Genomic DNA, 98,557 nt, shown 5'->3' with positions numbered 1-98,557 from the left:
TTGGGGCAACGGGTGATGGAGAGCCGTGTTGATGCCACCAGCTCACAGCTGGACGTTTCGGCACTTAGCCCGGGCACCTACCTGATGAAGGTGAGCGTCAACGGCCAGATAGGCACTTACAAGGTGCTCAAGGACTAGTCTTTTAGACAGCCTTAATCTATAGTATTAAACCACCCGCCAAAAGCGGGTGGTTTTTTTATAAAAAAGTAATCAAGCAGGAAAAAAATTAGTAACAAAACTTTTGTTGTTCCGATTTTTTATAATAGTTTTATGGCAGTTTAACTAAAACTTATAATCAAATGAGAAAAATTACATTACTATTTGGATGCTTAATTGGCCTTTCTGGGGCAGTTATAGCACAAGATCTTCAACAGTCATCTGATGTAGATGGACTATTGAACAGATTGTCACAGTTAGGAAATAACATCGGCAATGTATCAGATTACTTTACATTAGAAGAGCAAGCAACTTTAAGAAATCACTTTGCTCACAGCAGACCTGCAAATACTTATAACGGTGTATTGTTAGATAATGCTGCAGCTCATTCATTTGTGAGTGTTGATGGACCTGGTGTTCGTGTAGCCAATGGGCCAGCTGGTACTGCTACTCAAGCATTATTGGGACAACGTGCACCTGTTACTATTACTCAAAACAACTCGCAAACAATTGTTGATGAGTTGGGTCTTACCTGTCAATCTGGTGGTATTACCACAGATAATCAATTTGCAGGTGTTTTTAACTTAAGTGCAGATTTTGGAATTAATAACGATTGGGAAATTCAGAGTGTTGAATTTGGTGTTGATGAAGTTTTATTCGCTCCTGGTGACGCTTATCCTGTTACTGTTAATGCATATACTACAACATCCGATCCAAACGGAACTTTAACGTTGTTAGGTTCTGCAAGCACAACTATTGGTTCTGCCGATGCTTTAAGCGTGGTTGCTGTACCTATGCCAGCTGGTGTTGTTGTTCCAGCAGGTGGTGTTTTGGTTATTGAATTGCAAGTATTTAATGATGGTGTTACTGGTTTTAGATTAGGCGCGACTGATGTTGCTTCTAACGATGATTCTTGGATTCTTGCTGCCGATTGTTCATTGACTACTTTTGGAACATATGCTTCTTTAGGCTTTGCTGATAGATGGCATGTGATGAATGTTGTTGGTGAAGATGCAGGAGGATCAACTGGTCCAGCTGTAGTATTCGGTATCGACAACACAACTACTTCTTTGGTAAGTTTTGATCCTGCTGACCCAACAGTGTTGACTAACTTAGGAATTTCTCCAGCAGTTGGTTTTGAAAATGCAGGAGCTATTGACCCTAATAACAACGGTACTGCTTATGTACTAGACAATGGTGGTGCTTTCTACAGTGTGGATCTTGCTTCAGGTGTTTATACAAGCCTTGGAAATATTGCTGCTCCAAACGGCGAAACTTGGGCCGGTGCTGAATTTGATCCAACAAGCGGAACTATGTACGCTATATCTACCAATATCACTACCTCTACTTTGTCTACAATTGATACTGGAGCAGCTACAGCTACAACAGTAGGTATGACAAGTATGGCTGGTGCTATATCTTTGATGATAGATGGTGCTGGAAATGCTTATAGCCATGATATTGTTGACGATACTTTCTATTCAGTAGACTTGACTTCTGGAGCAACTACTCCTATCGGTTCATTAGGATTTGACGCCAACTTTGGACAAGGTGGAACTTACAATCCTGGAGACGGTTTTGTATATCTTTCTGCTTTTGACAACGGTTCTTTCCAATCACAGTGGAGACAAGTTGACGTAGCTACAGGTACTTCTACCGTAATCGGTCTTTTCAACGGTGGTGCTGACCAAGTAGCTTGGACTTCAGTTCAAGGTGGAACTTCTGGTGTTTCTGAAAATGCTTTAGAAGGATTCGCTTACTATCCAAACCCAACTTCTGATGTTCTTTCATTGAAGTCAGTTAACAGCATTGATTCAGTAGCTATCTTTAACCTATTGGGTCAAAGAGTATTGGATACCAAAATTGGTGCTACTACTTCAGATATCAGCCTTTCAGGCTTGACAGCTGGTACCTACATTATGAAGGTTACTGTTGCTGGTCAGACTGGAACTTATAAGGTGTTGAAAAACTAAATTTTCGTAATTGATATGAAAAGCCATCCGCGAAAGTGGATGGCTTTTTTTATTTGATTAACTTTGCGCAATGAAGCGAAATTATTCCTTTATAATTCCAGTATTCAACCGGCCTCAGGAAGTAAAGGAACTCTTGGATAGTTTTGTGGGTTTAGATTTTCATGAGGATTTTGAAATAGTTTTGGTGGAAGATGGCTCTACCGAAACGTCTGAAAATATAGTTGGAGCATTTTCCGAAAAGCTTTCTATTTCATATTATTTTAAACAAAATTCTGGTCCTGGTGATTCTCGAAACTTTGGTATGAAAAAAGCAAAGGGTGATTATTTTATAATTCTTGATTCCGATTGTTTATTGCCTTCTCATTATTTAACTACCGTAGATTCTTTTCTGAATCACCATTTCTATCATTGTTTTGGAGGGGCAGATGCGGCGCATAGCAGTTTCACTTCTTTGCAAAAAGCAATCAACTATGTTATGACCTCTTTTTACACAACAGGTGGAATAAGAGGCAGCGAAGTAAGTGTAAACCGTTTTGAGCCCAGAAGTTTTAACATGGGGATTTCAAAGGAAGCATTTGAAATGACTGGTGGCTTTGCAAAAATCCACCCGGGGGAAGACCCAGATCTTTCACAACGAATTTTAAAAGCTGGCTATAAAACTACATTTTTGCCCAAGGCATTTGTTTACCATAAAAGGCGTATTTCTTGGAAAAAGTTTGCGGTGCAGGTTAAAAAATTTGGGCTCGTCCGGCCTATTTTGAACCAATGGCATCCAGAATCTGCAAAAATCACATTTTGGTTTCCAACAGTTTTTGTTTTTTTTGTAGTGTTTTCCGTGGTGTTTTCCATTTTTATATCACCTTTTATTATCACACCTCTTCTTTTATATTTAATGTTGATATTTGTTGATTCTACAGTAAAAAATAAAAACATAACCATAGGTTTTCTATCCATAGCTGCTGTTTTTGTTCAGTTTTTTGGATATGGAATAGCTTTTTTGAAATCAAGTTTTTTAATAAATCTTCTAAAGAAAGATCCTAAGAAACAGTTTCCCTCCTTATTTTTTGAGTAATTTTAATCACTTTCAAAAATACAATTATGCCGAAGGGATTTTTTAAAAACAATAAAAACTTAAAAGTCAAGCGTTTTTTGTTCTTTTTGCTTCTAGCTACTATTTTTTGGGTACTAACTAAATTTAGTAGGGAATTTACCGCAACAATGCAAGCAAAAATTAATTACACCAACATTCCCGAAACTGCTGCATTAGCTGAAAAAAATATAGATAACATTACGTTTGACTTAACAGCAAACGGATTTGAGATATTATTCTATAAGTTTAAAAAACCAACCATTGATGTGCAGGTTGGCAAATATTACACAAAAGAAAAAGGCGGATTTACAATTTCAAAAAGTGATTTAATACGAATGGTAGCCTCCAACTTCAATAGAAATTTAGCGGTCAAAAATCTTTCTGTTGAACAGTTGAATGTTCGTTTAGATCCAATTGTTTTAAAGAAAGTAAAAGTAATTGCTATGACGGACATTTCTTTTAAAAACGGTTTTAAGGCAGTGGACAGTATAAAAGTCTCTCCAGATTCTATAACTATATCGGGCCCTTCCGGGAGCTTGAAGAATATTAATACTATTTCCACAGATTTAATTTCACTGAAAGATGTGGAAAAAAACATTTCAGAGACAATTAAAATTTCAAAACCTAACAATGCAATTGTTTCAATTAAACCCAGTAAAGTTGATGTGAAATTAGTTGTAGCTGAATTTTCACAAGGACAATTTACGCTTCCGGTAGAAGTAATTAATTTACCCCCAGATTTGGAGATTAAATTGGTGCCACAAACAGTCACGGTTTCTTTTGATGTTTCAGTAAATGAGTTTGCAAAAATTTCAAAGGATAATTTTAGAATTGTTTGTGATTATTCCAAAAGAAATATTGATGAAAATTTTATGCTTCCCTTTCTCGAAAAAAAACCTAATGACATTATTAATGTAGTGTTTGAGCCGAAAAAGATTGATTTCTTCAAATTTAAGTAAATTCATATTTTTTCAGATTAAAGTTGTATTGAATGAAAATAGTTGGGCTAACAGGCGGAATAGGTAGCGGAAAAACAACAGTAGCAAAGTTTTTTTCCGAATTGGGAGTGCCTGTCTATATCGCCGATGTGGAAGCAAAAAAATTAACCAATTCCTCATTGGTTATTCGTCGCAAACTTATCTCTCTTTTAGGTGAAAAAACATATGACGATGGCGTTTTGAACCGAAAATATGTTGCTGATAAAATTTTTAATGACAAAGAACTTCTAAATTCAGTTAATGCCATTATACATCCAAAAGTTGCTGCTCACTTTAAAAAATGGGCTTTTCGGCAAACTTCACCCTATGTTATAAAAGAAGCCGCTATACTTTTTGAAAACGGCAGTTATATGGATTGTGATCTTGTTATTCTTGTAAAAGCTCCAAAATCATTACGAATTAAGCGCTTAAAGAATCGTGACAATGCTTCCGAAGAAGAAATTGAACAGCGCATGAACAATCAATGGAGCGACTCCAAAAAAGAAAAGCTTGCAGATATAATCATTGAAAATATTGATTTAAAAACTACCCAGCAAAAAGTGGAATCCATCCACAGCTCTCTAAAATAAAGGCTGCTTATAACAATTCTTTTCTTTTGTTAACATTTGGTTAAATGGACAAGTAGCTAAATGTTAAAATCTTACTTTTGGTATATGAACAAAAAGCTTTTCGTGTTGCTTATAGCGCTCATGAGCCTCTCTTTATTGGGGATAGTATTTGTTCAGGGATATTGGATTTCAAACGCATATCAAACAAAAACAGAGCAGTTTACTATAAATGTAAAACAAGTTCTTTTGTCTGTAGCTGAAGAAATTCAGTTGCAGGAAAATGAAGCTTATTATCAGGTTTATAGCGCTTATGTTGATAGTATACAAGTTCCTGACAATGCAGTTTTCACAGAATTGGCTTATAGAATTCAAAACAAGGCAACGAAGGAAACATATATTTTTACTGATGGAATTTTAGAACAGGATTACAAATTATCCTCTGGGCTTTTGGATACAGATATGGACAGTATTCAATTTACGAAGCTTACAAACAGAAAAACAAAAACCAAAATTTCAGAAGGAGTAGACGGGCAGACCAAAACTGAAACACGTATGTTATCTTTTTCTAGAATGAAAGATTACGAACGCAAACAGTTTGAGGATTTTGTTGGGAATGTAACTGCGTTAACCCCCATATACAAAAGGGTTGAAGCTAACCAGGTAGCAGATTTAATTGATAAAGAGCTAAAGGAAAGAGGCTTAAATTCAAAGTTTGAATTTGCTATTTACAGCAATAACCTTGAAACCAAAGTACGATCCAAGAATTTTAAATATGATGAGGAAAGCACTTATTTGGTCCCACTTTTTAATAGTGATAATAATACCAATTATGAGCTCTATGTAAATTTTCCCGGAAAGGGAAAACTTTTGCTAAACAGTATATTGGGGATGGCAATCCTCTCATTGGTGTTTACGGCGGTTATAATTTTAGCATATTCTAGCGCTATCTCACAAATATATAAACAAAGACAAATCTCACAGATTAAAAGTGATTTTATAAATAATATGACCCACGAGTTTAAAACTCCTATAGCAACAATAAATCTTGCGCTTGATTCATTAAAGAATCCAAAAGTGAAAGATAACAGGGAGTTTCTGGATCGTTATTTGGGAATGATTAGAGAGGAGAATAAACGCATGCATGCTCAGGTGGAAAATGTTTTGCGTATTTCAAAACTTGAAAAAAATGAACTTGATCTTCCGAAGGATCGCTTTAATTTGAAAGACATTGTGGAAGATGCTATCTCGCACGTAAGCCTTATCGTGGAAGATAGGGGAGGTTATATCCATACCCACTACGGCGCGTTAAAATCAACCGTTTTGGCCAATGAATCACACTTAAGCAATGTAATTGTGAATATACTGGACAATGCCATAAAGTATTCTGAAAATGAACCAAAGATTGATATCTATTCAGAAAATGTAAAAAATAGCATTATCCTAAAAATAAGGGATCAAGGTATGGGAATGTCCAAACCTGTTCAGAAAAAAATATTTGAAAAATTTTATAGAGAACACACTGGCGACATACACAACGTAAAAGGGCACGGACTTGGACTTGCTTACGTAAAGCGCATTTTGGACGATCACGATGCAGAAATCTACGTAGAAAGCGAAAAAGGAAAAGGCAGCACCTTTATTATAAAACTACACTTAATATCTTAAAATTATGGAAACAGAAAACAAAAAAATCCTTCTTGTTGAAGACGATCCCAACTTTGGGACAGTATTAAAAGATTACCTTGCCATGAACGAATATAACGTTACCCATGCAAAAAATGGGATGGAAGGTTTTGAAAAATTTAAAAAGGACGATTTCGATCTTTGTATTCTTGATGTAATGATGCCGTATAAGGATGGCTTTACATTGGCGAAGGAAATTCGCGAGAAAAACGAAGATGTGCCGATTATATTTCTTACCGCTAAAGCTATGAAAGAAGACGTTTTGAAAGGATATAAAGTTGGCGCGGATGATTATCTGAACAAACCCTTTGATAGTGAAGTACTTTTGATGAAAATAAAAGCCATCATCCAACGAAAAGCTACAGATTCTATTGCTGACAGTAAACAGTTTGAATTTCAAGTTGGGAATTTCCATTTGAATTCCAAGCTAAGATTTTTGACATACAATAAAGAAACTCCAATAAAACTTTCCCCAAAAGAGAATGAATTGTTGCGTCTTTTGGCACTTCATAAAAATGATTTGATGCCGCGGGAGCTTGCATTGACCAAAATTTGGAGAGATGACAACTACTTCACTTCAAGAAGTATGGACGTTTACATAGCAAAACTTCGTAAATATCTCAGTAAAGATGATGGGGTTGAAATTATCAACATTCACGGCGAAGGTTTCCGTTTGGTAGTGAAAAACGAAGTGGAAAATTAAATTGTACAGCTTAAGATAAGTGTAAAAGAACGCCTTTAAAGGGCGTTTTTTTCTTTTATAAAATTTATAATCGTGGGTGGATTTGCTTGATAATCAAACCAGTGGATCTCTTCATTTTTTTTGAACCAAGTGTTTTGTCTCTTTGCAAATCGGCGTGTGTTCTTTTTTATTTCTGAAATGGCTTCTTCTTTTGAAAGATTTCCATCAAAATATTGAAACAATTCGCGATAGCCCACGGTTTGCAAAGCATTTTTTTCTTTATGAGGAAAAAGTAATTTTGCTTCATCCAGTAGCCCTTCTTCAACCATTTTATCTACCCTAAGATTGATTCGGTTATAAACTGTTTCCCGTGCTGCGGTTAAACCAATAAAAAGTGTGTTGAAATCCCGCTCAGTAGTTGCTTTCTTAAGAAAAGAAGAATATGGTTTTCCAGTAGCGCGATAGATTTCCAAAGCACGGATTATTCTATGTGGATTGTGAATATCAACTTTTTCAAAATAAAATGGATCAACTTCTTTTAATTCATCTTGAAGTATTTCAATACCTTTTACATCCAGTTCAGCATTCAATTGCTCCCTAATTCCCGAAGGTATTTCAGGGAAGTTATCCAAGCCTTTAACCACGGCATCAACATATAGTCCCGAACCTCCAACCATTACAACCACTGTGTTTTTTTCAAAAAGAATTTTTAATAAAGCAAGTGAATCCCTTTCAAAATCACCAACGGAGTAATCCTCAAAAATGCTTTTATTTTGAATGAAATGATGCGGAACGGCTTCCAGCTCTTCTTTTAAAGGAACTGCAGTGCCTATGTTCATTTCTTTAAAAAACTGTCGTGAATCTGCTGAAATTATTTCCGTAGAAAATGCTTTTGCAAGTTTTATGGCGAGTGAGGTTTTTCCAATGGCAGTGGGGCCTACCACACAAATTAACAATGGTTTTTGCTGCAACATTAAGTTTCCAGATTACTTTCGTAATTTAATTTTTCACCACATTTGTGGCAATATTTAGCATCATCCCTGTGGCGTTGGGCTCCGCAATTAAGACATGCTTGGGTGTTTACGTGTACATAATCTTTCCCTAACACATCATTTTTATCCATACTTTTAGTGTATTCGGCACTAACAATTCCCGTGGGAACAGCGATAATGCCATAACCCAAAATCATAATAACCGTTGCCAATAATTGCCCGAGCGGAGTAGAGGGAGCAATATCTCCAAAACCAACGGTAGTAAGGGTTACAATACACCAATAAACACTTATGGGAATGCTTTTAAAACCGTGCTCCGGTCCTTCAATTATATACATCAAAGTGCCGGCGATTACAGCAATAACGAGAACTGCAAAAAGAAAGACCAGAATTTTTGCTTTACTATTGATCAGTGCTTTTCGGAGTTTTGCGGCTTCACCAATATAACGGGTGATTTTCAAGATTCGAAATACCCGTAATAATCGCAGCGCACGAACGGATAGTAAAAAACTGCTTCCCGCGAAAAGAAATGATAAATAAAGGGGAATGGTAGATAAAAAGTCAATAATTCCGTAAAAACTAAAAATATAAACCCGCGGTTTTTTAACAGTAATTATCCGCGCAATGTATTCAAGGGAGAAAAATATGGTAATGATCCACTCGCCAATATATAGTATTTCGTGATATTTTGCGTCAATTTCACTAACGCTTTCCAGCATCACTAAAACAATACTCAATAGAATAAGTATAAGCAGCACGATGTCAAAAAGCTTGCCCATGGGCGTATCTGCTTCATAAATAATTTCGTGAAGTCTATACCGCCAAGATTTTTTATTGGTTGGTTTCAATGTGGAATTTTTGAAAGTCTAAAATACGCAACTTTCCGCTAATTAACTGTATTGGTAGAAAGGTTTACTGTCTTCAGCACTTTATTTCTTCGTAAATAACTTTGAATGATGTGCTGCGCGTCCCGATTGTTTTGCATTGGAATAATGATTGATTTTAAAATCTCGGGATTGTTGATTTGATAGTTCAAATTGTAAAATCCATAACCTTTGTAAACTCCATTTTCAATTAATATTACGGAGCGTTCGTCAATTTCCCTTCCGCGGTCTATAATGAGCATATTTTGGTTTTCGTAACTGTACTTTTCCAAAAATGCTTTTACGCGATTGTTATATTCTGTAGCCGGTTCCTTGTTTATGCACGCCCCATAGCATTCTTTTATGGTATAATTGAAGCAATGTTTTGAGCTAGTGTAAAGTCCTGTAAGCTTTTGACAAAGCTGGTTTTCCTCAGTTATTTTGAAAAGTGTTGATTTTGCCTGTTGGTAATTGCTAAAAGTTGTGATTGCTTTTTTTCTAGCATCGGCTTTTTCAATTTTCAAATTTATGTATCCATTTTCATCCACAAAAGAAGTGAGTTGATGGCTGAAAAGAGTTCGTCGCAAACCTTTATTAAATAAAGGTTTGGTTTGTTTAATTTCTTCCGATTCCTTTAAAAGCGCAATCAATTCGCTGCCCGTTTTTTCAAAGGTAACCGATTTCACTTCCAGCTGAATTTTTTTGGACTTCCTATTATCGCTGGTGAAATGTTGCGTCAACCTTTTTTTTATGTTTTTGCTTTTCCCTAAATAAATTACGTTTCCAACCTCGTTATGCATGTAATACACGCCGGTTTCCGAAGGAGTTTTTTCAATTATATCTAATAATTTTGGCTCCAATTTTTGTTTTGACTCCTTGCGTAGCGTTTCCGTAATTATTTCTTTTGAAGAATCTTTCGCCAATAACATTTTGAAAAGTGCCACGGTTGCTTTTGCATCACCTTGTGCACGGTGGCGGTCGCTCAGCGGAATGCCCAATGAACGGACCAATTTTCCCAAACTGTAAGAGGGCATATCCGGAATCAATTTTTTTGCAAGTTCAACCGTACAAAGAGTTTCCTTTTCAAATTGATAGCCCAAACGATCAAATTCCGTAGTGAGAATTCTATTATCAAAAAGTGCGTTGTGGGCGACCATAATGCAGCCATCTGTAATTTCAATGATGCGTTTTGCCACTTCATAAAACTTTGGTGCGTGCCGAAGCATTTCATTGTTAATGCCCGTAAGGTTTACAACAAAAGGCTGAATAGGTTTTTCGGGGTTAACCAAACTTGAAAATTGGTCCACAATATTGTGGCCATCAAACTTATAAATTGCAATTTCGGTAATGCCTTCCTCATTATACTTCCCGCCAGTGGTTTCTATGTCTAAAATTGCGTACACTTCTTCAGTTTGTTGTTTATAGTTAGTTTAAATGAGCATTGAACATTGAGCATTGAACATTGAGCATTGAACATTGTTTATTGATAGTTTCGTTCGCCAAAAATTGCACTTCCCACACGCACCATATTGCTTCCGTTTTCCATTGCAATCTTATAATCGCCGCTCATTCCCATACTGAGAATTTTTAATTCTGAATTCATAATTCTGAATTGGTCATATATTTTCTTCAATTTCTGAAATTCATCCGAAATTTGTTTTTCATCATCCGTAAAGGTTGCCATTCCCATCAGACCAACAATTTTTACATTTTGAAGTTTTTTTAGCTCTTCCGATGAAAGAAGTGTTGCGGCATCTGCTTTGTCCATCCCAAATTTGCTGTCTTCTTCCGCAATTTTTATTTGAAGCAAACACGCGATGGTTCGTTCATTTTTTTCTGCCTCTTTATTGATTTCTTTTAAAAGCTTCAAACTGTCCACCGCATGGATTAAATTCACAAAAGGCGCCATATATTTCACTTTGTTGCGCTGTACGTGGCCAATCATATGCCATTCCACATCTTTTGGCATTTCCTGCCATTTAGACTCCATTTCCTGAATTTTGTTCTCCCCAAAAATGCGTTGCCCAGCATTGTAGGCTTCCATCAAATCACTAACTGGTTTTGTTTTGGAAACCGCTACCAACGTAACGTTATTAGGCAATTCTTTATTGAATTTTTTTAAATTTTCTGAAATACTCATCTCTTTATTCTTTTCTCTTTCCTCTTATTCAGAATTCATAAATAGTAACGCCGCTTCTAAGTTTCGGTTCAATATAAGTGCTTTTTGGGGGCATTTTTAAACCTTCGTCAGCAATCATTTTCATTTCTTGTGTGGTCACGGGCAATAAACCGAAACCAACGGCGAAAGCACCTGAATCTACAACTGTTTTTACGTAGGCCAAATCTTTTTTCCCGTGGGAATACTCTATGCGTTGATCGTTTCGTAAATCTTCAATCCCGAGCAACGGTTTCAAAATAGTAACAAACAAAATCTGCGTGTCCAGTGCATCGAGGGCATTATTAATTTCGTATTTGCTCTTCCGAAGGTAAAGCGAATAAAACTCGCCATCCAAATACATACTGAAATGGTGCTTTTTGGAAGGTTTGTAATATTCCATTCCGCGATTTTCTATTCTGAAATACTCATCCAGCTTTATTAAAAATTCCTCTTTTTGCAAACCGTTCAAATCTTTCACCAATCGGTTGAACTCATATATTTTCAAATCACTTTCGGGAATGAGGTAGCTCATAAAAAAATTATAAGCCTCATCGCCAGTATGATGAGGATTCTCTTCCTTTAAATCTTTTGCCAACAAATAGGACGAAGCAGAACGATGGTGGCCATCGGCAATATAGAGCGCTGGTATTTCGCTATAAATTTCTTGAATTTTCTTTAGCAGCATTTCATCGTCAACGTTCCAAACATAGTGTGTGTCGCGGTAGGTGGTCGTGAACTCGTATTCAGGACGGCTTTGCATCACAAAATCTATGGTTGCCTCCAATTCGTGATTGTCTGGATAGGTGAGGAGCACGGCTTCGGCGTTAAAGCCTACGGTTTTTAAATATTCCTTAAATATTATTTCACGAAACTCAAGCGTGTCTTCGTGTTTTTTTATAACATCATCTTCATAATCCTGGACACTTGCAGCAGCTACAATGCCGTTGAATTCCAGCCCATCCCGGTTCACGATTTTATAAATATAGAATGAAGGCTTTTCGTCCTGCATAAAAATTTCGTCCTCCTTAAATTCCTGATAGCGATTTCTGACCAATCCGTAGCGTTCTACTCCCGAAATTTCCTTCTGGTATTTATATCCAGGATTCACAATATGCAAAAATGAAAAGGGATTGTCCCGCAAACGTGATTCCACCTGCGCTGCAGTATAACTGTCATAAGAGCGTGCAGCGAGCAGGCTCACTTTGTCCCGGGTAGGGCGGACAGCTTTAAAGGGGATAATTTTTGCCAACTTTATCTATTTATATATTCTTCAAATCTTTCTAGATCTTCTTTTGTGTAGAAGATATTTTTAGGAATATAGAAGTAATGATCTTTATTTAAATATAACATCCAATATTCATTTAAATTCTTTACAGAAACAATTTTTTTATAAGGAATTTCACTTGTGCTCCCTTCCGTTTCATCAATTTTGATTATTTCCGAATCAAAAAACAACTTTCTTTCTGAAAGAAATATTTCTTGATTTTTTGAATAGGCATATCTGTAAAGCATTATATAAATTAATATGGGATATGATAAACAAACAATTACCCATACAAGACTGGAAGTATTCGTTGTTTTTATATATAAATACAGATGGACAAGCCCAATTAAAATAAGCAACGAATAAAGCCACCAACTTTTCTTTATTCGTGTCTTTAAAATAATATTGAAAAAAAGCTTTTTTGACAGCGAAAATTTCTTGGTTTCAATCATATAAATGAATTATTGAAACATTTTCGAAACATCTTCTGCCTTTCTGTTTTTGCTGTAATCATAAAAACCTTCACCGCTTTTAGCGCCCAACTTTCCTGCCATTACCATATTAACCAACAATGGGCACGGAGCGTATTTCGGATTCTTAAATCCTTCATACATCACTTTCAAAATAGAAAGACAAACGTCCAAGCCAATAAAATCTGCTAAAGCCAACGGACCCATTGGGTGTGCCATACCTAGCATCATTACGGTATCAATCTCCTTCACGCCAGCTACGCCATTATAAAGCGTTTCAACAGCCTCATTTATCATTGGCATTAATATACGGTTTGCTACAAATCCTGGATAATCATTTACTTCCACTGGAACTTTGTTCAGTTTTTTTGAAAGCTCTTCCACGGTTTTAAAAGTTTCTTCGCTAGTGCTGTAACCTTTAATGATTTCAACCAATTTCATAATCGGCACGGGATTCATAAAGTGCATCCCAATGACCATTCCCGGGCGTGAAGTTACCGAAGCAATCTGCGTGATGGAAATAGAGGAGGTGTTACTGGCAAGAATAGTATCGTCCGGACAAAACTTATCCAAGTCACGGAAAATCTTCAACTTCAAATCTACATTTTCAGTTGCAGCCTCAACAACAAGGCTGGCATATTCCACGCCTTCTTCAAGACTGGTGAAAGTTGTAATGTTTTTTAGCGTACGGTTTTTATCTTCTTCTGAAATGGTTTCCTTGGCAACCATTCTGTCCAAATTTTTGGTGATTGTCGCTATTCCTTTGTCGAGTGATGCTTGGTGAACATCAATCAATTGTACTTTATAATCATATTGTGCGAAAGTGTGGGCTATTCCGTTGCCCATGGTTCCTGCGCCTATTACTGCTACGTTTTTCATTAAAATGAAATTTTATTTAGTTATATTTTTTTAAAATTTTCAATAATCAACATTGCTACCCGCAATGCCTCGGTTCCTTGTTGTAGGGAAACTTCGGGCGTTCTATCAGCTTTTATGGCTTCGTGAAAACTCTCTAGTTCATCAAGGATGGCATTGTTGTTTTCAATCTTTGGGTTTTCGAAATAAATCTGTTTTTTGATGCCTTCAGCATTTGTTAAAACCATCGCAAAATCATCTATTTCTTTTGGGGCGTCCTTCATTTTTACAACTTCACATTTCTTCTCCAGAAAGTCTACAGAAATATAGGCGTCGCGTTGAAAGAAACGTGCTTTTCGCATTTTCTTAAGTGAAATTCTACTTGCGGTAAGATTTGCCACGCAACCGTTTTCAAATTCAATTCGGGCATTTGCAATATCTGGGGTTTCACTAATTACCGAGACTCCGCTTGCGCTCACAGCTTTTACGGGGCTTTTAACAACGCTTAAAATAGCATCAATGTCGTGGATCATCAAATCTAAAACCACAGAAACGTCCGTTCCGCGCGGATTAAACTCTGAAAGGCGGTGCGTTTCAATAAACATCGGGTTGCTTATTTTATCCTTAATAGCCATAAAGGCTGGGTTAAAACGTTCAACCTGACCAACTTGGCCGCGAACTTTTTGCTGTTTAGCCAAATCCCGAATCTGCTCAGCTTCCGCTACGGTCTGCGTGATTGGTTTTTCAATAAAAAGATGTTTTCCTGCCTTGATTACTTTTTCGGCACATTCAAAATGTTTACTAGTGGGTGTTACAACAACAACCATTTCACTAGCATTTATAAGGCTTTCCATAGATGGAAAACTTTTGTAACCGAATTCGGCTTCTATTTTTTCCGAAGCATCTTCGCTGGCGTCATAGAAACCCACAAGTTCATATTTTGTGGATTGTTGCAGCAATTTCAAGTGTATTTTTCCTAAGTGCCCAGCACCCAGAACTCCCGCTTTTAGCATTGGCGTGTGTTTTTCACAAATGTAATGGTTTCGGAGGAAAGTTTAAAAGTTTATAGGTTTAGAGTTGATAAGTTATTGATACATATTTATCGAAATGTAAATTGCGCTTTGAGAACAAAATTGGTTACTTTGTCGTTCAAAATTATTAACTCGTGAAAGATACATTTACCCACCAAGGAATGCGTAAAAAATTGGTTGAAACCCTTATAAAGAAAGGGATAGCCGATAAAAATGTTTTACAGGCCATTGGCAAAATTCCGCGGCATCTTTTTATGGATTCTGGATTTGTGGGTCATGCCTATGTTGATAAAGCATTTCCTATTGCGGCGGACCAAACAATTTCGCAACCTTATACAGTAGCTCGACAAACAGAACTTTTAGAAGTGAAAAAAGGCGATAAAATTCTTGAAATAGGAACGGGGAGTGGTTACCAGGCTGCGGTGCTTTTAGAAATAGGGGCAACACTTTTCACTATTGAAAGACAAAACGAACTTTTCAAAAAGACAAAACTTTTTCTTCCCAAACTTGGTTATAAACCAAAACGAATGGTTTTTGGCGATGGTTATATTGGGTTAGAAAGTGAAGCTCCTTTTGATGGAATTATTGTAACCGCTGGAGCGCCTTTTGTTCCAAATCCGTTATTGGCGCAATTGAAAGTTGGCGGAAAATTAGTAATTCCCGTAGGTGAAAATATTCAGGTTATGACCGTTTTTTCACGTAAATCTGACACTGAATTTGAGAAAGAGGAGTACGGTGAGTTTCGTTTTGTACCACTTTTAGAAGATAAAAACTAACGGTTTATATAAAACACTTCATTGTCTTGGTTATCAGTATCTTTTTTATCCTCACTTGGAATAAATCCATGGTGTTTTAATAGCTTTTTTGAAGGTAAATTCCTATAATCTGTATAAGCTTCGATGGTTTTAAAACCTCTTTGGTTGAATCCAAAATTCAAGACGGCTTTTAGCGCTTCGCTCATAATTCCCTTGCCTTGAAATTCAGGATCGAGGTCGTAACCTACTTCGGCAGTTTTTTTGTCTTCAGAAAAATTCCATAGACAAATCGAACCAATCAAAACATCAGATTCTTTGGTTGTGATTCCCCAAGCAATGGCTTTGTCAGTTTTTAAGTTGTCGTCTAATAATTGAATATGTGCAATTGCCATTTCACGTGTTTGCGGCGCCCTCTTTATGTATTTGTTGATTTCCTTATCTGAACGTAAATAATAAACCCTGTCTACATCCGAAGGCACAACTTTTCTAAGATTTAAACGCTCAGTAATTATTATCGGGAATGGTATTGCTTTATTCATAATATTTCTTTCCATTTATTGGTTTCCGCAAATGTTTTGACGATTTCATTTCGTTTCAAAAGTAACTTTTCCATATAACTTTTTAAAAATAGTTTATCTGCAAAATGTCCAAGAAATCCAAGTGGAGAGACGTATGTAAAGATATCTGTCATTAAAGTTCCCTTCTGAATTTGCTTGAAATGATGTTCGTGTTTAAAGCTTTTAAAAACGCCATTTACCATTTCGTCTGCGAAATAGTTTGGGGGTTCAAATTCAGTAATTTTTGAGGTAAGCTCTTGGTAAAAACCCAAATGTTTTGCTCGCCAAGTTACCGATTCGTTCAAGCCAATGAGGCCGCTTGTTTTGCCCGAGATAGCCTCTTCTTTCGTGTGTTTTGTGGATATTTTGTGTAAATCAATGCTTCGCGATAGATCAAAAACGATATTTTTTTCGGCCTTAATTATCGTTTCCAATTCTATTCTAGGCATTTTTATTTCTTTAAAAATTTAATCAATTGCTCAAAAGAGTCTTTCGCGGCTTCTTCGTCATATTTCAAAAGATAATGCTTTTTGCTGATGAAAGGAATATATCTGTAATATTTTCCTTTTTTCAAACTTGCTACATCGTATCCGTGATATGCATCATCATACACTTTTATGGTTGCGTTTTCGGCGATCATGTACTTTAAAATATCGTCCGCTTTTACGATTCTGTCCTTTCCACCCGTTAAAACGAGTACTGGAACTTTTGGTTTAAGTTGAATTTCATAACCATTTGCAGGATAGAATAATGCAATTGATTTTATACGAAGTTTTTTTAGCTCATTTTCATCATTCGCCAAAGGAATTAAACCCAACCCAGCGCGCGACCAACCCACGATACTTCCTTCTGAATTTGGGTCGATATCTCCATTCTGTTTTGCCCATTTTAACGCTTCTTCCAGCGTCCAAAGAATTTGCGCGGGTTCTTCTTCTACAACATCTCTTTTCGAAGCTTTGTATGCTGCAACATTATCAACCAACAAGACCGAAATGCCTTCCGCATTTAGTTTTTCAGCAACGTCATAATAATGCGTTGTATCTTTAAAAATCCGCAAACCGCCAGTGCCGGGAAGAAATACGGCCCATTTTGAAGCATTGTAATCTTTCGCTCTTTGAAAGTGGAAAAAGTCCGTCATCTTTGCGTCTTTCGGCACTTTTTGCATCGGAATGCAACTCGTGAAGAGTGAAAAGACAAGTAATAATTTCAATATAGTTTTCATAGTTTTTTACATTAAATACCCAAAAGATCCAAAAATTTCAGCCCGAAAATAAAGGCTCCGTCACTGCCGCCGTTATAATAGGAACGCACATAATCTACGCGCAACAACCTGAATTTTCCGAAGCCGAGGTTATCTATACCTACGGAAATTTCGGAATATGGTTTTCTTTCCTCGGTACTTAAAAAATGTGCCCCGGCCACCAAGTTGAGGTTCAGTTGATTGATTCCGGGGATTTTCCCCAAAATCCATCCGCGGAAGTCGTGCTCCACATGGCCTTCAAAATAACTTTTGTTGGTACTGAAATCGTAATAGGGCATCAGGTTAAAAACATTGGTGTAGTTTGGCGAAGTGCCCACCCTCGTTTGGTTTCCGTTGAAATGTTTGTAATCAATAAAAGAAATTCCATCGCCGTTTGCGAAGGTTCCACCTTTCAAATTGTAGTAAAATTGTCCTTTATTCCCAAGTGAAATAGACTGATTTAAACTCGCTTCAAACTGCGTATAATCGTACTGGTTTTCAGTAATTGCGGCGCCATTTTCCACGGAAATATTCAACTCTGGATATTTATCTACGCCAATATTGAATTTCATATCTGGGTTTGAAAAATACTTTTGGGCGAAGTTGATACGCGCCCGAAGCTTGCTTTTCACAATGTTGTGTTCCGCAATTGCTGCATTGTTGAAATCGTTTGGAGCCAAAGGATTATTGCTGGTATAACTTACATCGTCAAACGGAATGGTTACGTAATCAGTATTGTTGAAAAGAGGTTTACGGTTTTCATAAGCCACGACGGCATAAAGATGAAGTCCATTAAAAATTTCTTGGCTATAACCAATTCGCCCAAAATTAAGCTCGTACAGCTTCATATAATTTCGTTCAAAGAAAAGTGTGGCAAACGTATTTATCAGCGGCGAAATAGGTTCCGTATCGTTAAATTGGGCAACCTCGCTTCCTCCTGAAAGGGAGATTCGCAGTTTGTCGGTCCAATTAAAATTGCGGACCACATTCGCGGAAAACCGAAGCCTGTCCTCTGCAATGCCATAATCTGCACGCACGGCTGCAGAAAGTGTGTTGGTCTGGTTGTCGTCATACCATTTGTAAAACGTCAGTCCAGCCTTGCTGTTCCAGCCTTGCACGGTGTTGAAATTTATTCCTTTCAGCGGACCTTCATAGCCCACAGACCATTTTTCAAAGGAATTTTTATAGGTATAACCCGCAAGCAAACTCATAATACCTGGCTTATTTGATTTTGCGTCAATCGAATCCAAATAGGGTTTTGAGTGACGAAGTATTTGAATACTATCTTTTTTAATATAATCTTTCAGTTCTTCATCCGTTAACGGCACGGGGCGGTTGCCTTTCCAAAAGAGACTGTCTTTTTTGTTGGCTTCGGCTTTAAAGGAAAGCACTTCATTTGTAAATGATTTTTTGGTGAATTCCGGCTTAAAATCATAATTGCTATAAACGGCTATAAAACGGCCATCTCCCGTAACCCCAAAAGCGCCAAAACCAAAATCTACTGTCTGTGATATTTTTACCCAAAAATCATTTCCGGTGTCGTATTTATAATTCTGTTTCACCGTTAAATTGCTCACAAACGGAACCTGAATTGCCGCTCCGGTGGTTGAAAGCTCAACACCATAAAGCTCCCAATCGTCTTCAACAATATAAACGTAGCCTTGCCAAACCCTGTCGTTCGGGCGTTTTGGAATAACCTTTATTTTATTGATAAGTTTTGGGCCTTCGTAAAAAACGCCATCCAATTTATAGTTGTAATAGCTCAGTGCATTATTTGCTATAGGCGAAACCAAAGCGGCATTTAATTCAACAGTATTTTCATAAAACGAAATATTTGCACTTTGCGCACTGTTAAAACTGAAACCGTTATCATTTCCGCTCACTTTACTGGCGATTATTTTTTCAGTGAATTTATCCGGTTTTTGGTATGCAATTTCTGAAATAGTTTCCGAAAGGTAAATGATGCCAGTTCTTGTAGAATCAAGCATTCCGTCAAAATCGCCCACTTCTTGGCCCATAATTTTTTCGGGTACGTTTTCTACATGCCAAAGACCTCTTGAGTAGAAATCTGCTGTGTATTCGCTTAATTTTTCAAGGTTTTCCTTTCGCTGTGCAATGGTTTTGCGGATGATGCGGTAGGCGGGATCTTCGGAAGTATTAACAACAACTTCATCCAAACTTGTAGTTTCTTCTTCAAGGGAAACATTCAAAATAAAAGGAAATGAAGTAGGTGAAACCGTTTTGGTGAGCGTTTTATAGCCCAAAAACTGAAACGTAATTTTATAGTCCTTCCTTTCAGAAGCAGTTAATGAATAATTTCCATCGTCATTTGTAGTCGTTCCAATGTAACTATTCTGAAGGTAAATGTTTACGTAGGGCAGGGGCTCGCCTTTGGTATCGGTTACTTTCCCTACTATCTGGGCAGAAATGTTTGCTGAAAGAAAAAAAAGGAGAAGAATAAGTTTAAAGCGCATGAAGCTGTGTCCGGTCGAGCGCAGTCGAGACCTTTTGATTGTTAATTGTGATAAGCAAGAAGCCTCTCGACTGCGCTCGAGGGGACATTTTAACTTACGCAAAATACTAATAAAAAGATTTTGAATTTGTTAAAGAAGCGTTAGGACTTCCGCTGTGCGGAATTAATTATTAAAAGCCTTCTTTATCCTGCTAAGTTGCTTTTTGGAGTCGCGTTCTTTGATGACCTCCCGCTTGTCGTATTCCTTTTTTCCTCGGCAAAGGGCGATATCTACTTTTGCCAAGCCTTTATCGTTTGTAAAGAGCACTAATGGAATTATGGTGAGTCCGCTATTTTTCACTTCTTTTTCAAGCTTTTTAAGTTCGCTGCGATTTAATAGAAGTTTGCGTTCGCTTTTGGGAGCGTGGCTGTAGTGCGTGGCGTGGCTGTATTCCTGAACGGTCATGTTTATCACGAAAAGTTCATTGTTGCTAAATTCGCAAAAACTTTCTGCAATAGAGGCCTTTCCTTCGCGGATGGCTTTTATTTCAGTACCTCGTAAAACAATGCCAGCTGTATAAGTATCAAGAATTTCATACTCAAACTTAGCTTTGCGATTTTTTATTTTTACGTTTTTTTGGATTGCCATAACTGCAAAAGTAGAATGAATAATGAAGAATGTGCAATGTTTAATGAATAATTAATAATAGGGAAAGAATAAATAATAAATAATCCCTAATCACTACTCAACAGTTATGGTTTCTACTTTTTTGTCGTTGCCGTTGATTGTTACTTTAAAAAGTGTAGAATTATCGGTATCGTCCATATCCTTAAATTTTTCTTCGCCAATTAGTTGATTTACCAATTGCGGAATGGTATTGCTGTGGCCCACAATCAAAACGCTTTTGCCATTGGTTTTGTTTAAAAATTCATCAGAATAGACTGTATTCGGATCGTAGTGTTTTGGTGAAACCTGTTTTTGCTGCGCAATCAACGAGGCTGTTTGCTTGGTGCGAATGTATTTTGTTACGTAAACCTGGTCAATTTTAATAGGTTCAAAATAGGCTGCCCAGCGCTTGGCGCGCATCATTCCTTTAATCTCCAAACTTGGATCTGGATCGTTTGGGTTTGTGCGCACTTTTTCTGCATGGCGAATTAAGTAATAGGTAGCGTGCTGGTTTTGATGGGAAATGGTGGCTGGTGTTTCGGTAGTTTTCTCCTCCTTGGAGGTTTCTTTCTTTTCCTCGTTTGGGTTTCCACAAAAAGTGAAAAGCGGCAATAACAATAATAGCATGTAATGTTTCATTGTAAATTCTGTTTTTAAATAACACTTTTTAAGACACATTGGCAAAGTTATAACTAAAACCGCTGAATCTTTAATATTTCATTATTATAAATGGATTGCAAGCTGTTGTAAATTTATAAAACGAAAAAGAATTAATTAATTTAAAACAAAAAAGCTATGAACGAAGATCAGTTTAAAGGAAAATGGAACCAAGTGAAAGGAAAATTCAAACAAGCATATGCAGACCTTACCGATGATGATTTAAAATATGCAGAAGGTAAGTCTGATGAGCTACTTGGTCGACTTCAAGAAAAAACGGGTGAATCCAAAGAAAAATTGAAGGAAAAGATAGACAAGTGGTAGTTTTCATCTAAACTTTAATTACCGCTTTATTTGAAGCCGAGACCCCTCAAAATTTCAATAGTGAAATTTTGAGGGGTCTTTTTTATCCAATTTTTAAAAATTTATTATGGATAAATCCCTTTTTATTAGACAAATACATAACTTCGTACTATTCAAACCTTAAAACCAACTATTATGAAAAAAATTACACTGATTCTATTGTTCTTTACCATTTTCGCAAATTCCCAAACCGGAAATTATCAGGTTGGCGATGTGGTAGATGATTTTACCGTAACCGATACTGAAGGCAACGAGTATAATTTGTATTCTCTTATAGCAGAAGGAAAGTATGTTTATCTAGATTTCTTTTTCGTTGACTGTGTTCCTTGCCAAAATTCTGCGCCTACTTTTAATGAATTTTTTGATAAGTATGGCTGTAATGAAGGAGACGTATTCTGTATCTCCATTAATAATGGGGACGACAATAATGCACGAGTTATACAATATGAAATAGATCACGGAGGTCCTTTTAATCACGCACCCGCAGTAAGCAACGAAGGCGGTGGTGGACCAGTTGATGCTAATTTCGGTGTTGGTGCATATCCCACATTTTGTTTAATCGGTCCTGGAAATATTATGTTGAACAGAGACATTTGGCCATTAAATGGAATTCAAACTTTTGAAAATACATTCCCGATAGGTTTTGAGCCACCAGTAATTGAATGTACTATTTTGGGAGTTTCAGATGCAACAGCTTTTGATTTCAATATATACCCTACCGTTTCAAAAGGAAATGTAAATATTAATCTTCCAAACAGTACAGATGCACAAGTAGCGATATTCAATACTTTGGGCCAACAGGTTTTTGTGAATAATTATTCAGAAAAAAACATTTCCCTAAACCTGCAAATTGCGGCTGGGGTTTATTTGGTTAAGGTAACTTCAGATAATAGCTCGGTTACCAAAAGGATTATTATAGAGTAATTTCCCAATAAATTATTTTGAAAAGCCCAGTACATAATATGTTTCAGGGCTTTTTTGTTTTACATAAATTTATTACGAGAATGAGTCGTGCCACATTGCAGTGGAAACGGAATGCTTGCCAGTTGATTAGGCCTGTTTAGTGGGGCATTGGAGAAGTTAGATGGGAATTTGTAATATATTTGATAGTTGTGCTTAATTTTAAAATTTAAAAAAAATTGAAAAAAGTATTAATAGAAATTGCTTGGTTTATAGGAGTATATCTATTTATGGTTATAGTTAAAAATGTTTTCTTTCCAATTGATAATCCAGTACATTATGGAACAATTGATATTAATATTAAAGATACGTATTTTATAATTCGGAATTTAGAAGTCTTTATTTCGCTCCTAATTATTGGGTATTATTGTATATATCAAATAAGGTCATTTATATTAAATTACAGAAACAAAACGTCTAATATTATTTTAATTATTTTTCAAATATTATCTGTTGTACTCATTAGTTTTTTGATATCTTTTGCTTTTTCATTGAAAAACACTGCTGCTCTGTCAAGTGGCGCAACGGTGAGAATAAATGACATTGTTTCTGATATTAATTGGAAATCTATTTTTCATAGTTTAATAATATTTCAGGCAATTTTTTCTTTGATTCTTTTTTATAATTCTTACCGTATATTCAAAAAAAATTAAATCCCAATTACCGTGCGTTTGCACCACCTGCCCACCCAAATAAAAACAAAACCCCCAAGTTAATTCTTGGGGGTTTTTGCATTCTTATTTTTCATTATACTAAATGACAATTTTTAAAGCCATAGACAATTCCATTAAACACTTCATAAAAGTATTGGCAAAGAGCAAAGTAAAACGCTCATAACTCTGGTTATCCACATTCACTAAAAAAATAATTGCATTCACTAAAAAAAATCTTCAAAAAGTGAAGTAGCGGTTACTTTTATTGTGCTCATTATCAGAATGTTTTCTCTGTTGCAAAAACATTTTGAACAGCAATAATTGTAAAACAACACTAAAACCAGCAGCCATGAAAAAATTAATTACAGCATTTTTCACACTATTATTAGTAGCGTGTACAACTGAACAAGAGGAAAAAGCATTCAGCATTATTGGCGATTATTATGGAGCCAAAGTTACTTCCACAAAAGGATTTTCTTCCCAAGTTGGAAAAAAGAATCAAAACTACATAAATCTATACTTAAAAGGTGGGCCTTACATAGGCGTAGAAGACTCTAAAAAATTAGCAGCCTACGCCGCAGTTTTGTTTTACGTTAATTTGAGCGAAGAAGAAGTTTCTAAATATACTCAAATACAAGTTAGTCTTTTTGAAAACAAAACCCAAAAGGACCCTATTTACAATACTACTTACGATGTAGAAACCCTACGCAATATTGCTGCATTATCAACAAATTTTCAAAAAGCGGGAGAGCTGTTGTTAAACGGAACGCCAAGTGAAATTTATGAATTGATTGCAGAAAAAAATAGGGTTCCAGGAGAAAAGGAACAATTTGAATCTGTTATAGAAAAAATGAAGATTGAACGTTCCGGGATTAAGTCGGTAAAACTTTTGGGAGTAGAATTATTGATAAACAACGATACAAAAGAACGTTTTTTGAGCTTTAACGGTGAGGTTAAGTGGGGAAACGACACTGCTACAGCGATGACTGTAAGAACGTCTGAAGACCCCAAAATTAAAGGGATAACAAACCTAAACATAAAATAAAGAAGACAAATTAAGATACAGCAACAATTTACCAACCTTTTAAATAAAAATCAAAATGAAAATAAATACACAAGAAAACGCAATAGATATTGATGACTTGCAACTCAAGTTATTGGCCCAATTTCCTAAAAAATATAAAGTAACAACTCGGAATAAAGATATATTGGTGGTAGCACAGTCCAAAACTTGTGGTGCCCTAGTAATTCGAAAAAAAAACTCAATTGTTGTTAACGGTAACTTTCCAACTATGGCTGGGCAAATGATCTTTACTTTGTTAATGGTTGGTCTGGGTATTTTAATTCCATTAATTATTTATTATCTCGTATTTCATAAAAAAATGAAAGTGGTAGAAAAGGAAGTTGGAGAATTTATTAAGGAAGAGTATAAAAGCAAACTTGTTTAAAAAGAAGAAATGAGGAGATGAAAAGTTCACTATTGAGAATTTTCAACTAGCATTCAATCAGATAATTAAAAACCCCAAGCAAAAGCTTAGGGTTTTTTTGATATTGATTATTGTTTACTGTTAATTTATAATTGTTTCTTGGTTCCGAAACACCAGTGCTTCATTAAAGCTATCCAGCAAAATAATACTGTCCGTAGTTATTTTTCCGGCAAGAATTTCTTTGGAAAGTTCATTTAATACTTCACGCTGAATCACCCTTTTTACGGGTCTTGCACCATACTGAGGGTCAAATCCTTTTTCAGAAAGATACTTAATGGCTTCTGGCGTAGCATCCAAAACAATATTTTGTTTCAACAGCATTTTTGAAACACCTTTCAGTTGTAGTTCCACAATTTTGTGAATGTCTTGTTTTGAAAGCGGCGTAAACATGATTATGTCGTCAATACGGTTCAAAAACTCTGGGCGCACGGTTTGCTTCAACAAGGCAAGTACTTCAATTTTGGCGCCTTCCATAGCGGTTTCAGGGTCTTTTACGGTATCAAACCGCTCTTGGATTATATCACTTCCCATATTACTGGTCATAATAATAATCGTGTTTTTGAAATCTGCCAAGCGCCCTTTGTTGTCCGTTAAGCGGCCTTCGTCCAAAACCTGCAACAAAATATTGAACGTATCTGGGTGTGCTTTTTCAATCTCGTCTAATAAAACCACACTATATGGTTTGCGGCGAACGGCTTCGGTAAGCTGTCCACCTTCCTCATAACCAACATATCCCGGAGGCGCACCCACCAAACGGCTCACGCTGTGGCGTTCCTGATATTCGCTCATATCTATACGCGTCATTGCGTTTTCATCGTCAAACAAGTATTCGGCCAAAGCTTTTGCAAGTTCGGTTTTACCTACACCTGTTGTCCCAAGGAATAGGAAGCTACCAATAGGCTTTTTCTCATCCTGCAATCCCGCACGGCTTCGGCGAATGGCGTCACTAACCGCAACAATAGCCTCGTTTTGCCCAACCACACGTTTGTGCAAGTGATCTTCCAATGTCAACAGTTTTTCACGATCGCTTTGGAGCATTTTGGTTACAGGAATTCCAGTCCATTTTGCAACCACTTCAGCAATGTCTTCGCGAGTTACTTCTTCTTTAATCATAGAAGTTCCTTCGTCATTTTCTGCAAGTTGGGTTTCCAGTTTGCTTAAAGCAGCTTGTGCATCTTTAATTTTTCCGTAGCGAAGCTCCGCTACTTTTCCAAAATCGCCATCGCGCTCTGCGCGTTCTGCTTCTAGTTTAAAATCCTCTATCTGGGTTTTTAGGTTTTGCACGTTGTCCACAACCTCTTTTTCACTTTGCCATTTTGCGTTCAGCTCGTTGCGTTCTTCTTTTAAATTAGCCAATTCCGAATGAAGCGATTTTAGCTTCGTTTCGTCTTTTTCACGTTTTATGGCTTCAATTTCAATTTCAAGCTGCATAATCTTTCTGTCCAAAACGTCAAGTTCTTCGGGCTTGGAGTTGATTTCCATCCTTAATTTTGAAGCAGCTTCATCCATCAAATCAATTGCCTTATCTGGAAGAAAACGATTAGTGATATATCTTTCCGAAAGCTCAACGGCAGCAATAATCGCTTCGTCTTTAATACGAACTTTGTGGTGGGTTTCATATTTTTCCTTGATTCCACGAAGAATTGAAATGGCGCTTTCAGTGTCCGGTTCATCAACAATTACCTTTTGGAAACGGCGCTCAAGCGCTTTGTCCTTTTCGAAATATTTTTGATATTCATCCAAAGTAGTAGCTCCAATGGCTCGCAGCTCACCACGCGCAAGTGCGGGTTTCAAAATATTGGCGGCATCCATAGCGCCCTGCCCGCCACCGGCACCAACGAGGGTGTGGATTTCGTCAATAAAAAGAACGATGTCTCCTTCACTGGAAGTAACTTCTTTGATTACGGCTTTTAGACGCTCTTCAAATTCTCCTTTGTATTTGGCTCCTGCAATCAGTGCGCCCATATCCAAAGAATATATCTCTTTCGATTTTAGGTTCTCGGGCACATCACCATCCACAATTCTGTGCGCCAAACCTTCCGCAATGGCGGTTTTACCTGTCCCGGGTTCACCAACCAACATCGGGTTGTTTTTGGTCCTTCGGGAAAGGATTTGAAGAATTCTTCTAATTTCCTCATCACGACCAATCACAGGGTCGAGTTTGCCGTCGCGGGCAAGTTGGTTAAGATTTTTGGCGTATTTGTTTAAAGAATTATAGGTTTCCTCAGCACTTTGTGAAGTAACATTTTCGCCTCCGCGTAATTCTTGAATGGCGGCCTTCATTCCTTTTTCAGTTACGCCTTGGTCTTTAAGACTTTGGGCAATTGCGCTTTTTGAATTTAAAATAGCCAATAAAAGATGCTCTATGGAAACATATTCATCGCCCATCTTTTTGGCAATATTGCTGGCTTCGATTACAGTTTTATTTGCTTCACGCGAAAGCATAATATCACCACCCGAAACTTTTGGAAAACTTTCAAGCTGCTTATCCAGAATTTGTTTTAGGGTAACTAGGTTTACGTTAAGTTTTTTTAAGATGAATGGCGTTACGTTTTCATCTACCTCAAAAATGGCCTTGAGGATGTGTTCGTTTTCAATTTGTTGGTTGCCGTAGCCCTGCGCAATCTGTTGCGCTTGCTGTATGGCTTCCTGGCTTTTTATTGTAAAATTATTAAAGTTCATATATGTAAAATGTTTTTGTTTTTCGTTTGTTTGGGTATTGTTTTCAAATACAAAGCCACAATAAAATTAAGACAAAATGTCCGCTAAATTCCGTTGTTTAACAGACATTATGACGGTTTTAACGTGAAGCTTTTTTATCATTTCTTTTAGAAAATTCCGCTATTATAACTTGTAGTTTTGTAAAAAAGAACAATCATGGGATTATTAGATATATTTAAAACACCGAGAGACATTGCAAAAGAAGAAATAGTGGAAGTGCCATGGCACGTTTTGGGGAAAATGGACCAGTTGGATGAAATAGTTGAGGAATCGAAAAACAAACCAGTAGCTATCTTTAAACATTCCACTCGTTGTGGAATTAGCCGTGGCGTTTTGAAATTACTTGAAAAAAACTACAGTCTTACAGACGAGCAACTGAAACTTTATTATTTAGATCTTTTGCAAAACCGCGATATTTCCAATGAAATTGCCAATCGATTTAAAGTTCATCACGAAAGTCCGCAGATGATAGTAATTAAAAATGGGGTGGTGGTTCACCACGATTCACACCATTCTATTGAAGCTTCACATTTGGAGAAATTTATTTAAAATTTAGAGGGAGTTATCCTGCAGTATCTGCTTAAACCTTTCTTTAATATCGGTTCCTGCATCAAATACCATTTGTTCGTTGTTGGGAAAGGGAATATAATAATTTGATAAAAGCCTTCTGTCTTCACCAGTCAGCGCGCGTTCATCACCACGATATTTTGCGAAAGCATTTTCAAAAACAAATTCTGAAGAAAGGGGAAAACTGTTTAATTGTTGCCTTTTATTTAAATCTTTATAAACAACCGTACCACCAACAAACACAGCTTTTTGTTGATTGGTAATATAAACAGTTGCAGAAACGTCAATAAATTTTTCAATTTTTATAGGGTTTCCAAGACTATCGCGAACAATGTTTCCACCGCGGTCACGTCTGTAATCATAACCATCTTGAATACGCTGCTTGCGGTTGTATTGTTTATCTGAAATACGTTCCGGTGAAATTTGTATGGTTTGGAAGTTGAGGTCCACGCCCAAATCATAATTGATTCCATTCTCACGTTTGCTATGGTATTCAGTCCAAAAATCATTTAAACCGTAGGTGTTGAAGTCAAGCAAATCCTGCTCTAAACGAAAAGGTATAAACTGACCTGTATGATTGTTCAGTGTTACAAAAACAAAATCTGTCCCTTGAAAATGTGCATCTTCCTTCAACTGAAAAACGTCCTTATAGTTTGGTTGTACTTCATCCAATTCACATAAAACATTGAAAGCGCTTCTGTAATCCTGCTTTGTGTCGCGTTGCATATAGACAATAGCCTCTTGATACAATGATTTTACATAAGCATCTTTCGCGGCCAATAAATCGTTTGAATAATCTGAAAAAACGAAGTTTGCATTTCGGCCCATTTCATTGCTGTAAAGAGGAAGCAAAGGACGAATTAAATCTTGGCGTGCTTGAAGATCAAGATAGGTATAGTAAATTTCTTTAGCGCCGGCAGGGCTATTTTCCTTTTTCAGAAAAGCAATATGGCGTGTGTCCTCATCTTTCGCTTTTAAAAAAGCTTCCTCCAAAAGCCGAATGTGCGCATCATATTCCTTAGCACCCTTATCTTTTTGAAGTTTTTTTGTTGCGAGCTCAATTGCTTCATCATAATTTCCCTGTGAAACAAATTTTTGGGTGCGCTTAACGCTATTGCAGGAAATGCTTAAAAGTGCTGTGAATAGTAGGATGTAAAAAGCCTTCATACCGAAATTGATTTGGTTATGAAGGCTAAATTACAATAGTAATGCCAAATTTTATTGTTTGATGGCTGGTAAAAGTTTTGTTCTGCATTCACCGAAACCAATCCGCACATTATCTTTTTTACAGTAACCTTTTAAAATTACGGTGTCATTGTCATTGATGAATTTTCGTTCAGTTCCATCAGAAAGTTTAATGGGTTTTTCTCCGCGCCAAGTAAGTTCCAACATAGAACCATAGGAATCTGGCGTTGGACCTGAAATTGTTCCGCTTCCCATCATATCGCCACTATTCACGTTACAGCCGTTAATGGTGTGATGTGCCAACTGCTGGCTCATATTCCAATACATATATTTAAAGTTTGAAGAAGAAACTTTCGTTTCCGTTCCTTTTTCGGGAGCAATATAAACTTCAAGATTTATATCGTAGCTTTTCTTTCCTTTGTATTGAAGATAGGGCAGTTGCTCCATTTCGGGTTTCGGGCCTTCAACTTTGAAAGGTTGCAGGGCGTCCAAGGTTACAATCCAAGGCGAAATGGACGAAGCAAAATTCTTCGCCAAAAACGGTCCAAGGGGCACGTATTCCCACTTTTGGATATCGCGCGCACTCCAGTCATTGAAAAGCACCAATCCAAAAATGTATTCTTCAGCTTCATTCACTGGAATTGGTTCGCCCAGTGCATTGGCGTCTGTAGTAATAAAAGCCATTTCAAGTTCAAAATCCACCAATTTGGAAGGGCCAAAAACAGGTTCGGTGGCTCCATCTGGCATAGTTTGTCCCCAAGGTCTTCTCGCATTGATTCCGCTAGGGATTATTGATGAACTTCTTCCGTGATAGCCTACTGGAATGTGAAGCCAGTTTGGCATCAACGCATTTTCTTTTCCGCGGAACATCGTTCCCACGTTGGTTGCGTGTTCTTTACTTGAATAGAAATCGGTATAATCGCCAACCTGAACGGGCAGCTGCATTTCCACTTCATCCAAAGTGAAAAGTATATGTTTTCTGTGATCTTTATTATCGCGAAGTTTTGGATTTTCCGCATCAAAAATATCTGCGATTCTATTTCGAACCAAGCGCCACGTTTTTCTTCCGTCGCTTATAAAATCGTTCAACGTATCCTGTAAAAAGATATCGTCAGTAAGTTCAATACCGTGAAAATATCCCAATTGGTGCAATGCACCAAGATCTATGGCGTAATCGCCAATACGGGTTCCAATGGTTATTATATCATCGCGCGTCAAGAAAACGCCAAAAGGTATATTCTGAATAGGGAAATCTGTATCTGGCGCAATGTCCAGCCAGGTTTTACGTTTGGGGTCGTTGGCAGTTATGGGCATGTTAAAATTCTTTTGTTATTGTAAATAAAACTAAGTAAAAAAAATTCAAAATATTAAAAATCAGAGAATTAATTCTTTTTAAAAATTTTGTTTACAACGAGTGTTTTGTTAGTAAAATTCTTCATCAAATATATATATTTCATGATAGTTACCGAATGGAATTACTATTTTTGGATTTAATTAACTTTCGAGAAGGTTTGTAGTTTGGGGTTTGTGGTTTATAGTCCAATTATCCCATTTTTTTTAAACTATAAACCTTAAACCATAAACATTTTGCTATGCAACGCGACGAACAAATTTTTGAACTTATAGAAGACGAAAAACAACGCCAATTGAACGGTCTGGAGCTAATAGCTTCAGAGAATTTTGTTAGTGACCAAGTAATGGAAGCAGCAGGTTCCGTTTTAACTAATAAATATGCCGAAGGCTATCCAGGAAAACGCTATTATGGTGGCTGCGAAGTGGTGGACGAAGTGGAACAAATTGCCATTGACCGTGCAAAAGCTTTGTTCGGGGCAGAATATGCAAACGTGCAACCACATAGTGGTTCGCAAGCAAACACTGCAGTTTTTTCGGCTTGCTTAAAACCGGGTGATAAATATTTGGGTTTTGATCTTTCCCACGGCGGGCATTTAACACACGGTTCACCAGTAAATTTTTCCGGAAGACTTTACAACCCTGTATTTTATGGAGTTGATAAGGAAACTGGGCGAATTGATTATGATAAAGTAGAAGAAATTGCAATCAAGGAAAAACCGAAAATGATTATAGCCGGCGCTTCAGCATATTCAAGGGAAATTGATTATAAGCGTTTCAGAGAAATTGCAGATAAAGTTGGCGCCATTCTTTTTGCGGATATTGCGCATCCCGCAGGATTGATTGCAAAAGGAATTATTGGTGATCCGCTTCCGCATTGCCACGTTGTTACTACAACTACCCATAAAACTCTTCGCGGTCCACGAGGCGGAATGATTTTAATGGGGAAGGATTTTGAAAATCCTTTTGGCCAAACTTTGAAAAACGGAAGTCTTAAAAAAATGAGCAGCCTTTTGGACAGCGCAATTTTCCCCGGAAACCAAGGTGGTCCATTGGAACATATCATTGCCGCAAAAGCGATTGCTTTTGGTGAAGCTTTGACGGATGATTTTCTTCATTATATGGTACAAGTGAAGAAAAACGCAGCCGTAATGGCGCAAAAATTTGTTGAAAAAGACTACAATATTATTTCCGGAGGAACCGATAATCACATGATGCTTATTGACCTTCGCAACAAGAACATTTCAGGAAAAGAGGCTGAAGAAGCATTGGGCAAAGCAGATATTACGGTAAACAAAAACATGGTTCCTTTTGATGATAAATCGCCTTTTGTAACAAGCGGAATCCGTATTGGAACCGCGGCGGTAACTACTCGTGGTTTGGTTGAAAAGGATATGGAAAAAATTGTGGATTTGATTGATGAAGTAATTATGAATCATTCAGACGAAGCCAAACTTGAAAGCATTGCTGAAAAAGTAAACGAAATGATGGCTGGATTGCCGCTTTTTAAGAATTAAAAAATGATTCAGACAGAAAGACTTGAATTAAGAGAGTACACGTTAAAAGATGCTCCCTTTATTTTTAAACTGATGAATAGTGATGGCTGGTTAAAAAACATAGGTGATAGAAATATTAAAACTATAGAAGATGCTGAAGCCTATATGCAGAAAAACTACTTGAGCAGTTATGAAAAGCATGGATTTGGGCCATATTTGGTGAGTTTAAAAGAAGAAGGAACGCCCATTGGTTCTTCGGGATTGTACAAAAGGGATAATCTGGATTTTCCAGATGTTGGCTTCGCATTTTTGCCAGAGTTTGGCAACAAAGGATATGCTTTTGAATCGGCGCAGGCAGTTATGAAATATGCTTCAGAAAAATTGAAGCTTCAAACCGTTGTTGGCATAACGCTACCCGAAAATACTTCGTCAGTAAAGCTTTTGAAAAAATTGGGTCTTTCTGAGATAGGAACCTATAAATATGAAGATGGCGAAGAGCTACTTTTATTCTCAAATTAATTCTATAAAATACCCATTAACGATTTATAAACCTACCGAACATGTAAATTGGGGCATTCCATCTTCCGCTTTCTTAAATATTTTTTAGATGAAATTTTTACTTTTCGTTTTTCAACTTATTTTTTTGACACTATTTATTGGCTGTGAAAACCATCCCGAAACCAAAAAAACCAATAATCTTTCAGGATTATGGAAACTGGAAAGTATGAAAGTGCGCGATACGGTTTCAAATACTTGGAGCGATTACAAAGGTGGAATGGACGGTTATTTGCTTTATGACGAAAAAGGCCACGTAGCACTTCATTTATATGAAAAGGGATATGAAAAAGCGGGAATTGAGTTTCCAAATTTTAATGATTCCATTCCTTTGGAAGCTTTAAAACATATCACGAAATCTTACTATTATATGGGAAATTACAAGGTTTCTGAAAAGGACAGCATTGTTTCCCATTATAAACTTTCGCATTCAAACCCTTCAGAATTTGGATTGACCGCTGAAAGAAGATTTTATTTCAGCGGCGATACGTTGGTGATGCAACCTGTGGAAAGTAAAAACTCCAAACTAAAACTGAAATGGTTGAAGGCAAAATAATTCAGAGTAATTTTTCCCAATAAAAAACCCGTCGCAGTGGACGGTTTTTTCGTTATATATTATTTTTTAATCTTCGGGAAATATTGTGGTTTCGTAAGCACCTGCATCAGAAGGGTTTTGTCTTGGCGTTCCGTTTAAATCAAATGGCACGGCAGGATTTGTTGGAAAAATGCCAATATTTTCTGCCCCTGAAGTTCCAGTTTCAATATTGAAATTGTTCTTTTCGGTATTTTGGAAAACAGGATCTACGTTAAATTTTGTTGCGGAATTATATAAGGACGTATTTGAGAAATCATATAAAGGATCGTTTCCAAATTCACCCGTGGGATCCTCAAAACGCAACAAACAATTCTCAAATTTAAAGTTGAAAGCTACCTCGTCACTTTTAAAAAGTGCAAACTCGCGACGCTCGTTACCGTAAATTATGCAGTTTGTAAAATTGGCCTCAATAAGATCTGCGCCTACAGCGCCTCCATCAGCAAGTTCTAAAAAGTTACTGATTGAAACTGAAGAAAAAGAACGGAAACCATTAATCCAATAGTTTGCAAAAGTGGCATGCCTAAAATTATAAATTCCGCCCAATTGTATATCCAAAGAAGATTGGCCGCTATTGTTTACAACTATGTTTTCACCATCTATTACACTGGTTCGTGCGCGAATTCCTGCAATTGCATTGTTGTATATCTGTACATTTTTAAGCCTAACTTGGCTTTCATCTGCCCTAATACCTATCAAACTGTTTTTTATAGTGGTATAATTGAACTCATTATTGATACTGCCTTTGGTAAGCCAAATAAAATACCATTGTCCCGGAACTTCTGAAAAAGCGGGTTCTAAACGGTCTCCTTCAAAAATCACTTCGTTTTCCATTGCTTCGGTATCCATACTTTTTTCGCCCATTACTTTCAGGGAACCATTTTCAGCTACAACAATCCCGCTTTCTGAGTGAAAATGTACCCGGGCACCGGCTTCAATGGTTAAGGTTTTATTGCTTGGCACCGCTGCAAGACCATAAATCACGTAAGGCTTTTCATTGGTAAACGTAAGTTCGTTATCATCGAGAAAAAAACCTTTGATTAAAATATCTTCTCCATTTTCATCAACCCCGAAATTCAAAGTTTCCGTCGTGCCGTCCGGAAATAGTTCCGGATAAAGGAATACCGCATCTTTTACAAGCGTTACCAATTCCACCTTCTGCTCGTTTGCACCACTGTCAAAAAGAATTTGATCTGTGTATAAAAACTCAGTTGGATTGGCTGGTAAATTGTTTATGTTGAAAGTGGTTTCAACAAAAATGAAAATACTGTCCTTTGCCAAAACCTGTACGTTTTCAAAAACTTTACCGGCAATTCCGTCAACGTTTAAACGATAATTGGAAGCTTCGCCTTGGCCTAACCGAACGATTGGAATATTGATGTCCTCGTTGCTTCGGTTGTAAACTTTCAGGTTATAGGTGCTGGAACCGATGTTTGAAAAAACCGTATCCAGATAAACCGTATCTTTTGAAAACTCCAGATTTCCATTGCTTGCAACGGTTTCAAAATCATTGCGGCAGGAACTCCATAATACAAGGCAACACAAAATGCCCAATCCGTATAAATACCTCATTAATGTAAAATTTTGGTAAAAATATAACTTTTTATGAAGCTTATTATTGTGAAACTTAAATAAGTTTTCAGTGTTCAGTCGCAGTAAGCAGTAAAGGTAATTTATGGGAAACTGCATACTGCAACTGTAAACTGTTTACTTATTTCTTCGTTTTGCTTTTCGTTGCGCTTTTCTTCGCTCTCGTTTTATTTTCATAAACTCGACTGTGTTTTTGTAGGCTTTTTTTGCATTTTCGTACCAATCGGGATCTTTAGGAGGCTGGTAATTTTCTGCATCTTCCCAAGTTAATCCTCCAGAAACAATTTCTCCTAAAAAGAAATCTCCAACAACTAAGCTTACATCAACATTATTTGAAATATTTGAGACAGTTATTTCCTTTGTTTCAAAGCCAACATAACTAAAAACCAAAACATCGCCTGGTTTTGTTTCAATTTGATAATTGCCATCAAAATCAGTTTGGGTTCCTATTGAAGTGCCTTTTATGATTACGTTTGCACCAGGAAGCGGTAAGCCGGTATCGTCGGTTACTGTTCCTTTTATGGTTTGTATACTTAAATCTTTTTCTACTGCTACAGTTGAATCAACAGCAATCATTCCAGAGGTAATATGAGAATCTGTATGAGTTTTAGTAATTACCGTTCTCGTGCTAATTTTTGATTCCATAAAAACATTTTCTATGGGGTTTGTTCGAATGCGAACTTGCTGGGTTTCGTAATTTTCTTTTGTAAAAGTCAGTATTTCTTTATCCAGCGTATAAATTTCATATTCCCCTTTTTTATTGGTCCAAGTACGCGCTTTGGTTTCATTGGAAACTATTTCAACGTTCTTTAAAAGGTTTCCATAATCATCTCTCACAACGCCTTGGGTGAAAACAGAAAGCCTTAAATTTGAATTGCTAAAACGGCCAATACCCAGTGAAACCAAAGGTTTTTCTGAAAGTAAATTGTTTTCAGATTTCGGGTTGTTTGAAAAAAGAGTAAGCGGTAAAAGCATAGAAGCGGCGAGAGGCGCAAGGCTCTGCCCACTTTTACGTTCCAGTTTCACTTCACGGTTTAATTGTGATTTTTTCACCCTGCCACAGGCATTTTTACTTTTGGTAAGGATTTTTACCAATTCCTCATCGGTTTTTGTTGTGAGGTCGAAAACTTCTTTGGTGCAGACACTGCAGAATTTCCCTTTTTCAGTGGCGCTCATTTTTGCCCAATCTTCGTGGCAAGGCTCTGGAATACTAATAACGATGGATTTTTTCATGATTTGATGGTTTTAATGATTCAAAGAAATTAAATATCAAACCATAAAAAAACCGCTTTTGAGTAAAGCGGTCGTTTCAATGAGTGAAAAAGATATTACTGTAATTTACTTTTGGATTATTTCAATCTTAAAAAGTTTATCCCAGTTTTTGCCAGTAATGTAAAGTATGTTGGGTTCGCCGTTATAAGCTATGCCATTAAGGACGTCCAGTTTTGGATGTTGGGTAACTTTATCTTTTAAATCAGTTAAGTCTATAACACCTTCCACGGCTCCATTTGAAGGATCAATGATAGCTATGGAACCTTGTTGATAGACGTTTGCATATATTTTTCCATCAACCCATTCCAGCTCGTTTACACTGTTGATTTTACTGGTATTTGTAAAAATTTCTATATAATCTTTTTCAGCGAGGGTATTTGAATTTAACGTCCAAATTCTATCGGTGCCGTCGCTTTTATAGATATTATTTTCGGAATCGTGGCACAAGCCCCAACCTTCTTTGCTTTGCCCATAAACAAAAGTTCCGGTTTGTTCCAGTGTGTTTAGGTTATAAATAAAACCTGTGTTTTCGCGCCACGTAAGTTGGTAAATTTTGTTGTTGAGAATTGTTAGTCCCTCGCCAAAATAATGATCGGCAAGTTTCTTCATTTTGAAAACTTCCCCTGTTTTATAATTTGTTTTGCGAAGCCATGACTCTTTATATTGCCCAGTGCTTTCATATAAAGTGTCGTTTTCAAACTCTAATCCTTGAGTGTAGGCTTTTATATCGTGCGGGTAAGTTTCCAGAATTTTATAGGTGTAAAGCTTCGGTTTTATTGAAGAAAGAATGGTGATGTTTGTGGAAGCTTCATATTCCTCGCCATCACTATAAATTTTAGCTTTCAGCGTTTTTTCACCAAGCTTTTTCCCCGAAAGGGAAATGGTGTTTCCGGAAACTTCAATTCGGTCATTATTTAGAAAATAAACAACAGAATCAGAAGCAATACCTTTTTTGTTGTTCAAAGTAATTGTCAGCGCATCCTCAGGAGTGTAAGTTTTCTTGGGATTGTTTATTTCCAGCGAAAAAGCATCTTTTTTATCTTCGGGATTATTTCCGCAGCCAGCCAATAAAAGCACTAAAAGGGTAGGGGCTAAAAGGTTATAAATTTTCATAGCTAATAATAAATTTCCTGCAAGGTATTTATTAAAATTGAAATGTGAAAATACTTGCAAAAACTTCAAAAAGCCTTATCTTTGCAGCGGCAAGTCCTACACAACCAGCTCCTGTTGAATCCTCCAGGGCGGGAACGCAGCAAAGGTAAATGGTCGTAGCGGTGTGATGTAGGTAGCTTGCCATTTTTTGTTCCCTATTCCGAAGTCTCGGAAGCGGGAACAAAAAATGGCAAATTCCAAAAGCAACATTTCCTCTTTTTCTTTCCTCTTTTTAGAAAAACTATTTGGAAAACCCGCCACATAGATGCACCTTTGCTTTTCAACAACCTTTTATGCCAAAAACAATACTCATTACGGGCGGTTCCTCGGGAATTGGCAAAGCCATTGGCGAATATCTTTCCGAAAAAGGCTATCAAGTTTTTGGAACCAGCCGAAACCCTGAAAATATTACCAACTCATCCTTCCCACTTCTGAAAATGGATGTTAATAGTAATGAGTCTATTGAAGCTACTATTGCCGAGCTATTGGGCAAAGTTGAAAAAATTGACGTGGTAATTAACAATGCAGGTGTGGGCATTACGGGCCCAATTGAAGAAACTCCCGAAAACGAAATTAAAAAAGCCTTCCAAACCAATTTCCACGGCCCCATAAACGTCATCAAAGCCGTTTTGCCGCAAATGCGCAAACAGGGTTTTGGGCATATTTTGAATGTGACCTCTATTGCGGGCTATATGGGACTTCCGTATCGCGGTATCTATTCTGCCAGCAAGGCCGCTTTGGAGATTACTATTGAAGCCATGCGTATGGAAACTTTGCAGTTTGGTGTGAAAATGACAAACATAGCTCCAGGCGATTTTGCAACCAATATTGCCGCAGGCCGTTATCACGCCCCAGTTTTGGAAAATTCTCCCTATAAAAAAGACTACGGCAACACCCTAAAAATGATGAACGAACACGTGGATAATGGCGGTGATCCTTTAGAAATGGCAAAGGCGGTGCATAAAATTATCGAGACTGCAAACCCTAAAATTCATTACAAAGTTGGTTCGCCATTGCAGAAATTTTCTATTGTGCTAAAACGCATTTTGCCCGATAAGGCTTATGAACGAATGCTTTTAAAACATTATGGGTTGAAATAATTCTTTTCAATACATCAAAATCCATTTTTTGGGAATCTATCCTTTTCTCATTTAAATCAATTTTTTCCAAAGCCCTCAAATTTTTTTAAAGATTTTTTGTTCAAACAGCTTGATACTTAGTTGTGTATTATTCTCTATATTTATAAAAGTCAAATTCAAATCATTTTGATTAATAATCAATTTTATGAGTTGAATTTGGTAAACGAGTTAAAAAAATTTATAAAATTTCTGCTTTGGGTGATGAAAGAGAGAAGACCAAAATGTAATATTTATGAAAGTACTTCAAATTAGCATTTCCCCAGAGACAAATTTTTATTTCTATGAACGTCAAAACATTTTTGGGGAATGGCTCAACGAAGCTGTCTTCGATTCTGATATTTATATTGATGGCGGATCAGAACACGGAATTGTAAAAGGTGATTATTTAAGTAGTGTTTACAAAAGCCAGTTATTTGATGTTAATGGAAATATGTTTGGTGAAAAAATTGAAGATGATTATAATTTTCTTGTGGTTGTTGATGTGTTTCCGAATTATTGCATAACTAAAATCAAGGATTTTGCATATCAAATATATAACGATAAATATTTACCACAGAAACTTAGGAAATTAGGGCAGAATCCACAGTTTGCACAACTTTTTCCAATTGATATAAACCAAGAGGTTTTATTGATTCCTAGGGAAGAAAAGAATGATTGGCTGGCAATTGATGAGCTTTACGCAAGCATTTCCTATAATGAAACTCCCCTAAGAACCGATATTGAACTTTATAAAAAAATAATAGTTGCTGCAGAAAAGTTTATTGATAAATACAAAAATGGGAAAGGCTATTTTTTGCCGGCCGCCTATTTTCAGAAGGGTTTTGCCTTGCACAAAATTGATAAATTTGAAGAGTCAAATAAAGCATTTCGGGAGTATTTGAGATTATTCCCCTATGATGTTTCTGCAAGGGGCGCTAATTCGTGGATATATGAAAACAATCTCAAAATAAGCAAGTACCTCGATACCAAAAAAACAAAAATTTTATTTCTTGCCGCAAACCCGATAGACTCAGATAGACTAAGGCTTGATGAGGAAATAAACCAAATTGACAAACAGTTGAAAATGGCCCAACTTCGGGATTCTTTTGAGTTAATTCAAAAATGGGCGTTGTCACCCATGGAACTGCAACAGGTACTTTTAGACCACAACCCAGATATTGTACATTTTTCGGGTCACGGCCTTATTGATGGAATCGTGCTGGAAGGGGAAGATGGGAAAGCCAAAAACGTTTCGACTGGTGCATTGGCTAATATCTTTAAAATTTTGGCAGGCAATATTAGCTGCGTAGTGTTAAATGCTTGCTACTCCAGTAATCAAGCATTAGCTATCAATAGCCACGTGCCCCATGTTGTTGGAATGAAAAAAGCTATGCCGGATGATGCTGCAATAGCCTTTAGCGTAGGTTTTTATAAAGGAATTGGTGCAGGAAAACCAGTTGAGGTGGCTTTTGCCCTTGGAGTAAATGGAATTGAACTGGAAGGATGCTCTGGCAGTGATTTTCCAATTCTTTTGCCTATTTAAATTATCAATCTTTTTCAACAACACTATTTCCTCGAAACAATCTTTGCTATTTTTGCAACAATTAATCTGAAACTAATCCTATGAAATTCTTTATCGATACAGCAAACCTTGACCAAATTCGTGAAGCCCAAGATTTGGGCGTGCTTGATGGGGTTACTACCAATCCATCATTAATGGCGAAGGAAGGCATCACCGGCCGCAACAATATTTTGAAACACTATGTGGACATCTGTAATATTGTGGATGGTGATGTTTCCGCAGAAGTTATTGCTACCGATTTTAAAGGAATGGTAAAAGAAGGCGAGGAGCTTGCGGAACTTCACCCGCAAATTGTGGTGAAAGTGCCAATGATAAAAGAAGGTGTGAAAGCCATTAAATATTTTACAGATCACGGCATCAGGACCAATTGTACCTTGGTTTTTTCCGCAGGACAATCATTGCTTGCGGCAAAAGCTGGAGCCACCTACGTTTCGCCATTTATAGGTAGATTGGACGATATTTCAACAGACGGCCTTGAACTGATTGCAGATATCCGATTGATTTATGATAATTACGGTTTCGAAACAAAAATTCTTGCGGCATCAGTTCGTCATACAATGCACGTTATAAATTGCGCAAAAATTGGCGCAGATGTTATGACTGGGCCACTTTCCTCCATTGAAGGTTTACTGAAACATCCATTAACAGATAGTGGTCTTAAGCAATTTCTGGAGGATTATAAAAAAGGGAATTAATTTTTCCTCATTTGCCTATTATAAAAATGACACGGATACTTATTGTAATTGGAGTTTCCCTTTTTATTGGAATTTTAGTATTGCAATGCAATATACCAATGACAAAATCTAGTATTGTTGGAACGTATGCGAATACAAATTATAACAATGAGCTCTTGTTGTTTGGGAGCGCCCCACAAACCAGATACACTTACCTTAAAATCAGACGGTACTTATTCAAGTGAATTTTACGGAAAAGGAAACTATAAAGTCAGGTTTCAGTTTCTGTCAACTGATATTGAATGGGCATACACTGATAAAGCGGGGAAAAGTTTTTATAGTGCACATTTCAGTAATAAAATCTATGAAAAGCGTAGAATTATATTGAATTACGATTTGAATCATTATTATGAAAAAATTGATTAATAATGATTTCTTTTCCTTTTGAAGTAAGGCTCAATCTATAAATTTTATCTTGGATAATTTAAAATTATTGGTTTAAAAACCCAAGTAGTAGTTCTTCAAAATTTGGATTGAACATATTGGTTTTGCCCTCAAGAATTACGGAGTTTTTGTCCAAAATAATAACCTTGCTCATAGAATTCAAAACAAATTTCTTTTCGGCATCATTTAAGTTTTCAAGTTGGAATTCCTGTGTTGAATTATAGCCTAATTTGCGAATGGTTTCTCGCCATTTCTTAAAATGTGTATCCGTATTAATTCCTATAAAATCATATTCTGGATATTTGGACTTAAGCTCGGCGGCTCTATTGTGTATTTCCCTATATTGAACTTTGGATTGTGCTGACCAAAAGAAAAGTACAGTTGGCGAATTTATAATACTTTGCAAATCCTTCACCACATTATCTGTATTTACTACCAGCACATTTGGAATAGTGTTTCCGGCCGTAAGTTTTACGGTAGCGTCAAGCAGCTTGCTCAACTCTTCTACATGCTTTTTATCTGTATTCATTTTTGAGAATACTTCAAAAAATTTCTGCTCTTCCTCAGCATTCTTTGCATTCAACAAATAACCATAAGTGTTATAGCGCAAAAGGCTGTTTTTCAGCGTGTCCGAAGTAATAATACTATCAATCAATTGAAGTTTGCGATAGTTGTATCTATATGAATTGCGATCTAAAATAGTTTTGCTTCCGTATTCGGAACAGACCATATTCTCAATATATCTATTGATAAATCGATAATAGGGGTAGTAAAATTTAAGTTCGTCAAGTTCAAAATTTATTTTTTTTCGGTAATCGAAATAATCTTCAGCAAATTTTTCAGGATTGCTTCTGTTGGCGGCTCCGTACATTTCCTTTTTTGAATAATAATCATATTCAATATTGGCAAGTGCAATTTTTTTAAACTCTTCTGGAACTTCGTTGTTTTTTATAAAATCTTCATATTCACCGGTTTTTATGGCTCTTAAAGAATCAATCTTATGGTCAAAGTCTTTTGATGAAAGTGAATACCAATTCGGCAAATTTTGATTTTCCTTTTCGTTCATTAAATAGAGCTCCATCAACAGATTGTTTTCCTCGCCTCCCTTTCCGGAATAGGCAAGTGATTCGTCAAAATCTACTGTGTTGATATGGAGCAATAAACTATCGCCAGGTTCAATATAAAAAACTTGGCTCTCGCTGTGTTTTAGATTGTACAGCCCTGGTTTTATTTTATCTGTTTGATAATGAAAAAAATTGTTGGCGTCCAGTTTTACGGTATCCAGAATATCGTTTCCTCGGGAAAAAATAATATAATCAAGCGTTGGATTAACTATTTGACCACTTATGTAAGTTGGTCCTACAGCGTTATCCTCCTTGTTTTTACAAGAAAGAATAGTGGTGATCAATAAAAGAAGAAGTATTTTTTTAAACAATCGCACCCAAATAAACATTAATAGACAAATGTAGCCGAGCTGTATGCTGCATTTTGTTAAATGCTAGTTAAAAGGATTTTTAAAACGTTAATGTTTTCGGCATAACGCATAAATAGCTACTTTTGCGCAAAATTTAGAATTCTATGCTTTCAGTTTCAAATCTTTCGGTACAGTTCGGTAAAAGAATATTGTTTGACGAGGTAAGTACACAGTTTACCACGGGCAATATTTACGGGATTATTGGCGCCAATGGTGCAGGTAAATCTACCTTTTTGAAAATTATTTCGGGGAAACAGGATCCTACTTCGGGTTCCGTTCATTTGGAGAAAGGAAAACGTATGTCCGTGCTCGAGCAGAACCACAACGCCTATGACGATTTTAATGTTTTGGAAACAGTGGTTAGGGGTAATAAAGAGCTATTTGCAATAAAAAGTCAAATAGATAAGCTTTACGAAGATTATACAGATGAAAACGCCGAAAAAATTGGCGAACTTCAAGTTGCTTTTGAAGAAATGAACGGTTGGAACGCAGATAGTGATGCTGCTGCAATGCTTTCAAACCTTGGCATTGACGAAAGTCTTCATTATACTTTGATGAAAGATTTGGATGGAAAACAAAAAGTTCGCGTGCTTCTTGCCCAGGCACTTTTTGGGAACCCTGACGTGCTAATTATGGATGAGCCTACAAACGATCTTGATTATGAAACTATCAGTTGGTTGGAAAACTTTTTGGCAAATTATGATAATTGCGTGATTGTGGTTTCCCACGACCGTCACTTTTTGGATTCAGTTTGTACGCACATCAGTGATATTGACTTCGGAAAAATAAACCATTATAGCGGTAACTACACTTTTTGGTATGAAAGTAGCCAATTGGCAGCACGTCAACGTTCACAACAAAATAAAAAGGCCGAAGAAAAACGCAAGGAACTTCAGGAGTTTATTATGCGTTTTAGTGCAAACGTGGCAAAGAGCAAGCAAGCAACTTCACGTAAAAAAATGCTTGATAAATTAAATGTTGAAGAAATACAGCCATCCAGCCGTCGCTATCCAGCTATTATTTTTGAACGCGAACGTGAAGCTGGCGACCAAATTTTGAATATTGAAAATCTTTCAGCTTCTATTGACGGTGAGACGCTTTTCAAAAACGTTGATATAAACTTGGCAAAAGGCGATAAAGTAGTAATATACTCTCGCGACTCTCGTGCTGCGACTGCTTTTTACGAAATATTGAATGGGCATGCAAAACCCGATAGCGGTTCCTTTCAATGGGGAATCACTACAAACCAAAGCTATTTGCCGCTTGACAATGAAGAATTCTTCCAAAATAATTTATCGTTGGTAGATTGGTTGCGCCAATATGCCAAAACTGAAGAAGAACGCGAAGAGGTTTTCCTTCGTGGATTTTTAGGAAAAATGCTTTTCAGCGGCGAGGAAGCCCTAAAGAAAAGCAGCGTGCTTTCCGGAGGCGAAAAAGTTAGATGTATGCTCAGCAGAATGATGATGCTTCGGGCAAACGTTTTAATGCTTGACGAGCCCACAAACCACTTGGATTTGGAATCGATTACGGCCTTCAATAATTCGCTAAAAAACTTTAAAGGCACAATTTTATTGACAACCCATGACCATGAGTTTGCCCAAACAGTGGGAACTCGAGTTATTGAGCTCACTCCGAATGGCGCAATAGACAGATATATGAGTTTTGACGAATATATGGGCGATAAGAAAATAAAGGAACTGCGCGAAAAAATGTATGCAGTAGAAGCATAAAAAATAGGCGAGCAGATTATTGCTCGCCTATTTCTTTTAAAAACTCATCAATGGTGCTTTGCGCTTCGGCCATTTCATCCTTTCTTATAAAGATCATCGTTTGGTTTGCAATGCTCATCGCGAAACCTGCATGCACACTACTGTCGTGATCGTTTCGCTCTATCGGGCTAATTCCTATTTCGTTTAAACGGGCAACCAAACCTTTCGCAATTAGGGTTGGTCCTGTGTAGATTCGAGTTGTTTCAGACATAGATTTATTCTTCTATTTCTTTCAAAAAAGCATCTACAACAGGCTGTGCAAGCGCAAGTTCGTCCTTTCGAACAAAAACACGTACTTGATCATCAAATTTGCTGCCGGAGCCAAACATTACTCCGCTTTGTTCGTCGTCCCGGAGTATTGGAGTAATGTTTACGTCCTCCAATCTTCCCACGAGGGCTTCGGCCAGTATATCCGAACCGGTGTATATTCTAACTGTTTCTTCTGTGTTATCTGACATTTTTTTATTTTAATAGTTTAAAAATTTATTTTTTTACTGACTACTGATCACTGATTTCAAGCGTTGTAATATTTGCTGTTCCAAATAGCCCCATTAAAGTTTTTTCCTTTTGAAAATCCATAAAAAATGACCATTCCACCCACACCTTTAAAAATAATCAAGAATAAAAATAAATATTCCTGAAAGGTTGCATTTGGAGTGAACCATTGCATTGGCATTAGGGAAGTAATCAATAAACTGAGCACAGCAACCGTAAACACTAAGTTTTCAAAACTTTTATAGGGCCACATCAACAGTTTTCTGAAAGGGTGCAAATCGTTTCCCCATTTGTGGATTAGATAAAAATAATCATTTCCCATGGGTGCAAAAAGCAATGGATCGTCTGCGTTTTCAAGCTTCAAAAGCTTTGCTGGCGCGACGATTTTAAAATTTTTCAGAGGGATTTGGTGTTTCTTTTCAAGATTACGTACTTCTGAAATAGCTTCTTCGGGAAAATCTCCTTTGAAAAAATGTGAATCCAAAAACCGCAATCTGTAGTTTATGCAGAGATTTTTAATGTCTTCAATATGAAAAATATGGTTTGTATCCAGTAAATCAAAGTTGAATTCATTTTCAACTTCAACAGATTTTTCGGTTAAAGCGGAAACGATCTCCTCGCGCTGCATTTCGTTTTCTGAAAATATGCGCTGAACTTCCTCCATAACAGATTGTTCGTCAATTCTTTTGGAACGATATTTTAAAAGCTGGTTTTCTAAATTGGTGCGGGAAAACATAACGGTGATTTTTTCGAAATTAAATTTACAGCCTACAATTTTTCAAAACAACTATTTAACATAGTTTGGTGAAAATTTTTAAATATTATGGATCATTTTGCGTTTCAAATCGTATTGGCTTTGTAATTGTTATATTTACAATCTTAAATTTTTTATATGCAACTCAAAAATACATTTCTGATACTTTTTATAGTTTGTTTTGGAACTGCGGTTTCAGCACAAAAATACATTTCAACTAAAAATGCTGAGGTTTCCAAAACCTTGGGGCAAAGCAGTTTTACATCGAGCAAAACTTTTTTCGAAAACATTGAAGAGGCTCCAGACTTTACTATTTTGGCGAAAATATTTAAAAATGACCCCATTCGTCAAAAACTTGAAGGCCAAGAAATGGTCACTATTTTTGCGTTGGCGGATGAATCTTTTTTAAACCTTCCCAAAAAAACCAGGGATTCAATTCTTGGGAATACCAGATTGGTGAGTTCTATTGTAAAATATTTGGCAGTACCCGGTAGATTGGACAGCAATGCTCTTAAAACCGCTGTGGAAAAAAATGGAGGCAAAGCCTATTTAACAACCGTGGAAGGCCAAAAACTTGGAATTAAAGTGGAAGCGGGACAACTTGTTTTAGTTGACGAAAAAAATAATACAGCAAGAATAATAGCTGAGGATTTCTATCATAAAAATGGATTTTTTCATATAGTGGACGGAATTATTTTTCCGCCTTCGGAATAAGAAACGGTTTAAGTTAAATAAATCTTAAAGTCCGGAAATTGCAAAACCGCAGTTTCCGGACTTTCGTTTATAAGCACATAACATAAACTAAAAACACTATTATGAAATCAAAATTTATTACAGCAGCATTCTTTTCTTTAGCCTTAATGGCAGGAACATCTTCAATTTTTGCACAAGACAAAATGATGAAAGACGAGAAAACAGTTATGGTTGGTGGCGCCGAAATGTACCCAAGCAAAAACATAGTTGAAAACGCAGTAAATTCAAAAGACCACACCACGCTTGTTGCGGCCGTGAAAGCTGCAGATTTGGTTGAAACACTTCAAGGCGACGGGCCATTCACTGTTTTTGCACCTACAAATGCGGCTTTTGAAAAACTTCCAAAAGGAACGGTTGAAACATTGTTGAAGCCAGAAAACAAAGCAAAATTGCAAACAATCCTTACCTATCACGTGGTTGCCGGAAAACACAGCGCAGCAGATATTATGGCTGACATTAAAAAAGGCAATGGAAAAGCGACCTACAAAACAGTAAGTGGCGGAACATTGACTGCAATGCTAAAAGGTAAAAAAGTGATGCTAATGGATGAAAACGGTGGAATGGCAACTGTAACTATTGCAGATGTAAACCAATCAAACGGTGTAATCCACGTTGTTGACAGCGTTGTATTGCCTAAATAAATTGCCCCAATTCTCCAATTAATTAAAATGAAAACAGCGACTATTTAAGTCGCTGTTTTTTTATTTGTAAATATATTTTTAACGAAGTACGGCTCCAAAATCTGTTTCAAATTTTTGTTGCAGTTTGTTCATTATTTTATCGATTTGTTTGTCGGTCAGGGTTTTTTCATCGTCTTGAATAGTAAAGGTTAAAGCGTAGCTTTTTTTACCTTCCGGAAGGTTTTTTCCTTTGTAAACATCAAAAAGATTTACTGATTTCAGCAATTTTCTCTCTGTTGAAAGCGCTGCCTCGCGCAGGGCTCCAAAACTAACTGAATTATCCAGCAGCAATGCAAAATCACGTTGTGCAGCAGGGAATTTCGCAATGGGTTTTAATTTGAAATTTTTGGTCGAAATTTGTTTCAACACACTGTCCCAATTAAAATCTGCGTAAAAAACTTCTGCGTCAACATCAAGTTCAGCGGTGATTTTTTTCTTCACAATTCCAAACTCTACAATGGTTTCCTTGTTTCTTTTGAAAGCAATTGCTTCAGAAAAAATATCGTTTTCAGAAGTTTCTTCGGTATAATTATCAAATCCTAAGCGTTCCATAATTGCGGAAACGGTTCCCTTTCCGAAGAAGAAATTACTTTTAGCATCAGCTACTGCCCAATTTCCTTCAGATTTTAAACCTGTAATAAAAAGGGACAAATGTTTTATTTCAGTGCGATTACCGGGAAAATTGTGATAGGTTTTCCCAAATTCAAACAGCTTTAAATCACTTTTTCGTCTATTGCTGTTATAGGCAATAGCTTCCAAACCCGAAAAAAGCATGGATTGGCGCATTACGGAAAGATCGTGGCTCAACGGATTGAGCATAGAAACATTGTAATTGTCTTTAATTGTTTCGCTCAACTCACTGTATTTTGGTGTTGTTAACGAGTTGTTCAGCATTTCGTGGAAACCAAGGCCCGTGAGTTGTGAAGCCGTTTTGTTTTGCACATCATAATCTTCACCCGCTAAAACCGTAGCAATGGAGGCGTTCAACTTTTGGGTGAACTTTATGTTGTTATAACCATACACGCGGAGTATTTCCTCAATAACATCCACATCACGGGTAACGTCATTGCGGTATGCCGGAATGGTCATTCCAAGGCCCGTTTCCGTTACGTTATTTATTTTCATTTCAAGGGAGGTCAGGATTTCCTTAATGGTTTCCTTCGGAATTTCCTCGCCAATCAATTTATTCGCCTTTTCAAAATTTAGGAATACTTGGTGGTCTTCAATCTTTTTGGGATAGATATCAATCAAATCACTGGTTATTTGGCCTCCCGCAACTTGAAGGATCAATATTGCAGCGTGGCGCAGCGCATAATCCGTGATATTTGGATCAATTCCTCTTTCAAAACGGAAAGACGCATCCGTGCTTAAGCTGTGTCGTTTTGCGGTTTTACGAATATTAACCGGATTAAAATAAGCACTTTCCAAGAAAATACTAGTTGTTTTTTCTGTTACACCACTATTTATTCCTCCAAAAACACCTGCGATACACATAGGTTTTTCAGCATCACAAATCATTAAATCTTCTTCGTGAAGTTCGCGCTCAATACCATCTAAAGTTGTGAACTTTGTTCCCGAGGGAAGTGTTTTCACATTAACTATATTTCCTGAAATTTTTGCCGCATCAAAAGCGTGAAGTGGTTGGCCAAGTTCGTGAAGCACATAATTTGTAATATCCACAATATTATTTATAGGTGAAAGCCCTATGGATTTTAACCTATTTTGAAGCCAAGCAGGAGAGGTTCCAACTTTTAAATTGCTTATGGTTATTCCGCAATAACGTGGTGCCAAAGCGTTGTCTTTTACCTTCACGTCAATTTTTAAGGTGCGGTTATCTATTCTAAAACTACTTGTTGAGGGTGTGTTCAGTTTTGTTGAAATACCTTTGTGGAGTAACCCAGCTTTCAAGTCGCGCGCAACGCCCCAATGGCTCATGGCGTCTGATCGGTTTGGGGTCAATCCTATTTCGAAAACTTTATCGTTTTCAACTTCCAAAACTTTGGCTAAAGGTATTCCCGGCTTTAATTTAGCATCCAAAACCATGATTCCGTCGTGCGATTTTCCGAGACCCAGTTCGTCTTCAGCGCAAATCATTCCTTCGCTAACTTCACCGCGAATTTTCCCTTTGTTTATCTGCCATGGGTTTCCATCAGCATCATAAAGCGTTGTGCCAACGGTAGCTACGGGAACTTTTTGACCCACGGCTACGTTTGGTGCTCCACAAACAATTTGTATGCTTTCGCCACTGCCTACATCAACTTTGGTTACTTTCAGTCGGTCTGCGTTGGTGTGTTGCACACATTCTAAAACGTGGCCTACCACAACGCCTTCCAAACCACCTTTTACTGAAGAAAAATCTTCTATTCCCTCTACTTCAAGACCTAGATCTGTCAATAGTTCACCCGTTTTTTCGGCGTCCCAAGGGAGGTTGATAAATTGTTTTAACCAGTTGTATGAAATTGTCATAAGTGTAAAATTCTAAACAGAGGGCAAAGATAGTATTTCCTTTAAAGTTGAAAGTTGAAAGTTTAAAGTTTTACAATGAAAGTTTAAAGCTAAAAGTTCAAAGTTTTAATTTTTGGAGGTGAAATTTAATTTTAAAAAATATACAATCACTCCAACTGTTGCAATTGCAGTAACCAAAAATGTGACATTCGCTCCAAAATAAAACCACAAAAGACCGGCCATTACACTTGCAATCATAGCTATAATGCTTTGAAAGGCAGAATAAGTTCCCACGGCCGTTGCTGTATTTTCATCTCTGGAAATGTTTGTTATCCACGCTTTGGAAATACCTTCGGTTGCTGCGGCATAAATTCCGTAGCCGAAGAAAAGAGCGATGATGGCATATAGGTTTGTTGTTAAACCCATTCCGAAGTATACCAAGCTGAATATAATTAATCCGAAAACGAACATTTTTTTAAGCCCGATTTTATCGGCAAAACTTCCCAAAGGAAAAGCGGTTAGGGCGTAAATTAAATTGTAGAAAATGTAAATGCCTATTACCCAAGTATCGTCCAATCCCGCATCTTTTGCTTTTAGCAACAAAAAAACATCACTGCTGTTGAAGAGGGCGAAAAATAGTAAGCCGAGCACTACTTTTCGATATTCCGAAGGGCTTTGTTTCCAATAATTGATGAAGGAAAAAAAGTTGATTTTTTTCTTTTCCGAAGTGGTTTCTGTTTTTTTGTCTTTCAGAAGAAAAGATGCTATTACAGCTAAAACCCCTGGAATAAAGGCGATGTAGAAAAGATTTATATAATCTTCGGGATAGAAATATAAATAGCATAAGGCAAGGGCAGGGCCAAGAACGGCGCCAAAAGTATCCATAGAGCGGTGGAAGCCGAAAACCTTTCCTTTTTTTGCCTTTGTTGTCTCCGCTGAAAGCATTGCATCTCTTGCGCCAGTACGGATTCCCTTCCCGAGTCTGTCTGTGGTTCTTGCAAAGAAAATCCACAGCGGATATACAAAAAATGCCATCATTGGTTTTGAAATGGCGCTCAGCGAGTAACCGAGTTGCACGAAAGGCGCGCGTTTTGCTTTGCTGTCTGATAGTTGCCCAAAATACCCTTTGCTCAATCCCGCCACGGCTTCAACCAAACCTTCCAACACGCCAATAAGTAATATTGAAAACCCAATACTTTTTAAATAGATGGGCATTATTGGATAGAGCATTTCGCTGGCCATATCCGTAAACAGACTGACGAGAGAGAGTATCCATACGGTTCGGGTGATGGTTTTCAAGGGTTAGGATAAATTACCTTGAAAGATACTTCAATTTATTTTTTTATCACTTTTTTAGTTTCAGTTTGTCCGTTATCGTTCTTAATTTTCACGAAATATATGCCTTTGCCTAAAGTTGAAATGTCAATTTGATTCTTTTCTTTGGAAGTTAAAAGGAGTTGGCCGAGGTTGTTATAAATAGTTATTTCAGAAACTGTTGAACTATTATTTATTGAAAGTACTCCGCTTGTTGGGTTTGGATAGATGATGAAATGGTTTGTTGTGTTTTCTTCGATGCCGAGAGGGCCGCGATTTTCGAACCAGATTATTTCATCCTTTGCAAAAGAGGATGCCAAAATGTCCATTTTTCCATCATTATTAAAATCATCTGCAGTAACACTAATGGCGGTTCTGAAATTTGAAACAAGTATTTGCTGATAATTGAAATTTCCAGAACCATCGTTTAGATAATATATAACTTCATTACCTTGCAATGTAGCACAGATAGCATCCATATCTCCATCATTGTCAAGGTCTTCTGCAAAAACATTCGTTGCTCCGTCGGCTGATGTTGTTATTGTGTGCTCACTGCCAAAAGTACCTTGTCCATCGGTATTTTCATACCAAATTATATCATCAGTTCCATAAGAGGTGGCAATTACATCTTGATCACCATCATTATCAAAATCTGTCGCATATACACAATCTGGGACAATTAAATTGGTTGAAATTATTTTTGCTGCACTAAAACTACCTTGACCGTCCATATTTTCAAACCAAGCAACGGTGTCTTCCGCACCATAATATCCAGCAATCAAATCTATATCGCCATCATTGTCAATATCTTCACTAAATAAGGTGTCGTTTACCCAAGGCCCTTCCATTATTATATTCATTGGACCGAATGTTCCTTGACCATCCAAGTTTTCTTGCCAAACTATTTTTGTACTGTCGCCAGAGGAAAAAACATCCAAATCTCCGTCATTGTCAACATCGGCAGCATATACAACGGATGGGTAGGTTTCTAAATTAATAGTCTGTTCTGTTCCAAAAGTTGCATTGCCATCAAGGTTTTTATAATAAACCACTTTACCATTGCTGCTACTACTTGCTGCAATTATATCCATATCATTATCGCCATCTATATCTCCAGCAAATATTGAAAGGGGATTGTTGATTGTGGCAATGGTTATAAGTTCGGAAAAATTACCCTGTCCGTCAAGGTTTTCTTGCCAAGCTATTCTATCGTCATTCGTTAATGCTGTAAGTATATCCTTATCACCATCGCCATCCAAATCTACCGAGATAACTTTTATGGGTCCATTGGCGCCATTTATTTCTGCCAATACATTAGCTGGCCCAAAATTTCCTTGTCCATTTGTGTTTTTGTGCCAAGCTATTCTATCTGCCCTGTTAGCAGCCATAAGTATGTCTTGGTCGCCATCTGTATCTATATCTGCGGAAAAGACCGCACGCACATCTTCAACATTACTATCTATAATTTGTTGCGCTCCAAAAGTACCGGAACCATTGTTTTTGAACCAAGATAGTCCTTCATTATCAGTTCCAACAACTATATCCAAATCGCCGTCGTTATCGAAATCTTTTGCATATATTGTTTCAGGACGTGCATTATTGGTCAATTGGGCAATAAGGTTAGGTGTATTATTGAAATTTCCCTGTCCATTGGTATTTTCAAACCAAATTATTCTATGGTTGGGAAAAGCCCAAGAAGTTGCTGCAATATCTAGGTCGCCATCACCATCAATGTCTGCAAGAACAGCGCCTCTGCAATATGCAATATCTGTGCTTAATTCTTGTTGAAAGATAAAATTTCCTTGGCCGTTTGTGTTTTTAAACCAAGCTACGCGGCTGTTGTTATATCTGGCACCTGAAAGAATATCCATATCTCCATCACCATCAATATCACCTGCAACAACGTCTAATGGGTAATCAAAATTTGTAGAAATCACTTGTTGTGCTCCGAAATTTCCCTGTCCGTTCGTGTTTTCATACCAAGCAATTTTATCATCCGTAGCTGAAGCTGAAAATACATCCATATCACCATCGCCATCAGCATCATTTGCATATACTGAGGATGCGCCATCTGCTAGGGTAGAAATTATTTGTCTTGAACCAAAAGTTCCTTGGCCGTTGTTTGCAAACCAACCAATGGTATCATCAAAATAAGATGCTGCAAGAATATCCATATCACCATCACCATCAATATCTGTTGCAAAAACAGAATAAGCTCCCAATGCGGTTTCTGAAATTATTTGCTGGGGCCCAAAGGCACCTAATCCGTCAATGTTTTTGTACCATGCTATTTTATCATCATTTGTGGAAGCGGAAATCATATCCATATCGCCATCGCCATCCAGATCTGCAGCAAATACTGAATTGGCGCCATTTGTACCGCCTGTATCGTCAACTGTTATATGCGGCTCAAAGTCAATCTGTGCGCTAATTGAAAAGGAAAAAAGTATTGCTGAAAGAAATAGTAGTGCTGTTTTCATTTGAAGTATTTAAGAGTTTGCAAAGTAATTTTTTCCTACAAGATATTCAAATGATAAAAATCATTTCTTTAAATTCCTGAAGCGCTGCAAAAGCGTAGGGTGTGAGTAATGTGCAAACACATACAATGGATGCGGTGTAAGATTACTTAGACTGTTTTTAGAGAGTTTTTTTAAACCTGTAACCAAAGGTGAGGCAGCATAGGTGGTTTTTGCGTAATTGTCTGCTTGGTATTCAAACTTACGGCTGAGGTAATTCATAAACAATCCTGTGATGCCGGAGATGGGGCTGTAAAGTACGCCGAAAGCTATCAAGCCAATGTGAAAGGAAGGTTGTGAAACATTTAATGCTTCCGATAGCAATGGATTTGCTATAAAAAGTGAAAGTAGCCAAAGTGTAAATCCTGTGGTTATTATTGCGGCGAAAAGATTGATGATTATATGGTTTCGTTTGTAATGCCCAACTTCGTGCGCGAGGACGGCTACTATTTCTTCTTCGTTTAAATCTTTTATCAAAGTATCATAAAGCGTAACGCGCTTTTCGCTGCCGAATCCTGAAAAGTAGGCGTTGGCTTTTGTGCTGCGCTTGCTGCCGTCTATCACAAAGATTTTATCGAGGGTGAATCCTACTTTTGAAGCATAGGTTTCAATTTGGGAACGGAGGGAGCCTTCTTCCAAAGGGGTTTGTTTGTTGAAAAGAGGAACGATGAAACGCGCGTAAAAAAGATTCATTAAAACAGTGAAAACGGTAATGACGCCCCAAGCGTAAAGCCAAAAGTTTTTGCCCGTGCTTTGGTAAAACCAAATAATTGCACTTAGAAGAATTCCCCCAATAACGGCGCCCATTGCCCAACCTTTCAGTTTGTCAAGGAAAAAAGTTTTAGGTGTGGTTTTATTAAAACCGTATTTCTCTTCAATAACGAAGGTGCTGTAATAGCTGAAAGGTGTGCTTAAAATATCACTTGCAATCATAATAATTCCGAAGAAAACCAAGGCGATGATAATTTCATTGTTTGAAACGGAACGGGCTAAACTGTCTACAAATGCAAAACCGTCTAAAAAGAAGAAGAGAAGGGTAGCAATGAGGGAAACGGCGGCTGTGAGTATTCCAAATTTGTAACGTTCCTTTTTGTAGCGTTGCGATTTTTTGTATTCATCTTGATCAAAAACGTCCTGCAATTCTACTGGTAGTGGGTCGTTAAAGTGTTTTGCATTAAGGAAATCTAAAATTTGGTCAATAACAAAGCTGATGACTAGGATTGCTATTATTATGTAAAAAAGAGTTTCTGGTTTCATTTTAAATTCCAAATTAAAAACACCAAATTCCAAAATATGCCTATTTGGAATTTGGCATTCATCTATTGTGTTTTACGAGATTCTTTAAAGAAAATTTCGCTGTCTTTTGGCTTCAAATATAAGTATTCCTGCGGCTACGGAAACATTCATACTGTCTATTTCGCCCTGCATCGGGATAATGATATTTTGGGTGCTGTTTTGTATCCATTCCTCGGAAAGTCCTGTGGCTTCAGTGCCTACAACTATCGCAGTTGCTTTTTTAAAATCTATGGAGTCGTACTGAACGGAGGCTTGAAGAGCAGCGCAGTAGATATTTATATTTTTTTCCTTCAAATATGAAATGATTTCTGAAGTGCTTCCCGTTGCTACATTATTGGTGAACAAACAACCCACGCTACTGCGGATAATATTTGGGTTAAACATATCTGTCTTTGGGTTGGCGATGATTACGGCATCTACCTTTGCGGCATCAGCGGTGCGAAGTATGGCGCCAATGTTACCAGGTTTTTCGGGGGCTTCGGCTACTAAAATTAAAGGGTTTTTGCTTTCAGGTTTTAGGTTTGAAATGTTTAGATTTTTTGCGTGTGCAATTGCCAAAACCCCTTCGGTGGAGCTTCGGTAGGCTAATTTTTCATAAATATCTGAAGCAATTTCTATGAATTCCGCTTCGCTATTTGCGGTTTCTTTCAGTATAAAAATTTCTTCCTCAGAAATGATTTCGGGACAAAAAAGAAGGTTTTTCAAAAGATAACCACCTTTTATTGCCAGTGAAATTTCACGCTGACCTTCAATAACGAACAGTTCTGTTTTTCTGCGTTCGCGCGATTTTTCCTGTAGTAAAACAATCTGTTTTATCAACGGATTCTGAAAACTTGTGATGTTTTTGTACATACCACAAAGATATGTTACAAATACTTATATGCCGTACCCAAATTTATGCGAAGGCCAATACTTATATTTAAGTAATTCGCCCCTTTAAATGTATCTTCAAGTTCCGCAGGCACATCAATATTCATAAAATCGTGGCGAATTTCTGGTGCAACGTAAAATCCTAAATATGTTGTGAAACGATAACTAACTTCCGGGTTTAACCAAACTGCCGTAGCAGTATCCCTAAAACCATCGCCTGAACCACGATTGTTATAACTTGCCGCACCAACACCAAGACCTAGGCTAATATCAAATTTATTTATGTGCTTTTCATAGCCTAAAATTCCCCCAACCACATAGTTGGTGGTGTGGCTGTAGTTACCCAATAATTCCCGATCGGTTACATTTCCCTTAAAAAAACTGAAATATGGGCCCACATAAAAGTCCTTGAATGCATTTACTTTAAGAGACAGTCTTCCGCCCATTTTCAAATCCATTCCATTGGTAACAAAATTATCGCCAAAAGCTATAGGGAAATAAGGCCCGAACTCTATGTTCCCTACATTTCTACCAGGCCCTTTTTGGTCCTGTTGGGTGTTGGATTCTGTGTTTTCAGTACCTCCAGTTTCTTGCGCAACTACTGCAGTTGAAAAAACGAGAGCCAGGATAAGCGTTTTAATATTCAAAAACATATGTATTTTCTAGATTTGTTAGCGGTATAGCGATGGTTTGTTCTGGTTCGTTGTTCAATATATATTTGAAAAGTACAGTTGTCCCCAATTGGCTTTCCAATTCTATATCAAAGCTAGAAGAACTAGGATCCAGCTGATTGTAAGAATTGTCAAAAGATTTGCAATCTTCAGAATCGCTTACGTTAAGATCTATTTGGCAAACCGAGGTATCATAATTTAATTTATAAGCAAGCGAATTGTTATCTCCCGGAGTATTGTTTATGAAAAGGGCAAGCCTTGCTACCTCATTGAGTTGTATTCTTCCTAAATTATAGGTGGCAGCGTTACGGTTTGTAGCATTATTGAAATAATTTTTAGCAGAATAAGCGGGGTTTTCTAAATTCCCATAATTATAATCATCATAATAGTAATAACCGTCCTCCTTCACATTTACGGTAATATTTAACGAGTTATAGGTTTCCACTTCTAAAGATGTAAATTCAAATTGGCCATTAGCATCACTTATGGCTTCTCCTAAATTTAAATAGGAAGACTCACAGCGTACGGAAATTCCCGGAATGGGATTGTTGGAACTGTCTACGATATTTCCTTTTACCAAGATACGGCGGTCGTCCATAATTTGCACCTCGCACGATTGAAGAAGCAAAAGAACGCCTAAAAATAGGAGTTGAAACAAATATTTTCTTTTCATAGCTAGCAGATTTTAGCGAAGCAAGAATACTGAAAAAACACAAAGCGGTCAAGTATAAAATATTAAATTCCAAAAAATCATAAACCTTTCTAAAAAGCTTCCCAGTTCTGGGAAGCTTTTTTACTTTTAAACAACTAAAAACCAATCATTATGAAAAAACTGCTTTTTTTTGCTGCACTTATAATCTCTCTTTCGTCTTGTAGGGACGATAAAAAAACTACGGGCGAAGATCCACGGATTGAAGGCACCGAACTTGATTCAACGGGAGTGGAAGCCCCAGATGGCGATCCAAAGAATGCCCAAACAAACACTGAAAAAACCTATCCCGCAACATTACAAAACGTATTTATCGCTCACGGAGGTTTGGACCATTGGAAAAAGATGAACAACCTCTGTTTTGAGATGAAAGGGAAAAAAGGAGATGAAACACACACCGTTTCCTTACCCGACAGAAAAACCAAAATAGAGTCCAAAGATTGGTCTATTGGTTATGACGGAAAGGGAGTTTGGCTTTTGAAACACGATTTGGGCTATGAGGGCAATCCTGTTTTTTATCACAATTTGATGTTTTATTTTTATGCAATGCCTTTCGTAATCGCAGATCCGGGAACCAATTATGCAGAAGTTGGACCAACTGAACTTGACGGCAAAATGTACAATGGTTACAAAATTTCATATAACGATGGAGTGGGCGATTCCCCAAAAGATGAATACATTTTATATTTTGATTCTGAAACCAACAAAATGACCTGGCTGGCATATACAGTTACCTTTAAAGATCAAAAGAAAAGTGATGATTGGCATTTTATAAAATACGACAAATGGCAAGATGTAAACGGTCTTTTGCTACCCGAAAAGCTAACTTGGTGGAATGTGGAAAACGGAAAGCCGCATGACGAAAAGATGGACATTAAATTTGATAAAATCACCGCAACCGAAACTATGCTTGATGCTTCAGTGTTCGCAAAACCAACAGAAGCGGAATATGTTCAATGATCAATAAACAATGTAGGGAAGGATTCTTTTAAAGTGTTTTGCCTTCATAATAATTAACAATCAAAGCCACCATATAATCATAACTCATGATCCCACGGCTTTGGTTGTTTGCTTTTAGGAAATTGTCCCAAAATATTTTTGAGAAATCCTCGAACGGGTTTTGGTAGCTTTCCCAAAAATCGCGCATTTCCTTATAGCTTTCCAAAATACCGGGATTTATTTGGGTTAATAGCTCTTCATATTTAGCTTCATCCCTTCGTGCCATTTCATTTATCAAATAGCGCAACGTAAAAATATATCCCGCATATTGCATATATGGGTCATCGTTGTGCAGGGTAGAAAGCGTGGCAATAAAATTCGCTTCATTTTCTGCTGCATAACCTATTTGATGGGCTTCTTCGTGGCAGGCAACTACTGGAAATTTATAGGTTTTCATCAAATTATTTACTTGCGCCTCGCCTGAAAATGGGTTCAAATAACCACTATAACCCATATAGGTCAATCCCAAACTCCAGCCACTCTTTTTAATACTTCTTGGCGAATAGGCCAACTGCGGAAATTCCCCTTCAAGATTTTTATAACCATTTAAGGTTTTTTTGAACATTTCCTTTTGGGTGTAGGGCAATTCAATTTTCACACTGTCCGCAAAACCCAATTCACGGTGCATTGAATTACTTTTTTCAATAAACCGATATGTTGTGTTCAGCAGCTGTTCTGTATTGTAATCATTTTCCAAACCCAATGATTTATGAAGTGGAAGCCTATAATAATTGAAACCCCAAAGTACATGAAACATAAAATAGACCACCGAAACTGCTGCCAAAATATCTACAACAAAACTCACTTGATCGTTTTTAAGCCTTTTCACATTTTTATAAAGCCATCTAATTGCGACAATCGCAATAAGCAAATAGAATAGATCACCGACTGAAAAAGGAACCCAACCAAAGATGTAGCGGGAGATTTTTGAAATCCACGGATAGATTCCGAGACTGTAATATTTTTCCACAAATTCGGGGAAATGCTTTAAAACCTGAAGTGCAATAATCTGCACAATTAGAAATAGCGTGAGAAATGCTGAGGTTCGTTTTTGCATAATCCAAACTTACGAAGGAAATCTTTCTCCACATAATTTTTAAAGCGATTGAAAAAAGGTAATTTTGTGGAAATGTGTTGTCACGAATGCACGAATGATTTTTTTTAGGAATTGTGTGTAGAAATTCTGCCACTAATTCACGAATTAATTTCTATTAACTCTGTCGCAAAGTATTTCACAGAAATACTTCACACATAAAAACACAATAATTCGTGCATTCGTGGCAAAAAAATATTCACAATAAAACTATAACTGATGAACGAAGAAATAAGAAACCTGAAACCCAAAGTCCTTTGGAACAATTTTGCAGACCTGAATGCCGTACCGCGCCCTTCAAAAAAAGAGGAACGTGTTATTGCGTTTATGAAAGACTTCGGGAAAAGTCTCGGTCTGGAAACGATGGAAGATGAAGTGGGCAATGTGATAATCCGCAAACCAGCTACCAAAGGAATGGAAGACCGTAAAGCTGTGGTACTTCAAAGCCATTTGGACATGGTTCACCAAAAAAATAACGACACCAATTTCAATTTTGACACACAGGGCATTGAAATGGTCGTGGATGGCGATTGGGTTCGTGCAAAAGGAACTACGCTTGGAGCCGACAACGGTTTGGGAGTTGCCACAATTATGGCGATTCTTGAAAGCAACGAAATTGAACATCCTGCAATTGAGGCGCTTTTCACAATAGATGAAGAAACCGGAATGACGGGAGCCAAAGGGTTGAAAGGCGGTTTACTGAAAGGTGACATCCTTTTAAATCTTGATACAGAAGAAGATGATGAAATAGGGGTAGGCTGCGCCGGTGGGGTAGATGTTACCGCCACCGGAACTTATACTGAAGCCGAAGCGCCAAAAAATTCAACAACTTATACTATTAAAGTGAAAGGATTAAATGGCGGCCACAGCGGAATGGACATTATTAAAGGTTTGGGCAACGCCAACAAACTGATGAACCGTTTGCTTTTTGCAACAAAGGATTTTATGCAGTTGGCAAAACTTGAAGGAGGTAGTCTTCGGAATGCAATTCCGCGGGAAAGTGTGGCGCAAGTTGTGGTTTCCTCAGAGGAAAAATTTACTTCTGCTTTTGAAAAGATGAAAAAGGAAATTATTTCTGAATTTAAATCTTTGGAACCAAACCTTTCCATTACTGCTGAAAAAAATAATGAAGCTATTGCGAAAGTGATGGCAGAAGCAGATCAAAAGAATTTTCTGAATGTAATGAACGCAGCCCACAACGGCGTTTACAGAATGAGTCCAGATATTGAGGATTTGGTTGAAACCTCAAACAACATTGCGAAAGTTACCGTTGAAAACGGAAATATAAAGATTGAATGCTTAACCCGTAGTTCTGTGGAATCTTCAAAAGAAAATCTTGCGAACGCACTCACTTCTGTTTTTGAGCTTGCTGGCTATGATGCAAAGTTGGCTGGGGATTATCCCGGCTGGGCACCAAATATGGATAGCCCTATTTTGAAGGTTTTGGACAATCTTTACCAAAAAATGAACGGTGAAAAGGCAAATGTAGCTGCTTGCCACGCAGGATTGGAATGTGGAATTTTAGGGCAGAATTACCCAGAAATGGATATGATTTCTTTCGGGCCAACCATAAAGGGAGCACACTCTCCCGATGAGCGCGCGAGTATTTCTTCGGCTCAAAAATACTGGGAGTTTGTACTGGAAATTTTGAAAAATATTCCGAAGAAATAAAACTGAAAATTGATAAAAAAAAAAGAGGAGCCAATTTTAAAAACTGGTTCCTCTTTATATTTAAGATAAACTGAAATTATTGAACTATCTCAACAATTTCAAGGTTAAAGATCAATTCAGAATCTGGAGGAATAACTCCTGGTATTCCTCTTTTTCCGTATGCTAAATGAGCAGGAATAAAGATTGTTGCTTTATCACCAACCTTCATATTCAATAATCCTTCGCGGAAACCTGGAATCAATTTTGCTTCGGTGCTATAATCTGTTGGCACTGGCGTGTACTGTCCGGCAGCTTTACGCATTTCATCTACCATTTCAAATCTCTCTGCATTTGATAATATATTTGAATCAAACATATGTCCATCTGCAAGATAGCCAGCGTAATTCATCATTACCTTGTCTCCTTCTTTTGGTTGCGGGCCGGTTCCTTTTTCATTAAAATAAATTTTAATACCTGAAGGCATTGAATCAGCTTTAGCTCTAATAGCATTCAATTCCTCAGCTTGGGAAGCCGCTACTTTATTGATGCGTTCTTCTTTTTCCTTCTTTTCTTTTTCAAGTTTGCCCATCTCTTCAGTGAAATATGGAACCTTCACATCACCTTTGTTGATGATGTTCACCTTTTCAATTACTACAGGCACTTTTGGCTTGTCGCCGGGCTTTTCGGTTTCCACGTTTCCGATAGAATCCACAACTTCCTGTCCAACCACTATTTCTCCAAAAACAGTATGACGGCCGTCTAGCCAAGGCGTATCTTTTAAAGTAATGAAAAACTGGCTACCATTGGTTGCAGGGCCAGAATTTGCCATTGCCAAAAGACCTTTTTTGTTAAAACGGATTGTATCTGTAATCTCGTCAGGAAATGCATAGCCTGGACTTCCAGAACCATCTCCTTTTGGATCACCACCTTGGATCATAAAATCCTTGATTACGCGGTGAAAAGTAAGTCCGTCATAAAAACGTTTTCCTTTGTATAGTGAATCTACCATTCCGTTGGTACCTTCTGCAAGCGCAACAAAGTTTGAAACGGTTAATGGAGCAGATTCGTTTTTCAATTTGGCAACAAAAGTTCCTTTGTTTGTAATAAATTCAGCATATACGCCATCTTTTAAATCAGGATATTTTTCCTGACAGGAAGCTAATGCAAGTGAAAGCAATAAAAATAAAAATGTTAGTTTTTTCATCGTTTAATTAATTTTCGTTTGATTGTTCAATTGAGTGTAAAGTTATAGTGCTCTGCACAGGAATATTGGTGCCGAGTTTTTCTTCGATCCCATAATAGCCAAAAGCTTTATAGGAAGGAAAAAGGAAGGTAACTGTTTCGCCCTCCCTCATAAGTTTGATGCCCTCGCGAACACCGGAAATAAGCTCTTGGTTGCTTTGGTCCACTTTATATTGTTGCAGTCCATTTTCTTTTTCCGATAGAATAACGCTGCCGTTTAAATCTTTAATGTCGTAGGTGAATTTTACCACATCTCCCAAATCAGGCATTTCTGTAGTTGAAGTATCTTTTTTATTATAAAAATACCAAAAACCGCTTTCTGAAGAAATATAATTATTGGTAGAGTCTTTGGCAATGATTTTTTCGATAAAACTTTTCTCTTCGTCGTAGATTTTTTTGTTCCGCTCGGCAGATTCCTTTATAAATGTTCCGGAGTGACTTTGCACTGGGCGCCTAGCTTCAGGGCTTTTACAAGAAACAATTAGCGTGGCGAAAAGGATAATATAAAACAGCTTAGGAAGCATGAGTGAGTTCATCTTTATAACGGGGCAAGATACTAATAAATTCGGTTATGGTTTTGTTAAGGGATTGCGAACTTTTTCCGCCGGCAGCGTTAATATGTCCGCCACCGTTGTAATGGTTGCGGGCAAAATCGTTCACTGAAAAATTGTTTTTGCTTCGGAAAGAGATTTTCACAATATTCTCCTGTTTGTTCTCAATAAAAATTACAGCAAACTCAACACCTTGAACAGAAAGCGCATAATTCACAAAACCTTCCGTATCTCCCTTTTTGAAGTTGTTTGTATCAAGCTCATTTTGGGTAAGTGTAATGTATGCCGTATTGTATTCCTTTAAAATGTGAAGATTGTTCAACGCTACGCCCAGCAATTTCATACGGTCCGGGCTGTTGGTATCATACACGTTTTGGTGAATTTTTGCACTGTCGGCACCCATTTCAATTAAGTGGGCAACCACGCGATGTGTAGTGGCGGTGGTGGATGAAAAACGAAACGAGCCGGTATCGGTCATAATTCCGGTATATAGTTGTGTAGATACTTCCATGCACAACGCGGTAAGTTCGTCCAAAGCTTCCATAAAATGATATACCATTTCAGAAGTAGAACTCATGCTTACATCACTATAGGTTGCAATTGCATAATCTGCCGGTTGCTGGTGATGGTCTATCATTACAAAATTGGCATCACTGTCTTCCAGGAATTGTTGCATATCACCAATTCGATCTAAACTATTAAAGTCTAAAGTAAAAATTACCGATGCTTCTGTAATGGTCTTGATGCTTCTGTCCTGTTCTTTTTCGTGAATAATAATATCATCCACGCCCGGAAGCCATTTTAAAAAATCAGGAAAATCATTGGGCATAATTACATCCGCCCTATGCCCAAGTCTGTTAAGGAAAAAAGAAAGCCCTAAACAAGAGCCAACAGCGTCACCATCGGGATTTTTATGGCCAACGACCACAATTTTTTGAGGCGAAGCAAGCAGTCTTTTAACTATTTTGGTAGTTTCCTTATTCATAGGGCGCGAAGATACGAAAAGCCCCCCAACCCCCAAAGGGGTAAATCTGTTTGTAAAAATTAATATTTTAAACGTTTGTGATTGTTTCTAAAATGCTGTCGTTCCAATGGTTTATGATATAATTTTTCCGAAAGATTATCTTTAAGCTTTAAACTTTGAGCTTTAAACTTTTAATAGTATTTTTGCCGAAATTTTTAAAAAACACAATGAGAACAGACAGAACATTTACAATGTTAAAGCCAGATGCAGTTGAAAAAGGACACATCGGCGCCATTCTTGAAAAAATAAACGCTTCGGGTTTTAGAATCGTAGCGATGAAACTTACCCACATGACTACGCAGGATGCGCAAGCATTTTACGCAGTACACAGTGAGCGCCCTTTTTACGGCGAATTGGTAGAATATATGACTCGCGGGCCAATCGTTGCGGCAATTCTTGAAAAAGAAAACGCAGTGGAGGATTTCCGTACTTTGATTGGTGCTACCAATCCAGCTGATGCTGCCGATGGTACCATCCGTAAATTATATGCAGCTTCCATTGGCGAAAACGCCGTACACGGAAGTGATAGCGATGAAAACGCAGCTATTGAAGGTGCTTTTCATTTTGCTGGACGTGAAATGTTTTAAGCATTTGCTGAATATTTTAATTGAAAACGCCTTCCATTTTGGAGGGCGTTTTTGGTTTGAGTAATTTGTTGCTGCTTTTCTATTTTCATTTCATCCGAAAGTTCAAAGTGTTTGAAGGTGTTAGATTGTAAAAGAGCTGAACTTGATATTTTCCAGAAGTCAGAATATAATCTTTTGTATCAAATACAACAATGTCTGATAAAGCATATTTTCTTTCAATTGATTGTCCAGGTTGTAAATTATAATAATAGTTAATCAGTTGGACTTCTGTATAAAATTGTGATGAAAGTATTGCCTTGTTTTCATATTTTAAAACTGACGATTTACTTTCAAGATTAATAACTTTCCCAGTGGTTCCCCAAGGTCCGCCTGTTGAAGTTATTGGTTTGTCAAACAAAAGCTTTTGAATTTCACTTCCATTATTTGTAAGTTTAATTTTAAGGATTATTTTATCCCCTTTGTTTAGGATTGAGTCATTTAGCTCTATTTCCACATCAACTTTTGGAATGTTTTCAATTCCAACAAAGTGCTCTTCAGTTTTTACAGATTCATTTTTATTGATTCCTGACGAACAGCTTATCAAGAATATTGTAAGAGTCATTAAAGAACAGATATTTCTCAATGTCATATTTGTGTCTCGTTAATAGGTTCTTCTAATTTGCCATTAACTATTAATTTTTATCTTAAAATCAATTTAGCAATCAATTTCTTACCCAATTCCTCATTTAAAAGTTTAATGATTTTTTCTTTCCCATAACTCAATTCCTCCCGCAAGACGGAAGATGAAAGCTGAACATATAAAGTATCGCGATCCAATTTAATATCTGTTGTATATTTTGAAATGGCAACCCCCATAACCGAATCCCAAGCTTCTTTTGCGTTCACTTTATCAAGGCCTTTCTCCAAACGGTTGGCGCCGATAAACTCTTTTAAAGCATCTCCAATTGATATGTTTTCTGCGTGTCGTTTTGCCATTTCTCTGTTGTGGGTTATCAGTTGTCAGTTGTCGGTTTTTCAAAATCAAACTTTTTGAATTTTGAATAGGTGTAAATTTTATTGTCTCTGTTTTTAACAGTTAACGTACTATCCTTTGCTTCAATAACGGTTTCTTTCCATTCGTCGAACGGAGTTTTATAATACATCCGCAAACTGTCTTCCTCAATTTTTAAAATGAAATCTTCCGAAATGCCATTGGTTGTGAAAGTTCCGTCAAATTTTGGGGAAACTTTAGTTCTTGCACCGCTGTCGCCTTTCACTTCAATATAATCCACAACAGTATTTACATCAAATTTCTTTTTTTCGCCATCGGGCATTTTCACGGTTTTTATTTCCCAATAGCCGCTGAGGTTTTGTTTTTGGACTTCTGGATTTGGTTTTTCACAGGAAATAGTAAAAATCGTAATTAGTAAGAATATTATTTTATATTTCATTCGTTTTAAAATTTTCTTTGTGTCCTCTGTGTCTCTGTGGTGTAAAATTTACCACGGAGGCACAGAGAACACAGAGATTATAGTGCTAACGGAAACATTCTATATGTCTGATGCACTTTTTTTATCACTTCTTCAGTGCGCTCAGCGTGTGTATCGCTTATAAAAAGCTGCCCGAAATTTTCATTGTCAACCAAAGTAATTAAATGCTCCACCCGCGTTTCGTCCAATTTATCAAAAATATCATCCAATAGCAAAATAGGATTCGTTTTTGAATGGTTTTTTATAAAATCGAATTGCGCCAACTTCAAAGCAATAAGATACGATTTTTGTTGGCCTTGCGACCCAAATTTCTTGATGGGATGTCCATCAATTTCAAAAACCAAATCGTCTTTGTGTATTCCGAAATTGGTGTATTGCGTAATTTTATCCTTCGTAATATTTTTCTGAAGCAACGTCAATAAATCGTTTTCCTGCAACTGACTTTCGTAAACTAAATTTATAGTTTCTTCTCCGCTGCTGATGGATTTGTATCGATTTAAAAATATTGGCAAAAATTCCTCCAAAAAAGCAGTCCGCTTTCCAAAAATAGAAGTCCCGAAATTGTGAAGCTGTTCGTTGTAAATATCTATCGTGTCTTGGCTAAAAGTATTGTTTGCCGCAAAATATTTCAATAATGAATTGCGCTGGGCTAGTACTTTGTTGTATTTAATGAGCGTATTTAAATAATCTGAATCGCGTTGCGAAATAACACCATCAACAAATTTACGCCGTGTATCGCTTCCTTCAATAATCAAATCCCTGTCTGCCGGAGAAATTATTACTAAAGGCAAAAACCCAATGTGTTCACTGAATTTGTCGTAAGCCTTTCCGTTTCGTTTTATGATTTTTTTCTGCCCTTTTTTTGCACTTACCACAATTTTTTCGGACGTTTCTTTTCTTTCGTAAAAACCTTCAACCACAAAAAATTCTTCTCCATGTTTTATGTTTTGGGTTGTGATTGGGTTAAAATAACTTTTTCCGAAGGAAAGATGGTAGATTGCATCCAGCACATTGGTCTTTCCCACGCCGTTATTTCCCACAAAACAATTTATTTTTGGGTCGAAGTCGAAAGATTCGGCTTCAAAATTTTTATAGTTTAATAAGGACAGTTTTTGTAAAATCATAAGAATGAATGGGTTGCGCTTCAGTATGTTTTCTGAAAAGGAAGAATAACCGCTTTGCAAATTATTAAAAAATAAGAAATATTTATCCTTTCAAATTCCATTAAAAATTTTATTTTTGCGCCATTCCCGCAGCGACGGGAATCTTATAAATTGAAGCAACACTATGGCAACGTACAACAAACGCGGAGGCAAATCAAAAACAAAAGCTGAAAAGCAGTCAGAAATAGAAGACCACAGCACAACGGCAGAAGTATTCAATACGCTGGATCAAGGCGCATCGAAGACTGAGGCTTGGGTAGAAAAAAACCAAAAGGCCATCTTGGCTTTTATTATAGTTGTGGCTGTTGCTGTTTTGGGATACTTTGCATACAATCAGTATATTAAAGCACCTAAAGAAACTGAGGCGATGAACGAAATGTTCCAAGCGCAGAGCTATTGGGAACAAGCTTTGACCGCTCCAGCAAAGGATTCTCTTTACAATCTTTCACTGAATGGCGGAGAAGGTAAATACGGTTTCATCGATATTATTGAAAATTACAGCGGAACAAACGCTGCCAATCTTGCACATTACTATGCAGGAATGGCTTATTTGAATACCAATAAATACCAAGATGCTATTGCACAGTTGGATAAATTCAGCAGTGATGATGATATTTTGGCACCATTGGCTAAAGGAGCAATTGGTGATGCTTTTGCGCAATTGGGTCAAAACGAGGATGCGTTGAAATATTACGAAGAAGCGGCATCAATGCGCACTAACGATTTCACAACGCCACGTTTTCTTTTGAAAGCTGGAATTGCTGCAATGGCTTTGAACCAAAGTGATAAAGCATTGGCGCATTTCAAAAAGATAGCAGACGATTATCCAAAAGCAACTGAAGCTGCAAAAGCCGAAATCTATACCGGCCGCGCTGAAGGAATGAAAAACTAAATGGCTACAGCAAATACAAATTTATCGGCTTACGATAAAACAACAATCCCAAACGCGAAGGACTTTCGGTTTGGGATTGTTGTTTCAGAATGGAATTCCAAAATTACAGAAGGTATGTTCCAAGGTGCTTTTGATGCTTTAAAGGACTGTGGCGCCATCAATGAAAACATTGTTCGTTGGAATGTTCCCGGTAGTTTTGAACTTATTTTCGGATGTAAACAAATCACGCAAAGCTATGATATGCTGGATGCAGTTATTGCTATTGGAAGCGTGATTCAGGGTGAAACAAAACATTTCGATTATGTTTGTGAAGCTGTTTCACAAGGCATAAAAGATTTGAATGTTCACGGTAATATTCCTGTAATATTCTGTGTGCTTACCGATAACAATATGCAACAATCCATAGACCGAAGCGGTGGCAAACACGGCAACAAAGGAACGGAAGCTGCAATCGCGGCAATCAAAATGGCACAACTGCGGAAAGAGTCAAAGTTCTAAATACGAAATTAGAAGTGCGAAATGTGGGATCAGAAATTAATTTTTTCTTCTCTGCGTAACTTTACAATTCTCTGAGTAATTCTATGTAATAATTTAGTTCACTTCTAAGAATTTCAAAACCCCAAATCCCTTTCAACTGACAACCGACAACTGAGAACTGAGAACGGTACAGTAATTGTTCAAAACAAGCTTTAGAAACACTTTAGAAAGCACAGTATTTTCAGTAACTTTGAAGCACGACAATTATGGGACTAATAAGCAAAAGAAAAAACAAAAAGTACAGTTACCAACCACGGCATTTTGAACATGATGGTGAAAGCAGCCCTTTTTCAATGGGCCATAAATTTGACCAATTCCGTACTACGGTTGGCGATAACCAAGGCTTAAAAGGGAAATTTAAAACGGCTTGGGCAGATTTACGGCAATCTTCCGATAAAACTGCAAACCGAAGGTTGATCGTTATAATTGCAATTCTTATACTTATTTTCCTATTTATTATTGAATTCGATTTATCTATTTTCTACGCATAAATTTTAATGGCAGACATTATTCAGTTATTACCGGATCACGTTGCAAATCAAATTGCAGCTGGCGAAGTTGTTCAGCGACCCGCCTCGGTAGTGAAGGAATTGCTTGAAAATGCCATAGACGCGAAAGCAACCTCAATTACCCTTTTAATTAAAGATGCGGGGAAGACCCTCGTTCAGGTTACCGATAACGGCATTGGGATGAGCGTTACTGATGCGCGCCTCAGTTTTGAGCGGCACGCAACTTCAAAAATTAAATCGGCTGAAGATCTTTTTAATCTTCATACAAAAGGTTTTCGCGGGGAAGCGCTGGCTTCCATTGCTGCAATTGCTCATGTGGAACTTAAAACGAAAACAGAAAATTCAGAAATAGGTACCCATTTAACCATTGAAGGCAGCAAAGTAATTTCACAGGATCCAGCTGTAGTTCCAAAAGGAACGACCATATCAGTAAAAAACCTTTTTTATAATATTCCTGCACGCCGAAATTTTTTAAAAAGCAATTCCGTGGAAACCCGCCATATTATTGACGAATTTCACCGAGTGGCTTTGGCGCACCCAAGCGTCGCATTTCAAATGCTTCACAATGGAAGTGATGTTTTTAATCTTCCATCCTCAAATTCGCGCCAAAGGATTGTAAATATTTTTGGCAGTAAAACCAATGAAAAATTGGTTCCCGTAAGTGAAGAAACCGAAATTTTAAAAATTGAAGGCTTTGTTCTGAAACCTGAATTCGGAAAAAAGAGCAGGGGAGAACAGTTCTTTTTTGTGAATGATCGTTTTATAAAAAGTCCGTACCTGCATCACGCAGTGGCTTCAGCGTTTGAAGGCTTGGTGAAAAATGATATTCATCCTGGCTATTTTTTGTTTTTGGAAGTAGATCCACATTCCATAGATATCAACATCCATCCCACAAAAACCGAAATTAAATTTGACGATGAACATTCCATTTATGCAATGCTTCGCGCGACGGTAAAGCACAGTTTGGGGCAATTCAATATTGCGCCCGTACTTGATTTTGAAAGGGACAAAGGTTTTGACACACCTTATGATTATAGCAAAAAACAGCCTACCGTACCGTCCATAGAAGTGGATCGGGATTTCAATCCTTTTAAGGAAAAGCCGAAACAGGGCAATATCAATTTTCCTTTTAAACGGGAACAATCTGCTTCATGGGAATCATTATATGTAGGTTTAAAAGATGAAACAGCTGCAATTTCTGGCTTGGAAGATATTGAATTTGAAAGCGAGGAAGTAACCGGAAGTCTATTTGGAAATTCTGAAGCAGAAACTGGGCAGATAACCTTTCAACTTCAGAATAAATATATTGTAAGTCCGCTGAAAAACGGAATGATGATTATCCATCAAAACCTTGCACACCAACGGATTCTTTACGAAGAACTTTTGAAAAATATCACCGTAAAAGAAGCGGTTAGCCAGCAATTGTTGTTTCCGCTGCAATTGCATTTTTCAAAACCCGATGTTGAAATTATTGAAAAAATTCGCGAGCAATTGGAACACACGGGATTTATTTTTTCAGAAATGAAAGAGGAAACTATTGAGATTAGCGGAATTCCCGTGCTGATACTTGAAAGCCATGTTGTAAATTTGCTCAACCAATTGGTGCACGATATAAAGGAAGAAGTGCCCGATAGTGGTTTTAGCCAAAACGATAAGCTTGCAAAATCTATGGCCGCAAGTATGGCAATAAAAACAGGTGTTTCGTTGAATAAGGAAGAGCGCGAGCATTTAATAAATCAACTGTTTGCGTGCAAGGAACCAAGTGTGAGTCCGAACAATAAATTGGTTTTCACGACTTTGGATGCAAACGATATTGATAAAAAATTTATATAAATGGGAAGAATAACCGAAACGGTAAAAGTTTTAATTATAATCAATGTCTTAATGTTCATTGGTTCATTGCTTTCGGGTGAAATTGCTTACAAATTGTTTTCTCTTTATTATTTTGAGAATCCCAATTTCCAATTTTGGCAGCCTATCACACATATGTTTATGCACGATAATGAAAATTTTATGCATATTCTCTTTAATATGTTTGCCTTATATATGTTCGGTAGCCCCCTAGAAATGCAATGGGGAAGAAACAAATTTTTGTTCTTCTACTTTTCTGCTGGTTTGGGAGCCGCATTGGTGCATTTAACGGTATCATATTTTCAAATCCATAGTGTTACCGATGCATTGTTGGCAGGAGGTTGGAGCCAAACTGATGTGAGTAATTTTTTAACTACTGGAACAGGTGGCAGTAGGAGTATTTTGGAAGTTGTTTCTCAGACCAAATTAGATAATATTTTTACAATATTTAATACTTCGGCAGTTGGTGCCTCTGGTGCTATTTATGGGGTTTTGGTTGCTTTCGGAATATTATATCCCAATACCGAATTAATGCTAATATTCCTTCCAATTCCCATAAAAGCGAAATATTTTATTCCCGGATTATTGCTTTTGGATTTGTTTTCTGGATTAACTGGTTTTTCTCTTTTCGGGCAGAATATTGCAAACTGGGCACATCTTGGCGGCGCACTTTTCGGCTTTATTATGGCTTGGTATTGGAAAAAGAACAGTTTTGATAACCATCGCTGGAATTAACTATGGCAGCGCCAAACCTTGCATATCAATATAAAACGGCCAATATCTTAGTCAAGCTCATTGTTATAAATGTTGCTGTATTTTTGGTAGTTCGTTTGGGAGCTTTCTTTTTGGATGTAAGCCAACAATACTTTTCACGCTGGTTTATTTTGTATGACAATTTGAATTTGATTTTAGTCCGCCCTTGGACTTTAATTACATACGGATTTCTGCATTTTGGCTTTCTTCATATTCTGTTCAATATGCTTTGGCTCTATTGGTTTGGGCAGTTTGTGTTAAATCTTTTTTCAGGAAAAAGATTGTTGACGCTCTATTTGCTGGGCGCCCTTTTCGGTGGAATTCTTTTTGTAATTACCTATAATTTTTTTCCAGTTTTTGCTGAAAAATATGGCTCTCTCATTGGCGCTTCAGGAGCTGTTACGGCAATTATGATTTTTATAGCTACCTATACACCAAATACTGAAGTGCGTCTTTTTACCTTTACCATAAAACTTTGGCACATTGCACTGTTTATATTTCTTTTTGATTTAATACGGATGCCGACTTCGGGCAATGCTGGAGGTTTGATGGCGCATGTGGGCGGAGGTATTTTCGGATTTATTTATGCTACCCAACTTGCCAAAGGAAATGACATTGGTAAATGGTTTGAAAACTTTATGGATTGGATTGCAAACATTTTCAAGCCACGAACAAAAAAGCCTTTCAAAAAAGTGCATCGCACAACACAACCCACGCCCCAGCGTTCTAAACCCAAAGAAGCAAAATCTGAAAACCAAAAAAAGGTAGATGGCATTTTGGACAAAATAGGTAAAAGCGGTTATGAAAGTCTTACGAAAGAAGAAAAGGACTTTCTGTTTAAAGCCGGGAAAGAGGATTAAAATTATGCGGAAATCTCTCAACAAATTGATATACTGGGGCAATTTGCTTGCAGCATTTCTGTTGTTGATTTCTTTTGTTTTGCCCTATTTGCCTCCAAAAAGTTTTCCCACGCTATCATTGCTAAGTTTGGTGGTTTCCTTGCTTATTATCGTAAATATCCTTTTTGCAATTTATTGGGCAATCCAGCTTCGGCGTAGGTTTTTTATATCATTTACCGTGCTTTTTATTTCCTATTTTTATTTTAATGTTTTTTATGAAATGTCTTCGGAAGGCGATGTTTCGCAATATAAAAACACGCTAAATGTGCTTTCATACAATGTTCGTTTGTTCAATGCGTATGAAAAAGACTCTAAAATTGATGCTTCACAAATAATTTCTGAAATACTTACCGAAGAAAACCCAGATGTGGTTTTTGTGCAGGAATATTATAAACCCAACAAAGTAGATTTTTCGGCCTATCCATACCAATATATTCACTTTAGTTCTGAAAAGGCAAAACTTGGCCACGCCTTCTTTTCTAAATATCCGTTGATTAACACAGGCGGGTTCGATTTTAAAGATACTTACAACAATACACTGTATGCAGATGTTGTGAAAGGAAATGATACCTTGCGCATCTACAGTGTGCATTTACAGTCGCTGGGAATAATTCCACGTGTTAGTTTTCTTCAGGAAAGCGATAACGAAAAACTTCGAAAACGTGTTTCCGGCGCGTTTGAAAAACAGCAAAACCAAGTGGAGGCAATTTTGGAGCACAAACAAAAAACTAAGTATCCTGTAATTATTTGCGGCGATTTCAACAATACACCCTTTTCATACAGTTATCGAAAATTGAAAGACGGAATGCAGGATGCTTTCCGCGAGCGCGGAAACGGCTTGGGAACGACTTTTAAGTTTGAAAAATTCCCTATGCGGATTGATTATATTTTTGCTTCGGAAGGGCTCGATATTATTTCATTCGATACAATGAAGAAAACGTTTTCAGACCATTATGCCGTTCGGGCAACGGTGGGGTGGTAAGGCCCCCTAACCCCAAAAGGGGGAATTTTTACTCTGATGTATTCTCCCTTTTGGGGAGATGCCCGACGGGCAGAGGGGCTCTTTCCAAATAACTTAACGCATTTGGCCCTTCATTGAAAAGTAAATCCAGGACCGAAAGATTCGGTAAAAAAGGATGATTTGCTTCGTGAACTTGCGTATATACTTCCGCTTCAAAATTCGACTTTCTTTTTGCATCAATCAAAATCCGCAGATCGGTGATTTCAGGATTTTTTTCAAAACCAACAGTTTTTGAAACATCAACTTCAATCCCAATCAGTTCGCACAACAAATCGAATATTTTAAGATTGTGTTCCATCAAATTTCCAACGGGCTCTGTAAATAGAGGTTTTAAATCGTCTTCGTAATATTCAAAAAAAGGCGAGGTGCGATAAGCACTTTGTAAACTCTTCCAATGTTGTTCCTGCCACGGAAAATCATTTTCAACAATCACATCTTTTGTTTTTCTGCGCTTTCCCGTATGTTTTATTGGAATGTTCAACAAAAGCCTGCCGTTGCTGTGTGCAATAAATGTTCGGTTTCGGTAGGTTTGCTTTTGGTAATTATCTTCCGCTTCAAAAACCACTTTTTCAGCCTGCGCCACAGCCGCCATCTGTTCAATGGAAGGAAAATAGGAAGGATGGAGCAGGATTGTTTTCATTTCAATTTTATTGATTTCAAAAATAGGAAAGAAGTGCGAGATACGAAATACGAGATACGAGATAGGAGATGCGAAATTAATGTCGATGAGTTTAGAAGTCGATGAGTTTAGCATTACCCACGTTTTTCTAAACTTCTAAATTTCTAAACTCATAAACCCATCGACTATTAATTAAAACTTGAAACCTGCAACCCTTTTCCCTACCTTTGTATAAACCTTTAAAATATGCTCATAATTGGCATCGCCGGTGGCACCGGAAGCGGGAAAACCACAGTGGTAGATCAAATAGTTGCTGAACTTCCCGTGGATGAAGTTTGTGTTATTTCGCAGGATTCCTATTATCACGATACCAGTGATTTATCTATGGATGAACGCAAAAAAATAAATTTTGACCATCCCAAAGCAATAGACTTTGATTTGTTGGTGAGTCATTTAAAAGAACTTCGGAAAGGAAATTCCTTTGAACAGCCTGTATATTCCTTTGTGGAGCACAATAGAACGGGCGAAACGATTACTACATTCCCAAAAAAGGTTATTATTGTGGAAGGGATTTTAATCTTGGCGCATCCCGACATTCGCGAAATGTTCGATATAAAAATTTTCGTGCACGCAGATAGCGACGAACGCTTGATACGAAGGTTGAAACGCGACATAGCCACCCGCGGCCGCGATTTGGAAGAAGTTTTAAACCGCTACCAAACAACGCTGAAGCCAATGCACCAACAGTTCATAGAGCCAACAAAGGAATTTGCGGATATTATAATTCCCACAAATAAATACAACACCGTTGCCGTAAACGTTATAAGGAGTATTATTCACCAAAAAATAAGTTATACCGAATCGTGAATTTTAAAGAATTTAAACAGAAAAAGTGGGTCAGGTTTATAAGTAATAAATACGTGCTTATCCTCGTCCTTTTCATTGTTTGGATGATTTTCTTTGATGCCAATTCCTATTTGATCCATCACGAATTGGATAGTGATATCAATGCCTTGGAGGATAATGCAGAGTTTTATCAAAAGGAAATAGACCAAGATAAAAGTTTTATAAAAAAAATGGAGGATAGCGGCGAGATGGAGAAATTTGCCCGTGAAAAATATTATTTGAAAAAGGAAAACGAAGACATTTATATAATTGAAAACGAAGACAGCATCAAAAAAGAAGAAAAGCGATGAGCAAATTTTTATTTGAGGGTTTTGATGAAGTTTCCGCCAAACAATGGAAACAGCAGATACAGTTCGATCTAAAAGGGGCGGATTACAATGAAACGCTAGTTTGGAAAAGCCCCGAAGGCATTCATGTAAAACCGTTTTATCACGAAGACGATTTTAAGGAAGATTTACAGCACATTCCCGGACAGCCGGAAAGTTGGAAAATTGCCCAAAAGATCTTTATTGATGACGAAAAAATAGCAAACAGTATTGCCTTGAATGCTTCGGAAAGAGGTGCAGAGGCGATAATTTTTACCGCTGCCGAAGATTTTGAACCACGAAATGTTTTTAAGGATTTCCCGTTTAAAACCGTTTCAATTTATTTCAACTTAACATTTCTATCCGAAGCTTTTTACAACAAACTCCTCAAATTCTTTTCAGAAAAAAAAGCAACCGTTTATTATAACATAGACTTAATAGGAAACCTTGCCCGCACAGGAAACTGGTTTCACAATCTGAAAAAGGACCACGAAATTCTCGACAATATTTTTCAAAAAAACACTGCGCAAAATCTTCTTTCAGTAGATACAAGCTTATACCAAAACGCAGGTGCCAACATAGTGCAACAATTAGCCTACGCCTTAGCACATGCTAACGAATATTTAAACCACATTGCGAGTGAAACGAAGCAATCTTTAAGTTTAACCTTCAACCTCGCAACCGGCCCAAACTACTTCTTCGAAATAGCGAAAATCCGCGCCCTCCGAAAACTTTATGCAACCTTGGCTAACGAATACGGCATAAATGAAACTTGCCATATAATAGCAACGCCTTCAAAACGCAATAAAACCCTTTACGATTACAACGTAAACCTACTCCGAAGCACCACCGAATGCATGAGCGCAGTTTTAGGCGGCGCAGATACAGTTTGCAATATGCCTTATGACGCACTCTACCATAAAAGCAACGAATTTGGCGAACGCATTTCCCGCAACCAATTGCTTATTTTAAAGCATGAAAGCTATTTTGATACCGTAAGCAATCCGGCGGACGGAACGTATTATATTGAAAGCCTAACGGATGAACTTGCCGAAAAAGCGCTTCAGCTTTTTAAGGAAATAGAAAAAGGCGGCGGTTTTCTTCAACAATTAAAGGAAGGAACTATTCAAAAGAAAATAAAGGAAAGTGCCGAAAAGGAACAAAAACAATTTGACAGTGGCGAACTGAAACTTTTGGGAACCAATTACCACCCAAATAAAAACGACCGAATGAAAAACGATTTGGAACTTTTTCCTTTCGTAAAACACAATCCCGTAAAAACACTAATTGCCCCGATTATTGAAAAAAGAATATCTGAAATCACTGAACAGGAACGCTTAAATCAAGAATCATGAACAATCAAGTATTAGGAACCGTTTTAGGAATCATCTTTGTCGTCCTCGGCTTAGCGCTGCTCACTCGTTACAAAACGTTATCAACACACAAGTATTTCCGCGTCCTTATTGTGTTTGTATCAATATTGCTAATTTGTTTTGGAATATTTATGGGTTGGGAAAGCATTGAAAAAATATGGATAGGAGAAATTTAGAACATATAGAATTGAAAAATTCTGAAGAAGAAAGGCCGAATACAGAAGCAGAAAAATTCACAACGGCTGAAAACATTGAGGTTAAGAAGAATTACAGCAATGAAGATATTGCAGATCTTAAACACCTAAACTTCGTAGCCGGAATTACACCAAACCTTCGTGGGCCATATTCCACTATGTATGTACGCCGTCCGTGGACTATTCGCCAATATGCAGGTTTTTCAACAGCTGAAGATAGCAACGCCTTTTACAGACGTAATCTCGCTGCAGGCCAAAAAGGGCTTTCCGTAGCTTTCGATCTTGCAACCCATCGCGGTTACGACAGCGACCACGAAAGGGTAGAGGGCGATGTGGGGAAAGCAGGCGTAGCGATTGATAGCGTAGAGGATATGAAAATCCTTTTCGACCAAATTCCGTTGGACAAGATGAGCGTCTCCATGACGATGAACGGTGCCGTGCTTCCCATTATGGCATTCTATATTGTCGCTGCGGAAGAGCAGGGCGTTTCGCCAAAAGATTTGGCAGGAACTATTCAGAATGACATTCTAAAGGAATTCATGGTGCGCAATACCTACATTTATCCGCCCACGCCATCGATGAAGATTATCAGCGATATTTTTGAATTCACTTCGAAAAACATGCCGAAGTTCAACAGCATCTCCATTTCCGGCTACCATATGCAGGAAGCCGGAGCCACGGCAGATATTGAACTTGCATACACTTTGGCAGACGGTTTGGAATACATCCGCACAGGAATAAAGGCAGGAATGGATATTGATACTTTTGCGCCAAGACTTTCTTTCTTTTGGGCAATTGGGATGAACCATTTTATGGAAATCGCAAAAATGCGCGCCGCCCGTATGCTTTGGGCAAAGATTGTAAAACAGTTCAACCCCAAAAGTGAAAAATCCTTAGCATTAAGAACCCACTGCCAAACAAGCGGTTGGAGTCTTACTGAACAAGATCCTTTCAACAACGTAGCGCGAACCGCCATTGAAGCGGCTGCCGCAGTTTTCGGTGGAACGCAATCGCTTCACACAAATGCTTTGGATGAAGCCATCGCCTTGCCAACAGATTTCTCTGCACGTATTGCACGGAACACCCAGATATTCCTCCAGACCGAAACCCAAATCACCAAAACGGTTGATCCTTGGGCGGGAAGTTATTATGTGGAAAACCTTACCAATGAAATCGCCAACAAAGCCTGGGCGCTAATTGAAGAAGTAGAAGAACTGGGCGGAATGACCAAAGCCATTGAGGCAGGAATTCCCAAACTGCGCATAGAGGAAGCCTCTGCCCGTAAGCAGGCGCGTATTGATAGCGGACAGGACATCATCGTGGGCGTAAACAAATACCGTCTTGAAAAGGAAGACCCGCTACAAATCCTCGACGTGGACAACCAAAAGGTCCGTACCTCGCAGATTGAACGCCTAAACCGCATAAAAGCCACCCGCGACACCAAAAAGGTAGAAAAGGCACTGGCAGATATTACCGAATGTGCAAAGACAGGTGAAGGAAATTTACTAGCTTTAGCCGTAGAAGCTGCCCGCCACAGGGCAACCCTTGGCGAAATCTCAACCGCGATGGAAAAGGAATTCGGCAGGTACAAGGCACAAATACGCTCCTTTAGCGGCGTGTATAGCAAAGAGATGAAAAAAGACCCAAGTTTTGATAAGGCAAGGCAAATGGCAGACAAGTTCGCTGAACTTGAAGGCCGCCGCCCCCGTATTATGATTGCCAAAATGGGGCAGGACGGACACGACCGCGGCGCCAAGGTAGTAGCCACGGGCTATGCCGATGTAGGTTTTGACGTGGACATAGGCCCATTGTTCCAAACTCCAGCCGAAGCCGCCAAACAGGCCGTGGAAAACGACGTACACATTCTCGGTGTTTCCTCCCTTGCCGCGGGGCACAAAACCCTCGTGCCACAGGTTATAGAGGCACTAAAAAAGTACGGCCGCGAAGATATTATGGTCATCGTGGGCGGCGTAATACCCGCGCAGGACTACCAATACCTTTTTGATGCCGGCGCAGTGGCCGTTTACGGTCCAGGAACCCGCATTAGTGATGCTGCTATTGAGATGTTGGGGGTTTTGATTGAGGGGGTGGAGTAGAAATATTAATACAAAGAAATCACTGAATGACAAAAGGTATTCTAATAAATGATTTGGAATTAGGATATGCTCCATTAAGTGCTTATTACTTTGCAAAATTTATTAAGGATAAAGAATTTCGCGAAAATGTCTACGATAGTCATATTTATATGATTATTCAACGTAAAGAAATTACATTCAGTAATTTTTTTCTCTGGGAGGATACTTTAGAACTCAGCTTTGATATCGAGCAAGAAGGTAATCCCGAGATTGTTAGATGCATGCTACCTCTTATTCAGGATAATATTGCGACAGATTTATCAAAGTCTATAGAATTAAGATTACATAATCGTAAAAGCACCCCTGAAAAAAAAATAGGAGCTCCTTTTAAAGGCACTCAAGCATTTACTATTCAATCAAAGAATAAAGTATCGGGAGAAGTATCAAGGTTAGCGCAATTCACTCCTGATAAACTTCTTCAAAATTATTGGAAAGGGCATATTAGAGCTAAATTTAATGGAGACTATTCTAAAATGTTGGAGTATAAAGTTCATTATGTAGGTAAATCTACAGAGCAAAATATTTGTGAAAGATTATCTAGCCATTCTACTTTTCAAGAAATCTTAACTAATCAAGAACCTTTATCTTTCCAAAACATTCCTTCTAATGAAATTATGATAATGTTATTTAGAATTAAGGATAATAACACAATTGTAAAATGGGGAGATGATGCCACCCCAACAGAAATGTCAAATTATTTATTGGATTATATGTTACCATCAAAAAAAACTATATCCTTAGACGCTGAGAAGGCATTAATAAAACATTTACAACCAGATTATAATAGAATATTATATAATAGCTTCCCTAGTAAAGATGATTTAGTTAATCATGACTATCACAATGTAATTCTTTACGGATTAAATGATCCAATAAAATTAATTTACAATAATGGAGAGTTAAAAGGAGATATTATTTTTGGTGAAAGAGATTACATATCAGTAGAAAGAATTTAAATTTGACCCCAGCTAGCACGAGCGTCCCGCTCGTGCCTCAATCTCTTTAAATGAACAAACCCTTCCACATAAAACATCAAGACCATCTAAAATTATATGTTTTGTTAAAGGATAAAATAAGGTTTGAAGATGTGATGAACCGCAAACAAATACCATTCTATTCAGAAATCAACGAACAGCCCGATATAGCAGAAGGAATAAGATATTTCATTTTAGACACAGACCGTGGAAAAGTAGATAAATTACTTATCGAAAATGATATAATAGCCAGCACCGAAACCATTTCAAATTATGATTTCCGCAATCAAAAGAAGTTTTATAAAGTGTATGTGTGGGCTGCAATAATTATAACTTTATTGATTGCTATTGGTTTGATAACAGAATTTGTTTTTTATAGTTAACTATAATGCCTCAGCCACCACAACCATCCCGTTGTACCCAGCTAGCACGAGCGTCCCGCTCGTGCCCATCCTAAATAAATTAGTAAAAACCACCCCCTAAAAATTTAGTGCGCACCAATCTACAGATTGGTGCGCACCAGTTAATCATTTGTTCCGCACCAGTTGTTCGGTTGGTGCGCAGCAGTTTTGCGCTAGCTCTGCTTCTTGAAGCCTGCGTTGCGTACACTGTCTGCTATCCTCTTGCCGGGACGGTAGCGCACATTCACTTTTTCAATCATAGTGTTTGCCACAAAATCCTCTTCCCGGTTTGCGCCCTTACTGCTAATGGAGGGGTAGAGTGACCCTAATTTTTCCAAGCGCACAATCTTTGAATCGGCAATTGCGTTTTGGATAACGTTCTCTAAGGCAATAATTACACCTTTGATGTCTGCCTCGCTCAGGGCGCTAAATTTTTCAATTTGCTCCACCAGATCGTCAATTGTTAGTTCGCCGTCTGTTATACATCTGGCATACCATTTTTTGGTCCCGCCGCCTACCACGCCGGGTTCCCCTTTTTCTACTAATTTGTACTTAATAGCCATATTAAATAGATTTAAGATTAATAAATAAATTAAAAGATCCTAAAACAAAAACAGTCAATGCCCGCAAGGCGTTTGTGTAAATATGTAGCTTGGCAAGAAACCGAGCGTTGCAAAAAAACGCTGAAGGTCTGCAAGGGGGAGAAATTGACCTTCTGCTGGGCTTTGTTATGTATAAATATAAAAATCAGCGCTTTATAATCAAAATATTTATGTTACTTTATTGTGGAATTGCAAGGCTAGAATAAATATTTGCCCAAGCCATTTCGAGTTTTCCGCTCATATCCTTACAATTGCGATTCGCATTTAAAGACCCATCAAAACTTCCTAAAATATTTCGTTATCTTTGATTGGCTATCAACAATAAACCATCAACCCTCAACCAAAAAATGAACGAGTCGCATCGCATACAAACCCTTTTCACAGACCTATATCACGGTCATCCGTGGCTGGACGTTACCCTGCAGGATACACTATCGCAAATTACCCCAGAGCAAGCCGCCCAACGCCCCATAAAAAACGGCAATACCATTTGGGAAATAGTAAACCACATAATTTCTTGGCGTGAAAACGTACTGAAAAGAGTACAGGGCGAAGTGATCCAAACACCTTCAAACAATTATATAGTAAAAATAGAAGATGATTCAGATGAAGCGTGGCGCCAAACGCTTGATGCCTTGGAAACCACCCAAAAGGAATGGCTTTATTTTCTCAGCACTTTTAACGAAGCAGATTTCATAAACGAATACCCAGTTAACAAACTCACCTATTATCAGCACATTCACGGCATCATCCAGCACGACGCCTATCACTTGGGGCAAATAGTGCTTTTGGCAAAAATGGTAAAATATTAAAAGGAAATGCTTCAAACGGTAATACACTACAGCCTGCATTTTCTGGCTCCCGGCCTAATAGCCTATATTTTTTTCAGAAAAGAATGGAAAAAAGCGTGGCTAATTATGCTCGCCACTATGCTAATAGATGTAGATCATCTTTTAGCAACCCCAATTTTTGAAAACCACCGCTGCAGCATCAATTTTCATCCGCTGCACACCTATTGGGCAATGGCAGTATATGTAGTGTTGTTGTTTTTTAAAAAGACAAGAATAATAACAGTAGGTTTATTATTTCATATGTTAACAGACTTCATAGATTGCCAATGGTAGAAAACCCTCTTCGCTCTTCGCTTTTCGCTAATTCCTATCGATGATGATACGGTTCATTCCGAAGAATAGTAAACCCACGATAGAGTTGCTCAATAAAGAAAAGCCGAACCATTTGGTGCGAAAAGGTCATGGAAGAAAGCGATACCTTCCCGTTGGCACGTTCATAAACCGCCTCACTAAATCCATAAGGCCCACCAATAACGAAGATGAGGTTCTTCAACCCACTATTCATCTTTTTCTGAAGAAACTCCGCAAACCCTTCCGAAGTATATGTTTTTCCTTTTTCATCTAAAAGGATTAAAACATCGGCGGTAGTGGTTCGTTTCAAAATTTCTTCCCCTTCGGCTTGTTTTTGAAGTGCTTCGGAAAGATTTTTAGCATTCTTTACATCGGGAATTACCTCCATTTCAAACGAAACATAAAATCCCAGCCGCTTGGTGTAGTCATCCATTAGGGTTTGCAGTTGGTTATTGTCGGTTTTACCTATTGCGAGCAGCGTAATTTTCATTTCAAATTTTTCAGAAGTTAAAAATACAAAGATAAAAGTTGCTACTTCCTTCTTCCCACTTCGTCCTTCAAACTTTTTAAAGTATTTTAGCTAAAATTTCCTTGCTATGATTTCTGAAAAACAATTTAACAAAGAAATAGACATCATCATTGCCAACGCCATTCGCGAAGACGTAGGTGATGGCGACCACAGCTCTCTGGCCTGCATTCCCGAGGATGCAAGGGGCACTGCAAAACTTTTGGTAAAAGACGAAGGCATCATTGCCGGAATAGAATTCGCACGAGAGGTTTTTGAATATGTTGACCCAGGACTTGAGTTGGACATTAAAATAGAAGACGGCAGCCCAGTAAAATATGGCGATGTGTGTTTTTACGTTTCCGGACTTTCACAATCCATTTTGAAATCGGAGCGATTGGTTTTGAACGCGATGCAGCGAATGAGCGCAATTGCCACCAAAACCAACGAATATGTAAAACTGCTGGAAGGCACCAATACCAAAATTCTAGACACCCGAAAAACAACTCCCGGAATTCGCGCTTTGGAAAAGTGGGCGGTAAAAATTGGGGGCGGGGAGAACCACCGTTTTGCGCTTTATGATATGGTGATGCTTAAGGACAACCATATAGATTTCTGCGGAGGAATAACGAAAGCGATTGAAAAAACAAAGCGCTATTTGGAAAACAACCACCTCGATTTAAAAATAATCGTTGAAGCCAGAAACCTTTCTGAAATTGAAGAAATATTGCAGTCCGAAGGTGTTTACAGAATCTTGATAGACAATTTTAATTATGAAGATACCAGCAAGGCTGTAAAACTTATCAACGGAAAATGTTTAACAGAATCCAGCGGTGGCATTACTTTGGAAACCGCTCGAAAATATGCCGAATGCGGTGTGGATTATATTTCCAGTGGCGCTTTGACGCATTCCGTTTACAATATGGACCTTAGTCTAAAAGCCGTTAAATGAGTAAAAAAAAGGAAAAGGAAGTAAACATTCCGGTCATTCGTGATTTGGTGCGGCTAAGTAAAAAAATAAAACTTCCAGGTCTTGGGGAGTTTTCGCTTTACCATTTGCTGGACATTTATGGCACTGGAATCCTAAAGGGATCTTTTTCGCCCCGTGCCAGTTCCATTGCTTACAGCTTTTTTTTGGCGCTCTTTCCTTTTTTGTTGTTCTTGCTTAACCTGATTCCATACATACCTATAGACGGTTTCCAAACGCGTTTTTTAATATTTATGGAAGCCTTATTGCCTGCACAAACCACACAGTTCTTCTATCCAGTAATTGCGGATATTGCGGTAAACCCACGCGCAGGATTGATTTCCATAGTGTTTTTTCTGTCAATTTTTTTATCTGCCAATGGCGTTAATGCAATTTTCAGCGCTTTTGAACACTCGTTTCACGTAAACATAAACCGTAGTTTTTTTAGGCAGTATCTTGTAGCCCTAGTAGTTTCAATCTTCTTGGCATTGTTGTTGTTAACTTCTGTTGGGGTTATATTATATGGTGAATATATAATCGCTGATCTCCGTTCCAGGGCTTATATTGAAAATGATGTTTTCTGGATTTCGTTCTTTCAGTTTATTGTTTTTATACTAATGATCTATGTGGTTATTGCCACATTGTATTATTTCGGAACAAAGGAAGGCAGGACCTCGCGTTTCTTTTCTATAGGTGCATTGACTACCACAGTACTTTTTGTGTTGACAACTTACTTTTTTGGGGTTTATATTAATAACTTTTCAAATTATAATGAGTTATACGGTTCCATTGGTGCACTTTTGATTCTGATGTTATATATTTGGATAAATGCAAACCTATTGCTGCTGGGTTTTGAACTGAACATTTCAATAAGGCGGCTAAAAGAAAAAATTAAACGTTAAACCTAATTTTTAAACTATGAAAAAAATACTTTTAACTATCTCCCTTGTTGCCTTAACGGTCATGACGGCTGTCGCGCAGGATGTAACCGGAAAATGGAAAACCATTGATGACGAAACAGGCGAGGCAAAATCAATTGTTGAAATCTATAAGCAAAACGGAAAGATCTACGGAAAAGTGATAGAAATACTCGATCCAACAAAACGAGATCTAACCTGTGTTGAATGTTCTGGCAGTGATAAGAATAAGCCAATTATGGGACTTGTAATCATTAAAGGTCTTGAAAAAGATGGCGATGAATATAACGACGGAACCATTACAGATCCCAATAATGGAAAGGTTTACAAATGCTATATTGAACTTGACGGCGCCAACAAATTGGACGTCCGTGGCTATATTGGTTTCTCTCTTTTGGGAAGAACACAAACCTGGACGCGCGTTAACTAAAAAACTTTAAAAACAGTATCTTTAGGCCACCAATTTCGGTGGCCTTTTTTATTCATAAAACAGTAACCCAATAACTTTTTCAGAGTGTATTTTATAGACGTCATTCTTCCCATTCCGCTAAAGCAAACATTTACATATAGCGTGAATAAAGACGAAGCTGCCTTTCTAAAACAAGGAATGCGGGTGGCTATTCCCTTTGGAAAATCTAAGGTCTATACGGGAATTGTATATCAAGTTCACGATCAGCCGCCGGTGGGTTATGAAACAAAAAGCATTGACCATATTCTTGATGAAGAACCAATCCTCACTGCATTTCAATTGAAGCATTGGGAGTGGCTGGCTGGATATTATATGTGTTCTTTGGGTGAAGTAATAAAGGCTGCGCTCCCAAGCGCCTTTTTGTTGGAAAGCGAAACCATCATCAAGCTTTCTTCACGAAATTTTCAGGACGAAGCATCTTTAAGCGATGACGAATTTGTTTTATATGAAGCTTTGCAACATCAATCTTCGTTGCATATTAATGATGCCCGTTCCATTTTGGACAGAAAGAATGTTGTTTCTGTTATTCAGAAATTACTCGATAAAAATATTATTGAAGTTGAGGAAACCGTTTATGAACAGTATGTTCCCAAGCTGAAACGCTACATAAAACTCTCACAGAAATACACTTCCGAAGAAAAGCTTCGCGAACTTTTAGATTCGTTAAACCGTGCACCAAAACAACGCGATGTATTGATGAATCTTTTCATGTTGAATAGCCAAACCAAAAAGCCAATTAGTTCCACAGCGCTTCAAAAGAAAAGCGAAGCTTCGACCGCGACGCTGAAATCGCTTATTGATAAAGGCATTTTGGAAGAATATTTTATTCAGCACGATCGTGTGGAATTTTCCGGCGAAATTTCTTCAGAAATAAAAACCTTGAACGAAGCACAAAAAAAAGCGTATAGCGAAATAAAAACATCTTTTGAAACAAATGATGTGGTGTTGCTTCACGGCGTTACCTCCAGCGGAAAAACTGAAATTTACGTTCGGCTTATTGAAGAAGTGATCAATTCAGGAAAGCAAGTTTTGTATATGCTTCCCGAGATTGCTTTGACCACACAATTGATTAGTCGTCTTCAGAAATATTTTGGCGAAAAGATTTCGGTCTATCACTCAAAGTTTTCAGTAAACGAAAGGGTTGAGGTTTGGAACAATGTACTTGCCGAAAAACCGAAAGCGCAAGTTGTTATTGGTGCGCGCTCTTCTTTATTTCTTCCTTTTAAAAATCTCGGATTTATAATTGTTGACGAAGAGCACGAGCCAAGTTTTAAGCAATACAGCCCAGCGCCGCGCTATAATGCCCGCGACAGCGCCATTGTTTTGGCAAATCTTCAAAAAGCGAAATTGTTGATGGGTTCCGCAACGCCTTCCTTGGAAAGTTATCACAACGCAAAGTCTGGAAAATTCGGGTTGGTTACATTAAAAAAGCGCTTCGGAAATGTTTTGATGCCAGAAATTGAATTGGTTGATATAAAAGAGAAAACCCGCAAAAAGCAAATGACGGGCCATTTCAGCGATCGTTTGCTGGAAGAAATGCACGAGGTTTTGAAAAATGGTGAGCAGGTAATTCTTTTTCAAAACAGAAGAGGTTTTTCGCCCGTTGTGGAATGCACTACTTGCGGGGTTTCACCACAATGCCCAAACTGTGATGTTAGTTTGACCTTTCATCAACATAAAAACCAGTTGCGTTGCCATTATTGCGGTTATCATATGGCGATGATGCAAAGTTGCATCGCCTGCGGAAGTGAGACTTTGGATACAAAAGGGTTCGGAACCGAACAGATTGAAACGGAATTGAAAACGTTGTTTCCAAATCATAAAGTCGCTCGAATGGACCAAGACACAACCAAAGGAAAACATTCGTATTCAAAATTGATTGAGGCTTTGGAAAATGAGGAAATCGACATTTTGGTAGGCACACAAATGCTCGCCAAAGGTTTGGACTTCAGAAATATAAGTTTGGTTGGCGTGATGAACGCTGACAATCTATTAAATTTTCCAGATTTTAGGGCGCATGAGCGCAGTTTTCAATTGTTGCAGCAAGTTTCGGGTAGGGCAGGGCGAACCCAGAAACGGGGTAAGGTTTTGATACAGACTTACAATCCATATCATCAAATTCTGAAGCAAGTTAGCGTGAACGATTATGAAGCAATGTATAAAGAGCAACTTGAAGAACGCTACAATTATAAATATCCACCATTTTACAGAACGATAAAAATTGTTTTTAAGGATAAAAATTTAGGGCGTGTTCAAAAAGCTTCAGCCTGGTTTGGGCAGGCTTTGGAAATGCAATTCAAGGAAAATGTTTTAGGGCCAGAACCCCCACCAATTGGGAGAATTAAAAATAAATACATCATCAATCTACTTATCAAAATTCCAAAAAATCAATCTTTGGAAAAGACGAAAAAATACATAGAGAATGTGCAACGCAGTTTCAACTCCATTAAGGAATTTTCAAGCGTTCGCGTAAATATTGATGTAGATAATTATTAATTCTGAGTAGCGGCCAAAGCTTCAACTAGGTCAGATTTTCTGTTTCGGCTCAAAGGCAGCTTGTCTTTGTCCAATTCAATAGTCTTGCTGTTATAGCGCTGTACTTTGTCCAAATTCACAATATAAGATTTGTGGATTCTGAGAAAACGCTCATTCGGCAATAATGATTGAAATGCTTTCATCGTAGAAAGTACAACCAGAGAGTCGTGCTCGGTTACAAGTTTCACATAATCACCTAAAGCTTCAATATAGCGAAGTTCGTTCAAGAAAACCTTTCTCTTTTTTAGATTGCTTTTTACGAAGATAAAATCCTCATCGTCAAAACCTTCTTCATTTTTAAGCTTGTAGTTAGTGATTGCTTTGTGAACGGCATTCAAAAAACGATCTTTCGCAATGGGTTTACGAAGGTAATCCACGGCATCATAATCAAATGCTTTGAAAGCGTACTTGGTTTTTCCGGTAACAAAAATAACTTGGGGTTTTCTTTGAATATCGTCCAAAAGATCAAATCCGGAAAGAATGGGCATTTCTATATCCAGAAAAATCAGGTCTATTTCAATAGAAGCGAGACCCATTTTGGCCTCAATAGCATTTTTATACTCCCCAACAAGTTCAAGTGATGGGTGCATTTGGATGAGCTTCACTATGGAAAGCCTTTGCAGTGTAGAATCATCTACAATTGCACATTTAAGTATTGTTTTTTCCACAATAGTAGGTTTTGCGTAAGGCAATAATATGCAAATAATCGATGAAATGCAACTTTTTTTAACTTTAATCGAAAAAAATATACACTTCGTCTAAAATGTACATTTTTCACATCTATCTTGGTTTCGGTTTGATTATAAGAAATAAAGTATTATTTTTGCACCCTCTTGGCAGAAAGCCAAAAGTTTAATCATTAATTTTAATAGATTTTTTATGAATCATTACGAAACTGTTTTCATCTTAAATCCCGTTTTATCTGAAGATCAGATAAAGGAAACAGTAAAGAAATATGAAGATCTTCTTGTTTCTAAAGGTGCTAAGATGATATCCAAAGAAAATTGGGGCTTGAAAAAACTTGCTTATCCAATCCAGAACAAAAAAAGTGGGTTTTATCACCTATTTGAGTACACCGTTGAAGGTGAGACCGTAAACGAACTTGAAACTGAATTCAAAAGGGACGAGCGTTTTATGCGTTACCTTACAGTGAGCCTTGACAAGCATGCAATTGCTTGGGCAGAAAAAAGAAGAAACCGCGATAAAAAATCAGCATAAGTTATGGCAACGTTACAACAACAAGCAAAAGGAAAAAAAGACGGAGAGATCAGATATCTTACTCCTCTTAATATAGATACCAACAAAACTAAAAAATACTGTCGTTTCAAAAGATCCGGTATTAAGTATGTTGACTACAAAGACCCAGATTTCTTATTGAAATTTGTAAATGAGCAAGGTAAAATTCTTCCAAGAAGACTTACAGGAACTTCTTTGAAGTACCAAAGAAAAGTAGCCGTAGCTGTTAAAAGAGCACGCCATTTGGCACTTATGCCTTACGTAGCCGATTTATTAAAATAAAAACCAGAGAATATTATGGAACTTATATTAAAGAAAGACGTAGAAAATCTGGGATTTGCAGATGATCTTGTAAGCGTGAAAAACGGTTACGGAAGAAACTTTTTGATTCCACAGGGGCATGCAGTACTTGCAACTCCTTCGGCTAAAAAAGTATTGGCTGAAACTTTGAAGCAACGCGCTTTCAAAGAAAAGAAAGTAGTTGACGAAGCTAAAACACAAGCTGAGAAACTTAATGGACTTGAAATTAAAATCACTGCCAAAACTGGCGAAGGTGATAAATTGTTTGGTTCGGTAACTAATGGTGATCTTGCAGAAGCTCTTGAAAAAGAAGGTGTTTCTATAGAGAAGAAGTATATTGTTGTTGCCGGTGGTGCTGTTAAGCGTACTGGTCAATATGATGCTACTATCCGTTTCCACAGAGATGTGGTAACCAACTTCACTTTTGAAGTGGTTGCTGAAGCTAAGCCAGAGGTTAAAAAACCTAAAGCTGAAGCTAAACCAGAACCGCAACCAGAAGTTAAATCGGAAGAAACATCCGAAGAAAACTAATAAAAGCAATTAATTATTATAAAAACCTTTCCCGTTTTGGGGAAGGTTTTTTTATTTTATTTTTTTAAATCGATATCTAAAATGAAATACGCCAGATTAACCAAAGAACAGTTTGAAGAACTGCACCAAGAGTTTATAAATTTTTTAGCCACACAATCCATCACCGCTGATGAATGGAAGAAGCTTAAAATTGAAAAGCCAGAAGTTGCTGAGCAGGAACTTGATATTTTCAGTGACCTTATTTGGGAAGGGGTTTTGGGCAAAGTGAAATATTTGGAGCATATTTCGCCCAAGCAATTGATGCTTTTTCATGTTACAGATGCTTTTATTGAGCTGATTGCAATAAAGGTAGAAGCTGAAAATATTGATATTACAAATGAATATGGATACAAATGGCTTCAGCAAAACCTGCACGATGATGCGGTTAGTCTTTACACTTCCACCAAAGCTATAAAGGACGATCGCAACAAAGATATTTTTGTGTTGATCCAGCAAGGTTCAGTAATTACAAAAGGGGAACTTTATAAATACTTTGCTGATTTGTTGGGAGAATAGTCTTAAAAAACAAATCCCAAGCACCAAATTCCAAATTCCAAATAACCACGAAATTACAAGATTTCAAATCTCAGAAAATTGATGAAAACCTAGGGTAATTTTTTTACTTGAAAATTATTTTTTGTGAATTGAGATTTATTTGGAATTTGGAATTTGTGATTTGGAATTTCTTTTCCATTATTCATAACGCAAACTTTCAATAGGATCCAGCCTTGCGGCTTTTGAAGCTGGATAAGAACCTGCAATCACTGCCACGATAAAAGTTATAATGGTCGCCCAAATTATGGCTGCCCAAGGCAAGGTAAAATCGAACTTGAAGATTTTCGCGAAACCATAACCTGTAAGTACTCCAAGTATAATTCCCAAAACGCTCCCGAATTGGCCAATTACAATAGTTTCCATAAAAAACTGTGTGGAAATTGTGGAGCGTTTTGCGCCCAACGCTTTGCGAACGCCAATTTCACGTGTGCGTTCAGTAACTGATACAAGCATAATATTCATCAAAGCTATGGAAGAGCCAAGAATGGTAATGATGCTGATAATCCACGCGGCTATTTCCAAATATTTTGTGATAGAAGCAATCCGGTTTATCAAATCGTCACTGCGCTCAATCCCGAAATTATTCGCTTCCACGGGATTTAAACCTCGTATATTTCTGAACGTGATAATGGCTTCGTCCTGCGCTGCTTCCATCATTTGTTTGTCGTCAACTTTTACGCTAATGTTGTAATTTATATTTGGCGCTGTATAAATTCCCCGGGCAACTTGCACTGGAATCAGCACTTTTAAATCCTGGTTGTTTCCAAAAGTGGAACCTTTGGATTCCAGCACTCCAATAATTTTGAACTTTACCCCGCGAATGCTTATGGTTTTATTGATAGGATCATCATTTTCAAAGAGATTTTTAAGAAAATCCGCTCCAATGACACAAACTTTATTGTTGTTTTGAATATCGAAAATGGTAAAATTTCTACCCGTATCTATTTCGGTTCCGGTATTTTCAAGATAATTTTCATTCACGCCGTAAACCTGTACTTCGGGATCGGTTTTTTCTGAACCGTAGCGCACTTCCGCGGCGTTTGTTCCCTGAAAGGAAAGAGAGGTTTTTGTATATGGAAATTCATATTTGTCCAAAAACTCACGAACATTGTTGTAACTAATAATAGGATTGATCTTTTCCCGTTCGCCACTTCGGTTGCTTTGTACCGAAAATTCATATTGCTGAATATTGAAAGTATTGGCGCCCATAGAGGCAAAATTCCCAGAAATAGTCGTTTCCAAAGCTTTTACAGCACTCAAAATGCCCACGAGCGCCCAAATGCCAATCCCAATAATTACAATGGTTAGAATGGTTCTTAGCAACTGACTTTTAATGGAATCCAGCGCAATTCGAACATTTTCCCAGAAAAGTGAAAACATATTTTTAGTTTGTGTTTCTCGTTAGACTGCAAATGCAGGATAAAGTTACATAATTAGTACAAAGCATATAATGATTACAACAATCTTATTGTGGCAAACTTCATTATTATTTAGGATATTTGCGAAGTAAAAATTAAAACATAAAATCTTGTCTAAAAAACCATCCATTCCTAAAGGCACCCGCGATTTTAACCCGGAAGAAGTTTCCAGACGCAATTATATTTTTAATGTAATTAAGGAAACGTTTTCATTGTATGGTTTTCAGCCTATTGAAACACCGTCTTTTGAAAATAGTGAAACTTTGATGGGAAAGTATGGCGAAGAGGGAGATCGATTGATTTTTAAAATTTTGAATAGTGGGGATTATTTGTCAAAGGTTGACGAAAAATTATATTTAGAAAAGGATAGTAACAAAATCACTTCAACTATATCTGAAAAAGCACTTCGCTATGATTTGACAGTTCCTTTTGCACGCTATGTTGTGCAACACCAAAACGAAATAACCTTTCCTTTTAAACGCTACCAAATTCAACCCGTTTGGCGCGCAGATAGACCACAAAAAGGTCGTTTCCGTGAGTTTTTTCAATGTGATGCAGATGTTGTGGGTTCTACTTCGCTTTGGCAGGAAGTGGAATTTGTACAATTGTATGATGCAGTATTCAGCAAACTCGGTTTAAAAGGAGTAACAATAAAAATAAATAACCGAAAAATATTGAGCGGTATTGCAGAAACAATTGGCGCGGAAGACAAGCTGATAGATTTTACCGTGGCGCTGGACAAGCTCGATAAAATAGGGGAAGAAGGCGTTAAAAAAGAAATGCGCGAAAAAGGTATTTCAGAAGATGCTTTGCAAAAACTACAGCCGTTGTTTTCATTTGATGGTAATAACATTGAAAAAATAAATTCTCTCAAGGGATTGCTTCTTTCCTCACAATTGGGAATGCATGGCGTGGAAGAGCTGGAATTTATAACCAATAATATTGAAACGCTTGGTTTACAAACGGCTTCGATGCAGATTGACGTTACACTTGCCCGCGGATTGAATTATTATACAGGCGCCATTTTTGAGGTTTCCGCGCCAGCGGAAGTGAATATGGGAAGCATTGGCGGCGGTGGTAGGTATGACGATCTTACGGGAATTTTTGGATTAAAGGATATGAGCGGTGTTGGTATTTCTTTTGGTTTGGACCGGATTTATTTGGTGCTGGAAGAATTGAATCTTTTCCCAAAAACTGTTTCAGAAAACAGCAAAGCACTTTTTATAAATTTTGGAGAGATAGAAGCTTTATATGCTATGCAAGCAATAACAAAACTTCGCAAAATTGGGATTAAAGCCGAGTTATATCCCGATGCTACAAAAATGGGCAAACAAATGGGGTATGCGGATAAAAGGAATATTCCGTTTACCATTTTGGCCGGTAAAAAGGAAATGGAATCGCAGACATACACGCTGAAAAATATGAAAAGCGGTGAGCAACAAGAAGTTAGTTTAGCCGCGCTGCAACAGGTTTTAAAAGCCGAAAATTAAAAAGACAAATCAATCAAAATTTAATTGGTTGAAATCTTCAGAGGTTTCAGACTTCTTGGCTTGCAAAATTCTTTCTTCCACCTCTAATCTTGCGGCTTCAGAGAGCATTCCAGAAATACATAGCTTTGTTAGGTTTTTTAATGTTTCACTATTCATTCTTCCCCAATTTCGTTAATAATCTTTTCATAGGAAATAACATAGTCGATCTGTTTTTCCTCTGAAACGTGTTTGCGGGGAGTTTCAAGAATAATAAAATCAAAAAGTTTTGAGATTATATTTTTAAGGCGTTCTTCAGTTGTAAGTATAGCTTTGTGCGCCAGATTTGCAATTAAAGTTAAAATGACTGCTATAGTTAGGATTATTGCATAATAGGTATAAATTGAAAAATCATACATAGGTGCAAAGGTGTAGACCATAAAGAAAAAGCCAATCAACAAAAATGTATTTGAAATATATTCAAATGTTTTTTTGAAATCTTCAACAATAATGTTTTTTGCAAATTTTATAATCAAACCAGAACTAATAGCCATTAATGGAAGGCTAATTGAAAACATAAAAGAAGACATATATGCGAAACCAAATATGCCTTCTTTATCTTCTGTTAAATATAAAACATGTAGAAATGGCGATAGTACGGCCACCACACATAAAAATATTAAATAAAAATTAATTCCCTTGCTCCAGGTGGTCTGGAATCCCATTACAGTTTCTGTCGCTTGGGGGGCAAACTTTTTCTTTGTCGATTGATTGCTCATCACTAATTTGGTTTTCTGGAGTACAACTGATTGCAACACTTGCTAGCATTAAAAATGCGATAAAATAATTTTTCATAATATAGGTTTTAAGAGTTCAACAGTAAAATTAAACTTTTAAAAACCTGTATTAAAGTGCTGCTCAATAAGTTATTAACTTATTCTTAACAAATGTAAGAATAATCGCCATATCTGCAAGCTTTTTTTTAAAAATAGGAAGAATAAAAAAAACCCTTCATAAATGAAGGGTTTTTGTAGCGAGAGCGAGACTTGAACTCGCGACCTCCGGGTTATGAACTCCAAAATCTGTCTGTAATTAGTAGATTCTAGAGGCTTGATACCCTATATTTTTAGGAATGTGTTCAAAAACGTGTTCAGCTTCGTGTTCATTCAATTAATACTTATTTGTAATGCAATATATAAAAATATTTCCGCGTTGAAATGAAGTTGCAACCTATCTAAAGTCAATTTTAATTAAATAAAAAGTCCCTTAGATTTGTGAAATTATGATGGGAATAAAATAATAGTTGCTTAAACATAAGTTATGAATTGCACCCTCCTTATTTAAGTTTAAATAGTTGTAAACGTTTATTATTTTTTTAAATAATTGTAAACGACTATAAATAATTAAATGAAGTTATTAGAAAAATAGCCTACTATATTGCACATTACTATTATGGATTTTTCTGCTATACAACGGTTATTGGAACGTAAAAACTATTCGCCGAACACCCAGCGAACGTATAGAAGTTATCTTGCTATGTTCTCTGATTACTGTTTGTTACAAGCCGTAGAAACCTCTTTACATGAAAGTGGTGAGGCATTTATAACCTCCTTAATACACCGAGGATATACCATAAGCAGTCAAAACCAAGCTATAAATGCCATTAAATTTTACTGGGAGCATATTTTGGGACAAGATCGTAGTTATTTAAATGTTGTACGCCCACGCAAAGAAAAGCGTTTGCCCACGGTGCTATCGCAGGCTGAAGTTGTGCGTATTTTTAATGCTATTGAAAACCGTAAGCATCTAGCCATTTTACAAACCCTATATGCATGTGGATTACGCATTGGGGAAGTTATTAGTTTACAGATAAAGGACATTGATAGTGACCGTATGTGCATTAGTGTAAGGCGTGGGAAAGGTTTTAAAGACCGTACGGTACCCTTGCCAGACGAGTTGTTGCAACTATTGCGAAAATATTATAAACAGTATCGGCCTTCGATCTATTTATTTGAAGGACAACAAGCCAATGATTCTTTAAAATCTGTTCCCTATTCCCCTACAAGTATTCGGCGTGTTTTATATCGTGCCGTAAAAAAGGCAGGAATACATAAAAAAGTGACCCCACACACTTTGCGCCATAGCTATGCTACACATCTTTATGAATATGGTGTAAATCTAAGAAGTATACAGGTTCTTTTGGGACATGGCAGTAGTAAGACTACCGAAATCTACACACATGTAAGCAATCACCATATTACAAATACTCCAAGCCCATTGAGTTTTTTAAAATAAATTGTACTTTGGTCAAAGACATGTGAAATAAACTGCATGTTGATATATACTAGTTGTGTGGCATTTGAAAAGACCAAAATGAACCTAACTGAATTACTAGAAAAAGTAAACTCGAAAAAAACTTTCTTTGAATTTGTCGCAGCATTAAAAAAGGACAAGGAAGACGAAGACAATAAAGAGAAGGTAAATCCAACTTCTCCGTATTCAAGTGGAGTCAACGGCTGGGAAAATGAAACTATTCCTGACTTTCTTGACTCTATTCACGCATACGGACAAGACAATGAAGACATAGATCTAGATTGGAAAAGTTTTGCACTCTTACTCTATTCAGGAAAGTTTTACGAATGACAAAAAAGGAAAGAAATAAAAAAACGCCACACAACAATACCTAAAGACTAATGCGGCCATTTCGTCTTCGGCAGACACAAACGCGGTTGACGATGACGATCTCGTTTCTTTTGGGACTTGCGAGAAACCGCACTAGCTTTAGCCAGAACGTTGTGCTTCATTATGGAAACCAGCCGCACAAACAGCACTTTTGGTTTTTTCCGACACGAAAGCCAACGCTAAAAAAACCAAAAGAGCTATTTTTTGCCAACGCTCTAATGAAATTGAGGAAAACCGTAATCGAATAAATTGAAAATGAAATAAATTAGTAGAATGGAATGATTAACGAAAAGCCGACTGAATTAAAAATATTTTTTGACCAACCAAAAACCTTTGAATTACAGAACATAAAACCTTTGATGGGTCTCGCAGGATTATATTTTATTTTCTCTGAAAAAACTTCAATTCAATATCCTATTCTAAAATCACGATTGTTATACATTGGTATGAGTGAGAAGAAAACCAACAGTATTGGAAGTAGATTAACTGGACATTTTGACGGAAAAAGTAAAAACCTTGGATTAGTAAATTATAGGAAAAGAGAACAGCTATTTTTTACACATATAAATTTTGAAATGCTTCGCAATTTTTGGTCACATAGAATTGAAGACCTAGAAAGCTATTTCATACTCGATTTTGTAGAAAAATATGGAGTATATCCAATTTGCAACAATAAATCGGGTTACGAAATATTAAATAAAAAACTAAAAGCCAATTTTATTATTGATTGGCAATATTTTGATTAAAAACCTGAAATATGGATAACCAAATAAAAAGCGGAAAAGACGTAATTGACGAATTTTTTGCAGAAATATTAAATGTTGAAGGAACTGACGAAAGTACAGTTAACAAATTGATTGAATTATATGGCGACAACAAATTTACTGATAGCAATATTCAAAATGCATTAGAAGAATTAAAACAAGAAGCCATTAAGCCTAAAAAATAAAAGAAGATGGCGAAAATTAAAACAATCAAAATAAACGGCTTAAGAGGAGTTAGAGAACCATTAACTCTTGACTTGGATAAAAAATCAATTTTAGTTTACGGAGATAATGGAACTGGAAAAAGTTCTGTAACCGATTCTTTTGAATGGTTTTTTTATGATAAAATTGAACATTTATCAAACGAAGAAATTGGAAGAAGAAAAGGTCGTGACGCTTTGCGTAACATTTTTATTCCGGAAACAGAAGATAGTTTTATCGAACTAACTTTTGATGAAAATAAACTAGATTCTAAAAAGTCCATAGATAACTCATTAAAAACCTTTAATTCCAATGAAACTGATGATTTCAAAAAATTTATTGCATCATCTTTTTCTGAAAGATTAATACTTCGCTATCGTGATTTAGTTCAATTTATTATTGCTGGGAAAACAGATAAACTAAAAGAGTTACAAAACATAATTGGTTTTTCAGATGTACAGAATATTAGAGATTTGCTCAAAAGAAACGGAGCAAGAATCGCACGAAACATTAAGTCTGCTAATTATGACAATCTTAAAAATGTACAGCAAAGTACGATACTTGAAAATCTAGGTCAAAATGCTTACACAGATGAGCAATTATTTGACGGAGCAAATAAATTGATAAAACCTCTAAAATTAGGAATTGAAATCAAATCTCGTCAAGATATAAATACTGTCCTTAAAAAAATTGAGAGTAAAGAAGATTCCGAACTTTTAAATCAAATTAACTTTTACACAAAAGTTAAAGAGTCAGTAGCACAAATCGAAGGAAATGTAGATAACATTAATAATAGTTACAGTACTTTTTACGATTCTTTTAACGCCTTAAAAAAAGACCCAGAAAAGGTTAAAAACTTACAACTTCTTTCATTATTACAAGAAGGCAAATCAGTACTAACAAAAGATGTTGTCGAAAACGATTACTGTCCACTTTGCCAACAAGAGAAAAGTAAAATTGACCTTTTACAAGATTTAAACTTTAGAATTGAAGAACTAGAATTACTCAATAAGGAAAAGGAAAAAGTAGATAATAATTCTAAAGACCTTCAAAATACAATTAAACCAAATATTAGTGCTATTGAAGGCTTATTGACAGAAAAACTTTTCGAGAAAGAAGATTACAAAAAATTAAAAGAAACAGTTGAGAAAATTCAAAACTCTCTGAATAACCACCTTGACGAATCAAAAAAAGAATTAACAGAAAAATTATCGGACAAAGAAGAAATAAAGTTTGTCAAAAAAGAAATTGAAGAGTTAACAAGCGAATTGGTTAAGACAATTAAAAAGTTAACTGAAAGTAAAGAAGCTAACCTCAAATTTAAAACATATACAAAGCTATTTCAATCAGCAAAAGCTTATGTGGAATATCTGAAAATAGAAAAAGAACAAAGTGTTTTAGCTAATCAACAAGCAACATTTGAACTGCTTTATGAAGATTTCATTAAAAGACAAGAAGAAGCACTCAATGTGTTTTTAACAATGTTTTCTAATGACATAAACGATTTTTATACAACAATGAATCCCAACGAAAAGGTTGAGGATATAAAGTTGGTTCCATTAAAAAAGAATGATGAACTTGTTGGAATTACAATTGAATACAGCTTCTTCAACGAAACCCATACACCGCCAATTGCCTATTTGAGTGAAAGCCACATCAACTGTTTAGGCCTTTCATTCTTTCTTGCTTCTGTAAGAGCATTTAACAAGGAAAGTAAATTTTTCGTATTAGATGATGTGATTTCTAGTTTTGACCGTTCGCACAGATATAGATTTGCTCAATTATTAACAACAAAGTTTTCTGACTTTCAAGTAATTCTTTTAACTCACGAAAAAGAATTTTTTGAGTTAGTATCGAGTGAAGTAAAAAGCAAAGGTTGGATTCTTAATAACTTTAAATGGACAAAAGATAATGGAACTGGAATTGAGAGAGGAATTGCTGATATTAAAGATAGAATTAAAAAGAAAATAGAAGACAAAAATACTGATGGACTAGGAAACGATATTCGTGTTTATGCAGAAAGAGTAATGAAAAGAGTAGCTCTAGAAATAGAAGCAAAAGTAGCCTACAGGAATAATGACATAAATGAAAAAAGAATGGCACCTGAACTTTTAGATGCCGTACAAAGTAAGTTGACAAAAGCAAGTAAAGAACTAAAAGAGAAAGCCGATATTCCGAAAATCAAAGGAATGCCTATGTTTATTGGAAATACGACTTCGCACGACAATAGCTTCCAAGAAAGTATTGAGGATTTAGAAGCAATTTGGGAAGATGTTAAAGGCTTAATCCATAATTTTTATTGTTCAGACTGTGATAAATTTCTTTCTTTAAAATTTTACGATAATGTTGAGAATAAAATTAGATGTGGTTGCGGAAATTTAAAATTTGACTGGAAAAAATAAAATAGCCAACGCTTAAAGCCATACACATTTGCAATTCGCTTCAGCCGAAACACAAGCCAAAAATTGCAAAAGAGTATGTCT

102 protein-coding genes, 1 other RNA gene and 1 pseudogene are annotated in these 98,557 nt (G+C 37.1%); 58 read left to right on the top strand and 46 right to left on the bottom strand.

Translation table 11 applies throughout. The features are described 5' to 3' along the window. Nucleotides 1-12 precede the first annotated feature (12 nt). The 7 genes from A7A78_RS15360 to A7A78_RS02635 all read left to right on the top strand — a co-directional run bounded on the left by A7A78_RS15360 (nucleotide 13) and on the right by A7A78_RS02635 (nucleotide 7,151). On the top strand, nucleotides 13-138 hold the full coding sequence (locus A7A78_RS15360) for a T9SS type A sorting domain-containing protein (RefSeq protein WP_423190696.1): 126 nt from the start codon (nucleotides 13-15) through the stop codon (nucleotides 136-138). Between the two features lie 479 nt (nucleotides 139-617). Beyond that, nucleotides 618-2,129 carry a T9SS type A sorting domain-containing protein gene (locus A7A78_RS02660; protein WP_242649242.1) on the top strand — a complete coding sequence of 504 codons (1,512 nt, stop codon included), beginning with the start codon at nucleotides 618-620 and terminating at the stop codon, nucleotides 2,127-2,129. Nucleotides 2,130-2,199: 70 nt separating this feature from the next. Next, nucleotides 2,200-3,201: a glycosyltransferase family 2 protein gene (locus tag A7A78_RS02655; RefSeq protein ID WP_068760868.1), complete on the top strand. Its 1,002-nt coding sequence runs from the start codon at nucleotides 2,200-2,202 to the stop codon at nucleotides 3,199-3,201. 146 nt (nucleotides 3,202-3,347) lie between these two features. Continuing rightward, on the top strand, nucleotides 3,348-4,178 hold the full coding sequence (locus A7A78_RS02650; protein WP_165593538.1) for a CdaR family protein: 831 nt from the start codon (nucleotides 3,348-3,350) through the stop codon (nucleotides 4,176-4,178). 32 nt (nucleotides 4,179-4,210) lie between these two features. After that, on the top strand, nucleotides 4,211-4,786 hold the full coding sequence (gene coaE, locus A7A78_RS02645; RefSeq protein ID WP_068760866.1) for a dephospho-CoA kinase: 576 nt from the start codon (nucleotides 4,211-4,213) through the stop codon (nucleotides 4,784-4,786). An 84-nt stretch (nucleotides 4,787-4,870) separates the two neighbouring features. Further along, a complete protein-coding gene (locus A7A78_RS02640; RefSeq protein ID WP_068760865.1) occupies nucleotides 4,871-6,430 on the top strand; it encodes a sensor histidine kinase in 1,560 nt (519 codons plus the stop codon). Between the two features lie 4 nt (nucleotides 6,431-6,434). Further along, nucleotides 6,435-7,151: a response regulator transcription factor gene (locus tag A7A78_RS02635; RefSeq protein ID WP_068760864.1), complete on the top strand. Its 717-nt coding sequence runs from the start codon at nucleotides 6,435-6,437 to the stop codon at nucleotides 7,149-7,151. Nucleotides 7,152-7,186: 35 nt separating this feature from the next. On the opposite strand, the gene miaA is transcribed toward A7A78_RS02635, so the two are convergent. The 8 genes from miaA to A7A78_RS02595 form a co-directional block, all read right to left on the bottom strand. Next, nucleotides 7,187-8,104, bottom strand: coding sequence for a tRNA (adenosine(37)-N6)-dimethylallyltransferase MiaA (miaA, locus tag A7A78_RS02630; RefSeq protein WP_068760863.1), 918 nt, complete (start codon nucleotides 8,102-8,104; stop codon nucleotides 7,187-7,189). Beyond that, nucleotides 8,104-8,970, bottom strand: coding sequence for an ion transporter (locus A7A78_RS02625; RefSeq protein ID WP_068760862.1), 867 nt, complete (start codon nucleotides 8,968-8,970; stop codon nucleotides 8,104-8,106). The genes miaA and A7A78_RS02625 overlap by 1 nt, the downstream gene beginning before the upstream one ends. Nucleotides 8,971-9,008: 38 nt before the next feature. Continuing rightward, on the bottom strand, nucleotides 9,009-10,388 hold the full coding sequence (locus A7A78_RS02620; protein ID WP_068760861.1) for a 3'-5' exonuclease family protein: 1,380 nt from the start codon (nucleotides 10,386-10,388) through the stop codon (nucleotides 9,009-9,011). 77 nt (nucleotides 10,389-10,465) lie between these two features. Beyond that, nucleotides 10,466-11,125 carry a YggS family pyridoxal phosphate-dependent enzyme gene (locus A7A78_RS02615; RefSeq protein WP_068760860.1) on the bottom strand — a complete coding sequence of 220 codons (660 nt, stop codon included), beginning with the start codon at nucleotides 11,123-11,125 and terminating at the stop codon, nucleotides 10,466-10,468. A gap of 28 nt (nucleotides 11,126-11,153) precedes the next feature. Next, complete coding sequence (locus A7A78_RS02610; protein ID WP_068760859.1) at nucleotides 11,154-12,392, bottom strand: DUF1015 domain-containing protein; 1,239 nt, start codon at nucleotides 12,390-12,392, stop codon at nucleotides 11,154-11,156. Between the two features lie 2 nt (nucleotides 12,393-12,394). Next, nucleotides 12,395-12,655, bottom strand: coding sequence for a YcxB family protein (locus A7A78_RS15060; protein WP_165593537.1), 261 nt, complete (start codon nucleotides 12,653-12,655; stop codon nucleotides 12,395-12,397). 213 nt (nucleotides 12,656-12,868) lie between these two features. Further along, nucleotides 12,869-13,756 (bottom strand): 3-hydroxybutyryl-CoA dehydrogenase, encoded by an 888-nt coding sequence (locus A7A78_RS02600; protein ID WP_068760857.1) that lies wholly within the window; start codon nucleotides 13,754-13,756, stop codon nucleotides 12,869-12,871. Between the two features lie 20 nt (nucleotides 13,757-13,776). Then, entirely contained in the window at nucleotides 13,777-14,745 is a 969-nt protein-coding gene (locus A7A78_RS02595) for a Gfo/Idh/MocA family protein (protein ID WP_068760856.1), read from the bottom strand. A gap of 152 nt (nucleotides 14,746-14,897) precedes the next feature. Here A7A78_RS02595 and A7A78_RS02590 point away from each other — a divergent pair, with 152 nt between their 5' ends. Further along, entirely contained in the window at nucleotides 14,898-15,539 is a 642-nt protein-coding gene (locus A7A78_RS02590; RefSeq protein WP_068760855.1) for a protein-L-isoaspartate(D-aspartate) O-methyltransferase, read from the top strand. Here the strand turns inward: A7A78_RS02590 and A7A78_RS02585 are convergent. The 6 genes from A7A78_RS02585 to A7A78_RS02560 all read right to left on the bottom strand — a co-directional run bounded on the left by A7A78_RS02585 (nucleotide 15,536) and on the right by A7A78_RS02560 (nucleotide 21,073). Next, nucleotides 15,536-16,057, bottom strand: coding sequence for a GNAT family N-acetyltransferase (locus A7A78_RS02585; RefSeq protein WP_068760904.1), 522 nt, complete (start codon nucleotides 16,055-16,057; stop codon nucleotides 15,536-15,538). The two genes, A7A78_RS02590 and A7A78_RS02585, sit on opposite strands and share 4 nt — an antisense overlap. Continuing rightward, nucleotides 16,054-16,524, bottom strand: a complete 471-nt coding sequence (locus A7A78_RS02580; protein ID WP_068760854.1) for an SRPBCC family protein — start codon at nucleotides 16,522-16,524, stop codon at nucleotides 16,054-16,056. The genes A7A78_RS02585 and A7A78_RS02580 overlap by 4 nt, the downstream gene beginning before the upstream one ends. 2 nt (nucleotides 16,525-16,526) lie before the next feature. After that, on the bottom strand, nucleotides 16,527-17,297 hold the full coding sequence (locus A7A78_RS02575) for a dienelactone hydrolase family protein (RefSeq protein WP_094746002.1): 771 nt from the start codon (nucleotides 17,295-17,297) through the stop codon (nucleotides 16,527-16,529). Between the two features lie 11 nt (nucleotides 17,298-17,308). Further along, complete coding sequence (locus A7A78_RS02570) at nucleotides 17,309-19,789, bottom strand: DUF5686 and carboxypeptidase regulatory-like domain-containing protein (RefSeq protein ID WP_068760852.1); 2,481 nt, start codon at nucleotides 19,787-19,789, stop codon at nucleotides 17,309-17,311. 162 nt (nucleotides 19,790-19,951) lie between these two features. Continuing rightward, entirely contained in the window at nucleotides 19,952-20,416 is a 465-nt protein-coding gene (smpB, locus tag A7A78_RS02565; protein ID WP_068760851.1) for an SsrA-binding protein SmpB, read from the bottom strand. Between the two features lie 93 nt (nucleotides 20,417-20,509). Continuing rightward, a complete protein-coding gene (locus A7A78_RS02560) occupies nucleotides 20,510-21,073 on the bottom strand; it encodes a SixA phosphatase family protein (protein WP_068760903.1) in 564 nt (187 codons plus the stop codon). A gap of 156 nt (nucleotides 21,074-21,229) precedes the next feature. Here A7A78_RS02560 and A7A78_RS02555 point away from each other — a divergent pair, with 156 nt between their 5' ends. The 5 genes from A7A78_RS02555 (at nucleotide 21,230) to A7A78_RS02535 (ending at nucleotide 24,515) form a co-directional block, all read left to right on the top strand. Continuing rightward, nucleotides 21,230-21,415 carry a CsbD family protein gene (locus tag A7A78_RS02555; protein ID WP_068760850.1) on the top strand — a complete coding sequence of 62 codons (186 nt, stop codon included), beginning with the start codon at nucleotides 21,230-21,232 and terminating at the stop codon, nucleotides 21,413-21,415. A 174-nt stretch (nucleotides 21,416-21,589) separates the two neighbouring features. After that, a complete protein-coding gene (locus tag A7A78_RS02550) occupies nucleotides 21,590-22,378 on the top strand; it encodes a T9SS type A sorting domain-containing protein (protein WP_068760849.1) in 789 nt (262 codons plus the stop codon). Nucleotides 22,379-22,593: 215 nt separating this feature from the next. After that, nucleotides 22,594-23,067, top strand: coding sequence for a hypothetical protein (locus A7A78_RS02545; RefSeq protein WP_068760848.1), 474 nt, complete (start codon nucleotides 22,594-22,596; stop codon nucleotides 23,065-23,067). Between the two features lie 349 nt (nucleotides 23,068-23,416). Then, nucleotides 23,417-24,112, top strand: coding sequence for a hypothetical protein (locus tag A7A78_RS02540; RefSeq protein ID WP_068760847.1), 696 nt, complete (start codon nucleotides 23,417-23,419; stop codon nucleotides 24,110-24,112). Nucleotides 24,113-24,167: 55 nt separating this feature from the next. After that, nucleotides 24,168-24,515 carry a hypothetical protein gene (locus tag A7A78_RS02535; RefSeq protein ID WP_068760846.1) on the top strand — a complete coding sequence of 116 codons (348 nt, stop codon included), beginning with the start codon at nucleotides 24,168-24,170 and terminating at the stop codon, nucleotides 24,513-24,515. A 120-nt stretch (nucleotides 24,516-24,635) separates the two neighbouring features. On the opposite strand, the gene clpB is transcribed toward A7A78_RS02535, so the two are convergent. Then, a complete protein-coding gene (clpB, locus tag A7A78_RS02530) occupies nucleotides 24,636-27,236 on the bottom strand; it encodes an ATP-dependent chaperone ClpB (protein WP_068760845.1) in 2,601 nt (866 codons plus the stop codon). A gap of 195 nt (nucleotides 27,237-27,431) precedes the next feature. On the opposite strand from clpB, the gene ytxJ reads away from it, so the two are divergent. Continuing rightward, a complete protein-coding gene (gene ytxJ, locus A7A78_RS02525; protein ID WP_068760844.1) occupies nucleotides 27,432-27,824 on the top strand; it encodes a bacillithiol system redox-active protein YtxJ in 393 nt (130 codons plus the stop codon). Between the two features lie 3 nt (nucleotides 27,825-27,827). Here the strand turns inward: ytxJ and A7A78_RS02520 are convergent, their stop codons facing one another. Next, entirely contained in the window at nucleotides 27,828-29,009 is a 1,182-nt protein-coding gene (locus tag A7A78_RS02520; protein ID WP_068760843.1) for a hypothetical protein, read from the bottom strand. A gap of 51 nt (nucleotides 29,010-29,060) precedes the next feature. Beyond that, nucleotides 29,061-30,341, bottom strand: a complete 1,281-nt coding sequence (gene fahA, locus A7A78_RS02515; protein WP_068760842.1) for a fumarylacetoacetase — start codon at nucleotides 30,339-30,341, stop codon at nucleotides 29,061-29,063. 278 nt (nucleotides 30,342-30,619) lie between these two features. Here fahA and glyA point away from each other — a divergent pair, with 278 nt between their 5' ends. The 3 genes from glyA to A7A78_RS02500 all read left to right on the top strand — a co-directional run bounded on the left by glyA (nucleotide 30,620) and on the right by A7A78_RS02500 (nucleotide 32,984). After that, the gene (gene glyA, locus A7A78_RS02510; protein ID WP_068760841.1) at nucleotides 30,620-31,894 is read left to right on the top strand and encodes a serine hydroxymethyltransferase; all 1,275 of its coding nucleotides are present in this window, start codon (nucleotides 30,620-30,622) and stop codon (nucleotides 31,892-31,894) included. Between the two features lie 3 nt (nucleotides 31,895-31,897). Beyond that, entirely contained in the window at nucleotides 31,898-32,392 is a 495-nt protein-coding gene (locus tag A7A78_RS02505; RefSeq protein ID WP_068760840.1) for a GNAT family N-acetyltransferase, read from the top strand. A gap of 88 nt (nucleotides 32,393-32,480) precedes the next feature. Beyond that, nucleotides 32,481-32,984: a lipocalin-like domain-containing protein gene (locus A7A78_RS02500; RefSeq protein WP_068760839.1), complete on the top strand. Its 504-nt coding sequence runs from the start codon at nucleotides 32,481-32,483 to the stop codon at nucleotides 32,982-32,984. 66 nt (nucleotides 32,985-33,050) lie between these two features. Here A7A78_RS02500 and A7A78_RS02495 read toward each other — a convergent pair whose 3' ends face one another. From A7A78_RS02495 to A7A78_RS02485, 3 genes are all read right to left on the bottom strand, one after another. After that, entirely contained in the window at nucleotides 33,051-34,592 is a 1,542-nt protein-coding gene (locus A7A78_RS02495; protein WP_068760838.1) for a hypothetical protein, read from the bottom strand. Between the two features lie 135 nt (nucleotides 34,593-34,727). Then, the gene (locus A7A78_RS15260) at nucleotides 34,728-35,843 is read right to left on the bottom strand and encodes a carboxypeptidase-like regulatory domain-containing protein (protein ID WP_068760837.1); all 1,116 of its coding nucleotides are present in this window, start codon (nucleotides 35,841-35,843) and stop codon (nucleotides 34,728-34,730) included. A gap of 105 nt (nucleotides 35,844-35,948) precedes the next feature. Further along, nucleotides 35,949-36,995 carry a glutaminyl-peptide cyclotransferase gene (locus tag A7A78_RS02485; RefSeq protein WP_068760836.1) on the bottom strand — a complete coding sequence of 349 codons (1,047 nt, stop codon included), beginning with the start codon at nucleotides 36,993-36,995 and terminating at the stop codon, nucleotides 35,949-35,951. An 87-nt stretch (nucleotides 36,996-37,082) separates the two neighbouring features. Between A7A78_RS02485 and ffs the strand changes: the two genes are divergently transcribed. The 5 genes from ffs to A7A78_RS02460 all read left to right on the top strand — a co-directional run bounded on the left by ffs (nucleotide 37,083) and on the right by A7A78_RS02460 (nucleotide 40,834). Then, nucleotides 37,083-37,181, top strand: an RNA gene (ffs, locus tag A7A78_RS02480) — signal recognition particle sRNA small type. Between the two features lie 146 nt (nucleotides 37,182-37,327). Next, nucleotides 37,328-38,134 (top strand): SDR family oxidoreductase, encoded by an 807-nt coding sequence (locus tag A7A78_RS02475; RefSeq protein WP_068760835.1) that lies wholly within the window; start codon nucleotides 37,328-37,330, stop codon nucleotides 38,132-38,134. Between the two features lie 271 nt (nucleotides 38,135-38,405). After that, nucleotides 38,406-39,695: a CHAT domain-containing protein gene (locus A7A78_RS02470; RefSeq protein WP_068760834.1), complete on the top strand. Its 1,290-nt coding sequence runs from the start codon at nucleotides 38,406-38,408 to the stop codon at nucleotides 39,693-39,695. A gap of 80 nt (nucleotides 39,696-39,775) precedes the next feature. Beyond that, a complete protein-coding gene (fsa, locus tag A7A78_RS02465) occupies nucleotides 39,776-40,429 on the top strand; it encodes a fructose-6-phosphate aldolase (RefSeq protein WP_068760833.1) in 654 nt (217 codons plus the stop codon). Nucleotides 40,430-40,576: 147 nt separating this feature from the next. Beyond that, nucleotides 40,577-40,834 carry a hypothetical protein gene (locus tag A7A78_RS02460; RefSeq protein WP_068760832.1) on the top strand — a complete coding sequence of 86 codons (258 nt, stop codon included), beginning with the start codon at nucleotides 40,577-40,579 and terminating at the stop codon, nucleotides 40,832-40,834. A gap of 64 nt (nucleotides 40,835-40,898) precedes the next feature. Here A7A78_RS02460 and A7A78_RS02455 read toward each other — a convergent pair whose 3' ends face one another. Next, on the bottom strand, nucleotides 40,899-42,260 hold the full coding sequence (locus A7A78_RS02455; RefSeq protein ID WP_131811089.1) for a TlpA family protein disulfide reductase: 1,362 nt from the start codon (nucleotides 42,258-42,260) through the stop codon (nucleotides 40,899-40,901). A gap of 170 nt (nucleotides 42,261-42,430) precedes the next feature. On the opposite strand from A7A78_RS02455, the gene A7A78_RS02450 reads away from it, so the two are divergent. Further along, the gene (locus A7A78_RS02450) at nucleotides 42,431-44,056 is read left to right on the top strand and encodes an ABC-F family ATP-binding cassette domain-containing protein (RefSeq protein WP_068760830.1); all 1,626 of its coding nucleotides are present in this window, start codon (nucleotides 42,431-42,433) and stop codon (nucleotides 44,054-44,056) included. A 16-nt stretch (nucleotides 44,057-44,072) separates the two neighbouring features. Here the strand turns inward: A7A78_RS02450 and A7A78_RS02445 are convergent, their stop codons facing one another. From A7A78_RS02445 to A7A78_RS02435, 3 genes are read right to left on the bottom strand one after another with little or no spacing between them, the layout of a single operon-like run. Continuing rightward, nucleotides 44,073-44,306, bottom strand: a complete 234-nt coding sequence (locus A7A78_RS02445; RefSeq protein ID WP_068760829.1) for a hypothetical protein — start codon at nucleotides 44,304-44,306, stop codon at nucleotides 44,073-44,075. 4 nt (nucleotides 44,307-44,310) lie between these two features. Continuing rightward, the gene (locus tag A7A78_RS02440) at nucleotides 44,311-44,553 is read right to left on the bottom strand and encodes a putative signal transducing protein (protein ID WP_068760828.1); all 243 of its coding nucleotides are present in this window, start codon (nucleotides 44,551-44,553) and stop codon (nucleotides 44,311-44,313) included. Nucleotides 44,554-44,609: 56 nt separating this feature from the next. Continuing rightward, nucleotides 44,610-45,326 carry a hypothetical protein gene (locus A7A78_RS02435; RefSeq protein ID WP_068760827.1) on the bottom strand — a complete coding sequence of 239 codons (717 nt, stop codon included), beginning with the start codon at nucleotides 45,324-45,326 and terminating at the stop codon, nucleotides 44,610-44,612. Between the two features lie 156 nt (nucleotides 45,327-45,482). Here A7A78_RS02435 and A7A78_RS02430 point away from each other — a divergent pair, with 156 nt between their 5' ends. Together A7A78_RS02430 and A7A78_RS02425 are read left to right on the top strand one after the other, a co-directional pair. After that, the gene (locus A7A78_RS02430) at nucleotides 45,483-46,058 is read left to right on the top strand and encodes a fasciclin domain-containing protein (RefSeq protein WP_068760826.1); all 576 of its coding nucleotides are present in this window, start codon (nucleotides 45,483-45,485) and stop codon (nucleotides 46,056-46,058) included. Between the two features lie 101 nt (nucleotides 46,059-46,159). Beyond that, on the top strand, nucleotides 46,160-46,738 hold the full coding sequence (locus A7A78_RS02425) for a fasciclin domain-containing protein (RefSeq protein WP_068760825.1): 579 nt from the start codon (nucleotides 46,160-46,162) through the stop codon (nucleotides 46,736-46,738). Nucleotides 46,739-46,816: 78 nt separating this feature from the next. Here the strand turns inward: A7A78_RS02425 and pheT are convergent, their stop codons facing one another. The 7 genes from pheT to A7A78_RS02390 all read right to left on the bottom strand — a co-directional run bounded on the left by pheT (nucleotide 46,817) and on the right by A7A78_RS02390 (nucleotide 56,562). After that, nucleotides 46,817-49,243: a phenylalanine--tRNA ligase subunit beta gene (gene pheT, locus A7A78_RS02420; RefSeq protein ID WP_068760824.1), complete on the bottom strand. Its 2,427-nt coding sequence runs from the start codon at nucleotides 49,241-49,243 to the stop codon at nucleotides 46,817-46,819. Between the two features lie 105 nt (nucleotides 49,244-49,348). Then, complete coding sequence (locus A7A78_RS02415) at nucleotides 49,349-50,521, bottom strand: MFS transporter (protein ID WP_068760823.1); 1,173 nt, start codon at nucleotides 50,519-50,521, stop codon at nucleotides 49,349-49,351. 35 nt (nucleotides 50,522-50,556) lie between these two features. Then, nucleotides 50,557-53,016, bottom strand: coding sequence for a T9SS type A sorting domain-containing protein (locus A7A78_RS02410; RefSeq protein WP_068760822.1), 2,460 nt, complete (start codon nucleotides 53,014-53,016; stop codon nucleotides 50,557-50,559). Between the two features lie 60 nt (nucleotides 53,017-53,076). Further along, nucleotides 53,077-54,309 (bottom strand): M48 family metallopeptidase, encoded by a 1,233-nt coding sequence (locus tag A7A78_RS02405; RefSeq protein WP_068760821.1) that lies wholly within the window; start codon nucleotides 54,307-54,309, stop codon nucleotides 53,077-53,079. An 84-nt stretch (nucleotides 54,310-54,393) separates the two neighbouring features. Beyond that, entirely contained in the window at nucleotides 54,394-55,200 is an 807-nt protein-coding gene (locus A7A78_RS02400) for a TrmH family RNA methyltransferase (protein ID WP_068760820.1), read from the bottom strand. A 14-nt stretch (nucleotides 55,201-55,214) separates the two neighbouring features. Continuing rightward, nucleotides 55,215-55,865, bottom strand: coding sequence for a hypothetical protein (locus A7A78_RS02395; protein WP_131811088.1), 651 nt, complete (start codon nucleotides 55,863-55,865; stop codon nucleotides 55,215-55,217). Further along, nucleotides 55,855-56,562 (bottom strand): carboxypeptidase-like regulatory domain-containing protein, encoded by a 708-nt coding sequence (locus tag A7A78_RS02390; protein WP_068760818.1) that lies wholly within the window; start codon nucleotides 56,560-56,562, stop codon nucleotides 55,855-55,857. Before A7A78_RS02390 ends, A7A78_RS02395 begins: the two co-directional genes overlap by 11 nt. A gap of 150 nt (nucleotides 56,563-56,712) precedes the next feature. Between A7A78_RS02390 and A7A78_RS02385 the strand changes: the two genes are divergently transcribed. Beyond that, nucleotides 56,713-57,558, top strand: coding sequence for a DUF6503 family protein (locus A7A78_RS02385; protein ID WP_068760817.1), 846 nt, complete (start codon nucleotides 56,713-56,715; stop codon nucleotides 57,556-57,558). Nucleotides 57,559-57,586: 28 nt separating this feature from the next. On the opposite strand, the gene A7A78_RS02380 is transcribed toward A7A78_RS02385, so the two are convergent. Continuing rightward, nucleotides 57,587-58,654, bottom strand: coding sequence for a DUF3810 domain-containing protein (locus tag A7A78_RS02380; protein ID WP_068760816.1), 1,068 nt, complete (start codon nucleotides 58,652-58,654; stop codon nucleotides 57,587-57,589). Between the two features lie 255 nt (nucleotides 58,655-58,909). On the opposite strand from A7A78_RS02380, the gene A7A78_RS02375 reads away from it, so the two are divergent. Then, entirely contained in the window at nucleotides 58,910-60,361 is a 1,452-nt protein-coding gene (locus A7A78_RS02375) for an aminoacyl-histidine dipeptidase (RefSeq protein ID WP_068760815.1), read from the top strand. Between the two features lie 76 nt (nucleotides 60,362-60,437). Here the strand turns inward: A7A78_RS02375 and A7A78_RS02370 are convergent, their stop codons facing one another. Genes A7A78_RS02370 through A7A78_RS02360 form a run of 3 tightly spaced genes read right to left on the bottom strand, consistent with a single transcriptional unit; the run spans nucleotide 60,438 to nucleotide 63,118 of the window. Then, nucleotides 60,438-61,544: a peptidylprolyl isomerase gene (locus A7A78_RS02370; protein ID WP_068760814.1), complete on the bottom strand. Its 1,107-nt coding sequence runs from the start codon at nucleotides 61,542-61,544 to the stop codon at nucleotides 60,438-60,440. A 7-nt stretch (nucleotides 61,545-61,551) separates the two neighbouring features. Then, on the bottom strand, nucleotides 61,552-62,118 hold the full coding sequence (gene gldI, locus A7A78_RS02365) for a gliding motility-associated peptidyl-prolyl isomerase GldI (RefSeq protein WP_242649241.1): 567 nt from the start codon (nucleotides 62,116-62,118) through the stop codon (nucleotides 61,552-61,554). Further along, nucleotides 62,096-63,118: a DHH family phosphoesterase gene (locus tag A7A78_RS02360; protein WP_068760812.1), complete on the bottom strand. Its 1,023-nt coding sequence runs from the start codon at nucleotides 63,116-63,118 to the stop codon at nucleotides 62,096-62,098. The genes gldI and A7A78_RS02360 overlap by 23 nt, the downstream gene beginning before the upstream one ends. A 206-nt stretch (nucleotides 63,119-63,324) precedes the next feature. Between A7A78_RS02360 and A7A78_RS02355 the strand changes: the two genes are divergently transcribed. After that, entirely contained in the window at nucleotides 63,325-63,744 is a 420-nt protein-coding gene (locus tag A7A78_RS02355) for a nucleoside-diphosphate kinase (RefSeq protein WP_068760811.1), read from the top strand. An 85-nt stretch (nucleotides 63,745-63,829) separates the two neighbouring features. Here A7A78_RS02355 and A7A78_RS02350 read toward each other — a convergent pair whose 3' ends face one another. From A7A78_RS02350 to recF, 4 genes are all read right to left on the bottom strand, one after another. Continuing rightward, nucleotides 63,830-64,366: a hypothetical protein gene (locus A7A78_RS02350; RefSeq protein WP_207489313.1), complete on the bottom strand. Its 537-nt coding sequence runs from the start codon at nucleotides 64,364-64,366 to the stop codon at nucleotides 63,830-63,832. Between the two features lie 56 nt (nucleotides 64,367-64,422). Further along, nucleotides 64,423-64,719, bottom strand: coding sequence for a DciA family protein (locus A7A78_RS02345; protein WP_068760809.1), 297 nt, complete (start codon nucleotides 64,717-64,719; stop codon nucleotides 64,423-64,425). A gap of 17 nt (nucleotides 64,720-64,736) precedes the next feature. Continuing rightward, a complete protein-coding gene (locus A7A78_RS02340; RefSeq protein WP_068760808.1) occupies nucleotides 64,737-65,174 on the bottom strand; it encodes a lipocalin family protein in 438 nt (145 codons plus the stop codon). Between the two features lie 77 nt (nucleotides 65,175-65,251). Then, complete coding sequence (recF, locus tag A7A78_RS02335) at nucleotides 65,252-66,337, bottom strand: DNA replication/repair protein RecF (RefSeq protein WP_068760902.1); 1,086 nt, start codon at nucleotides 66,335-66,337, stop codon at nucleotides 65,252-65,254. 163 nt (nucleotides 66,338-66,500) lie between these two features. Between recF and A7A78_RS02330 the strand changes: the two genes are divergently transcribed. The 7 genes from A7A78_RS02330 to A7A78_RS02300 all read left to right on the top strand — a co-directional run bounded on the left by A7A78_RS02330 (nucleotide 66,501) and on the right by A7A78_RS02300 (nucleotide 72,799). After that, nucleotides 66,501-67,268: a tetratricopeptide repeat protein gene (locus A7A78_RS02330; protein ID WP_068760807.1), complete on the top strand. Its 768-nt coding sequence runs from the start codon at nucleotides 66,501-66,503 to the stop codon at nucleotides 67,266-67,268. Beyond that, nucleotides 67,269-67,766: a 6,7-dimethyl-8-ribityllumazine synthase gene (ribH, locus tag A7A78_RS02325; protein ID WP_068760806.1), complete on the top strand. Its 498-nt coding sequence runs from the start codon at nucleotides 67,269-67,271 to the stop codon at nucleotides 67,764-67,766. Between the two features lie 245 nt (nucleotides 67,767-68,011). Next, the gene (locus A7A78_RS02320; protein ID WP_068760805.1) at nucleotides 68,012-68,296 is read left to right on the top strand and encodes a riboflavin synthase subunit beta; all 285 of its coding nucleotides are present in this window, start codon (nucleotides 68,012-68,014) and stop codon (nucleotides 68,294-68,296) included. A gap of 6 nt (nucleotides 68,297-68,302) precedes the next feature. Then, nucleotides 68,303-70,147 (top strand): DNA mismatch repair endonuclease MutL, encoded by a 1,845-nt coding sequence (mutL, locus tag A7A78_RS02315; RefSeq protein WP_068760804.1) that lies wholly within the window; start codon nucleotides 68,303-68,305, stop codon nucleotides 70,145-70,147. Next, nucleotides 70,148-70,900 (top strand): rhomboid family intramembrane serine protease, encoded by a 753-nt coding sequence (locus A7A78_RS02310; RefSeq protein ID WP_068760803.1) that lies wholly within the window; start codon nucleotides 70,148-70,150, stop codon nucleotides 70,898-70,900. 2 nt (nucleotides 70,901-70,902) lie between these two features. Continuing rightward, nucleotides 70,903-71,778: a rhomboid family intramembrane serine protease gene (locus tag A7A78_RS02305; protein WP_068760802.1), complete on the top strand. Its 876-nt coding sequence runs from the start codon at nucleotides 70,903-70,905 to the stop codon at nucleotides 71,776-71,778. Between the two features lie 4 nt (nucleotides 71,779-71,782). Further along, nucleotides 71,783-72,799: an endonuclease/exonuclease/phosphatase family protein gene (locus A7A78_RS02300; RefSeq protein ID WP_068760801.1), complete on the top strand. Its 1,017-nt coding sequence runs from the start codon at nucleotides 71,783-71,785 to the stop codon at nucleotides 72,797-72,799. A 28-nt stretch (nucleotides 72,800-72,827) separates the two neighbouring features. On the opposite strand, the gene A7A78_RS02295 is transcribed toward A7A78_RS02300, so the two are convergent. Further along, nucleotides 72,828-73,478, bottom strand: a complete 651-nt coding sequence (locus A7A78_RS02295) for a WbqC family protein (protein WP_068760800.1) — start codon at nucleotides 73,476-73,478, stop codon at nucleotides 72,828-72,830. A gap of 225 nt (nucleotides 73,479-73,703) precedes the next feature. Between A7A78_RS02295 and udk the strand changes: the two genes are divergently transcribed. From udk to A7A78_RS02265, 6 genes are all read left to right on the top strand, one after another. Further along, complete coding sequence (udk, locus tag A7A78_RS02290; RefSeq protein ID WP_068760799.1) at nucleotides 73,704-74,324, top strand: uridine kinase; 621 nt, start codon at nucleotides 73,704-73,706, stop codon at nucleotides 74,322-74,324. 53 nt (nucleotides 74,325-74,377) lie between these two features. Next, a complete protein-coding gene (locus A7A78_RS02285) occupies nucleotides 74,378-74,653 on the top strand; it encodes an FtsB family cell division protein (RefSeq protein WP_341271709.1) in 276 nt (91 codons plus the stop codon). Further along, nucleotides 74,650-76,023, top strand: coding sequence for a methylmalonyl-CoA mutase subunit beta (locus tag A7A78_RS02280; RefSeq protein ID WP_068760797.1), 1,374 nt, complete (start codon nucleotides 74,650-74,652; stop codon nucleotides 76,021-76,023). Before A7A78_RS02285 ends, A7A78_RS02280 begins: the two co-directional genes overlap by 4 nt. A gap of 175 nt (nucleotides 76,024-76,198) precedes the next feature. After that, a complete protein-coding gene (gene scpA, locus A7A78_RS02275; RefSeq protein ID WP_068760796.1) occupies nucleotides 76,199-78,331 on the top strand; it encodes a methylmalonyl-CoA mutase in 2,133 nt (710 codons plus the stop codon). A 26-nt stretch (nucleotides 78,332-78,357) separates the two neighbouring features. Then, entirely contained in the window at nucleotides 78,358-79,326 is a 969-nt protein-coding gene (locus A7A78_RS02270; protein WP_068760795.1) for a hypothetical protein, read from the top strand. A gap of 50 nt (nucleotides 79,327-79,376) precedes the next feature. Next, the gene (locus A7A78_RS02265) at nucleotides 79,377-79,727 is read left to right on the top strand and encodes a hypothetical protein (protein WP_068760794.1); all 351 of its coding nucleotides are present in this window, start codon (nucleotides 79,377-79,379) and stop codon (nucleotides 79,725-79,727) included. Between the two features lie 191 nt (nucleotides 79,728-79,918). Here A7A78_RS02265 and A7A78_RS02260 read toward each other — a convergent pair whose 3' ends face one another. Then, nucleotides 79,919-80,308: an HU family DNA-binding protein gene (locus A7A78_RS02260; protein WP_068760793.1), complete on the bottom strand. Its 390-nt coding sequence runs from the start codon at nucleotides 80,306-80,308 to the stop codon at nucleotides 79,919-79,921. Between the two features lie 386 nt (nucleotides 80,309-80,694). Here A7A78_RS02260 and A7A78_RS02255 point away from each other — a divergent pair, with 386 nt between their 5' ends. Further along, nucleotides 80,695-81,159 carry a DinB family protein gene (locus A7A78_RS02255; protein WP_068760901.1) on the top strand — a complete coding sequence of 155 codons (465 nt, stop codon included), beginning with the start codon at nucleotides 80,695-80,697 and terminating at the stop codon, nucleotides 81,157-81,159. A gap of 6 nt (nucleotides 81,160-81,165) precedes the next feature. Further along, nucleotides 81,166-81,471: a DUF6122 family protein gene (locus tag A7A78_RS02250; protein WP_068760792.1), complete on the top strand. Its 306-nt coding sequence runs from the start codon at nucleotides 81,166-81,168 to the stop codon at nucleotides 81,469-81,471. A 34-nt stretch (nucleotides 81,472-81,505) separates the two neighbouring features. Here the strand turns inward: A7A78_RS02250 and rlmH are convergent, their stop codons facing one another. Then, nucleotides 81,506-81,979 (bottom strand): 23S rRNA (pseudouridine(1915)-N(3))-methyltransferase RlmH, encoded by a 474-nt coding sequence (rlmH, locus tag A7A78_RS02245; protein ID WP_068760791.1) that lies wholly within the window; start codon nucleotides 81,977-81,979, stop codon nucleotides 81,506-81,508. Nucleotides 81,980-82,085: 106 nt separating this feature from the next. Between rlmH and nadC the strand changes: the two genes are divergently transcribed. The 4 genes from nadC to priA all read left to right on the top strand — a co-directional run bounded on the left by nadC (nucleotide 82,086) and on the right by priA (nucleotide 86,843). After that, nucleotides 82,086-82,946: a carboxylating nicotinate-nucleotide diphosphorylase gene (nadC, locus tag A7A78_RS02240; RefSeq protein ID WP_068760790.1), complete on the top strand. Its 861-nt coding sequence runs from the start codon at nucleotides 82,086-82,088 to the stop codon at nucleotides 82,944-82,946. Next, nucleotides 82,943-83,863, top strand: coding sequence for a YihY/virulence factor BrkB family protein (locus A7A78_RS02235; protein ID WP_068760789.1), 921 nt, complete (start codon nucleotides 82,943-82,945; stop codon nucleotides 83,861-83,863). Before nadC ends, A7A78_RS02235 begins: the two co-directional genes overlap by 4 nt. A 16-nt stretch (nucleotides 83,864-83,879) precedes the next feature. Further along, nucleotides 83,880-84,308 carry a DUF2147 domain-containing protein gene (locus A7A78_RS02230; RefSeq protein ID WP_068760788.1) on the top strand — a complete coding sequence of 143 codons (429 nt, stop codon included), beginning with the start codon at nucleotides 83,880-83,882 and terminating at the stop codon, nucleotides 84,306-84,308. 84 nt (nucleotides 84,309-84,392) lie between these two features. After that, a complete protein-coding gene (gene priA / locus A7A78_RS02225) occupies nucleotides 84,393-86,843 on the top strand; it encodes a replication restart helicase PriA (RefSeq protein ID WP_068760787.1) in 2,451 nt (816 codons plus the stop codon). Here the strand turns inward: priA and A7A78_RS02220 are convergent. Then, nucleotides 86,840-87,550 carry a LytR/AlgR family response regulator transcription factor gene (locus A7A78_RS02220; RefSeq protein WP_207489311.1) on the bottom strand — a complete coding sequence of 237 codons (711 nt, stop codon included), beginning with the start codon at nucleotides 87,548-87,550 and terminating at the stop codon, nucleotides 86,840-86,842. The two genes, priA and A7A78_RS02220, sit on opposite strands and share 4 nt — an antisense overlap. 211 nt (nucleotides 87,551-87,761) lie before the next feature. Between A7A78_RS02220 and rpsF the strand changes: the two genes are divergently transcribed. From rpsF to A7A78_RS02200, 4 genes are all read left to right on the top strand, one after another. Then, nucleotides 87,762-88,100, top strand: a complete 339-nt coding sequence (gene rpsF / locus A7A78_RS02215) for a 30S ribosomal protein S6 (protein ID WP_068760786.1) — start codon at nucleotides 87,762-87,764, stop codon at nucleotides 88,098-88,100. Between the two features lie 3 nt (nucleotides 88,101-88,103). Continuing rightward, nucleotides 88,104-88,400, top strand: a complete 297-nt coding sequence (gene rpsR, locus A7A78_RS02210; protein ID WP_068760785.1) for a 30S ribosomal protein S18 — start codon at nucleotides 88,104-88,106, stop codon at nucleotides 88,398-88,400. Between the two features lie 15 nt (nucleotides 88,401-88,415). After that, entirely contained in the window at nucleotides 88,416-88,949 is a 534-nt protein-coding gene (gene rplI, locus A7A78_RS02205) for a 50S ribosomal protein L9 (RefSeq protein ID WP_068760784.1), read from the top strand. An 81-nt stretch (nucleotides 88,950-89,030) separates the two neighbouring features. Beyond that, on the top strand, nucleotides 89,031-89,504 hold the full coding sequence (locus A7A78_RS02200) for a DUF6495 family protein (protein WP_068760783.1): 474 nt from the start codon (nucleotides 89,031-89,033) through the stop codon (nucleotides 89,502-89,504). A 177-nt stretch (nucleotides 89,505-89,681) separates the two neighbouring features. On the opposite strand, the gene A7A78_RS02195 is transcribed toward A7A78_RS02200, so the two are convergent. Further along, nucleotides 89,682-90,923, bottom strand: a complete 1,242-nt coding sequence (locus tag A7A78_RS02195) for an ABC transporter permease (RefSeq protein ID WP_068760782.1) — start codon at nucleotides 90,921-90,923, stop codon at nucleotides 89,682-89,684. A 148-nt stretch (nucleotides 90,924-91,071) separates the two neighbouring features. Between A7A78_RS02195 and hisS the strand changes: the two genes are divergently transcribed. Further along, nucleotides 91,072-92,451: a histidine--tRNA ligase gene (gene hisS, locus A7A78_RS02190; RefSeq protein ID WP_068760781.1), complete on the top strand. Its 1,380-nt coding sequence runs from the start codon at nucleotides 91,072-91,074 to the stop codon at nucleotides 92,449-92,451. 9 nt (nucleotides 92,452-92,460) lie between these two features. Here the strand turns inward: hisS and A7A78_RS15055 are convergent, their stop codons facing one another. Next, nucleotides 92,461-92,607 (bottom strand): hypothetical protein, encoded by a 147-nt coding sequence (locus tag A7A78_RS15055; protein ID WP_165593536.1) that lies wholly within the window; start codon nucleotides 92,605-92,607, stop codon nucleotides 92,461-92,463. Continuing rightward, complete coding sequence (locus A7A78_RS02185; protein ID WP_131811086.1) at nucleotides 92,604-93,206, bottom strand: hypothetical protein; 603 nt, start codon at nucleotides 93,204-93,206, stop codon at nucleotides 92,604-92,606. Before A7A78_RS02185 ends, A7A78_RS15055 begins: the two co-directional genes overlap by 4 nt. A gap of 673 nt (nucleotides 93,207-93,879) precedes the next feature. On the opposite strand from A7A78_RS02185, the pseudogene A7A78_RS15355 reads away from it, so the two are divergent. The 6 genes and pseudogenes from A7A78_RS15355 to A7A78_RS02155 all read left to right on the top strand — a co-directional run. Further along, nucleotides 93,880-94,113, top strand: a pseudogene (locus tag A7A78_RS15355) (phage integrase N-terminal SAM-like domain-containing protein); the annotation flags it as partial. After that, complete coding sequence (locus tag A7A78_RS02180; RefSeq protein WP_242649240.1) at nucleotides 94,114-94,722, top strand: tyrosine-type recombinase/integrase; 609 nt, start codon at nucleotides 94,114-94,116, stop codon at nucleotides 94,720-94,722. A gap of 36 nt (nucleotides 94,723-94,758) precedes the next feature. Further along, nucleotides 94,759-95,070 carry a DUF7660 family protein gene (locus A7A78_RS02175; RefSeq protein WP_094746001.1) on the top strand — a complete coding sequence of 104 codons (312 nt, stop codon included), beginning with the start codon at nucleotides 94,759-94,761 and terminating at the stop codon, nucleotides 95,068-95,070. A gap of 317 nt (nucleotides 95,071-95,387) precedes the next feature. After that, on the top strand, nucleotides 95,388-95,855 hold the full coding sequence (locus A7A78_RS02165) for a hypothetical protein (protein ID WP_068760777.1): 468 nt from the start codon (nucleotides 95,388-95,390) through the stop codon (nucleotides 95,853-95,855). A gap of 11 nt (nucleotides 95,856-95,866) precedes the next feature. Further along, nucleotides 95,867-96,058, top strand: a complete 192-nt coding sequence (locus A7A78_RS02160) for a hypothetical protein (RefSeq protein WP_068760775.1) — start codon at nucleotides 95,867-95,869, stop codon at nucleotides 96,056-96,058. A gap of 6 nt (nucleotides 96,059-96,064) precedes the next feature. Beyond that, a complete protein-coding gene (locus A7A78_RS02155) occupies nucleotides 96,065-98,476 on the top strand; it encodes an AAA family ATPase (RefSeq protein ID WP_068760773.1) in 2,412 nt (803 codons plus the stop codon). The last annotated feature ends 81 nt before the right edge of the window (nucleotides 98,477-98,557 follow it).

The organism is Aequorivita soesokkakensis, assembly GCF_001641085.1.
Classification (GTDB): Bacteria; Bacteroidota; Bacteroidia; order Flavobacteriales; family Flavobacteriaceae; genus Aequorivita; species Aequorivita soesokkakensis.
This window is presented reverse-complemented; position numbering and strand designations above follow the sequence as displayed.

Bases quoted from the DNA above. Each gene is read 5' to 3' on its own strand.
- A7A78_RS02655 (WP_068760868.1), top strand. From the start codon at position 2,200: ATGAAGCGAAATTATTCCTTTATAATTCCAGTATTCAACCGGCCTCAG.
- A7A78_RS02650 (WP_165593538.1), top strand. From the start codon at position 3,348: ATGCAAGCAAAAATTAATTACACCAACATTCCCGAAACTGCTGCATTA.
- coaE (WP_068760866.1), top strand. From the start codon at position 4,211: ATGAAAATAGTTGGGCTAACAGGCGGAATAGGTAGCGGAAAAACAACA.
- A7A78_RS02640 (WP_068760865.1), top strand. From the start codon at position 4,871: ATGAACAAAAAGCTTTTCGTGTTGCTTATAGCGCTCATGAGCCTCTCT.
- A7A78_RS02635 (WP_068760864.1), top strand. From the start codon at position 6,435: ATGGAAACAGAAAACAAAAAAATCCTTCTTGTTGAAGACGATCCCAAC.
- miaA (WP_068760863.1), bottom strand. From the start codon at position 8,104: ATGTTGCAGCAAAAACCATTGTTAATTTGTGTGGTAGGCCCCACTGCC.
- A7A78_RS02615 (WP_068760860.1), bottom strand. From the start codon at position 11,125: ATGAGTATTTCAGAAAATTTAAAAAAATTCAATAAAGAATTGCCTAAT.
- A7A78_RS15060 (WP_165593537.1), bottom strand. From the start codon at position 12,655: ATGCTTTACAGATATGCCTATTCAAAAAATCAAGAAATATTTCTTTCA.
- A7A78_RS02600 (WP_068760857.1), bottom strand. From the start codon at position 13,756: ATGAAAAACGTAGCAGTAATAGGCGCAGGAACCATGGGCAACGGAATA.
- A7A78_RS02595 (WP_068760856.1), bottom strand. From the start codon at position 14,745: ATGCTAAAAGCGGGAGTTCTGGGTGCTGGGCACTTAGGAAAAATACAC.
- A7A78_RS02585 (WP_068760904.1), bottom strand. From the start codon at position 16,057: ATGAATAAAGCAATACCATTCCCGATAATAATTACTGAGCGTTTAAAT.
- A7A78_RS02580 (WP_068760854.1), bottom strand. From the start codon at position 16,524: ATGCCTAGAATAGAATTGGAAACGATAATTAAGGCCGAAAAAAATATC.
- A7A78_RS02575 (WP_094746002.1), bottom strand. From the start codon at position 17,297: ATGAAAACTATATTGAAATTATTACTTGTCTTTTCACTCTTCACGAGT.
- A7A78_RS02570 (WP_068760852.1), bottom strand. From the start codon at position 19,789: ATGCGCTTTAAACTTATTCTTCTCCTTTTTTTTCTTTCAGCAAACATT.
- smpB (WP_068760851.1), bottom strand. From the start codon at position 20,416: ATGGCAATCCAAAAAAACGTAAAAATAAAAAATCGCAAAGCTAAGTTT.
- A7A78_RS02560 (WP_068760903.1), bottom strand. From the start codon at position 21,073: ATGAAACATTACATGCTATTATTGTTATTGCCGCTTTTCACTTTTTGT.
- A7A78_RS02555 (WP_068760850.1), top strand. From the start codon at position 21,230: ATGAACGAAGATCAGTTTAAAGGAAAATGGAACCAAGTGAAAGGAAAA.
- A7A78_RS02550 (WP_068760849.1), top strand. From the start codon at position 21,590: ATGAAAAAAATTACACTGATTCTATTGTTCTTTACCATTTTCGCAAAT.
- A7A78_RS02540 (WP_068760847.1), top strand. From the start codon at position 23,417: ATGAAAAAATTAATTACAGCATTTTTCACACTATTATTAGTAGCGTGT.
- A7A78_RS02535 (WP_068760846.1), top strand. From the start codon at position 24,168: ATGAAAATAAATACACAAGAAAACGCAATAGATATTGATGACTTGCAA.
- clpB (WP_068760845.1), bottom strand. From the start codon at position 27,236: ATGAACTTTAATAATTTTACAATAAAAAGCCAGGAAGCCATACAGCAA.
- ytxJ (WP_068760844.1), top strand. From the start codon at position 27,432: ATGGGATTATTAGATATATTTAAAACACCGAGAGACATTGCAAAAGAA.
- A7A78_RS02520 (WP_068760843.1), bottom strand. From the start codon at position 29,009: ATGAAGGCTTTTTACATCCTACTATTCACAGCACTTTTAAGCATTTCC.
- fahA (WP_068760842.1), bottom strand. From the start codon at position 30,341: ATGCCCATAACTGCCAACGACCCCAAACGTAAAACCTGGCTGGACATT.
- glyA (WP_068760841.1), top strand. From the start codon at position 30,620: ATGCAACGCGACGAACAAATTTTTGAACTTATAGAAGACGAAAAACAA.
- A7A78_RS02505 (WP_068760840.1), top strand. From the start codon at position 31,898: ATGATTCAGACAGAAAGACTTGAATTAAGAGAGTACACGTTAAAAGAT.
- A7A78_RS02500 (WP_068760839.1), top strand. From the start codon at position 32,481: ATGAAATTTTTACTTTTCGTTTTTCAACTTATTTTTTTGACACTATTT.
- A7A78_RS02495 (WP_068760838.1), bottom strand. From the start codon at position 34,592: ATGAGGTATTTATACGGATTGGGCATTTTGTGTTGCCTTGTATTATGG.
- A7A78_RS15260 (WP_068760837.1), bottom strand. From the start codon at position 35,843: ATGAAAAAATCCATCGTTATTAGTATTCCAGAGCCTTGCCACGAAGAT.
- A7A78_RS02485 (WP_068760836.1), bottom strand. From the start codon at position 36,995: ATGAAAATTTATAACCTTTTAGCCCCTACCCTTTTAGTGCTTTTATTG.
- A7A78_RS02475 (WP_068760835.1), top strand. From the start codon at position 37,328: ATGCCAAAAACAATACTCATTACGGGCGGTTCCTCGGGAATTGGCAAA.
- A7A78_RS02470 (WP_068760834.1), top strand. From the start codon at position 38,406: ATGAAAGTACTTCAAATTAGCATTTCCCCAGAGACAAATTTTTATTTC.
- fsa (WP_068760833.1), top strand. From the start codon at position 39,776: ATGAAATTCTTTATCGATACAGCAAACCTTGACCAAATTCGTGAAGCC.
- A7A78_RS02460 (WP_068760832.1), top strand. From the start codon at position 40,577: ATGAGCTCTTGTTGTTTGGGAGCGCCCCACAAACCAGATACACTTACC.
- A7A78_RS02450 (WP_068760830.1), top strand. From the start codon at position 42,431: ATGCTTTCAGTTTCAAATCTTTCGGTACAGTTCGGTAAAAGAATATTG.
- A7A78_RS02445 (WP_068760829.1), bottom strand. From the start codon at position 44,306: ATGTCTGAAACAACTCGAATCTACACAGGACCAACCCTAATTGCGAAA.
- A7A78_RS02440 (WP_068760828.1), bottom strand. From the start codon at position 44,553: ATGTCAGATAACACAGAAGAAACAGTTAGAATATACACCGGTTCGGAT.
- A7A78_RS02435 (WP_068760827.1), bottom strand. From the start codon at position 45,326: ATGTTTTCCCGCACCAATTTAGAAAACCAGCTTTTAAAATATCGTTCC.
- A7A78_RS02430 (WP_068760826.1), top strand. From the start codon at position 45,483: ATGCAACTCAAAAATACATTTCTGATACTTTTTATAGTTTGTTTTGGA.
- A7A78_RS02425 (WP_068760825.1), top strand. From the start codon at position 46,160: ATGAAATCAAAATTTATTACAGCAGCATTCTTTTCTTTAGCCTTAATG.
- pheT (WP_068760824.1), bottom strand. From the start codon at position 49,243: ATGACAATTTCATACAACTGGTTAAAACAATTTATCAACCTCCCTTGG.
- A7A78_RS02410 (WP_068760822.1), bottom strand. From the start codon at position 53,016: ATGAAAACAGCACTACTATTTCTTTCAGCAATACTTTTTTCCTTTTCA.
- A7A78_RS02405 (WP_068760821.1), bottom strand. From the start codon at position 54,309: ATGAAACCAGAAACTCTTTTTTACATAATAATAGCAATCCTAGTCATC.
- A7A78_RS02400 (WP_068760820.1), bottom strand. From the start codon at position 55,200: ATGTACAAAAACATCACAAGTTTTCAGAATCCGTTGATAAAACAGATT.
- A7A78_RS02390 (WP_068760818.1), bottom strand. From the start codon at position 56,562: ATGAAAAGAAAATATTTGTTTCAACTCCTATTTTTAGGCGTTCTTTTG.
- A7A78_RS02385 (WP_068760817.1), top strand. From the start codon at position 56,713: ATGAAAAAACTGCTTTTTTTTGCTGCACTTATAATCTCTCTTTCGTCT.
- A7A78_RS02380 (WP_068760816.1), bottom strand. From the start codon at position 58,654: ATGCAAAAACGAACCTCAGCATTTCTCACGCTATTTCTAATTGTGCAG.
- A7A78_RS02375 (WP_068760815.1), top strand. From the start codon at position 58,910: ATGAACGAAGAAATAAGAAACCTGAAACCCAAAGTCCTTTGGAACAAT.
- A7A78_RS02370 (WP_068760814.1), bottom strand. From the start codon at position 61,544: ATGAAAAAACTAACATTTTTATTTTTATTGCTTTCACTTGCATTAGCT.
- gldI (WP_242649241.1), bottom strand. From the start codon at position 62,118: ATGAACTCACTCATGCTTCCTAAGCTGTTTTATATTATCCTTTTCGCC.
- A7A78_RS02360 (WP_068760812.1), bottom strand. From the start codon at position 63,118: ATGAATAAGGAAACTACCAAAATAGTTAAAAGACTGCTTGCTTCGCCT.
- A7A78_RS02355 (WP_068760811.1), top strand. From the start codon at position 63,325: ATGAGAACAGACAGAACATTTACAATGTTAAAGCCAGATGCAGTTGAA.
- A7A78_RS02345 (WP_068760809.1), bottom strand. From the start codon at position 64,719: ATGGCAAAACGACACGCAGAAAACATATCAATTGGAGATGCTTTAAAA.
- A7A78_RS02340 (WP_068760808.1), bottom strand. From the start codon at position 65,174: ATGAAATATAAAATAATATTCTTACTAATTACGATTTTTACTATTTCC.
- recF (WP_068760902.1), bottom strand. From the start codon at position 66,337: ATGATTTTACAAAAACTGTCCTTATTAAACTATAAAAATTTTGAAGCC.
- A7A78_RS02330 (WP_068760807.1), top strand. From the start codon at position 66,501: ATGGCAACGTACAACAAACGCGGAGGCAAATCAAAAACAAAAGCTGAA.
- ribH (WP_068760806.1), top strand. From the start codon at position 67,269: ATGGCTACAGCAAATACAAATTTATCGGCTTACGATAAAACAACAATC.
- A7A78_RS02320 (WP_068760805.1), top strand. From the start codon at position 68,012: ATGGGACTAATAAGCAAAAGAAAAAACAAAAAGTACAGTTACCAACCA.
- mutL (WP_068760804.1), top strand. From the start codon at position 68,303: ATGGCAGACATTATTCAGTTATTACCGGATCACGTTGCAAATCAAATT.
- A7A78_RS02310 (WP_068760803.1), top strand. From the start codon at position 70,148: ATGGGAAGAATAACCGAAACGGTAAAAGTTTTAATTATAATCAATGTC.
- A7A78_RS02305 (WP_068760802.1), top strand. From the start codon at position 70,903: ATGGCAGCGCCAAACCTTGCATATCAATATAAAACGGCCAATATCTTA.
- A7A78_RS02300 (WP_068760801.1), top strand. From the start codon at position 71,783: ATGCGGAAATCTCTCAACAAATTGATATACTGGGGCAATTTGCTTGCA.
- A7A78_RS02295 (WP_068760800.1), bottom strand. From the start codon at position 73,478: ATGAAAACAATCCTGCTCCATCCTTCCTATTTTCCTTCCATTGAACAG.
- udk (WP_068760799.1), top strand. From the start codon at position 73,704: ATGCTCATAATTGGCATCGCCGGTGGCACCGGAAGCGGGAAAACCACA.
- A7A78_RS02280 (WP_068760797.1), top strand. From the start codon at position 74,650: ATGAGCAAATTTTTATTTGAGGGTTTTGATGAAGTTTCCGCCAAACAA.
- scpA (WP_068760796.1), top strand. From the start codon at position 76,199: ATGGATAGGAGAAATTTAGAACATATAGAATTGAAAAATTCTGAAGAA.
- A7A78_RS02270 (WP_068760795.1), top strand. From the start codon at position 78,358: ATGACAAAAGGTATTCTAATAAATGATTTGGAATTAGGATATGCTCCA.
- A7A78_RS02265 (WP_068760794.1), top strand. From the start codon at position 79,377: ATGAACAAACCCTTCCACATAAAACATCAAGACCATCTAAAATTATAT.
- A7A78_RS02260 (WP_068760793.1), bottom strand. From the start codon at position 80,308: ATGGCTATTAAGTACAAATTAGTAGAAAAAGGGGAACCCGGCGTGGTA.
- A7A78_RS02255 (WP_068760901.1), top strand. From the start codon at position 80,695: ATGAACGAGTCGCATCGCATACAAACCCTTTTCACAGACCTATATCAC.
- A7A78_RS02250 (WP_068760792.1), top strand. From the start codon at position 81,166: ATGCTTCAAACGGTAATACACTACAGCCTGCATTTTCTGGCTCCCGGC.
- rlmH (WP_068760791.1), bottom strand. From the start codon at position 81,979: ATGAAAATTACGCTGCTCGCAATAGGTAAAACCGACAATAACCAACTG.
- nadC (WP_068760790.1), top strand. From the start codon at position 82,086: ATGATTTCTGAAAAACAATTTAACAAAGAAATAGACATCATCATTGCC.
- A7A78_RS02235 (WP_068760789.1), top strand. From the start codon at position 82,943: ATGAGTAAAAAAAAGGAAAAGGAAGTAAACATTCCGGTCATTCGTGAT.
- A7A78_RS02230 (WP_068760788.1), top strand. From the start codon at position 83,880: ATGAAAAAAATACTTTTAACTATCTCCCTTGTTGCCTTAACGGTCATG.
- rpsF (WP_068760786.1), top strand. From the start codon at position 87,762: ATGAATCATTACGAAACTGTTTTCATCTTAAATCCCGTTTTATCTGAA.
- rpsR (WP_068760785.1), top strand. From the start codon at position 88,104: ATGGCAACGTTACAACAACAAGCAAAAGGAAAAAAAGACGGAGAGATC.
- rplI (WP_068760784.1), top strand. From the start codon at position 88,416: ATGGAACTTATATTAAAGAAAGACGTAGAAAATCTGGGATTTGCAGAT.
- A7A78_RS02200 (WP_068760783.1), top strand. From the start codon at position 89,031: ATGAAATACGCCAGATTAACCAAAGAACAGTTTGAAGAACTGCACCAA.
- A7A78_RS02195 (WP_068760782.1), bottom strand. From the start codon at position 90,923: ATGTTTTCACTTTTCTGGGAAAATGTTCGAATTGCGCTGGATTCCATT.
- A7A78_RS15055 (WP_165593536.1), bottom strand. From the start codon at position 92,607: ATGAATAGTGAAACATTAAAAAACCTAACAAAGCTATGTATTTCTGGA.
- A7A78_RS02185 (WP_131811086.1), bottom strand. From the start codon at position 93,206: ATGAGCAATCAATCGACAAAGAAAAAGTTTGCCCCCCAAGCGACAGAA.
- A7A78_RS02175 (WP_094746001.1), top strand. From the start codon at position 94,759: ATGTTGATATATACTAGTTGTGTGGCATTTGAAAAGACCAAAATGAAC.
- A7A78_RS02165 (WP_068760777.1), top strand. From the start codon at position 95,388: ATGATTAACGAAAAGCCGACTGAATTAAAAATATTTTTTGACCAACCA.
- A7A78_RS02160 (WP_068760775.1), top strand. From the start codon at position 95,867: ATGGATAACCAAATAAAAAGCGGAAAAGACGTAATTGACGAATTTTTT.
- A7A78_RS02155 (WP_068760773.1), top strand. From the start codon at position 96,065: ATGGCGAAAATTAAAACAATCAAAATAAACGGCTTAAGAGGAGTTAGA.